The following is a 112939-nucleotide window of genomic DNA, read 5'->3' as shown; positions in this document are numbered from 1 at the left end:
GCGCGCCGGCACGGTGCTCGGCGCCGGTTCGCCGATCGACATGGTCGGTACGGCGGGGTCGGGTATCGGCGCGAGCGCTGAGCCCTCGGTCACGGTCAGGCGCAGCGGGGCGCTGGCCTCGTCGCCGACCTCGATCGGCGGGATCGTCACCTCGCCGGTGCGGGTCGGGAGCAGGCTCAGGGTCAGTCGGTAGCGTTCGCTGCGCTGGCCATCGACGATGGTGACGCTCGTCTGGGTGCGGCGATCGAGGATGCGGAAGTCGGCGTCGAGCCCGGACAGGTCGAGCGGGCTGGAGGCTGAGGCGGTGGCGCCGCTGAGCTCGATGATCAGGTCGACCGGTCGGTCGCTGGGCGTCGTCGCCTGCGTCAGCCAGGCCCGGATCTCCGCCGCCTGGGCGGTGGTCGTCCAGTACATCAAGAGGCCGAGCAGCAGGCCGAGCGGCAGGGGTGAGGTCAGCCGTCGGGGTCGGCGCCCGCTCGCCGGCCGCTTCGGGTCCGAGATTCGCATCGTCCGCGCCATGGCTTCCTCCCGTCGAGGTCCGATGCCTTGATTGTTGGGCGCCCGGCCGGTTTTTGCGAGCGATGGGTGGCCGCGCCGGGCCCCTCAGCCGAACGCCAGATGGAGCGCCTGGAGGACGCCCCAGGCCATCAGGCCGGCGACCAGGTCGTCGAGCATGATGCCGAGGCCGCCGTGCAGGTCGCGATCGAGGACGCGGATGGGCCAGGGCTTGAGGATGTCGAAGAGGCGGAACAGCAGAAAGCCGATGAGGACCCAGACCCAGCCGGGCGGCGCCGCGATCAGGGTCACGAGGAGGCCGACGACCTCGTCCCAGACGACCGGCGAGGGGTCGTCGACGCCGAGCTCGCGGGCCGTCTTGTCGCAGGCCCAGACGCCGATGGCGAAGGAGGCGGCGACGAGCGCCAGGTAGGCGACGAGCGGCAGCGGCGCGACGAGCAGATAGAGCGGGATCGCGGCCAGCGTGCCGGCCGTCCCGGGCGCCCAGGGCGAGAGACCGGAGCCCGCGCCGTAGGCCAGCCAGTGGTGAGGGCGGCGCCAATCGAAGCGCGCCACGACCCGGCCCGCCTTGAGGGGACCGGGCCGGGGCTCAGGGGGCGAAATGGTCATAGCCGCTCCTCGCGAGGGGCCAGAGGTCGCCGTCCGGGCCGCGGCAGCGCAGCCCCGGCGCGGCCGTGATCTGCCCGATCAGGGTCACCGGGCAATCGGGTGTCGAGCGCGCCTCGAGCTCGGTGCGGCGCGCCGCCGGGATCGTGAAGCAGAGCTCGTAGTCGTCGCCGCTCGCGAGCGGCAGCCCCCAGTCGCCGCTCGCGGCGACGACGGCCGCGACCTCGGGCCCAAGCGGCAGGGCCGCGAGCTCCAGGTCGGCGCCGACGCCGCTCGCCGCGAGGATGTGCCCGAGATCGCCGGCGAGCCCGTCGGAGCAGTCGATCATCGCGCTCGCGAGCCCGGCAAGCCGTCGGCCGAGGGCGACGCGCGGCTCGGGGCGCTCCAGCCGTCGGCGCAGCGTCGCGCTCGGTGCCTCGCCGGCGGCGAGCTGGCGGAGCGCGAGGCCCGCATCGCCGACGGTGCCGGAGACGCAGACGAGGTCGCCCGGGCGGGCGCCGGCGCGGGTCACGGCGAGCCCGGGGGCGACCAGGCCGTGGACCTGGATGCTCACCGTCAGCGGGCCGCGCGTCGTGTCGCCGCCGACCAGCTGGACGCCGTGGGCGGTGGCGAGTTCGCCGAGGCCGCGGGCGAAGCCGGCGAGCCAGTCGGGGTCGCTCTCGGGCAGCGTGAGGGCGAGCGTCGCCCAGGCCGGCTCGGCACCCATCGCCGCGAGGTCGCTCAGGCCCACGGCGAGCGACTTGTGGCCGAGGGCCTGCGGGTTGCAGTCGGCGAAGAAGTGGACGCCGGCGACCAGCGTGTCGATGCTGATGGCGAGTTGGCGGTCGGGCGGCACCGCGAGCAGCGCACAGTCGTCGCCGATGCCGCAGAGGACGTCGGCGCGGCGGGCGCCGAGCGCGGCGAAGTAGTCGCGGATCAGGTCCCGCTCGGACACGGGTCAGCGCGGTGGCGTCGTGGCGGTCCGGGGGTTGGCCGGCGGCCGCGCGCGGGCGAGCCGGTCGAGCACGCCGTTGACGTAGCGGTGCCCCTGCTCGGCGCCGAGCAGCTTGGCGAGGTCGATCGCCTCGTTGATGGCGACCTGGTAGGGCACCTCGGGGCAGAACAGGATCTCGAAGGCGCCGAGCCGCAGGATCGCCCGCTCGACCGGGTCGACCTGGGCCAGCGGCCGGTCGATGGCCGCCTGGAGCTGCGCGTCGATCGCGTCGAGTTCGCGCGGTACGCCCTTCAGCAGGCGGTCGAAGAGGCCCAGGTCGAAGCGCCGATCGCGGCGCGCCGCGGCGTCCTCCACCGCCTCATCGGCCTCGCCGCGCAGCCCGGCGGCGACCTCCTCGAGCCACTCCGGGTCGTCGAGGAAGTCGCTCGCGATCTCCTGCGGCGGCTTGCCGGTGAGCTGCCACTGGTAGAGGGCGAGCACGGCGTAGCGCCGCGCCAGGCGACGGGGGCTCGACATCTCAGTCGAGCGCCCGCAGCAGGCTGACCATCTCGATCGCCGACAGGGCCGCCTCGGCGCCCTTGTTGCCGGCCTTGGTGCCGGCGCGCTCGATCGCCTGCTCGATGGTGTCGACGGTCAGCACGCCGAAGGCGACCGGAAGGGCGTACTTGAGGCTGACCTGGGCCATGCCCTTCACGCACTCGCCGGCGACGTACTCGAAGTGCGGTGTGCCGCCGCGGATCACGGCGCCCAGCGCGATGATCGCATCGTAGCCGCCCTTGGCGGCGATGCGTTCGATGACGACCGGCATCTCGAAGGCGCCGGGCACGCGCACGATGGTCAGATCGGACTCCTGGGCGCCGTGGCGCTTGAGCGTATCGACGGCGCCGGCGAGCAGCGACTCGACGATGAAGCTGTTGAAGCGCGAGACGACGAGGCAGAAGCGGGCCTGCTCGACGTGCAGCAGCCCCTCGACGGTGTGGATCATCGGGCGGACCCTCGTGTTCCTGTGGTGATGGGTTGGTCTGGGCCGGTCAGGCGCCGTCGCCGCCGAGGTATTCGACGACCTCCAGGTCGAAGCCGGAGATGCCGTGCATCGAGCGCGGTGCGCTCATCACGCGCATCTTGCCGACCCCGAGATCGGCCAGGATCTGGGCGCCGATCCCGTAGGTGCGCAGCGCGTTGCGGTCCTGGCGGCGCGGCGGCACGCGATCGTCCTCGTCGTGGAGTTGGAAGTCGCGCAGCCGCGCCAGGATGTCGGTGGCATTGTCGCGGTTGCGCAGGACGACGATGACCCCCTCGCCCTCGTCGGCGATCTGGCGCATCGCATCGCGCAGCGGCCAGCCGCAGGCCGAGTGGCGGGTCGCGAACAGGTCGCAGACGGCATTCTGCAGGTGCACGCGCACCAGGGTCGGGCGCTCGGCCGAGATCTGGCCGCGGGTCAGCGCCAGGTGGACCTGGTCATCGATCGTGTCGCGGTAGGCGGCGACGCGGAAGGGGCCGTACTCGGTGTTGAGTTCGCAGTCGCCCTCGCAGCGCACCGTCTTCTCGTTGCGCACACGGTAGTGGATCAGGTCGGCGATGGTGCCGATCTTGAGCCCGTGGGTCGCGGCGAAGGCCTCCAGATCCGGGCGGCGTGCCATGGTGCCGTCTTCGTTGAGGATCTCGACGATGACGGCGGCCGGCGACAGGCCGGCGAGGCGGGCCAGGTCGCAGCCGGCCTCGGTGTGCCCGGCGCGCACCAGCACGCCGCCCGGCTGGGCCATCACCGGGAAGATGTGCCCGGGCTGCACCAGGTCGTGCGGCGAGGCGTCCGGGGCGACCGCGTCGCGGATCGTCTTGGCCCGATCGGCGGCCGAGATGCCGGTACTGATCCCGACGGCGGCATCGATCGAGACCGTGAAGGCCGTGCCGAGCGGCGCGTTGTTGTCGGAGACCATCAGCGGCAGGCGCAGCCGCTCGCAGCGCTCCTTCGTCAGCGTCAGGCAGTGCAGGCCGCGGCCGTAGCGGGCCATGAAATTGATGGCCTCGGGCGTCACGCAGTCGGCGGCCATCAGGAGGTCGCCCTCGTTCTCGCGGTCCTCGTCGTCCATGATGACGACCATCTTGCCGGCACGCAGGTCGTCGATGATTTCTTCGATTGAGTTCAAGGCCATGGCAGCAAAGGGAGATCGCTCGGCTGGACGCGGGGAAGCCCCATAGGTTAGCAGACGGCGCGCGCGGGCGTCATATGGATTCGCGCCCGCGCCGGGCTCACCTCAGGAAGCCGTGGCGGGCGAGGAATTCCTCGGTGATGGCGCCGGCGTTCGGATCGGCGGCGCGCTCGCCGAGGACTAGGCGCTCCAGGTAGCGGGCGATCAGGTCCACCTCGAGGTTGACCCGGGTGCCCGAGCGGTAGCCGGAGATGATGGTCTCCTCCAGCGTGTGGGGGACGATCATCAGCTCGAACTCGGCGCCGGCGACGCGGTTGACCGTGAGGCTCGTGCCGTCGATGCCGATCGAGCCCTTCGGCGCGATGTAGCGGGCCAGCTCGCGCGGGGCCTGGAGCCGCAGCCGCCAGGCGCGCCCGTCCTCGCGGAATTCGAGCACCTCGCCGACGCCATCGACGTGGCCGCTGACCAGGTGGCCGCCGAGCGGTGTCGACAGGGTCAGGGCCTTCTCCAGATTGACCCGACTGCCCGGCCCGAGCGCGCCGAGCGTCGTCAGGGCCAGCGTCTCGCGCGAGACGTCGGCGGCGAACTCGGCGCCGCCGAGCGCTACCGCGGTCAGGCAGGTGCCATTGACGGCGATGCTGTCGCCGATGACGACGCCGTCCATCGCCAGCTTGCCGGTCGCGATGACCAGCCGCACATCCCCGCCGCGGGGCTCGAGCCGGCGCACCTCGCCGACCGCCTGGATGATACCGGTGAACATAGGGTGACTCCGTAAAAGGCCTGCACCGGCCTCGCCGGCCGTTCGATTATGCCGCGAACCGCCGGGCGGCACAGCAAGCGGCGACCGTGGGACAATCGCTGCGGTCCTTCCCTTCGACTGCCGATGCTCAACGACGATGCCTGCCACGATCCTGACCAAGCTCCAATCGATCATCGACGAGATCGACCGCAACGGCAACGCCGACCGCCTGCGCCTCACCGTGCTGAAGAAGTGGTTCGAGTCGCCCGACCGGTTGCGGGCCTTCGCCCTCTGGCTCGCGGGCCGGGCGCTGGCGCGCGGCCGCCCTCGGGCGACCGGGGAGGCCCGCGCGCTGTTCGACGAGGTCGAGGTCCTCCTCTCGGCCCCCGGGGTCGCCGAGAACGGTCCGGGTTGGTCGGCGGCGAGGGGGTTGTACCTTCGCCTGCGGGCATTCCAGAACGACTACACCCGGCTCGCATGGGGGCCAGTCCGGGAGATCGAGGACTGGGACCTGCTGCTGATCGAAGAGGCACTCGCCATCTGGCTCGAGATCCGGCCCTCGCCTGCGTCCGGCTACCAACTCGCGGCCGATTACTGCGTGCACTACGGTTCGGGCTACGGCAGTGGCCTGAACGGGCCATCGCGCGAGCGGGTGCAGGAGATCATCGACTTCGTCCGGGGCTACGAGCGCGGCGCGGACGCCAGGCTCCAGATTCGAGAGGAGGGGCGCCGAGGATAAGTGACGATGCAAGAACAACCGGCGCATCTTCTGAACTACGAAATGCGCGAAACACGCGAAAAAGCAGAATATACGCTGGAGAATCTGCCATGTTTTCGCGACTTTCGCGCATTTCGTAGTGTCTTGTCTTCCGCGTGCTTGTATCGGTTGTTTCCGCGCCGTTCCTAAGCCGCCTCGCCGCCTTCTCCGGGGGGCGACCGCCGTGCGCGTCTTCGTGGCGCCCGCCCGGCCTCGCCGCATCTGCTACTGTAAGCGCATGCACCTGCTGTTGATCGAAGACAATCCGGACCTGGTCGGCAACCTGATCGACTTCTTCGAGTCGCGCGGGCATACGGTCGAGATCGCACAGAACGGTCTGGTCGGGCTGAGTTTCGGGCTCGAAGGCCGCTACGACGTGATCGTGCTCGATCTGATGCTGCCGGGGATGGACGGGCTCGAGGTCTGCGCGCGGCTGCGCGAGGCCGGGGTCGCGACGCCGGTGCTGATGTTGACCGCCCGCGACACCCTCGCCGACAAGCTCGATGGCTTCGGCTACGGGGCCGACGATTATCTGGTCAAGCCGTTCGCGCTGCCGGAGCTGGAGGCCCGTCTGACTGCGCTCGCCCGACGGGCGCGCGGCGAGACGACGCGAGCCCGGCTTGCGGTCGCCGATCTGGCGCTCGACCCCGAGACGCTGCGGGTCGAGCGCGGCGGGCGGCGTATCGAGTTGGCGCCGATCCCGTTGCGCATCCTCGAGGTCCTGATGCGCCGCTCGCCGGCGGTCGTGCGCCGCGCTGAGCTCGAGCGCGCGGTCTGGGGCGACGATCCGCCGGACAGCGATGCGCTGCGTACCCACATCCACATTCTGCGTGGCGCCATCGACCGCGAGGCGGACGAGCCGCTCGTGCAGACGGTGCGCGGCATCGGCTACCGGCTCGTTGCCCCGGATGAACGCTAGGCGCAGCCTGCGCAATCGGGTGGCCATCACGCTGGCCGCGTTCGCCGCCTTGGTCAGCCTGTCGCTTGCGACCCTGATGTACCTTGCCTCGCACGACCTGGAGCGGCGTCTGGTCGACGAGACGCTGACCGCCGAGCTCGACGACTACATCGCCCGGCGCGCGCGCAATCCCCAGTCGTTGCCGGAACGCACCGCGACCATCCGCGCCTTCTTCGTCGCCCCGAGCGGTGGCACGATGCCGGTCCCGCCGGCCGTCGCGGCGCTGCCGCCCGGGCGCCACGAGCTGGTCCTCGACGGCACGCCATACCGCGCCGCGGTGCGCCGCGTCGATGACCAGCGCTTCGTCGTCCTCTTCGATGTCAGCGCCCTCCAACGCCGCGAGCGGCTCTTTCTCGTGCTGCTCAGCGTCAGCGTGGCGCTGATCACGGTCGTCGCGGCGGTCTCGGGGCGCTGGCTCGCCTCGGGCGTGATCGCGCCGGTCACGCGTCTGGTGCGGCGCGTCGCCGGGCTTCAACCGGGCGAGGCGCCGCCGCCACTCGCCGGCGAGTTCCCGTGGCACGAGGTCCAGCAGCTGGCCGCCGACTTCGACGGCTATCTCGCGCGCCTGCACGCCTTCGGCGAGCGCGAGCGGCTCTTCACCGGCGACGTCAGCCACGAACTGCGCACCCCGCTCGCCGTGATTGCCGGCGCGGCCGAGCTGCTCGCGGCCGACCCGACGCTCAGCGAGCGCAGCCAGGCGCGCGTCGCCCGCATCGGGCGCGCCGTCGCCGAGATGGGCGAGATGACCGCAGCCCTGCTGGCGCTGGCGCGCGAGCAGGGTGCGGGGCCACGGGCAGAGGCGCCGCCGTGCGACGTCGCGGCCGTCGCCGAGGAGCTCGTCGAGCGCTACCGGGCCTTGTTCCGCGCCAAGCCGGTGGCGCTCAGGCTCGAGGTCCGCGCGCGTCCGCAGCTGGCGGCCGACCGGGCGGTCCTGTCGATGGTCCTCGGCAATCTGCTGCGCAATGCGTTGGGCTTCACGCAGGAGGGCGAGGTCGCGCTCCGCATCGAGCCCGACGCGCTGGAGGTGCACGACACCGGCCCAGGCATCGCGCGGGCGATCGGTCGGCACGGTGGCGATCTCTTCCGGCCGTACGTGCGCGGTCGCGACAGCGACGGGGCCGGCCTCGGGCTATCGCTGGTTCAGCGCCTCTGCGCCCGTCAGGGCTGGCGGATTTGGCTCGCCGACCGGCCGGGCGGCGGCACCATCGCCCGGCTCCTCTTCGGGGGACCTTGACGCTCCGTTGACTGCCCCTTGGCGTTCGCTTCACCGGGATGGCGGTAGGCTCCAGCCTGGTTCTAGTCGATGGCCGCCTTTGCAGAGGAGCGTTCCATGGCGAACAGACACGATATGGGTTCAGGGGGCGCGTGCGGTCTCCTTTCGGGTCCGGTGGCGAAGGCGGCGGCGACGGCCGCGCTGATGCTCGTCGGGCTCGGTCTCCTGTCCCCGCTTGGCGCCGGCCAGGCGGCGCTCGTCGCCTTCGGCGCGGCCCTGGCGCTGGCCTTGGGCCGCCGTCTCCGTCCGGCTGCCCCGTTCGCCGCCCGACGGGCCGTCAAGGTCGACGGCGGCGCCGTCCCGCCGGTCGTTTTCCTTGCGCGTCGCGCCGCGCCAAGGCGTCCGATGGTCCTCGACGGCGGCAGCCTCGAGCACCGGCTCCTCGCCGCTCGCGCCTGAGGGGCGGCCCCGACCAGCCCCATCGACCCGAGTCTGGGACCTGGGGCCACACGGGCGCGCAGGACAGGGAATATGTGACTCGGCCCCTCGCCGGCGGGTCCATCGCCCCTCCAAGGCGCTGGGATCCCATGCGTGCCTCGCGGTGCGGTCGAGCTGGTCAGGCGCGATCGCCGCCACCGCTCGCAACCTTCCTCACTTGCCGAGCTTCGGCATCCACTTCGCTCGCTTGTGCTTCGGCATCCGAGCCAGCTGCGCCTTGGCGATCGCGAGCCGGCGTTCGTCGTCTTCGTCCTCGACCAGGCCTTCCAGGGTGGCGATCAGCGCCTGCGCACCCTCTTCGTCGCCGCGGGCACGGTTCAACACCGCGAGTGTCCCGTAGAGGAGGAAGTATTCCTGGATGTGCAGCGTCGGACGCTCGGCAAGACCCTTGAGCAATTCATGCGCCTCGTCGATCTGGCCATCCCTGATCAGCATGCCGGCCAGGTTGCAGCGGGCGAACAGATAGTCCGGGTGGCTGGCAACGACCTGGCGCAAGAGCGCTCGCGCCTCGCGCCCACGGCCCTGAGCGGAGTACAGGCCGGCCAGATTTCCGGAGGCCACCGGATGGCCCGGGCGCTCGGCGAGGAGCCGCTGGACCCGTGCCTCCGCGCCGGCGAAGTCGCCGTCATTGAAACAGGCGACCGACTCGCCGAGCAGCTCCGCGAGGTCCTCCGGCAGGTCGCTCGGTAGCGGTTCGCGCACGACCTCGGTGTTGATCAGCTTGACCTGCCGGACCTCGCCGTCGCTCCAGATCTCGACCCGCTGGTCGCGGGGCAGATGACCCTGCTCGACGAGGAAGCGCAGGAGGTCGAAGCGCTCGCCCTTGGTGCCGATCGGGAGCCGGACGAGCGACTCCAGCAGCGCGGCCGCCCCTTGGTCGGTGTGCGCGGCACGGCGTTTCAGGATCAGGAACAACAGATGCGCCAGGGCTGGGTCGCTGGCGAGACACAGGGCCTTCAGGTAGGCGTTGGAGGCCGTCAGCGCGTCGATCTGGGCGTTGATCTGCGCCTCGGCCTCGGGTCCGTCCCGCGTGGCACGCAAGGTGTTCAGCCAGCCCAGCGGGAGGGTCTGCCCGACATCGAACACCGCCGGGTAGCCCTGGCTCAGGGACTCCTGCCGGCCGGGGTCGAGGTTATTCTCCGCCAACCGGAATTGCGGCACGAGCTTCGCTGCCTCGTGCCAGAGCCGTTTGGCCTGCGCGGCCCGGCCCTGCCGGCAGGCCGCGCAGGCCGCGAGATGGCAGAGCATCGCCCGGGTGTTGGCTGGACCGGCGTCGGCGTCCGGCGTGCGCTCGAACCGGGTATAGGCCGGCCAGGCGCCATCGTGCCCGAGCAGCAGCAGGGCCTCGAGCTGTGGTACGGCGTCGTCGATGCGCCGTGCCGTCGCCGCGGCCAGCGGCGTGGCCAGACCCTGGGCGCCGGTTTCGTCACCCAGGTAGAGGCGCAGGCGCGCCGCGAAGGCCAGCGCCAACAGGTTGCCGGCGTCTGCGCGCCAGAAATCCAAGAAGGCCGCCAGGGCCTCCTCGATCTGGCCCAGGTGGAACAGGGATATCGCGCGATTGTTCCGCGCCGGGATCAGGTCCAGGCCCTCGAGCCGCTGGACGGCGTTGGCGAAGTCCTGGTTCTCCAGATAGACCTTGCCGATGTCGAAGCGGGCCATCTGCTCGATCGTCGCCACCGACCCGTCGGGCTGTCGCAGCAGCTCTGGCAGGTCGTCCTCGGGCAGGGGGAAACCGGAGACGCGAGCGCCGAGCGCCTGGAGCCGCGTGGCGGTCTGGTGGGCCAGCATCACATGGCTGCGCTGCAACGCATATTGGAAGAGCGCCTGCTGGGCGTCCAGGCTGTTGGGCCGCGCCTCCGCCCATTCGAGCGCCGCGACGACCGCCGCCTGGGGCCCGGCGCTCTGCGCCAAGGCCTCGACGAGCAGGCGGCGCGGTCCGCTCTGATCGGGCTGCGCCCGGATCAGGAGTCGCAGCCGGGTGATGGCGCTGGCGTAGTCGCGCCGCGCCAGCAGGCGCTCGATGGCCTTGAGCTGGCTCGTCGGCGCGGCCGAGGTTCGGGGCCTTTGCGCCTTTGTGGTCTTCTTCTTCGTCATGCGGGCCTCAGCGGCAATACTCTTACAAGAGGGCATTGACCTCGTCGATGTCGAATGCGCCCGGGTCGAACGCGCCGCCGACCCATTCCAGATAGCCCTCGTGCTCCGGGTGCTGCGGATCGGCGATCGCATCGAGAAAGTCACGATAGCCCCAGATCCCGCCGACGTCCTCCGGCGGGCAGGCGCGTTTGCCGCCGAGACAGAGGGGCAGTTGGGCGTCGGCGCCGACGAGCGCGATCTTCTCCAGCGTGACCTTGTGCCGCCAGTCGTCGCCGAAGTCGTATTCGTAGATCAGCGAATCCTGCTCGTGCCGCAAGAGCTGGCTCAACTTGTAGCGGGACTCGTCGAGGGTCTCGCCGAAGTCGAGGCCATCGTCCGCCATGCCGTATACGATCCCGTCCGCGACGAACTGGTGCAGGTGCGAGTTGGTCCATCCCATCGCGACCTGAATCGCCTCGTGAACGAGCGGCAGCGGCGTCGACCCGGCGATGAGCAGGCGCCGCCAGATCGGCGGCTTGGCGCCGACCAGGCTGATCTTCAGTTGATAGGCCGTGATCCGTTTGTCTGCCATGATGTCTCCGAAGGCATCGCGGGCGAAAGAGCAGCTGGTGGCTTGCAAGCGGTTGTTGGACCGACCTGGGCCGCTCGGGCTGCGCGTGTTGCGGCAATCGGCGGGGGCGGGCCGCTGCCCTGCATCACCTGCCAGTGATCCGACCGATCCCGAGGGCGATCGGGGCGGCCGGGATGTGCATCGTAACGGGCAGCATGGCACTGGGCTACCCGGCTCCGGCCGGTCCTCGATCTGTCGGTCTCTCCTCGCCCCCGCAGAGAGGCCAGGATCGTGCCCGCGAGGTCGGTTTGGCCCTCGCCCTGATCGCAGTCCGTGCGGACCTCGACGCCCGTGAACGGCGAATGACCCATACCGCGCGCGCCCGACTCGGGCGCCGGCGTGCGCGCCGCAGGAGGACGAAGGCCGATGAACCGTCGCGAGCACTGGGAGCGCGTCTACCTGGAGAAGGAGCCAGAGGCGGTGAGCTGGTATACGCCGCGGCTCGCTATCTCGATCGAGCTGATCGACGCCCTCGCGCCCGGTCCGGGGACGCGCGTGATCGACGTCGGCGGCGGCGCGTCGACGCTGCCCGACCACCTGCTCGACCTCGGTGCTGGCGCGATCACGGTGCTCGACCTCTCGGCCGCTGCGCTGGCACGTTCTCGGGCGCGGCTCGGCCGACGCGCCGACCGCGTGACCTGGATCGAGGCAGACATCAGGGCCGCCGACCTCCCGGAGGCCGCCTACGATATCTGGCACGATCGCGCGGCCTTCCACTTCCTCACCGATGCGAACGACCGCGCGCGCTACGCCGCGGTGTTGCACCACGCGCTGGCGCCCGGCGGCCGGGTCGTGCTGGCGACCTTCGCCCTCGACGGCCCCGAGCGCTGCAGCGGGTTGCCGGTCCAGCGCTACGACGCCCCGGCGATGGCGGCGGCGCTCGGCCTCGAAGGGCGGAGCGCGTTCGAGGTGGTCGACGAGCGCCGCGAGGTCCATACCACCCCTTGGGCTTCGACGCAGGCCTTCCAGTTCGCGGTGCTGCGACGCGTCTGATCGGGGGAATCCGGCGGTCGCCGGCGTCGCCGCCCGGTTTGGTCTCGACCTCCCCCTCCGCTCTCCCCGCAGTGCGCCCGATGCCCGCTGCGGCTGCGTCACCGCCTGCCTCGGCGCTCGGAGACCTGCCCCCGAGCCTTCCGTTTGCGACGCCAGATCGCACGACCTCCTGTCGCTGCACTGGCAGCGCGCCGCATCGGAGCGGCCCGCTTGCGGACGGATCTCGGCACGCCCGGTCCCGGGGTGTGCATGGCATGGCAGCCCGAGGCTTAGGGCGTGTCACGGTGAAGCAAGACGGTAAGGGCAGCCCATGGAATCCTGAGCTACAGAGATGTCGGCGTAGCGCAAGGCCGCTTCGCGGTCGGGTGATCCAGGCCGGCTGACGTCCTTGGTCGCAGGCAGTGGTCGGGGCCGACCGGATATCGCTTCAACCGTCTGTCGCTCCAGTGCCGCAAACGGCGGAGCCCACCTGCTCCGCACGGGCACCTCGGATCCTTCGAGGTATCGCCACGTCTTTGAGGGAGGGTGACCCATGGGTAGGCCGACTGACAGGTTTCCCAGCAAGGCCGATGTCATTGCCCGCACGCCGGACCCGGCCGTGCGCGCGATGCTCGTGCATCTGGAGCAGGCGGGGATCGATACGCCCTTCGATCGGTTCGATCGGCAGAAGCCCCATTGCGCCTTCGGCCTCGAAGGGACCTGCTGCAAGAACTGCCACATGGGGCCCTGCCGGGTGACCCCGAAGAAGCCGCGCGGCATTTGCGGCGCCGATGCCAATTTGATCGCGGCCCGCAACATCCTGCGCTGGACCGCGGCCGGCGTCGCGGCGCACGGCGCGCGCGGGCGCGAGGTGATGCTGGCGCTCAAGGGGGCCGCAGACGGCGCGCTCGACCTGCCGATCCTGGGGCCCGAGAAGGTGCTGGCCACGGCCAAGGCCTTCGGTATCGACGGCCCGGACAAGACCGTCGAGCAGCTGGCCGGCGAGATCGCGATGATCCTGCTCGACGACCTGTGCCGGACCTTGCCGGGGCCGCACCGGACGCTGGAGGCGATGGCCCCGCCGGAGCGGCTCGCGGTCTGGCGGCAGCTCGACATCCTGCCGGTCGGCGCCTATCACGAGGTCTTCGAGGCGCTGCACCGCACCGGCACGGGCACTGACGGGGACTGGGAGAATGTCGCGCGCCAGGTCCTACGCTGCGGGCTGGCCTTCGCCTGGAGCAGCGTCGTCGGCTCGGCGATCGCGATGGATTGCCTCTACGGCCTGCCGAGGCGCAGCCGGATCGAGACGAATCTCGGGGCCATCACCGAGGGGACGGTCAACATCGCCGTGCACGGCCACTCGCCGGTCCTGGTCGCCGCGATCGTCAAGGCGGCGCGGCGCGAGGATTTGGTCGCCGAGGCGCGTGCTTCGGGGGCCGAGACGATCCGGCTCTACGGCATCTGCTGCTCGGGTCACAGCGCGCTCGCCAAGTTCGGCGACATCACGCCGCTGGCCAACGCGATGGGCGCGGAGCTGGTCCTCGGCACCGGCGCCCTGGATCTGTGGGTGGCCGATGTGCAGGACATCTTCCCGAGCATCATGGATGTGGCCGCCTGCTTCCACACACGCGTCGTCACGACGAGCGATTCAACCCGCCTCCCAGGGGCCGAGCACATCGCCTTCGATCATCACCACTCGAACCTCGCCGAGGCGGATGCGCTGGCCGAGCGGATCGTCCGTCGCGGGATCGAGGCCTTCGGCGAGCGCCAGGACGGCAAGGTGTTCATCCCGCGGGCGCGCATGGAGGCGGAGGTCGGCTTCTCCGTCGAGAACGTGCTCGCGACCTTCGGCGGGGCGCAGGTGCTGCTCGATCACCTGAGATCCGGGCGCATCCGTGGCATCGTCAACCTGGTTGGCTGCAACAACCCGAAAGTGGTCTACGAAGAATCCGTCGTGCGCGTCGCCGAGGAGTTGATCGCGCACGATGTGCTCGCCCTGACCAACGGCTGCGCGGCCTTCGCACTGCTCAAGATGGGCTTCTGCCTCCCGGACGGACTGGCCGGGGCCGGGTCGGGGCTGGCCGCGGTCCTCGGGCCGTTGGCCCTGCCGCCGGTCTGGCACATGGGCGAATGCCTGGACAACGCGCGGGCCTCGGCCCTCTTTCGTGCCCTGTCGAACGCCGCCGAGGAGCCGCTGCGGCGGCTGCCGCTGGCCTTTTCGAGCCCCGAGTGGTCGAACGAGAAGGGCGTCGGCGCGGCGCTCGGCTTCCGCCTGCTCGGCGTCAACTCCTACCACTGCATCGCCCCGCCGGTCAGCGGTTCCGTGGAGGTCTCGCGCTTCTTCTTCGAAGGAACACAGGAGATCTTGGGCGCCGTCATGGTGATCGATCCGGACCCGATCGCGCTCGCCGGCCGCATCGTTGCCGACATGGACGCCCGCCGGGCAGCACTGGGCTGGGCGGCGGCGGGCGCACCGGCCGCGGCACGCCTGTCGACGCTGCGCCCCTGGCCGGGAGGGGGACACGCGCACCCGGGCCACGACCATGGTGACGGCGAGCACCATCATCACCATCACCACGAGGAGGAGCATGGCCATGAAAAGACGTGAATTTCTCAAGGGTGCAGGCCGCGCCATGGCGGCGGCGCCGCTGCTGTCGGTGATGCCGGGCACGATCGGCAACGTGCTGGCGGGCGGCCGCAAGGTGCGGCTCAAGATCGGCTATCTGCCGATCACGGATCACCTGTTGATGGTCGCCGCCGAGCGCGAGTCGTTCAAAACAGCCGCCATCGAGCCGATCAAGTTCTCGTCCTGGCCGGAGATCGCGGAGGCCCTCAAGGCCGGCGCCATCGACGGCGGCTTCCTGCTCACGCCGATCGGGCTGACGCTGCGGGCCAAGGGGGCACCGGTCCAGGTCGTCATGCTCGGGCATCGCAACGGCAGTGTCATCACCGTCAAGCAGGATGCCGGCATCGACCGCATCGAAGATCTCGAGGGCCGCTCGATCGCGGTGCCGAGCCCCTTTTCGACCCACAACATCCTGCTGCGCAAGGTCCTGACCGAGCATCGGATCGACCCCGCCAGAGACCTGCGGATCCTCGACATGGCCCCGCCCGAGATGGTCAATGCGCTGGCGACGGGACGGATCGACGGCTACATCGTCGCCGAGCCCTTCGGCGCCCAGGCCGAGGCGCTGAAGGTCGGCAAGGTCCTGATGCTGTCGAAGGACATCTGGCCGGACCACATCTGCTGCGTGCTCAACGTCCGCGAGGCGGTGATCGACAAGCACCCGGAGGCGGTCCAGGAGATGGTGTCGGGCATGGTCCGCACCGCGGCCTTCATCGCCGAGCGCCCGGCCGAGGCGGCCAAGGGCTCGGTCAAGCTCATCGGTCAGCGGCCGGCGGTCGTCGAGACGGTGCTGACGACGCCGGCAGGGCGGCTCACCTTTGACGATCTGGTCCCCAGGGAGGCCGACTTCGCCGCGACGCAGGACTACATGATCGCGTTCGGCATCGCCAAGGAGAAGGCGGACCTGGCCGGCTATCTGAACGCGGGCTTCATGGCCAGGGCGGCCTGACATGAGGCGGGGCCTCGTGCACCGTTTGGGCATGGCGACCCTGCCGGTCTGGATCCTGGTGCTGTTCGGCGGCGTCTGGGGCCTGATCGCCCAGTTCTATCCACCGGACCAGTTCCCCGGCCCCGCGGCCATGGCCCGGGCCCTCATCGAGGTGGCCATGGACGGCCGGCTGTGGACCAACACCTGGATCAGCCTGGTGCGCTTCGCTGGCGGCTATCTGCTGGCCGTCGCCGTGGCGGTGCCGCTGGGTCTCCTGCTCGGTCGCTTCGGCGTCCTGGGGCGGCTGTTCGATCCGCTGATCCAGGTCATGCGCCCGATCTCGCCGATCGCCTGGTTTCCGCTCGCGGTGCTCTGGTTCGGCATCGGCAATGCCCCCGCCATCTACATCATCTACCTGGCGGCCTTCTTCCCCGTGCTCCTCACCACCATCGGCGCCGTGCGCGGCATCCCGGAGGTCTACCTCAAGGTCGCGGCCAACTTCGGCGCCGACCCCAGGATGACCTTCCTGCGGGTCATCGTCCCGGCCGCCTTTCCCGGCATCATGGTCGGCCTGCACATCGCCGTCGGCACGGCCTGGATCCACCTGGTCGCCGGGGAGATGCTCGGCGCCCAGTCGGGGCTCGGCTACATGATCGTCGACGCCCGCAACTTCCTGCGCACCGACCTCATCATGGCCGGGATGCTGGTCATCGGTCTGCTCGGGCTCGCCATCTACCGCGGCATGCGGGTGCTGGAGCGCGCCGTCGGACGCTACTGGGGCCTGGGGCAATGACCGAAACGGCGAGCATCAAGATCCTGGCCGAGGGGCTGGAGAAGCGCTATCGCTCGGCCCGCGGCGGCGAACAGGTCGCCCTGACCGGCGTCGATCTCGCCGTCCCCGCCGGCGAGCTCGTCTGCCTGGTCGGGCCGAGCGGCTGCGGCAAGACCACGCTGATCAAGCTCATGGCGGGCTTCGAGACGCCGACCGGGGGCGTGCTCACGATCGACGGGCGACCGGTCGCCGAGCCGGACCCCGATCACATCATGATCTTTCAGGACTACGGCCTCTTTCCGTGGCGGACGGTATTCGGCAACGTCCTGTTCGGCCTCGAGGCGCGCGGTGTCCCGAGCGACGAGGCCAAGGCGCGCGCCCAGGAGGCGCTGCAGCTGGTCGGGCTCTGTGCCGCGGCCTACAAGCACCCCCACGAGATCTCGGGTGGCATGAAGCAGCGGGTCGCGATCGCCCGTGCGCTGGCCGTCGAGCCGAGCCTGCTCTTCATGGACGAGCCCTTCGGCGCGCTCGACGCCTTCACGCGGATGCGCCTCCAGGACGAGCTGCTCAGCCTCTGGCAGGGAAAGGGCTCGACGATCGTCTTCGTCACCCACGACCTCGACGAGGCCATCGCCCTGGGCCAGCGGGTGGTGCTGATGGCCGCCAACCCGGGGCGCATCCAGCGGATCATCGACATCGACATGCCCTACCCGCGGGAGCGCACCGATGGCGACTTCGCTGCCTACCGGCACGAACTCTTCGCCGAGTTCCACCTGCTGCACGAGGGGTGACGCGTCGCGCCCGAGCGCGCCGCGCTGCCCAGCGATTCCCTCGCGCCCTGTTACAGCCCCTCAGTCCGCAACCGCCCTCGCAGATAGGCGACGATCGCCCCCGCCAGGTCGACCCCGGCCTCGCGGATGCCGGCGTTGCCGAACAGCACGTTGAGTTCGAGCAGGAAAGGGTGGCCGTCGACCCAGGCGATGTCGAAGCCGGCGTGGTCGATGCCGAGCGCCGGGGCCAGGGTCGCCACCAGCTCCAGGGCGGCGTCGGGGATCGCCTCGTAATCGAGCACGGCGCCGCGGGCGACGTTGTGGTGAAAGCCGTCGCCGCCGCGGCGCCAGTAGGCGGTGAACACCCGATCGCCGACCCACACGACGCGCAGATCGGCGGACAGCGGCAGGTACTCCTGGGCATAGAGGACCGGGCGCTGGGCGCACCAAGCGCGTAGGGCGCTGCGGGTCTCCACCAGGTGGACGCCGCGGCCCATCGAATTGCGCGGTTCCTTCACGACCAACGGCAGGCCGAGTTCGGCGATGGCCTGCTCGGTGGCCGCCTCGTCCGCGGGCAGGATCAGGGTCCGGGGGCAATGGCCCGGGGCGAGCGATTCGAATACCCGCGTCTGCTCGACCTTGTCATAGCCGATGTCGTAGCTCGGGGGCGAGGGGAACACGCGCCGCTTCCAGGCATAGCAGAGCACGTTGAGCTGCCAGGTCTGCGGAAACAGCACCCAGTCGGCGGCCTCGATCAGGGCCCGCTGGCGGATGAAGCCCTCGGGCTTGAGCACGCTGACGCCGGGGATCCCCAGCGAACGAAAGGCATCGAACGAGACCAGACGCATCACGCACCGTAATACGCAGCAGATCGACCGAATCGGCGGTGGCGCCTTTTACGGCGTGGCGTGACGGACGTCAAGGGGTCCATCTGGGCGGGCGCCGCGCGGACTTCGCCGCTATCGGCCCGTGCGGCACGAGGCATCAGAATGGCGCTAGGGGGCGGGAGCTCCGCGGCGGTCGGTCCATCCGCCATCCGCGCGGACCCGCATGGTGGCCAGCCCGCTCGCCAGCGTCGACTCGGGCGTGTTGCCCCGCTGATGCAGGACTGCGGAATTCCCGAGACCGCGCGGGGCACGTGTGCCGTCTTGAAAGATTGCCCGGATGGCGGTTTTTCAAGGTCCCCATGAAAGGTCGGCCTCGGTATTGCCCAAGCGCGGCACGAGTGTCGCGCCTCCGCGCGCGTCCTTTCGAAAGGACCATGGGGATCGGAGGCCGCCGCGGTGGGTTCCGGCTGACCACGATGCGGTCGGGCTGATGTTGGGGGTCTACCTTCGAGGGCCGCTGGTGGTACTATCGCTCCGCCACTGCAATCGCGGCTTCCAAGAAAAGCCGATGATTTTAATTAGAAAAGCCCCGGCGGTCAGGCTGGTCGCAGCGGGCCCAAGACGGCGATCCGACAAGGAAATATCGGATTCGTCGGCTCGGGCCAGGCTCCAGACGACCGAGTCTGACCGGGGTTACAAGCGGAGGACTTCCCAATGCGTGGCGAGCAAGAAGACGAGGCCGTCGACATGCGCGAGGCTGGGCGAGATGTCGGCCGGCAGGGCCGGACTGAGACCGCAGAGGTGACCGTGTCCATCATGGGCAAGCCTGCCCGTGTCCCGGCCGACGCCACCATCATGCGGGCCATCGAGCACAGCGGCCAGCAGATCATCCGCGGTGCCGGCTGTCGCGAGGGCTTCTGTGGTGCCTGTGGCACCATCTACCGGTTGCCCAACGACTACCGGATCCATACCGGCCTGGCCTGCACGACGCTGGTCCAGGACGGCATGGCCCTGTCCCAGATCCCCTCCGTGCCCGTCGAGAAGGCGATTTACGACCTGGAGACGCTCACGCCCGACGTCGACACGATCAAGAAGGTCTATCCGGTCACCTTCCGCTGCGTGGCCTGCGGCACCTGTACCAAGGCCTGTCCCCAGGGGCTGCAGGTGATGGACTACATCCAGGCGGCCATGCGCGGCGACATCGCCGAGCTCATGGAGCTCTCCTACGATTGCGTCGGTTGCGGTCTCTGTGCGCTGCGTTGCCCGGCCGAGATCATCCAGCACAAGGTCGCCATCCTCGGCAAGCGTCTCTATGGGCGCTACTTGCGCAAGGAGAGCGAGGAGCTCGATGCCCGCCTCCAGCAGGTGCAGGATCGCGCCTACGACGACGAGTATGCCGAGCTGATGTCCCTCGGGCGGGAGGCGCTCAGCGAGCGCTATTACGCGCGGGACATGGAGTAGCACGCCGCCCGGCGTGACTCGCAGAATTATGACAAATCGTATTTCGGGGCGCCCCTGAGGGTCGGTCGCGCATCGACGACGGGCGTGCGCTCGGAGGACACGCATGTATCCGGACTACTTGAAAGGTCTGCTCGAGAAGGTCGAGCAGACGCGACCCATGCGGCTGGAGCTCGCCAAGAGCGGTCAGCCGGTCTATCCGCCGATGAACGCGGCGGAGCGGGAAGACGTGCTCTCGCGGTTCCACCCCGACTCCGCGGCCGCCGCCCGCAGCCGCATTCGGATCGGGCCGAACAAGGGCGAGGAGCTCACCACCGAGGTCAAGTGGATCCTCGAGGCGCACTCGATGATCGACCCGCGTCGGATGCAGGCGAATCTCGCCAAGCCCGACTACGAGACCGATCTGCTGATCATCGGCGGCGGCGGCGCCGGCTGCTGGGCGGCCATCACCGCCATGCAGAACGGGGTCGACTCCATGATCGCCACCAAGCTGCGCCTGGGCGACGCCAACTCGATGATGTCCGAGGGCGGCATGCAGGCGGCCGTCGCGCCACAGGATTCGCCGACCCGCCACTATCTGGATGCGGTCGGCGGCGGTCACTTCGACAATAAGCCCGATCTCGTCCGCGCCCTGACCGAGGACGCCCCGGAGGTGGTCCGGGAGCTCGAGAAGCTGGGCGTCATGTGGGACAAGATGGAGGACGGCTCGCTCCAGGTCCTGCACGGCGGGGGCACCTCGCGCAAGCGCATGCTGTCCTGCCGCGACTACATCGGCGCGATCATCATGCGCACCCTGATGGACGAGGTCGAGAACCACCCCGACAAGATCCGGGTGCGCGAGTTCGAGCCGGCGATCGAGCTGCTGCTCGACGACAAGGGCCAATGCGCGGGCGCCATCCTCTACAACCTCGACACCGAGCAATTCCTCGTGGTCAAGGCCAAGGCGACGGTGATCACCACCGGCGGCTTCGGGCGGCTGCACATCCGCGGCTTCGCGACCACCAACCACTACGGCGCGACCGGCGACGGGCTGGTCATGGCCTACCGGGCCGGCGCCCAGCTCAAATTCATGGATTCGGTCCAGTACCACCCCACCGGGGCCGTCTATCCGGAGCAGATCGCCGGCTTCCTGGTCACCGAGAAGATCCGCGGTGCGGGCGGGCAGCCGTTGAACAAGGACGGCGAGCTGTTCGTGTTCCCGCGCGAGCCGCGGGATGTCGAGAGCGCGGCGATCATCCGCGAGTGCAGCCCCGAGCGCAACATGGGCATCGCCACCGCCGCCGGGCGCGTCGGTGTCTGGCTGGATTCGCCGATCATCGACATGCTCCACGGCGAGGGCTACACGCGACACCAGTTTCCCGGCATCTGCCGGGCCTTCGACCGCTACGGCATCGACATCGTCAAGCAGCCGATGCTGATCTACCCCTCGCTGCACTACCAGAACGGTGGCATCGAGATCAACGAGCGCTGCGAGACCAATATCCCGGGCCTGTTCGTCGCCGGCGAGGCCTCGGGTGGCGTCCATGGCCGCAACCGGCTGATGGGCAATTCGGTGCTCGACTACAACGTCTTCGGCCGCCGCGCCGGCCGGCATGCCAGCGAGTACGCCAAGTCGGTGCAGCTCGGCCGTCTGAGCCTGGACCATGTCACCGCCTACGCGAAGGAGATGGCGGATCAGGGCATCGAGACCGATCTGATCTCGCCCGTGATCCTACCCTCCTACACCCCGGAGAACGTGAAGCTGCAGCAGCTGGCGCGCCTCGGCAATATCCCGGCGCGCCACTCGATGCTCCGCAGCCGAATCGGTCTCGGTGCGGAGCAGTGAGGGGGCCCGCTGTCGGCCCGACGCCAGGTCTCAGCGCAGGTAAGAGCTCATGACGGTGATCGTTTCGAAAGAGAAGGTCCACAGCCGCTTCACGGCCAAGGTCCAGCGGCTCGCGGACCAGAACCTCCTGGCCTGCTACCAGTGCGGCAAGTGCTCGGCCGGTTGCCCGCTGGCCGCCTACATGGACATCCCGCCGGCGCAGATGATTCGTCTGGCGCAACTGGGGATGGAGCAGGAGCTGCTCGATTCAGAGGCGATCTGGCTCTGCGTCTCCTGCATGACCTGCAATACGCGCTGTCCCAAGGGGGTGCGGATCGCCGAGCTGTTCGAGTCGATGCGTCAGGTCAAACTGCGCGCCCGACAGGATCACCTGCGGGTGGCGGATGTCGCAGCCGAGGAGCTGCAAGCGATCCCGCCCATCGCCCTCATCGGCAGCATGCGCAAGCTCACCTCCTGAGGGGACCAGCCATCGCCATGAAGCTTAGCTACTTTCCCGGTTGCACCCTCAAGAACCACGCCCGGAACTTCGAGGATTCCACCCTCTATGCGATGGAGCGCCTCGGGGTCGAGGCGGTCGAGCTCGATCGCTGGAACTGCTGTGGAACCGTCTATTCGCTCTCGGCCGACGACCTGATGCGCCGCGTGGCGCCGATCCGCAACCTGATCCGCGCCAAGGAGGCGGGGAACCGGCAGCTCATGACCGGCTGCTCGATGTGCTACAACACCATCAAGCGGGCCAACATCCACGTCCGCCACAGCGCCCCGGACCTCGCCCTCATGAACGCCTTCATGTACGAGGAGCCGGTCGATTACGCGGGCGATGTCGACGTCGTCCACGTGCTGGAGGTCGTGCGCGATCAGATCGGGTTCCAAGCCCTGCGCGAGAAGGTCGTCAAGCCCCTGGCTGGCCTGAAGGTGGCCTGCTACTACGGTTGCCTGTTGGTGCGGCCCAAGGAGGCCGCCTTCGACGATGCCGAGAACCCGACGGTCCTCGAAGACCTCGTCGAGGCCCTGGGCGGCGAGCCCGTCGCGTTCAGCCACAAGACCGAGTGCTGCGCCGCCTACCAGACGGTGGACAAGCCGCACATCGTCGCCGACAAGACCTACCAGATCATCGGCGCTGCGCAATCCCAAGGCGCAGACACGGTCCTGGTCAGCTGCCCCCTCTGCGCCTTCAATCTGGATCAACGCCAGGCGTTGACCAGGCAGACCTATGGCGACTTCCGAACCCTGCCGGTGGTCTATTTCACGCAGTTGATGGCCATCGCCCTCGGTGGCCCCGAGTCGGTATTGCGGCTGGATCTCCATCACACGCCGGCCGCTCCCCTGCTGAGCGCCAAGGGCCTGCTCTGAGGAGGACAACGATGCCATTCGGTAAGGTCAAGAACATCACGGGCGTCGTCACCATCAACACCGCCTGGTGCAAGGGGTGCGGCTTCTGCGTCGCCTTCTGTCCCACCAAGGCGCTGGAGATGTCAGCCGCGTTCAATGCCAAGGGGTACCACCCCCCTTATGTCAAGTCGCCAGAGGACTGTCGGAACTGCGATTTCTGTCAGTCGATCTGTCCGGAATTCGCCATCTACGTGACCCGCAGGCCAGAACACATGGAGAACGAGCATGCGTAAGACCGCCGCCGATCCGAAAGGGGTCCTTTCGGGCGCCCATTTCCTCGACGGCGATCACGCCATCGCCGAGGGGGCATTGGCGGCTGGTTGCCGCTTCTTCGCCGGATACCCGATCACGCCCTCGACCGAGACCGCCGAGCGCTTCGCCGAGCGCTGTCCCGGCGTGGGCGGCCTCTTCATCCAGATGGAAGACGAGATCGCCTCGATCGCCGCCCTGGTGGGCGCCGCCTGGGGCGGCCAGAAGGTGATGACCGTGACCTCCGGCCCGGGACTCTCCCTGATGATGGAGAACCTGGGCCTGGCCGTGATGACCGAGACCCCGATGGTCATCGCCGACGTCCAGCGTGCCGGCCCTTCGACTGGATTGCCGACGCTGCCCGGTCAGCAGGACATGATGCAGGTGCGCTGGGGCTCCCACGGCGACTATCGCATCATCGCGCTGAGCCCCGACTCGCCGCAGGAGTGCTTCGACCTGACCGTCGAGGCCTTCAACCTCTCCGAGACCTATCGGGTGCCGGTCTTCATCATGACCGACGAGACCGTCGGGCACATGCACGAGAAGGTCGTCATCCCCCCGGCCGAGGAGATCATGGTGGTCGCGCGCAACCTCTACGATGGTCCGAAGGAGGATTACCGCCCCTATCGATTCACCGGTAAGGACGTAGCCCCGATGGTCAGGGCTGGCGACGGTTATCGCTTCCACATCACAGGTCTCACGCATGACGAGCGCGGCTATCCGGCCCTTACCCCGGCGCAGAACGTCAAGGTCGTCACCCACCTGATCGAGAAGATCGACTCCAACGCCGACAAGATCATCCGGCTCGAGGAGGAGGAGGTCGAGGGCGCGGAGGTCCTCGTCGTCTCCTACGGCATCACGTCGCGGATCGTCTCGCGGGCGGTGCAGCTGGCGCGCGAGGCCGGGATCCGGACCGGGACGTTGCGGTTGATCACCGTCTGGCCGTTTGCGGAGCGGAGGATCCGCGAACTGGCCGGCCAGGTGCGCGCCATCGTCGTCCCAGAGATCAACTACGGTCAGATGGTGAGGGAGGTCGAGCGCTGCGCTGCCGGCCAGTGCCGGGTCGTCAGCGTCCCCCATTGCGGCGGTGCTGTCCACGATCCCGACGTCATCCTCGGCGCCATCCAGGAGGCCTGCCAATGAGCACCGCATTCGACGAAGAGACCTTCCGCGCCGAGAGCCCGATGGCGGAGTTCCTGCGCATGGAGCGCATGCCCCACATCTGGTGCCCGGGTTGCGGCATCGGCACCGTGGTCAACTGCTTTGCCGAGGCGGTGAAGAAGAGCGGCATCGACATGGACAAGTTGGCCGTGGTCTCCGGCATCGGCTGCAGCGGCCGCGTCGCCGGCTACGTGAAGCTCGATTCGATCCACAGCACCCACGGTCGGGCTATCCCGGTGGCCACCGGCCTCAAGCTCGCCAACCCGGATCTCAAGGTCGTCGTGGTCAGTGGCGACGGCGACATCGTCGGGATCGGCGGCAACCACTTCATCCATGCCGCCCGCCGCAACATGGACATCATGGTCATCTGCATCAACAACTTCACCTACGGCATGACCGGCGGGCAGGTGACGCCGACGACGCCGCAGACGGCCAACGCCTCGACCACCCCCTACGGCAACTACGAATATCCCTTCAGCCTGCCGTTCCTGGCCGACGCCTGCGGGGCGACCTATGTGGCGCGCTGGACCTCGCTGCATGCCCGCAACATCACCAAGTCGATCCGCGAGGGCCTGAGCCACAAGGGCTTCTCCTTCATCGAGGTCATCGCCCCCTGCACCACCCTCTATCAGCGCCGCAACCGCCTCGGCGACGGCATGGACGCCTTGGCCTATTACCGGGAGGAGGCCGAGGTCGACAAGGAAGTCGATACCCGCAACGTGGGCATCGACTTCCAGGGCGACATCACGATGGGCCGGTTCGTGCGCCGAGAAAAGCCCACCTACCTCGAGGCGGTCAACGAGCGCTACGCCAACGTCCTCGGCGATGAGTACCAGCTCTATGGCATGACCACGCCGGAGCGCGAGGAGAAGGAACGCCGCGAGGCCGAGGCGCGCGCCAAGGCCCAAGCCTTGGTGGAGGACGAGGAGGCGCGGTTGATGGCCGAGGACTTCGGCGTCGACGAGGAGGGCCTGGGATGACGTGGGAGGTCAGGTTCTCCGGGTTCGGCGGCCAGGGCATCGTGCGCTGCGCCTTGATCACCGGCAAGGCGCTGTCGATGTACGACAACAAGTTCGCCACGATGACGCAGAGCTTCGGCCCCGAGGCCCGCGGCGGTGCCTGCGCGTCACAGCTGGTGATCTCCGAGAGTCGGGTCCTCTACCCCTACGTGACCCTGCCGGGTGTCTTGGTCGCGTTGTCCCAGGATTCCTACAACACCTATGAGCCGAAGCTGCGCGACGGCGGCGTCCTCATCTACGAGGAGGACCTGGTCCAGCCCAAGGAGGACACCGGGCGGGTGCAGATGTATGCCGCGCCGGTCACCCGCATGGCCGAAGAGATCGGCAACCGGATTTTCGCCAACTTGGTGACGCTCGGCTGCTTCGCCGCCATTACGAAGATCGTCAGCGCCGAGGCGATGAAGAATGCCTTGCCGGGCCTGGTCCCGGATCGCTTCCTGGCGGTCAACGAGAAGGCCTTCGACCGCGGCTACGAGTACGGCCTCGAGCTGTTGGAGACGCGTCCGCTCAGTATCGAGGAGGCGCCATGAGCAAACGCACCGGTGTCTTCGTCTGCCACTGCGGCAAGAACATCGCCGCTACGGTCGACGTCAAGAAGGTTGCACGAGAGCTGGCCAAGGACGACGGCGTGGTCTTCTGCGAGGACTATGTCTACATGTGCTCGGACCCGGGCCAGGGTGCGGTCATCGACGCCATCAAGGAGAACGACCTCGATGGCATGGTGATCTCCTGCTGCTCGCCGACCCTGCACGAGAAGACCTTCCGGGACGCCTCCGAGCTCGGGGGCCTGAGCGGTTTCCGCTGCGAGATCGCCAACATCCGCGAGCAGTGCTCCTGGGTCCATAAGGACCCGGACGAGGCGACCGACAAGGCCATCAAGATCTCCCGTGCCGCGGTGCGCCGGGTGCAGCGCAACGAGCCGCTCGATCCCATCGGGGTGCCCGTGACGCGCCGGGCGCTGGTCGTCGGCGGCGGCATTGCCGGCATCCAGACGGCCCTCGACCTGGCCGATGCCGGCCTCGACGTCATCCTGGTCGAGAAGCAGTCGACGATCGGCGGCAACATGCTCAAGCTCTCGGAGACCTTCCCGACGCTGGACTGCTCCCAGTGCATCCTGTCGCCGAAGATGGTCGCGGTCTCCAAGAACCCCCGCATTCGGCTGCTGACCGAGAGCGAGGTGGAGAGCGTCAGCGGCTTCGTCGGCAATTTCCGGGTGCGGATCAAGAAAAAGGCGCAGTACGTCGATCCCGAGTTGTGCAAGCTCTGCGACGACTGCAGCCAGGTCTGTCCGGTGGCCGTGCCCAACGAGTACGACGAGGGCCTGACCAACCGCCGCGCGATCTTCATCCCCTTCGCCCAGGCGATCCCCGCCTCCTTCACGCTCGACGAGGCGGCCTGTCTCGGCCTCAAGCCGGTGGTCTGCGGCAAGTGCGAGGAGGTCTGCGAGGCCGGGGCCATCGATTTCGACAAGCGCCCCACCGTCTTCGAGGAGGAGGTGGGGGCGATCGTCGTGGCCACCGGTTACGATCTCTACGGCATGGACAAGCTGGGCGAGTATGGCGCCGGGCGCTATGCGGACGTCCTCGACGGGCTCCAGTTCGAACGCCTCTGCTCCGCCTCCGGGGCCACCGAGGGCCATATCCTGCGGCCCTCCGACCACAAGGTGCCGAAGGAGATCGTCTTCATTCAGTGCTCGGGCTCGCGCGACCCCGAGAACCACTGTGCCTGGTGCTCCAAGATCTGCTGCATGTACACGGCGAAGCATGCCACGCTCTACAAGCACCATGTCCCCGACGGCCAGGCCTACGTCTTCTATATCGACATCCGCTCCGGGGGCAAGGGTTACGAGGAGTTCGTGCAGCGCTCCATGGAGAAGGATGGCGTGATCTACCTGCGCGGCCGGGTCTCCAGGGTCTACGAGCAGGGCGGCAAGCTCAGGGTGCTCGGCGTCGATACGCTGTCCGGACGCAACGTCGAGATCGCCGCGGACATGGTGGTGCTGGCCCAGGCCATGGAGCCATCGAAGGGCACCGCCGAGATCGCGAAGACCCTGAAGATCGGCCTCGGCAAGGATGGCTTCCTGGCCGAGGCCCACCCCAAGCTCAAGCCGGTCGAGAGCGTCACGGCGGGGATCTATCTGGCCGGCGCCGCCCAGGGGCCCAAGGACATCCCCGAGACCGTCGCCCAGGCCAGCGCCGCGGCCAGCAAGGTGATCGCCCTGCTCTCCAAGGAGGAGCTGCATCACAGCCCGACCGTGGCCAAGGTCCGCGACCCCTACTGCACCGGCTGCGCGATGTGCGTCGACGCCTGCCCCTACGAGGCCATCGGCCTGGTCGGTGGCAAGGCGGCGGTCAACGAGGTGCTGTGCCAGGGGTGCGGCTCCTGCGTCGGCGTCTGCGTGCGCGCCGCGATCGACGTCAAGAACGTCAGTCAGCTCCAGATTCACGAGATGATCAGCGCCGTCTTGGCGGCCTGAGAGGAGGGCTATTCCGTTGCCGAATTCGTCGCAATCCCCCGCGCCCGAGGCGCAGGCGCATGAGCCGCGCGTCGTGGCCTTCCTGTGCAAGTGGTGTTCCTCTGCCGGCAGCGACCTGGCAGGCGTGTCGCGGATCCAGTACTCGGCGAACGCCACGCCGATCACCATCCCCTGCACTGGCTCGATGTCGCCCCTGTATGTCCTCTCCGCCTTCAACAAGGGGGCGGATGGCGTGCTGGTCTCCGGCTGCCACCCCGGCGACTGCCACTACATGGAAGGCAACTACCTGGCCCGCCGCAAGCTGTACCTGGTCAAGCAGCTGCTCCAGTTCGTCGGTCTCGAGGCCGAGCGTTTCCGCATGTCCTGGGTCTCGGCCGCGGAGGGCGCCAAATTCGCCGAGGTGATCGACGAATTCGTCGGCGACCTTCGCCCCCTCGGCCCTCAGACCCGACTCAAGGCGAAACACTGATGGTCAATGTCGACGCGCTGCGCGGGTACGCGGCAGATCTCCTGGAGAAGGGGCAGGTCAGGGCCGTGATCGGCTATCGCCGGGGCACCGCCGGGGTCCTGGCCCAGCCCTGCACCATCGACGAGGCCGGCGAGGCCGAGACCCTGGTGTGGGACCCGACCTGTCTCAACAACCTGGCGCGCTACCTGGTCGAGGATCGCCAACAGCAGGCGGCCGCCCAGACTCGGAACAAGACCCCCGACGGGCGTCCGGTCGCGATCGTCGCCAAGGGCTGCGACAGCCGGGCCGTTGCCGTGCTGCTGCAGGAGAATTACCTCAAACGCGAGGACGTCGTGATCATCGGGGTCTCCTGCGAGGGCAGCGGCGTCATCGACCCGCGCAAGCTCGCGGCCAGGCCCGAGGGCCGGTGGGCAAGCCGGGTGGACTTCGCCGGGGCGGACGCCTTCAAGGTCACCGTCGGTGGTGACGAGACCTTGATCCCGGCCCGCGACCTCCTGGCCGACCGCTGTCTGGAGTGCCGCGCGGCCGCACCCGCGCTGAACGACGTGCTGTTCGGCGAGGTCGTCACCGAACGCGGCCTCGATGAGCCCTTCCGTGCCGTCAAGGCCGCGCAGGGGGCTACGGAGGACGCGCGTTGGGCGACCTGGGAGCATCACTTCGATCGCTGCCTGCGCTGCTTCGCGTGCCGTGCGGTCTGTCCGATGTGCTACTGCCCGGAGTGCGTGGTCGACAGCACCACCTTCGTCAATACGCCGGGGACCACGGCCGAGGAGAAGGCCACCCGCATCCGCTGGTGCGAGCGCTCGGCGAGCGTCTCGGAGAGCGCGCTCTACCACTTGACGCGGGCCATCCACCTCGCCGGGCGCTGCATCGATTGCGGCGAGTGCGAACGGGTCTGTCCCGTCAACATCCCGCTGCGTCTGCTCAACACCAAGCTGGAGATGGAGGCCTTCGAGCAGTTCCAGTACGAGGCCGGCCGTGACTTCGGGCAGGCGTCTCTGCTTTCGTCGTTCCGCGACGAAGACCCCAACAGCTTCATCAGGTAGCTCCCATGGAAAAGATCCTATCGAAGGACAGGCTCCGGGAGTGGGTCGATGCCCTCGACGACTGCGAGGTGCTGGCACCGGCATTCGCCGATTCCGTTTGGAATTACGCCCGGGTCGAGGCCGAGACCGTCATCGACCTCTCGCATACCAACACGATCAACCCCCCGAAGCAGTTCGCCTTTCCGCAGCGGGAGGTCTTTTTCCGTTTCGAGCGGGCGGACGGCGTCCCCAGGCTCACCCCGACGCTGCCGGATCCGCGGCCCACCGTGGTCATCGGCGTGCGGCCCTGCGATGGTCGTGGCATGCCTCGCAACGACACGGTGTTCAGCAAGGAGTTCAAGGATCCCTATTATTGGGCGCGGCGGGAGCGGCTGGTGCTGGTCGGGCTGGCCTGCAACCAGCCCCATTCCCCCAACTGCGTCTGCCAGTCCGTGGGCGGTGCGCCCCATGCCGAGGAGGGCCTCGATGTCCTCATGACCGATCTGGGCGATCGATTCCACGTCAAGGGGATCACGGCCAAGGGGGGCGAGCTCATTGCCCGCGGCGGCGACGCCTTCGCCAGCCTGCAGGCAGGGGATCCGGCCGAGGTGGCGCGGGTCCATGCCGCCGCGTCCAGCCATCCGCAGCGCCCGGTTGCGGAGCTCGGCACCGTCGCCGAGGCGATCCGCGCGCGATTCGACTCGCCGCTGTGGGAGGAGATGGCGCGGCATTGCATCGGCTGCGGCATCTGCACCTACCTCTGTCCCACCTGCCACTGCTTCGACATCAACGACGAGGTGACCAACCCCAATCACGGCACCGGTGAGCGGGTGAGGACCTGGGATAATTGCCAGTTTCCGGATTTCACGATGCACACCTCGGGTCACAACCCCCGGGGCGACCTTGGCTCGCGCCTGCGCCAGCGGGTCGCCCACAAGTTCCTCTATTTCGTCGAGAACCACGGGACCCAGCAGTGTACCGGGTGCGGGCGGTGCATCTCCGAATGCCCGGTCGGCATCGACATCGTTGCGGTCGTGGACAGGGTGAGCCGAGCATGACGGACAACAGCTATCTGCCCCAGATCGGGCGCATCGCCGACATCCAGGAAGAGACCCGAGGCGCTCGGGCGATCAAGACCTTCCAGGTCGAGTTCCCCGACAGCGAAGGTTTCGAGCACGACTGCGGCCAGTGCGCGATGTTGTCGATCTTCGGCCGGGGCGAATCGATGATCTCGATTGCCTCCTCGCCGCTCGTGAAGGAGTACAAGCAGTTCAGCATCATGCGGATGGGGCGGGTCACCAGCGCCTTCCACGACGCCCGGGTCGGCGACTTCATCGGTGTGCGCGGACCCTACGGCAACCGGTTTCCGCTGGCCGATTGGAAGGGCCGGGACCTGGTCTTCGTCGGCGGCGGCGTCGGGCTGGCGCCGATGTGGGGTGCGCTCCAGACGGCGGTCGCCCAGGGCGAGGACTACGGCAAGATCAGCCTCTTCTATGGGGCCCGCACCGCCGGCGACATCATGTACAAGGCCGACTTGGAAAGGCTCCAAGGGGCCGTCGAGGTGCAGCTTTCGGTGGATGCCCCGGAAGCCGGGTGGCAGGGTTATACGGGCTTCGTCCCGGCCAACCTGATGGACAAGGCGCCGTCCTCGGCCAACGCGATCGCCATCACCTGCGGTCCGCCGATCATGATCAAGTTCGTGATCCAGAACCTCAAGGCCCTGGGCTTCGCGGACGAGCAGATCTACACCACCATCGAGAACAAGATGAAGTGCGGCATCGGCAAATGCGGCCGCTGCAACGTGGGCAAGGACTACGTCTGCACGACAGGGCCGGTCTACTCCTGGGCCGAGTTGAAAGATCTGCCGCAGGAATACTAGATTCGAGATAGCCCGCGCCGAACTACCGAGGGCTCACGGTGAGCCCCGATGTAGGGTGTGGTGAGGAACGAACCGCACCAACGCCGGTGTTGCGAACGGTGCGGTTCGCAAGCTCACCGCACCCTACGGGTTTCACATGCCACGGCGCGGTAGGGCTTCTCATTTCCCTCGTCCTGGAGACAAAAAACATGGCCTCCATCGATGCGCAGACCGTCGAGATATTGAAGGAATCCATCAAGCTGGAACTCGCCGGCAAGGGGTTCTACGAACGCGCCGCCGAGGTCACCGAAGATGACCTCGGCAAGGCCATGTTCACGCGACTTGCGAAGGAGGAGGATGGCCATCTGGCCGTGATCGAGAAGATCTTCACCTCGATGGCCGATGGCGAAGCCTGGCGGGCGGTCGCCGATGAGGCGATGCGCAAGCAGAGGCCGGCTCCCTTGGTCGATGAGCTGGAGGCGGCCATCGCCAACCGTGGCGGAGACAGCCGGCACGCCAACGGGAGCGCTGCGCTCAAGATCGCGATGGAGATGGAAAGGAAGGCGATCCGGTTCTTCGAGGACCTGGTGAAAAAGGCGAAGACGCCCAGAGCGCGCGAGCTGGCCGACTCCCTCGCCGACGAGGAGCGGTTCCATTACGACATGCTCCAGTACCAATACGACAATGTGCTGAACATGGGGTTTTGGCTCGATTCCGCCGAGTTCCGGATGGACGCCAAGTTCTGACTCGGCGGCTGACCAGCGGGCGTTTTCCAGAGTCGAAACAGCGAGGGGCCGCAGACATGAGCTTCGAATTCAACGCCGATGAAGTCTTCGAGATGGCCGAGCAGATCGAGCGAAACGGGGCCGCCTTCTACCGCGAGGCGGCCGACACAGTGACCGGAGACCCCGAGGGCCGGGGCTTCCTGATCCGGCTCGCCGAAATGGAAGAGGACCACGAGGGCGTCTTTTCGGAGATGAGGGCCTCCCTGACCGACGAACAGCGGGCAGCGACCGTCGTTGATCCCAACGATGACGCCCTCGACTACCTGCGCTCGCTTGCCGACACGCGGGTCTTCTTCCAGAGACAGATCGATACCTCATCCATGTGGGAGATCCTCAAGGCCGCCATCGGCATCGAGAAGGACTCGATCGCGTTCTACCTGGGTATGAAGGACATGGTCTCGGAGCGGCGCGGCAAGGAGAAGATCGAGGCGATCATTCGGGAGGAGATGGAGCATATCCGCCTGCTGAGCCACGAGCTCATGGCCCGCAAGGGCGAGCAGGGCTAGGGTCGAGGCCAAGGCTCGCCCGGCCCCACCGCATCCGCTGAGCCGAGCCGTTCCAGCGGCTCACGCACGTGGTCACGAATCGCTCGGCGCAGGGCCTGCGTCCTGGCAGAGCCGGCGGCAACGGAAAGGTCGCCCCGGTAGCATCCGTGACCGTGGCGCCTGCTGTGGTGCTGCGCGGGTCGCCGGATCGGCGGTCTCCCCGCCGTTGCGAGCAACGCCATCGCGGCCAGGGCCGCCATGACTTGCGGGTCGCCGGTCAGCATCGACCCGATCGACACCCCGGTCGACCGTTGTCGCCTGTTCGCCCCCGGCCTCGGGGATCCCGATCCCTGCTACGATGCCCTCCCGTCCCGGCGCACGAGATCGACCGCGATGTCCGACCCGACCTATTTCGACGGCTGGAGCACCGACCTCTATGGCGAGGACCTCCTCTTCCAGCGCACGATCCATCGCCTCACCGGTGGCATCGTGCGCGGCGCGGTGCTCGACCTGGGTTGCGGCTCGCGGGTCCACTACGACACCTCGCGCGCCGAGCGCTGGCTCGGCCTCGACGTCTCGCAGGCGATGCTCGATGACCTGCGCTTCTTCGGCGGGCCGCCGCCCTGCCGCGTCGAGACGCGGCGGGCGAGCTGCCTCGACATCGAGCTGCCGGCCGCCTCGTTCGACACCGTCTGCGCGATCTTCCTGCTGCACCACCTGGGCCAGGACTCGACCCGACGCAGCCGCGCGCGGGTCGTCGCGCTGCTCGCGAAGGCCCACCGGCTGCTGCGTCCGGGCGGCACGCTGCTGATCGCCGAGAACGCGGCGCGGGCCCTGGAGTGGCCCTATCACCTGGCCTATGCGCCCCTCTACCGGTGGTTTCACCGCCACCGCGCGGTCGAGCTGCCGCACTTCTGGACCCGCCGGCAGCTGCTCGCGATGGCGCGGGAGGCGGGCTTCGGCGAGGCCGTCCTGGCCGAGATCCCGATCCGCGAGCGGATCGCCAACCCGATGACCGGGATCGCGCTGCCGCCGGCCCTGATCGATCGCTTGCAGCGGATGACGCTACTGGTGCTGGAGAGGCCCGCCTAATGTCAGCTTCTGGCTTCAACCTGGAAAGAGGAGTCAGCTGCTAGCCACCAGCCACCAGCCACCAGCTACCAGCCACCAGCCGCCAGCTTCAAATATTTGTTTTAGCGGGCTTTTCTGCGCTCGAGCGCTCGCCAGACGGGTGAGCGCCGGCAAGCGTCACGCGCCCGCCAGCTGACTAATTTCAAGAAGCTGGCCGCTGGCAGCTCTTTTCAGGTTCAGTCGCGGTGCGAGCGGCCGGCGCGCACGGCGACGATGCCCTGGGTCAGCAGGATCGCCCAGTTGATCGAGCGGTGCACCAATTCGCCCCGACCCGCGAGCGCGGCCAGGACTTCGTCGAAGCCGAGTGGCCGCTCGTCGGGGAAGCCCCACAGGCCCGCCGTCTCCAGCAGCGCCCGCAGGCCGCGGTACAGCCAGGTCGGGGTCGGGAAGGTCATCAAGACCAGGCCGCCGGGGCGGCAATAGTCGAGGTGGGTGGCGATGGCGCGCCGGGTACCGGCCGGGTCGAAGTGCTCGATCAGCCCGACGCTGTAGACCAGGTCGTAGCGGCCGCCATGGGCCGGGTTCGGCGCGAGGACGTCGCCCTGTTCCCAGGCCACGCGCCCGTCGTCGCCGAAGCGCGCCCCGAGCAGCGCGAGCCCGCGCGCGTTGGTGTCGATGATCCGGTACGAGCGGATCGGCAGCGCCTCGAGGAAGGTCGCGGCGAACGAGCTGTTGGCCCCGCCCAGCTCGCAGACCGACAGCGCCCCTTGGCCGCCGAGCGTGCCGCGCAGTAGCCCGAGCAGGCGCCGCTCGGTCAGGCGGCGCGTGAAGCGGGCCGTCGCCGCGGGCTTGGCGTAGTAGCGGTCCCAGTCGGTCGCCGGCAACGCCATGCTCAGTCCTCGCGCGGGAAGATGAAGACCCGCTGGAAGGCGAAGTTGGCGAAGAAGAGCAGCAGGTCCGAGAGCGGCTTCGCGAGCGGCAGCGGCTGGCCGAAGACGAGCACGAGGACCGTCGTCAGGCCATAGGTCGCGAGCGCGCTGGTGGCGAGCAGGGCGGCGAAGAGGTGGGCCTGACGGGCGGCGTCGCCGTGGGCGTGGAAGACGTTGCGCCGCGCCAGCGTGAAGTAGAGGCCGCCGATCAGGAGCCGGCCGCAGACTACGGCGAGGAACAGCTTGCCGGTCGAGAAGTAGAGCAGCAGGAAGAGGATGTAGTCGAGGATCGCCGTCGTGAAGGCGAGCGCCGAGTAGCGCAGGAAGACGAAGTAGATCCGTGCCGAGTCGAAGATCGGGTTGAAGTGCGAGGTCGGGTTGCCGCGCTCGTAGACGCTCGCGATCGGGGCCTCGAGGATCGGCGTGCCCCGGCGCGCCTCGCCGTAGAGCAGGGCCAGCTCCAGCTCGTAGCCGGCATAGTGCATCCGCAGCATACGCTTGGCGATGGCGCTCGGTAGACCGCGCAGACCGGTCTGGGTGTCGTTCAGCCGCCTGCGTGCGAGCAGGCCGAAGACGGCGCGGGTGGCGATGTTGCCGAAGCGGCTGCGCAGCGGCACGCCGGCGCCGAATTGGCGGGTGCCGAGCACCAGCGCCTGCGGCGACTCGCGCAGGCACCGGGCGACGGCGACGATGTCCCGCGGCAGGTGCTGACCGTCGGCGTCGGCGGTGACGACCCCGATCAGGTCCGGCGTCTGGGCCAGCAGGTGATTGATGCCGGTCTGCAAGGCCTCGCCCTTGCCGAGGTTGATCGCGTGGGTCAGGACGACGATACCGGGGCGCTCGGCGAGGGCGGCGAAGATCGGCGCGCACGAGGGCATCGAGCCGTCGTTCACGACGATGATCGGCCCGGCGAGCCCAGCCTGCTGCAACAGCGGCTGGAGTTCGTCGATGAGCCGGACCAGGGTCCAGGTCGGCTGATAGGCCGGGATGACGAGGCCGATCTGGGCGTTGTCGCCGGCTGGCGGGGCGGCCGGCAGCGGCGAGGCGCCGACGGCGGCCCTCATGCGGCGGCCCTCAGTTCGTGATCGACCGGCAGCGGCGCGGCCGCGACCGTGATCGAGCTGTTGAGCGATCTGAGCGGCACGAATGGGAAGGGCGCATAGGCGGGCCGGTCGAGGCGGAAATAGAGGCGCGCCAGGCGCAGCACGCGCCGCGCATCGTTGATGTGCTCGATCGCCATCACGTCCTGCACGTCGAGCCGGTAGTCGCGCCGCAGCCGCGGACCCGTGACGAGGCGCCGGCCGAGCTCCCAGCCGACGCCGCCCTCGGTCGGGATCGTGAAGAGGAAGCGGCCGTCGGCGGCCAGCACGCGGTGCACCTCTTCGAGCCCCTCGGCGAGGAAGTAGAGGTGCTCCAGGACGTGGGCGCTGGTGCAGCAGGACAGGCTGCCGGTCGCGAACGGCAGGTTGTTGAAGTCGGCCTGAACGGCCAGTGCCGCCGGTGCGCGGGCCTTCAACCGGGCGAGGAAGGCCGCGTTGAGGTCGACGCCGATCGCGCTGCGCGGCCCGAGCAGCCCGAGCAGGCGGCCGTCGCCGCAGCCCAGGTCGACGACCGGCCCGTCCGGCGGCCCGAGGGCCTCGAGCGCGGCGCGGATCCGGCGGTGACCGCTGAGCGAGAAGAAGCGATAGAGCGGGCGCTCGTAGATGACCCAGCCCTTGGCCACCATGTCGTCCCAGGCGCGCAGCCACCGGGCATAGAAGCGCGAACGATAGAAGGCCGGCAGACCGAGGCCGGGTGTCGACGGCAGGGCGACGAGTACCCCGTTGGCATCGAAACGGTAGCGATGCCCGCAGCGGCGGCAACGCAGGCCGCCTGGCTCCGGCGCCATGGTCTCGTCACCGCAATCGGTGCAGCGCCGAATCATTGCCAAGGCCGCCTCGTCGATCGCCCCCACCCCGCTCCGTATCGAAATTCGCCGTCAGGCTGACAACAGTCCAGTAGCGGCGGAGCATACTCCGGCAGTCGCTCGCCCGGCAATCGAACGGCACCGATCGACGCTGACCTTTAAGGGGTCAGAGCCCTTTTAAGTGTGTAACGGGTCTGACCCCTTTTTCCGTGTAAGGGGTCAGAGCCCTTTTTTGGGAGCGAGGCGCCGCCGGAGGCGGCCTGGGAGGTCGGCGACGTCGTGCTGGATGACGAGCAGCGTCGGGATCAGGATCAGCGTGATGACGGTCGCGAACAGGATGCCGTAGCCGAGCGAGACGGCCGCCGGGATCAGGAACTGGGCCTGGATCGAGGTCTCGTAGAGCAGCGGCGCGAGGCCGGCGAAGGTCGTCAGCGAGGTCAGCAGCACGGCCCGCAGCCGCTCGCGGCAGGCGCGGCCGACCGCCTCGTGCAGGTGGGCGGCGTCGGGCTTGAGGTCGTTGAAGCGCGCGACTAGCAGCAGGCTGTCGTTCACGACGACGCCGCTCAGCGCGATGATGCCGTTGAGCGAGAGGATGCCGAGCGAGAGGCCGTTGACCCAGTGCCCGAGCAGCGCGCCGACGATGCCGAACGGGATGGCCATCATGATGACGATCGGCTGCCAGTAGGACTTCAGCGGCACTGCCAGCAGCAGGTAGATCCCGAGCAGCGCCAGCAGGAACATCTGCAGCATCGAAGACTGGGTCTCGGCCTGCTGTTCGGCCTCGCCGGCGAAGTGGAGGTCGAGGCCCGGGTATTTGGCCTCGAGCAGGGGGGCGACGTCGCGTTGCAGCTGGGCGACCAGCTCGGTCGCCGAGATCAGGTCCTTGTTGACGTCGGAGGAGACGTAGACGGCCCGCTTGTTGTCGATGCGGGTAATGGTGTCGCGCGTGTAGCCGTAGGTTGCGGTGGCGACGCTCGCGAGCGGCACGACGGTGCCGTCGGGCGTGCGCACCCGCGCGTTGAGGACGTCGGCCGCATTCTGGCGGGCCGCCTCCGGGTAGCGGACGCGGACCTCGATCTCGTCGCTGTCGCGCTGGTAGCGCTGCACGACCTGGCCGCTGAACGACTGGAGTAGCTGGCGGGCGAGCATCGCCGTCGTCATGCCGAGCGCGCGGCCCTGCTGGGTCAGCTCCAGGCGCAGCTGCGGCTGGGCGGGCTCGAGGTTGTCCTCGATGCCGCTGACCCCGGGGATCTCCTCCAGCGCCGCCTTCAGCGCTTCGCCGGCGAGGGTCAGGACCTCATCGTCGTTGGCGCGCAGTTCGACGCGCAGCGCCGCGACCATCCGCGGCGAGTGCTGGACCATCAGCGTGCGCGCCCCCTCCGGCAGCCCGGCCAGGCGTCGCCAGTGGTTCGTGAACTCCTTGATGTCGTACGGCGCACCTTGGCGCAACTCGACCGTCACGCGGCCCGACTGGTCGCCCGAGGAGAGGACCTGGAGGTGGGCGATGGCGCTCGCGCCGTCCTCATCCCCGTCGGTCTCATCGCCGGCGGTCGCACGCAGCGCGCGGTCGGTCTCATAGGCCTTGGCCTCCAGGAGCTCGAGCGCCGCGTGGGTCTGGCCGAAGCTCGCGTCGTTGCGCATCGTCAGTTGGGCACGCACCGTGTCGCCGAGGATGTCCGGGAAGAAGCTCATGCGGATCGCGCCGGTGAAGGGCATCGAGATGACCAGGACGAAGAGCGCGATGAAGGCGAGGACCACCGCGTAGCGGTGGATGAGGGCCTGCTCGATCAGCGGTTGGTAGAGGCGCTCGCTGAACCAGGCGAGGCCCGCGTCGGCGCCGCGCTGGGCGCCCTGCCAGAGGCGCAGCAGCCGGTTGCGGCTCGCCCGGCGACGGGTGTGCAGGTGCGCCAGATGCGCCGGCAGGATCAGCTTCGACTCGATCACCGACAGGATCAGACAGAGGGTGACGACCGCGGCAAACTGCGCATAGACCTGGCCGAGGCGGCCGCTGACCTGCGACAGCGCGTAGAAGGCCGCCACCGTCGTGAAGACGCCGAACAGGGTCGGCACCGCGACCTTGAGCGTGCCCGCGACCGTGTTGGCGAGCGTATCGCCCTTCATTGATCGCACCGTGTAGACGCTCTCGCCGACGACGACCGCGTCGTCGACGACGATGCCGAGCGCCATGATGAAGCCGAAGGTCGTAAACAGGTTGAGCGACAGCCCGAGGAACTGGTCGCCCATGAAGAACAGGGCGCCGAAGAAGATGAACGGCAGTCCGGCGGCGACCCAGAAGGCGACGGTCAGGTTCAGGAAGAGCGCAAGCAGCAGAAAGACCATGACGATGCCGGTGAGGGCGTTCTTCACCAGCAGTTGCAGGCGCTCCTCGATGTTGGTGCTGCGGTCGTACCAGGTCTCCAGCGCGACGCCCTGCGGCAGCTTGCCGCCCGCGCGCCAGGCGTCGACCACCCGGTGGGCGCCGGCGACCGTGTCGCCGATGTCGTCGAGGCCGGTCGTGATGACCTGTACGCCGATGCTGTTGCGGCCTTGGAAGCGCGACAGCGACGAGCTGGTGTCGTCGTAGGTGTCGCGGATCTCGGTCACGTCGCCGAGGAGGATCTGGCTACCGTCGGCGGCGTCGATCAGCGGGATCGCGGCGAACTCCTGCTTGCGGTAGGCCTGCTGCGAGGCCTGCAGCTGGAGGTAGAGGTCCGCGTTGCGCATGACCGCGGTCAGGGTGTCGGAGGAGCCGGCGTTGATCGCGTCCTCGACGTCGGCGAGCGACAGCCCGTAGGCCTGGAGCCGACCCTCGTCGATCTCGACGACCATCATCGGGTCGAGCCAGCCGGAGAAGGTGACCCGGTTGACCTCGGGGTCCGCGAGGAGGTCCGACTTGAGGTCATCGGCGAGCCGCTGGAGCGTGTGGCGATCGACATCGCCGTAGAGCTGGAGCCAGATCGCGTGCTCCTCGCGCTCGGCCTTCTCGATGACCGGTTTGTCGGCGTCGGCCGGGAAGTTGGTGATCGCGTCGACCTTGGCCTTCACGTCGCGCAGCAGGGCGTCGAGGTCGTAGTCCGACTGTTTCTCGATCGTCACCGTGGCGCCGCGGCCGGTCGAGGTGCTGGTGACGGTCTTGATGCCGGTCAGCCCCTCGAGCTGGTCCTCGATCTTGATCGCGATGCCTTCCTCGGACTGCTTGGCCGAGCCGCTGTCGTAGGTCACCGAGACCGTGATGCTGTCGGGCTCCAGGCTCGGGAAGGCCTCCTTGCGCAGGTGGTCCACCTGGAGCACGCCGAGGGCGATGATCAGGACCATCAGCAGGTTGGCCGCGACCGGGTTGGCGGCGAACCAGCCGATGATGCCGCCGCGCTCAGTCATCGCTTTTCACCTCGACCGGGCGCACCGCCATCCCCTGCAGATAGCCGTCGAGCGGGTGCACGAGGACCTGCTGGGGCGCCTCGCCGAGCGCCTGGGGCGGGCGCACGTAGATGGCCCCGTCGGCGCTGAAGAGCGGCTCGGCGGCGAAGCTCGCCAGCCTGTCGTCGTCGTGCACGTACCAGATCTCCCCGCGCTGGCTGAGCGCCGCGCTCGGCAGCCGCCAGAGTCCCTCGACGAGGCGCCCGGCGACCTCGAGCTCGAGGAAGGTGCCGGGCAGGAGCGGTGGGTCGCGATCGAGGGGTGTCTCGACGGCGGCGATCAAGGCCCGCTGGCGGGTCGTCTGGTCGAGGTGCTGCGCGACGCGCAGGACCTCGCCCCTCCAGCGGCGCCCGTCTTCGACGCCGGTCAGCTCGACCGGCCACTCGCCACTGGCGAGCGTCGCCGGGTCGGGCAGGTTCGTCCAGTCGCGGGCCGACAGGAAGACCTCGACCTCGACCCGCTCGGTGCCGTAGAGGGTCGCGATCTCGGTGCCAGTCTGCACGAAGCTGCCCGGCGCCACGGCGCGGGCGACGACCAGCGCGTCGAACGGCGCGCGGATCCGGGTGTAGGCCAGGTCCTTGCGGGCACCGGCGAGGGCCGCCTCGGCGCTCGCCAGGGCCGCCCGGGCCGCGGCCAACTGCGGGGCGCGCAGCACGAGTTCGGAGTCCGGCTCGCCCTTCAGGCCCGAGGCGCGCCACTCGGCGCGTGCCTGCACGCCGCGGCGCTCCTCCTCGAGGAGGGCGAGGCGCGCCGCGGCGAGGGCGTCCTCGGCGCTGGCCACGGCGGCGCGGTAATCGGTGTCGTCGAGCCGTGCCAGGACGGTGTCCCGGGCGACCCGCCGCCCGGTGTCGAAGTCGCCGGCGAGCTCCTCGACCTGACCCTGGACCTGCGCCGTCAGGGTCAGCTCGAAGCGCGCGGCGGCCTGGCCGTAGCCGTGCGCCCAGGCCCGATAGGCGCCCGGGGTGACGGTGACGACCGAGACGTCCGGGCGCGGCGCCTGGGCCTGTGATGTCTGCCGCCCAGCTGGGGGGCCGTCGTCCCGCGAGCGCATCGCCTGCCAGCTGTAGAGGACGACCGCGGCGAGCAGGCCCACCGCCGCCACCAGGACCACCCCGCGCCCGAGCCGCCGGCTCATTCGCGCACCCCCAGGCCGAGCGCGAGCCCGAGGGCGACGCGGTTGTCGAGACGCTGACGGCGCAGGTCGTCGAGCTCGGCCTCGAGGTCGTAGGTCGTCCGCTGCACGATGAGGAGTTCGAGGATGTCCACTAATCCGGTCCGGTAGCTGCGCTGATACTGCGCGAGGTTGTTGCGCGCGGCGGCCAGCGCCGTCGCGATGTGGGTCTGCCGCTCGGCGAGCGAGCGCTCCAGGCTCAGGGCGTCACCCACCTGCGTGACGGCGTCGACGAGGGTTTCGCGGTAGGCCTCGTAGGCCTGGGCCGTCTCCAGCTTGGCGATCTCGACGGCCGTCCGCAGCCGCCCGCCCTGGTAGAGGGGCGCGGTGAGCTGGGCCAGGAGCGACCAGACCGGATCGCCGAGCAGCGCCTCGCCGGGCGAGCGGGCCACGTCGGTCAGCGCCGCCTGGAGGTCGATGCTCGGCAGCAGGTCCTTGTAGGCGACCGACGTGCGCAGGTCCGCCGCCTCGATGGCCAGATAGGCGGCCCGCAGGTCGGGGCGGCGCCCTAGCGTCTGGGCCGGCAGCTCGGCGAGTGGGAGCGCGACCTCGGGATACTCGGCCGGCGTTGCGATCGGTACCGCGTCGGTCCGCCCGAGCAGCCCGCGCAGCAGGCGTTCGCGTTGCGCCGCCGACTCCTCGTAGCCCGCCAGGCTGGCGCGTGAGCGGGCCGCCGAGGTGCGGGCGCTGTCGAGATCCTCGAGCGTGCCGAGGCCGCTGCGGTAGCGCTGGATGATGAACCGTTCGTTCTGCGCGAGGGTTGCCAGGCGCCGCCGCTCGATCGCGCTCGCGCGGCGGTCCGCGATCAACCCGAGCCAGGTCTGCATCAGCTCGGCGGCGAGGGTGTCGCGTACCGATTCGGAGAGGGCCTGCTGCTCGGCGACGTCCTTGCCGGCGGCGCGGTACTGGTCGGCGAGCTTCCGCCACAGATCGAGCTCCCAGCCGAGCGTGAGCGTCCCCCGGTAGCTGGCGTCGAGGTCCTCGTCCTTCTCCCCGGTGAGACTGGCCTCCAGCGACGGGCGCCGCGCGGCGCCGGTGCGGCGCTGCTCGGCGCGCAGGATATCCAGCGTCAGCAGGGTCTGCTGGAGATTGGGATTGGCGGCCAGGGCCTCATCGAGCAGGGCATCGAGCGCGGGCGCGCGGATGAGCTCGTCGAGGTACGCACTCGGCGTGCCGACATCGAGCGCCGACCAGGCCGAGACGCCCGCCACGTCCGCCTTGGCGGCGGCCGCGTAGTCGCTCGGCTGGGGGAGGCCGGCGCACCCGGTCAGCCAGAGGGCGGCCGAGAGTGCCGCGAGGTGCAGCGGGGGCAGGGCGTCGGTCGGGATTCGCATCGGCCAATGTTCTTTGTTCCTGCGCGACAAGAGGGCACCTCGAGAGAAGCCAGGTCCCCAAGATACGGCAGGACTGAGGCCCAAATGAGGAAGGCGCCGGGGGCCGGGCGCGACGTCCCGCGCCGGGCATGATACGGTGGCGCCCGAGTCCGTGCGCGGGCCTCGCGAGGTTGCCGCTGCCCTGGTTCCGACCGCCCGGCGCGCGATCGGTTCGTCCCCCGCGCGATGCCGACGATGACGATCCGGTGGCAGCCAGGCGTGGGCTCAGGTGCGACAATGGGCCCATCGCTCGATCCGCCGAGGAGCTCGATCCGCCCAATGCGCCGCTTGACCCGTCTGCTCCGCTGGACCGTCGCCGGGCTGGTCTTGGCCGGCCTGGCCCTGGGAACCACCCTGCTGCTCGCCAGCGCGCCCCTTGTCCCTTACAAGGCCGCTGTCATGGCCGCCGACGGCGTCTGGGCGAGGGATTGGCTGGCAGCGAAGCACTTTCGCGGCACGCGTCCGGGCGATGAGGTGACCCTGCGCCTGTCCGAGCGCGAGGCGAACCTGGTCGCCAACGAGGTCCTGGAGCAGTTCGCCGACGGGCGCGCCTCGATCCGCCTGGAGCAGGGGCGGGCCGTCGTCCTCGCCTCGCTCGGCCTGCCATGGAGCCCGGAGGACCAGTTCCTGAACCTGCGGGCCGTGGTCGTCGAGGACGGGACACGGCCCAAGGTCGAGTCGGCGCGCATCGCGGGCGTCCCGCTGCCCGGTCCCTTGGTCCGGGCCGTCGCCGACCGGGTCATCGCGTACATCGACCGCGCCCAGGCGCTGCGTGACTTCGATCTGCGGCCCGGCGAACTCGCGCTGACCTACGAGTGGCAACCGCGACTGCTCGAGGAGATCACCAGCAGCCTGGTCGCACGCGGCGACCTCCCGTTGGCGCTGCGCTATCAGCGCCATCTCGCGTTCCGCGTCTGGCTCGTGCCCAAGGGCCAGCCGATCGCGCTCGGCGAGCTGATGAGCTATCTCATGGAGAAGGCCGCGGCCGAGCCGGCCCGGACCGATCCCCTCGCCGTCAATCGGGCGCTCATCCTGGTGCTGGCCGCCTACGTCAATGGCCAGACGCTGCGCGATCCCGATGCCCCCGGCACGGAACCGGAACCTGTGCGTCGGCGCGTGCTGCTGCGGGGACGCCAGGACCTCGCCCAGCACTTCCTGTCCTCGGCAGCGGTGGCGCTGCGCGGCAACAGCGGCCTCTCTCGGCTCGTCGGCTGGTACAAGGAGCTCTCTGACGCCGACGGCGGCAGTGGCTTCAGCTTCGCCGACATGGCCGCCAATCGTGCCGGCATCCGTCTCGCCACGCAGGCCACGGCGAATCGGGACGAGGCGAGGCGGGTACAGCAGGCGGCCGCCGACGGGCTCACCGACGACGATCTGATGCCGAGCATCGACGCGCTCCCCGAGGGGCTGGCCAAGGACGATTACGCGCGCCGCTTCGGCGATCGCCTCGACAGCCCCGCCTACCGGGCGATGATTGCCGAGATCGACCGGCGGATCGACGCCCTGCCCCTCTATCGCGAGTCGTCGTGAGCGCGAGCCAGGTGCCTACAGCTCGGTACGACGCCGAGGGTCGCCGACACGGGTGCCGCGAAGTCGAGTCATTTTTCGTTTTGCCGATGGGCCGATCCATGATGTCGCTCTGGTGGGAGCGCCTGTTGCAAATCCCCGGTTAGGCGACTATACAGCGGATATACCGCAAACTTGAGCATCATCCCATGCCGACCATCGCCGTTCAGCCGCAGTCCGATCCCCGGGCCGTGCTCGCCAAGGCCCTGCTCAATGCCGGGCGCGCGCTCGGCCTGTCGCAGGAGCGGATCGGCGAGGTCGTCGGGCGTGACCGCACCTCGATCGCCCGCGGGCTCGACCCGCAGAGCAAGTCGGGCGAACTGGCTCTGCTCCTGATCCGCTGTTATCGCAGCCTCTATGCCCTCCTCGGCGGCCGACCCGAGGACATGCGCCACTGGATGCAGACGCCGAACCGCGACACGGGTGGCATCCCCGCCGAGCAGATCGGCAGCATTCCGGGGCTGATCCGGGTCGTCGAGTATCTGGATGCGATGCGCGGGCATGGCTGACCCGGCCCCGATGGCCCCGCGCTGACCCGTTAACTCTCAAGCGCTCGTCCGCAAGCGATGGACCTCTGGGATGGGTGCCGCGAGCGGCTCGACATCGGCCCGCTCGGCGGCGAGCTGCTGCGGATGGTCGAGAGCCAGCAGCAGGTCGCGACCTCCCAGCTCGTCGACGACCTGACCGAGCAGGCCCTGTTGGAGGACCTGATCGAGCGCTCCAAGCCGCCCAGGCCCGCCGGCACCGAGCGGCTGCATTACCTGCTCGCGACGCCGTTTCGGTACCCGCCGCTGCGCCACGGTTCGCGCTTCGGGGGCCGCTTCGAGCCGAGCCTCTTCTACGGTGCCCGCCGCCTGCCGACGCTGCTCGCCGAGGCGGCCTACTATCGCTTCGTCTTCTGGACCGCGATGGCGGTCCCGCCACCGTCCGGTCGGCTCCTGACGCAGCACACCGCCTTCGCTGCCCGCTGGCAGGCCGCGCGAGGCGTGCGCCTCCAGGGGCCGCCGTGTGCCGACCACGAGTCGGTCCTGCGCGACCCGCAGGACTATCGGGCGACGCAGCGGCTCGGTTCGGCCCTGCGCAAGGCCGGCGTCGACGCCATCGAATACCGCTCGGCCCGCGATACCGAGGGTGGCATCAACGTCGCATTGTTCCACCCCGATGCGCTGGTCAGTCGCACCCCGCTGCGACCCCAGGCCTGGCTCTGCGAGACTGGCGCCGAGCGGGTCCGCTTCACCTGCGCGGACGGACACCAGTTGCACGCGTTTCCGCGCGAGTATTTCCTCGTAGCCGGCGCGCTGCCGCGCCCAGCCGCCTGATGCGTCTTCGTGCCGAGGCCTTTGCCTGACGGGCGCGGCTGCGGAACAATCGGCCCATCTGGCGCCCGAAGGCAGGGCGCCCCGTGTTCAATCGCCCGCCTTCGCAGCGGACCTTGGGGCAGACTGGAGCCAACGATGGCAGAGCGTGCACTGACGCGAAAGAAGGGCCTCGGTGCCTATTACACGGCCCCGGCCGTCGTCGATTTCCTCATCGCTTGGGGCATGGACGCGGCCCCGGGCATCGTGATGGATCCTTCCTGCGGTGACGGCCGTTTTCTCAGCGCCGCGGCCGCCCGGGGCGCGACCGGCCTGATCGGCTGCGACCTCGACCCCGAGGCCCTGGCGGCGGCCACGCGGGCGACGGCGGGGTCGACCATCCCGACGGCCCTGCATCCGGGGGATTTCTTCCGGCTCGACCCGGCGCAGACCGGCCCGGTCGACCTGGTTGCCGGCAATCCGCCCTTCATCCGTTACCAGCAGTTCTCCGGCGAGTCGCGCGCCCGGGCGCTGGCCTCGGCGCTGCGCGTCGGCGCCCGCCTCAGCCGCCTCGCCGCCTCCTGGGCGCCCTTCCTGCTGCATGCGCTCCAGTTCCTGCGCCCGCACGGGGCGATGGCGATGGTCGTCCCCGCCGAGTTGGCGCAGACGACCTACGGGATCGAGACCCTGCGGGCCCTGTGCGGCAACTTCGCCCGGATCCGCCTCGTCGCCTTTCGGCACAACTGGTTCGAAGAGGCCCAGCAGGAGACCTTCCTGCTCCTGGCCGAGGGGCGCGGCGGGCGCTGCACCGCGGCCGAGCTGGTGCCGCTGGAGCGGATCGACGACCTGGCGCGCCTCGTGCTGAACGACGCCGTCGACAGCGTCGCGATGGACGCCGGTGCCCGCCTCGGCCGCGCCTTTCTCACGCCGCGCGCCCGGGCGCTGCTCGATACGCTTATGGCGCACCCGGCGGCGACGGCGCTCGGCGAGCTTGGCGCCATCGCCAACGGCTATGTGACTGGGGCCAACGCCTTCTTCCACTGCACGGCCGCCGACGGGCGCGCGCGCCGGCTGCCGGGCGACTGGCTGCTGCCGGTCGCCCGCAACAGCCGCTCGCTGCGCGGCCTGCGCTACGAGGCCGAGGACGTCGCCGCGGCGGAACAGCGCGGCGTCGCCCATCACCTGATCTGGCCCGGCGACGATGACCTGTTCGCGGTCGCATCCCCGGCGCGCCGTCGGGCGCTGAAGGCGCTGATCACCGCCGGTGAGCGCGCCGGCGTTGCCGGGCGCTACAAGTGCCGGGTGCGCGACCCCTGGTGGCGCGTGCCCGGGCTGATTCGCCCCGATCTGCTGCTGCCCTACATGATCGGCAGCGAGCCGCATGGCGCCGTCAACCGGTGCGGCGCCCTCTATCCGAACAGCCTGCACGGTATTCGGCTGGCCAGCCCGGCGATCGCCGAGCGCCTCGCCCTCGGCCTGCTGACCAGCCTCTCGCTGCTCAGCCTCGAGCTCGAGGGCCGCAGCTACGGCGGCGGGATCCTCAAGCTGGAGCCGAGCGAGCTCGGCCGCGTGCGGGTGGTCCTGCCCACCTGCCCTGAGCCCGAACTGCGCGCGCGCCTCGCGGAGGCCGACCAGTCGATCCGCGACGGCGCGTTCCTCGCCGCCAGCCGCCTCGCCGATCGATGGATCCTCGCCGACCAGCTCGGCCTGTCCGCGGCAGACATCGCCGAGCTCCAGGAGGCGCGGGCGACCCTGCTCGAGCGCCGCACGACTCGCGGACGGGGAGCGCGGCGATGAACAGCTTCGGGGCTGCGCTGGCGGAAGTCATTCGCGGTCGCGACATGCCTGCCGACACAGCGTCTGGCGGCAGCAAGAAAAACTACACGGAAGCGCTCAGCCACCAGATTGCCCGCCTCTTGGCAGAGGACCTTCGCGACCGGGGCCTCGTCCATGTCCAGGCGCCAACGAGCGGCCGCGACAAGTCCTTCATGGGCGGCTACGGTCCGAAAGGGGTGGATGTCTATCTATCGGACGAGAAGCATGGCCTGCTGCTGACATCAGGCGTCAAGGGTCTGATCTTCGACCCGCGCAAGAACCTCAAGAATCGATATCGCGATATGGTCATGGAGGCGCTGGAATTGCACCGGCGCTTCCCTTATGCGATCTGCGGTCACCTGTTTTTCATCGGCCGAACCGAATCCGGGCTCCCATCGAGGAAGTTCGGTACCGTGCTCGGTGAAGCGGCCGTATTGATGGCCGGAATCGCCCAGCGTCGCCTGCCGACCGATGCGCCCGAGCTGTACGAAGAGATCGGGATCTGCCTGTTCGATCCCGGCGATCCGGAATCGATCGATCTCGCCCCGAGCGCGGTACCAAGCGAACTCCACGCGGAGAGCTATCCGCAGCGATTGGTCGACGCCTTCAACAGGCGAAATCCGTTCTATTGAGATCTTCCTGCGGTTCGGCCTTGGTTTTGTCGTCGTCGACCAATCGCCGTCACACCCCGCGCACGATGAAATCAGCGAAGCGCGTGGCGCCGCAGTCGATCGCGGCCGCGGGCGGTGTGATGTCGCCGGCCGTGGCGATGGCCGGGTCGCGGGCGGTGGCGGCGCGCAGCGCTTGCAGTGCGTAGCGGGTGACGCCGGCGTCGGCGAGGCGGTCCATCAGTGGGCGCAGCTCCTCGGCGAAGCGCCAACCCGGCATCAGGGTGGTGCGGACCTCCAGCGCGACACCGGCCGCGAGCAGTTGGTGCAGGCTCGCCCAGGCGCGTTCGCCGGAGCCGGCGACGCCGGTGATCGCTGGGTAGTCCTCGGGCAGGGCCTTGATGTCGAGGCCCACCCAATCGAGCCAGGGCAGCAGGCGCGCGAGCCGCTCGGGTGCTGGACCGCCCGTGTGCAGCCCGACCTTGAAGCCGAGCGCCTTGACCTCGGCCATCGCTGTCGCGAGGTCGCCCTGGACGGTCGGCTCGCCGCCGCTGAAGACGACGCCGTCGAGCAGGCCGCGGCGCTGTTCGAGGAAGGCCCGGATGTCGGCCCAGGCGATCGGCGCGAGGTCCTCGTCGGCGAGCAGGTGCGCGTTGTGGCAGTAGCGGCACTGCCAGGGGCAGCCGTGGCAGAAGACGACGGCGGCCAGCTCGCCCGGGTAGTCGACCGTCGTCAGCGGCGTGAAGCCGGCGATGCGCAGCTCGGCGGGCTGCGCATCGCACGTAGACGGCACGGCTTGCCTCTTACACGTAGCCGCGATCCGCGGCTCAGCCGGCACGGGATGGAGGCTGTCGAGGGGGGGCGAGGGCAGCAAGGCCGTGACTCCTGTGTAGGGTGTGGTGAGGAACGAACCGCACCGATACCGCCTGCAGCCCACGGGGTCCATGCCCCGGCGTGGCACGGGTCGCTGTGGACATCGGCCAGATCAACGGGGCCCCATCGCAGGCCGTGAACGAGTCGATAGCAGGGAACGAGGGGCTCGTGCCTTCGGGAGCGGCTCAACAACAACCGACACAAGCGCGGGGAAGACAACAAACTACGAAATTCGCGAAAATACCGCGAACGCTCCTGGGTCTATTTGGCCCTTTCGCGCCTTTCGCGTGTTTCGTAGTTCCAAGAATTAGGTGCCGGTCATTCTTGAATCGCCACTTGCTCGTTCGCCACGGCCCGGCCGGTGGCCCAGCCGAGGTCTGGTCACGCCGCGGTAGGGCGACGAACTTGACGTATTCTCGCGCGACCGCCCCAGAGATTGGGCGGCATCGCGCGGCCTTTCGGGTGTGTCAGGCGGCGACGCGCTCGCCGGCCTGGGCCGGGCGTGGCTGGCCGGCCTGCTGCGGCTGCTCCGAGAAGTAGCAGCGCTCGCCGTGTTCGGCGCGCTTGCCGGCATTGAAGGCGGAGACCGGGCGGTGGTAGCCCATCACGCGGGTCCAGACCTCGCAACGGGTCCGTTCCTCATCGGACAGCAGGATGGTCTCGGGCTCGTTCATGGTCGTCGCTCCTCCGGGTTGGTGGTCGGTCGGGCGCGCCGCCTGGCGCGCCCTGGTCACATAGTCAGGGTCGAATTGGGGCTCGGCCGCCGCGGCGGCCGGGTGTGTCAGTGGCAGCCGCAGGCCTCTTGGATCTGGGCCTCTGAGCGCTTCTTCGCGATCAGCTCCTGATCGCACTTGGGGCAGAACTCGTGCTCGCCGGCGATGTAGCCGTGCCTCGGGCAGATCGAGAAGATCGGCGTCACCGTGATGTAGGGCAGCCGAAAGTTGGTCAGTGCCCGGCGCACGAGGCGTTTGCAGGCCTCGGTGCTGGAGATCTGCTCGCTCATGTAGAGGTGCAGGACGGTGCCGCCCGTGTACTTGGTCTGGAGCGCGTCCTGCCGCGCCAGGGCCTCGAACGGGTCGTCGGTGAAGCCGACCGGGAGCTGCGAACTGTTGGTGTAGTAGGGGGTCTCGGGGGTGCCGGCCTGGAGGATGTCGGGGTAGCGCTTCTTGTCCTCGCGGGCGAAGCGGTAGGTCGTGCCCTCGGCCGGGGTCGCCTCCAGGTTGTACATGTGCCCGGTCCGTTCCTGGAATTCGACCATCCGCGCGCGCACGTGATCGAGCAGGCGGCAGGCGAACGCATGGCCCCAGGGGGTGGTGATGTCGTCCTGATCGCCGCTGAAGTTGCGGATCAGCTCGTTGATGCCGTTGACGCCGATCGTCGAGAAGTGATTGCGCAGCGTACCCAGGTAGCGCTTGGTGTAGGGGAATAGGCCGGCGTCCATGTGGCGCTGGATCACCTTGCGCTTGATCTCCAGGCTGTTGCGGGCGATCTCCAGCAGCGTGTCGAGGCGCGCCAACAGGGCCTTCTCGTCGCCGCGGTAGAGATAGCCGAGGCGCGCGCAGTTGATCGTGACGACGCCGAGCGAGCCGGTCTGCTCGGCCGAGCCGAACAGGCCGTTGCCGCGCTTCAGGAGCTCGCGCAGGTCGAGCTGCAGGCGGCAGCACATCGAACGCACCATGTTGGGCGTGAGCTCGGAGTTGACGAAGTTCTGGAAGTACGGCAGGCCGTACTTGGCCGTCATCTCGAACAGGAGTTCGGCGTTCTGGCTCTCCCACGGGAAGTCGGGGGTGATGTTGTAGGTCGGGATCGGGAAGGTGAAGATCCGCCCCTTGGCATCGCCCTCGGTCATGACCTCGATATAGGCGCGATTGATCATGTCCATCTCGGCCTGGAGGTCGCCGTAGGTGAACGGCTGCTCGACGCCGCCGATCACCGGCACCTGTTCGCGCAGGTCCTCGGGGCAAACCCAGTCGAAGGTGAGGTTCGTGAAGGGCGTCTGGCAGCCCCAGCGCGACGGCACGTTGAGGTTGTAGATCAGCTCCTGGATCGCCTGCTTGACCTCCGGGTAGTCGAGCCCGTCGATGCGCACGAAGGGCGCCATGTAGGTATCGAAGCTCGAGAAGGCCTGGGCGCCGGCCCACTCGTTCTGCAGCGTGCCGAGGAAGTTGACGATCTGCCCGATCGCCGAGGACATGTGCTTGGGCGCGCTCGCCTCGACCTTGCCCGGTACCCCGTTGAGGCCTTCGTGCAGCAGCGTGCGCAGCGACCAGCCGGCGCAGTAGCCGGCGAGCATGTCCAGGTCGTGGACGTGGATGTCACCCTCGCGGTGGGCGGCGCCGATCTCGGGCGGATAGACGTGCGACAGCCAGTAGTTGGCGATCATCTTGCCCGAGGTGTTGAGGATCAGCCCGCCGAGCGAGTAGCCCTGGTTCGCGTTGGCCGCGACGCGCCAGTCCGAGCGATCGAGGTATTCGTTGATCGAGCCGGCGACGTCGACCAGCGTATGGCGATCGCGGCGCAGCTTGTGGTGCTGCTCGCGGTAGACGATGTAGGAGCGCGCCGTGCCGAAGTGGTTGGCGGCGATCAGGGTCTGCTCGACGACGTCCTGGATGCCTTCGATATCGGGCAGGCGGCCGTTATCGTAGCGATGGGCGAGGACCTTGACGACCTGGGCCGTCAGCAGCGTCGCCTCCAGGGCACCGTACTCGCCGCTGGCCTGTCCGGCGCGCAGGATGGCCGACTCGATCTTGGTCGCGTCGAAGTCGACGATCTGCCCGTCGCGCTTGCGGACGCGCGTCGGTAAGGTGGCGAGATTGGCGGAAGAAGCGCCCATGGAGGCTCCCTGGTCTGTCTTGGGGCTGACACAATATCTTGTGGCTCGTCGTGAGCTGGCGGGCTAAATCTAGTTTCTCGCCCCGCCGGCTGTCAAGGTGGACTGGCATCTTTCGGCGCAATCAAAGGGTTACGCCGAGGCGCCTGAAATCGGGCTCGGGGTGCAGCGGAAAGGGCCATGCGCGACCCGGGTGAAAGGGTCGGCAGGCTGGCGCTTCTGGGGGGCAGAGGGTAGCGACGTCGCTCGGGACGTGCGCAGACACCCCCGTCCGGCCGGGCGCCGGACAAGGTGCTGCGTGACGGGAGCAGTCGGCGGCGCCGTGTCGCCAGGGCGCGCGAGGGGATGGGCTGGGGCCCGGCGGGCGGGCCCCGTGGTGGGGGTTAGCCTTACAGGCCCTTGCAGTTGGCGTAGAAGGTGACGGTGGCCGGCCAGTCGGCGAAGACACCCAGGACGCCGATGTCCTGCGCCAGGACGTCGAGGACCCGCATCAGGTCGCCTTCGTCGGTGACCGCCGAGTCGAAGGTTTGGTAATAGAAGCCATTGTCGCCGTCGGCGAGGATCCCGGAGCGCTCCAGAGTCCAGGTGATGATGTCGAGGCCGACCGCCTTGGCGTCGAGGGCATACTGCGACGGCACGATCTCGTCGCCGTCGGCTGCGAGCAGCGCGAAGGTCGGCGGGGCGACGATGTTGATGCCCTGGGCCTTGTAGCCCATCAGTTCGGAGAGGCTCGGGAGTTCGTCGACGGTGTTGGCGTCATCCAGGAAGACGGCCCGGCGCCCGTACAGCGGGGTCTCGCGGACCCAGTAGAGGACGTCGTCGATGCTGAAAGATTGCGGGTAGACGTCGCGAGGGGGGACGCCGGCCTTCTTGTATTCGTCGATCATCTGGCGGGCGAAGGCCTCCTGCGTATAGTCGCCATCGAACGGCATCGCGACGCTCGGTGTCTTGAGCTCGGGGGTCATCTTGACGCCGAGCGACTTGAACAGCGCGATGCTCTCGGCGTGGGTCATCAGGGTGCCGCTGGTCGGGCCGGCGTAGAGGTCGGTGCGCCAGTCGGCGGTCCCGCCCAGATACTCCTCGGGCGTGCGGGCGTCCGGGTTGGATGCATCCATCTTGCCGCGCAGACGCCGGAACTCCTCCAGCGTGATGTCGCTGGTGCAACAGATCGCGCTCGCGGCCTTGGTACGGTTGCCCGCCTCGTCGAATTCGGCCGGCTCGAAGGGTTGCGTGCACCTCGCGTTGAGGTCGGTGGCGACGATGTCGGTCGTGGTCGCGAGATCGCACTGCGAATGGCGACAGACCAGTTCGCGGTCCTGCGTGAAGGTCACGTCGCACTCTAGGATGCCGGCACCCATCCGGGCGGCGGCCAGGTAGGATTCCCGGGTATGCTCCGGAAACTGCATGGCGGCGCCGCGATGACCAATGGAGAAGGGTGTGCGGACGTAGATCGCGCGAGAGGCGCTACAGGCCTCGAGTTCGTCCTTCAGCGCGCCGTCGGTCATCTTGTCGACGAGGAAGAATGGCCGTGGTCCCAGTTGAACGCGGGAACCGAGCGGCCCGTTGGCCTGGATCCCGGCAGCTGCGCCCGCCGCGTGCGGGTGGACGGCGAGCGGGTCGTCGGTCTCGCTCAGGAGGCCGGCGTCGGCCGTCTGGACGAACGAAGTGGCGAGCACGATTAGGATGCTCGCGGCGAGCGAGCGTTTCGTCCCGAACATGGCGGATCCCCGATGGTTTATTGAGGGTGATGCATTGAGCGTGGCGCAGGGAGCGGTGGTTGCGTGCCGCTCCACGGCCGCGGACCGGGTGAGAGACTATCAGCGCAAGGTGTCCGGCCGATGACCGCCCGGGGACGAACGATCGAGCGATGGCAACGAGGTGGGCGATGGTTGGCAGGACAGATGAGGGCTGTGGCGCGGAGGTCTTCATGGGGCGTGCGCTGGAGCTTGCGGCCTGCGCGGCGGCGGCCGGCGAGGTGCCGGTCGGGGCCGTCCTGGTGCGCGACGGCCTCATCCTCGGCGAGGGCTGGAATCGACCGATCGGCGACCAGGACCCGACAGCCCACGCCGAGATCGTCGCCCTACGCGCGGCCGCGGGCGCGGTCGGCAACTACCGGCTGCCGGGCACGACCCTCTATGTCACGCTCGAGCCTTGCCCGATGTGTGCGGCGGCCATCGTTCACGCTCGGGTCGCCCATGTGGTCTTCGGCGCCACCGACCCCAAGGGCGGCGCCTGCGGCAGCGTCTTCGACCTGCTGCCATCCGACGGTCGCTTCAACCACCGCACCACCTGCACCGGCGGCCTCCTCGGCGAGGCGTGCGGTGCGATCCTGCGCGATTTCTTCCGTGCCCGGCGTTGATCGTGGGCTGTGCAAATGGTGCGCGGGGCGCGTATACTAAGCGGCCGCGCGCCACGGTGCGCGGATCCCGCATCCCCGGAGAGGTGCCGGAGTGGCCGAACGGGCCTGACTCGAAATCAGGTGTACGCGCGAGCGTACCGTGGGTTCGAATCCCACCCTCTCCGCCAAATTTGCCAGTTTTGCTGTCCTTTCCGCATGGTTCTGGTGGCTCGCCCGCCTAGAAACCCGCCGTTCCCAAAGTCATGGGATGCGATGGGGTAAGGCCCTGTGAGACAACGAAGAAAGCCGCCCTCGGGCGGCTTTTTTGCTACGGGGCGTCGATGCTTTCGGGAGAAGGCCATGACGCGCGTGACCTTCTAGGACGGTTCTGCGATCGAGTACCCGGACGGCGAGGTGATCGAGATTGAGAGCCACCCGCCGAGAGACACCCGGGCGGCGGGCTGGGTGCGCACGCGCGAGTATCCGCCGGAGTATCGGCGGGCGACCCCGTGGAGCATCGACGTGCTGACGGTCGGGAAGCGTGGTTGCACCGGCGGCGGCTTCGTCAAGGTCACGAGCATCGAGCGGTTCTGAGGTCGTGGCGAACCTGCCCAACAACACCAACAACGAAACCGGGCGACTGGACCCGCAGCTCACCGGCAACGTGGGGCTCTACTGCTGCTGCTATCGGCTTTCACTTCTCGGGTAGAACGTCATGCCCACGGCGCGGAATGCCAGGGGCGTTGACATTATCGCCTGCAGCCGGTACGCCTCCCGCCTCGTCGGGGTACAGGTCAAGGCCCTGAGCAAGCGCAACCCGGTTCCCCTCGGGGGCTCGCTGGACAAGATCATGGGCGATTTCTGGGTGAGCGCGCACAAGGTCGCCACGCCTACGGCTTCGGCTTTCGTCCTCCTCGCCTCGGAGGTCCGGGAACTTGCCCACCGGAGGGAGAAGGAGGGGCGGGTGTCGGCGGTCTTAGGTACGGCGGGCACTCTCGACGAAGCGCGAGCCGAACCGGATTTCGACGCGGTGGTGAGGCGGTCAGGAACCCGCCCGGTTCAGTGGGCCTGGAGGTCCGCCAGCAGCGGCGGGAGGGCAGCGGCCAGGGCCTCGGCGGCCCGCGCGGTGCCGCGTGCGAGATGGGCGAGGGCGGGGATGGTACCCGGCGCGCGGGCGAGCTGCCGCACGGCCGGCCAGGGCCTGAGTCGGCCGTGGTCGTCGATCAGGCGCTCGATGCCATCGGGCAGGGCCTGGTCGGCCGTGTCGCTGACCGCCCGGAGGCAGAGCCATGGGACCTCGTGCGACTCGCAGACGGCGGCGATCGCGGCCGTCTCCATGTCGACGGCCGCGGCGGCGTGGCGGGCGAACAGCCCGGCCTTCTCGGCCGGGGAGGCGATGACGCGCGCGACGCTGACGAGCCGGCCGCCGTGCCGGTGCGGGATCGGTCGGCGATGGGTGCGGCCGGTGGCGGCATCGAGCACCTCGTCCGGCGGGACGAGGTCGCCGACCTGGAGCGCCGGGTCGAGCGCACCACAGAGGCCGGCGACGATCACCCGGTCGCAGCTGTGGTGCGCGAGCAGCGCCAAGACGGTCTGCCGGGCATTGGTCGGCCCCATCCCGGTCGCGATCAGCCTGAGGGCTCGGCCGTCGTGCCGGCCGATCCAGGTCCGTGAGTCAGTGGCGGTGTCGTTGGCGCGCGCCAGCCCGAAACGGCGGATCAGCGGCCGGGCCTCGCGTGCGACGGCGACGATGATGGCGGTAGCGGCTTCGGACATGGGCGTGGCCAGGTGGAACGACTACACGCATTGTAAGCGGGCGGGTTCGCGGGCGCACCTGAGTCGATGCAGGCGGATATGTGATGACTCAAGAGCAACCGGCACATCTTGAATTGGAACTACGAAACACGCGAAAAACGCAAAAAATCAATACATTTAGGATTGCCCCTGCTTTTCTCGGCTTTCGTGTATTTCGTAGTTTCTCGTCTTCCCCGCGCTTGTGTCGGTGGTTTCTGCATGGTTCCTATGGGTGTCGGGGCGCCGGCCGGGCCAGGGCTAGTGAGATCTCGGTCAGCGGGCCCGTCGGCCTGCAAGGGACGGAAGAGCGATCGTGCGATCGGTATACTCTGTCCCTGCCGAGTTTCCGAAATCCCGATCCGAACTCCGAGGGAGGCCCCGATGCGTCGTTCCCGCTTGTTGATCCTGACCCCGTGCGCGGCCGCGGCCGCGCTGTTGCCCGCGCTGGCCGCCGCCTGGATGCCTTACGATGAAGGCCCGCCCTGGGCGATGGGGCCAGGCGGTGTCCCGGTTCCCCCCGAGTGGGGTGCAGCGTCCGAGTCCGCCCCGATGCCTGCGCAGATGCCGGGCCAGATGCCCCCCGCCCCGCCCATGCCCGATTACGGCTACGGTCCGCCCGTCGGTCAAGTTCCCTTCCAGGGTGATGTCCCGCCGGGCTACGGCGAATTCGCCCCGCCCTGGCAGGGCGGCGACACCGCGCCTTGGGGGCCGCCGGCTGGCGGGCCGGGCTACGAATACGGGCCGCCGATGCCCGGCATGGGTTATGGGCCGGCCTTCGGCGGGGCGGAGCCAGGTGCGTCCAGTGCCCCGGGTAGCGCCGGTCCCGCGAGCGGTCCCGGCAGCGCCCCGTATCCCGGCTATCGGGATCGCCCGGCGCGGCCCCAGGCCGGCGGGCTGCGGGTCTCGCAGACGATGACCGACGACGCCTACGTGCTGGAGATCCCGCTCGATGGGCAGCGTCCGGAGTCGATCCAGGTCGAGCCGCAGGGGCGCGGGTTGCTGATCCGTCGCGACAGCTCGGCCCAGGTGAGCGAGGCGGATACCTTCGACGACGGGCGCGGTTATGCGCAGCGCTACAGCTACGCGACCGGTCGGGCGAGCCGCCGTCTGAGCGTCCCGCCGGACGGGGACCTGGCGGGCCTGAGCCGCGAGGACGGCCCCGACAGCATTCGCATCCGCATCCCGCGCCGCCAGCCCTGAGGGCCGGCCGGGCGCCGGCGCGGCGCCCGGCCTTCGTCCCTGATGCGCGTCCAGTTCCACACGCTCGGCTGTCGCCTCAACGAGGCCGAGGTCGAGCGCTGGGCGGCCCAGTTCCAGCGCCGGGGCGTGGCGCTGGCCGGTGCCGACGAGGGCGCCGACCTGGTGGTCGTCAACACCTGCGCGGTCACGCAGGAGGCGGTGCGCAAGTCGCGCCACCTGCTGCGCCGGGCGCGGCGCGTCAATCCCGCGGCCCGCCTCGTCGTCAGCGGCTGCTACGCGACGCTCGAGCCGGGGGCGCTCGCCGACCTCGCCGAGGTCGACCTGCTGGTGACCAACCGCGACAAGGACCGCCTCGTCGAGCTGGCGCTCGCCCGCCTCGACCTCGCCGGGGCCGCGCCAACCCCGGCCGACGTCGCCGCGCCGCTCTTCGCCCGCGGCCGCCAGCGGGCCTTCGTCAAGGTCCAGGACGGCTGCCGCCACCGCTGCACCTTCTGCATCGTCAACGTCGCCCGCGGCGCCGAGCGCAGCCGCCCGATCGCCGAGGTCTGTGCCGAGGTCGCGGGGCTCGTCGCCGCCGGCGTGCACGAGGTGGTGCTGACCGGCGTGCACCTGGGCGGCTATGCCGATGCGGGGGGCGGCGACCTGGCCGACCTGGTCCGGGCGCTGCTCGCCGAGACCGCGGTCGCGCGGCTGCGCATCGGCGCCCTGGAGCCTTGGGACCTGCCGGACGGGCTCTGGGGGCTGTTCGCCGATCCGCGCCTGATGCCGCACCTGCACCTGCCGCTGCAGAGCGGTTCGGACCGGGTCCTGCGCCGGATGGCGCGGCGCGGCACGACCGGCGACTATGCGCGGCTCGTCGCGGCGGCGCGCGCGGCCGTGCCGGATTTCGTCGTCACGACCGACATCATCGCCGGCTTCCCCGGCGAGGACGCGGCGGACTGGGCGGCGACCATGGACTTCGTCGCCCGCGTCGGCTTCGGCGATCTGCACGTCTTCGCCTATTCGCCGCGCGCCGGTACGCCGGCGGCCGGCTGGCCGGGGCAGGTCGACGCCGCCGTACGCCAGGCGCGGTGCCGCGAGCTCGGCGTCCTCGCTCGGGCGCTGCGGGCGGCGACGCTGTGCCGCTTCGTCGGGCGGCGGGTGGCGGTGCTGGTCGAGGCGCGCGGCCCGGCGGCGATTCCGGGACACTGGTCCGGCTACACGCCGAGCTATCTGCCGGTACGGGTCGCCGCGGGCGGTGCGCCGGTGCCGGTGAACCGCGTTGTCGAGGTGGCCCTGGTCGGCATCACCGACGAGGGTGCGGCGCTCGTCGGCGAGGCGCGGCCCTGAATCGCCTCAGACGTCGAGGCGGATCCACACCGGGCAGTGGTCGGAGGGCCGCTCCATCGCGCGGATGTCGTAGTCGATGCCGGCGTCGAGCAGGCGCTCGGCGAGCGGTCGGCTGACGAGGATCAGATCGATGCGCAGGCCGCGCTTGGGCTCGCGCTCGAAGCCGCGGCTGCGGTAGTCGAACCAGCTGAAGTGGTCGTCGGCGCTCGGGTGGACGACGCGGTAGGCATCGAGCAGCCCCCAGTCGAGCAGGGTCGCGAGCCACTCGCGCTCCTCGGGCAGGAAGCAGCACTTGCCGGTGCGCAGCCAGCGCTGGGCGTTGTCGGCGCCGATGCCGACGTCGATGTCCTGCGGGGCGACGTTCATGTCGCCGAGGACGACGAGCGGCTGTTCGGGCGAGAAGGCTCCGCGCAGGTGGGCGATCAGGTCCTGGTAGAAGCGCCGCTTGCCGGGGAACTTGACCGGATGGGCGCGGCTCTCGCCCTGCGGGAAGTAGCCGTTGATGACGGTGAGCTCGCCGCCGTCGGCGAGCCGGTAGCGGCCGGTGATGGCGCGGCGCTGGGCGTCCGCCTCGTCGAGCGGCAGGCCGCGCACGACCCCGAGCGGCTCCTCCTTGCTGAGCAGCGCGACCCCGTAGTGCGACTTCTGGCCATACCAGTGGGCGCGGTAGCCGAGTTGGGCGATCTCGGCGCTCGGGAAGGCCGCGTCCTCGACCTTCGACTCCTGGATGCCGATGATGTCCGGGTCGTGGCGCGCCTTGAGCGCCGCCAGCTGGTGGGGCCGGGCACGGATGCCGTTGATGTTGAAGGAGACGATCTTGAGCATCTGGGCGTCCTCGGGGCGCCGGTCCTGATACTGGTTCCGAACTACCCGCTGGCGATCGATCGTAGGCTGGGATGAGCTTGCGAATCCCAGCGTCCCCGTGGGCATACCGACCATCCGCTGCTAGAGTTCGTGCCTCACTCCGGTCTACGTCGCGAAGGAACGGTGCAGAAAAAACCGACACAAGCACGCGGAAGACAAGAAACTACGAAATGCGCGAAAGTCGCGAAAAAACGGCGGATTCTCCCGCGCATATTCAGCCTTTTCGCGTGTTTCGAGTGTTTCGTAGTTTAAAGAAGCTGCCCCGTTAGTTTTTGAATCATCGCTAAGCGCCCGGCAGCCGTCCGTGCACGGCCAGGTGGCGATCGCTGACGACGGCGACCTCCAGCCCCGAGAGGCCGGCCTCGGCGAGTTGCTCGACGACCTCGCGCGGCTCGAAGGCGGCGTAGAGGGAGTTGCGAAAGTCGCGGCGCAGGACCTCGGGCGAGCCGCCGGCGTAGGTCTCGACCAGGGCCTCGACCCAGGCGGCGCTGGCCGGGCGCATCAGGTCCATTACCAGGACCTGGGCGCCTGGCTTGCCGACCTCGGCCAGCGTGCGCCAGACGACCTGCGGGTCGTGCAGGTGGTGCAGCAGGCTGTTGGAGAGGATCAGGTCGTAGTGCCCGCGCGGCAGCTGGGGGCTCGGCAGCCGGTCGCAGATCAACTGGCAGCGTTGGGCGACGCCGGGCAGTTTGGCGAGGGCCGCGCGGGCGTGCTCGAGCATCGCCGCCGACCCATCGAGCGCGTCGCAGCGGGCGCGCGGACGGGCGCGCAGGAAGCGGATCACGATGTCGGCCGGTCCGCAGCCGAGGTCGAGCGCCTGGACGTCGTCGATCGGAGTCGTCGCGAACTCGCGCAGCAGCTCGATGAAGCGGGCGTTGGGCTCGGAGAAGTCCTCGAGGGCGTAGGCGCGGGCCTGCTCGGCCTCGTCCATCAGCTCCGGCTCGGGGCGGCGTTTCATGGCAGTCGGTTCTCCCCTGCGTAGAGGTCGGTGAGGGTCTCGCGGCGGCGCACGAGATGGGCCTGATCGCCGTCGACCATGACCTCGGCGGCGCGCGGGCGGCTGTTGTAGTTCGAGCTCATGACGAAGCCGTAGGCGCCGCTGCCGCGCACCGCGAGCAGGTCGCCGGGGGCGAGCGTCAAGGCCCGCTCCTTGCCGAGGAAGTCGCCGGTCTCGCAGACCGGCCCGACCAGGTCGTAGACCGCGGTCTCGCCGTGCGTGGCGCGCTGCACCGGGACGATCGCCTGGCGCGCCTGGTAGAGGGCCGGGCGCAGCAGGTCGTTCATCGCCGCATCGAGGATCGCGAACCGCTTGTGGGCGGTCGGCTTGAGGTATTCGACCCGCGTCAGCAGGATCCCGGCATTGCCGGCGATCGCCCGGCCGGGCTCGAGCAGGACCTCGTAGGGCAGGTCGGCCAGGTGCTCGCTGATGACGGCGGCATAATCCGCGGGCTCCGGCGGGCGCTCGTCGATGTAGCGGATGCCGAGCCCGCCGCCGAGGTCGAGGTGGCCGATCGGGATGCCGAGCGCCGCGAGGCGCCGGGCCAGCGCGAGGACCCGCTGTAGGGCGTCGACGAAGGGGGCGAGCTCGGTCAACTGGGAGCCGATGTGGCAGTCGATGCCGGTCACGTGCAGCCCGGGCAGGGCCGCGGCGCGGCGGTAGACGGCCTCGGCGTCGGCGATCGCGATGCCGAACTTGTTCTCCTTGAGGCCGGTGGCGATGTAGGGGTGGGTGCGGGCGTCGACGTCGGGGTTCACCCGCAGCGACACCGGGGCGATGCGCCCCATCGCCCGCGCGACCTGATCGAGGCGCACGAGTTCGGCCTCGGACTCGACGTTGAAGCCGCGGATGCCGACCTCGAGCGCCCGGCGCATCTCGTCCTCGCGCTTGCCGACGCCGGAGAAGATCACCCGCCCCGGGTCGCCGCCGGCGGCGAGGACCCGCTCCAACTCGCCGATGGAGACGATGTCGAAGCCCGAGCCGAGGCGCGCGAGCACGTCGAGGACGGCCAGGTTGGAGTTGGCCTTGACGGCGAAGCAGATCAGGTGCGGATGATCGCGGAAGGCCTGATCGAAGGCGTGCCAGTGGCGCTCGAGCGTCGCGCGCGAATAGACGTAGCAGGGGGTGCCGAAGCGTTCGGCGATCGCCGTGAGCGGGACGTCCTCGGCCCAGAGGGCGTCGTCGCGATAGTGGAAGTGATCCATCGCGTGTGGCCTATCGGCCGGTCGCGTCGGCGGCGGGCGGCGGTACCGGCGGCAGGTCGGTGGCGGCGCCGAGCCGCTCGGCGCGGTCCTCGGCCGGGTCGGGCAGGTAGAGGTCGCCCTTCTGCCCGCAGGCCGTGACGATACTGCCGACGCCCAGGATCATGACGACGGCGATGAAGAGGTAGCGTGCCCAGCAGTGCATCGGTCTGGCTCGGCCTTCGAGGCGATGGCGAAATGGCGCAGTATAGCGCCCCGGGGCCGGTGCGGTCTCGGTCCGCGCACGCCGCGGCCGAGGCGGCCCCGACTCGCGTCAACCGCCCGGGGCGGTGACGAAGACGCGGGCAATGCCCGGCCCCAGGTCGATGCTATAGGGGGCCGGTACCGGCTCGCGCTGCGCCGGGGGCAGGTCGGGCGAGACCTCGATCAGCGGGGCCTGGACGTGTTGCGAGAGGTCCTCGGCGTGGAAGTGCTGCGGGTGCCACGGGTCCTTGTTGAGGACGATCAGGGCCCGGCTGCCGTCGCGCTCGCTGGCCTTGCGCAGCAGCAGGACGGCCGGGTTGTCGTGGTCGAGGAGCCGTGTCTCGCCCTCCTGGCGGAAGATCGCATGGTCGACCTTGATCTGGTTGACCTGGCGGATGAAGTCGGTGAGGTCGACGGCCGGCTCCTCCCAGTGCTCGGGGCGCGTCTCGACGACGTGCAGGCGACCGCGGAAGCCGTACTCGAAGCCGAGCGGCATCATGACGCCGCTGGAGAACAGGGCCGTGAACAGGTAGCGCTGCTTCATCGCCTGGGGGTTGTGGTCGGATTCGGTGAAGAGCCGCTCGGTGTCGTGGCTCTCGGGGAAGCCGATCGACGGGGCGATGCGACGGGTCGCCTCGTACTGCTCCAGCAGCCAGGGGCTCTGGAAGTCCCACCACTTGGCGCTGTTGAAGATGGCGTCGAAGCCGGCCGCGGCCGTCTCGCGGGTCTGCTCCGGCGAGCAGCCGAGCGTCTCGGCGACGAACAGGCTCTCCGGGTGGCGCCCCTTGATCTCGCCGATCAGGCGGCGCCAGAAGGGCGCCGGGATCTGGTAGGCGGCATCGCAGCGAAAGCCCCGGAAGCCGAGCCCGATCAGGTAGTCGACGATCGCCACGCAGTAGCGCCAGAGGCCCTCGGCATCCGGGCTGTGGTGGTGGTCGAACTGGGCGAGGTCGCCCCAGACGACCTTGCGTCCGTCGGCCTCGACGCAGTAGGGATGGGCCACGCTGTCGCCGTCGCGGACGAACCACTCCGGGTGCTCGCGCACCAGCGGTGCGTCGTGGGCGCAGTGGTTGACGACCAGGTCGACCATCAGGCGCAGGCCGAGCCGTTCGGCCTGCGCGGCCATCGCGCGGACCTGATCCTCCGGCGACTGTGCCGCGTGCGGTGCGAGCAGGGCCGGGTTGATCGCGAAGTAGTCGGCGATCGAGTAGAGGCTGCCCGACTCGCCCGGGGGCTGGATCGGGTTTACGAAGACCCAATCGAAGCCCAACCCCGCGGCGCGCTCCAGGTGCGGGGTCCAGTGCGGCAGGCGCCCGGCGAGCAGCGGGAACAGATTGTAGATTCTCATCGTCGGCGATCGATTCCTGGCGTCGGTTGCGTTCTGGTCATGCGTCGGCCCGGTCGGCGGCGGCCGAGGCGGGGGCGGCTATTTGTCGCGGATGTAGTCGTAGATGTTGAGGTAGTCCTGGCCGGGGCGATTCCACGAGTAGTCGGCGCGCATTGCGTTCTTCATCAGCTCACGGAAGTGCTCGGGGTACTGGTGGTAGCAGGCGAGACCCCGCCCCAGCGCCGATTCCAACCCGGCCTGGTCGTAGTGTTCGAAGACGTAGCCGTTGCGCTCGTGCAGCGGGCGGGAGGAGTGGTCCTTGTCGAAGACGGTGTCGGCCAGACCGCCGACCGCGCGCACGATCGGGATGGTGCCGTAGCGCAGCGCGATGAGCTGGGTCAGACCGCAGGGCTCGAAGCGGCTCGGCACCAGCATCATGTCGGCCCCGGCGTAGATCAGGTGCGAAAGGTCCTCGTCGAAGCCGATCTCCAGGTGGCAGTCGGGGCTGTCGTTGAGCATCCGCTTGAGGCCCCAGAAGTCGGCGTTGATGCCCGGGTCGGGGCTGGAGCCGAGCAGCACGAACTGGCCGCCGCGCTCGAGGGTGTAGAAGATCGCGTGGCGCACCAGATCCAGGCCCTTCTGCGGGTCGAGTCGGCCGATGAAGGCGACCATCGGCTTTTCGTTGTCGGCGAGCATCAGGCGGTGGCGCAGCGCGCGCTTGTTGTCGTACTTGCCGTCGATCGTGTCGAGGCCGTAGCGCACCGGGATGTGTTGGTCGATCTCGGGGTTCCAGACGTCGTAGTCGATCCCGTTGACGACGCCGCCGTACTTGACCTGGTGCATGTGCAGGGTCGGTTCGAGGCCGAAGCCCTGGCCCTGGTCCTTGGTCTCGGCGGCGTAGCGTGGCGAGACGGTCGTGACGAAGTTGGCGTAGACGACGCCGCCCTTGAGCAGGTTCAGCGCGTTGGGGTGGCGGTTGTCGCGCAGGCGGTGGTAGTCGAAGTAGCGTTCCGGTTGATGCAGGCCGGTCGCGCGCAGCAGCTCGCCGCCGGTCAGGCCCTGGTGGGCGAAGTTGTGGATCGTCAGGCAGACCCGCGGGTGGTTCATCCCGAGGCGCTGATAGATCTCGTAGAGGAACACGGGCACCAGCGCCGTCTGCCAGTCGTGGCAGTGGATGATGTCCGGGTGCTTGCCGGCGCGCCACAGGAACTCCATCGCCGCGCGCGAGAAGAAGGCGTAGCGCAGGACGTCGTCGGGGAAGCCGTAGATGCTGCCGCGGCTGAAGAAGTCGTCCCGCGAGTGGGGTTCGATGAAGAAGCACTTGCGGCCATGGACGAACCCGAAATAGACGGTGCAGTGGATCGCCGCCTCGTACCAGGGCACCCACAGGTCGTGGCAGACCTCGTGCAGCTCGAAGATGTGGTCGTAGCGCAGCGTCGCGTACTTCGGCAGGATGACCTCGACGTGATTGCCGCGGATCGCCAGTTCGCGGGTGAGGCCGAAGACGACGTCGGCGAGGCCGCCGACCTTGGCGACCGGCGCCATCTCGGGGGCGATCTGGACGATGAAGAGGCTCTGGCGCGACGGGTAGCTCGGCGCCGGGGGCGGCGTGTCGGGTGCGACGCCGGGCGTGCCGTCGGTCGTCGGGCCGGCCCGGACGGCCGTGGTCGGTTCGCCCGCTTGCGGTGGCCGTTCGGGCGCCGGTGGCGCCGGTGCCGTCGGTTCGGTCTTGGCCGGGGCTGCGGTGGGGGCTGGCCGTGGTGCCGTCGGCATCGGACGGGCCGTGGGGGCTGGCCCGCTCGCCGGTGCCGCCTCGGGCGCCTCGCCGGCGGATGGCCGTGCGAGCGCGCGCGTCGGGGCGGATCGCTCGGTTGCGGCCGGTATGCTGCGTGGGGTGGCGGCGTTGTCTGCCGGCGACCGCTCGGTCGGTTTGGCAGGGGTCTCGGCCACGGCCTCGGCGCTCGCCGCGGCCTGTGGGTCGGGCGCACGCTGCGGCGCGGGCGCCGCTTCGGTGTCCTCGGCCCCGAGCTTCGGCTCCAGGCGCGGCGGGGTGGCAGGCGTGTCGTTCTTGGGGGGCTTGATGGCCATGACCTCTATTCCTGGACCAGCATCGAGGGGTGGGCGGGCGCGCCATGGGGCGCCTCGGCCAGTCGGTGGGGCCGGAGCGGCTCGCGAGCGCCCCGCGGGACCGGCATCGGGGGGCCGACCCCGCGGGCTCGGGACGGATGGTAAAGCAGTTGTGTGAAGGACGGGAGGGCGAAGCGAGCGAAAATCCCTGCCGTTCGGGTGCGCCGGGCGGTGCGGCGGCCCCATCGCCGGCCCGCGCTCGCGCTACCATGGGGCGTCAGACCTGCCCAACGGAGGATCCGCCGATGGCCGATACGCTCGACCTGGCCGCCCGCGACGCGGCCCACGCCTGGCACCCCTACACCGCGACACTCGATCAGGACCCCGTCTATCCGGTGCGCCGCGCCCAGGGTTGCCTGATCGAGCTGGTCGACGGGCGGGTCCTGATCGACGGCATGGCCTCCTGGTGGTGCGTGATCCATGGCTATGGCCACCCGGTCCTGAATCGGGCGATCGAGGGGCAGCTCGGGCAGATGGCCCACGTCATGTTCGGGGGGCTGACCCATGCCCCGGCCGTCGAGCTGATCGAGCGGCTCGTCGCGTTGACGCCGGAGCCGCTCCAGCACGTCTTCCTTTGCGATTCCGGGTCGGTCTCGGTCGAGGTCGCGATCAAGATGGCGATCCAGTACTGGCACGCCCGTGGCCGCCCGCGCAAGCAGCGCCTGGCGACGATCCGCCACGGTTACCACGGCGACACGCTCGGGGCCATGTCGGTCTGCGACCCGGTCACCGGCATGCACACCCTGTTCCGCGGCCTCCTGCCCCAGCAGCTGTTCGCGCCGGCCCCGGCGAGCCGCTTCGGCGAGCCCGGCGAGGCGCCGGACGGCGCTGCGCTGGAGGCCCTGCTCGAGGCCCATCACGAGGAGCTCGCGGCGCTGATCCTGGAGCCGATCGTCCAGGGGGCCGGGGGGATGCGCTTCTATTCGGCCGACTACCTGGTCGAGGCGCGGGCCCTCTGCGACCGCTGGGGCCTGCTCTTGATCGCCGATGAGATCGCGACCGGCTTCGGGCGCACCGGGCGCCTGTTCGCCTGCGAACACGCCGGCATCGCGCCGGACATCATGACCGTCGGCAAGGCCTTGACCGGCGGTTACATGACCCTCGCCGCGACGCTCGCGACCGGCGAGGTCGCGCGCGCCATCTCCTCCGGCGAGCCCGGGGTCTTCATGCACGGGCCGACCTTCATGGGCAACCCGCTCGCCTGCGCCGTCGCCAACGCGAGCATCGATCTGCTCCTCGGTCAGGACTGGTCGGGCGAGATCCGCCGCATCGAGCGGGGCCTGACCGCCGGCCTCGCCCCGTGCCGCGACCTGCCCGGGGTCGCCGACGTGCGCGTGCTCGGCGCGATCGGCGTCGTCGAGCTCGCGCGGCCGGTCGTCATGCGCCGCGTCCAGCGCCGCTTCGTCGAGCGCGGGGTGTGGGTTCGCCCGTTCGGGCGCCTCGTCTACCTGATGCCGCCGTACGTCGTCAGCGACGCCCAGCTCGCGACCCTCTGCGAGGCCCTCGTCGCGGTCGTGCGCGAGGAGACGGCGGCGGCCTGATGCGCCGCCCCGGCCATGCGGCAGGCGCTCAGCGTCGATCGGGTCGGGAAAGCAAAGCGCATCCCGCTATTGAAAAAACAGGTTCCGTCGTCACGAGTCGAGGCCCCCGGCCTCGGCGGTCCGCCAGCCGGTGTCGAAGTAGATGTCGCGGTAGGCCGCGTAGAGCGAGGCCATCAGGATGGGCATCACGACCAGCAACCCGAGCAGCAACGGGAGCGAGCCGATGACGAGGAGGGCGGTCGCGATCAAGCCGTAGAGCAGCAGCGGCAGGATGTTCTTCAGGCAGCCGCGGAAGCTCAGGCGCATCGCGGCGACGGCCTTCATCCCGTCGATCGCGACCAGTGGCGGGGCGAGGAAGAGGGCCATCGCCAGCGGGATCGCGAGCAGCATCGCGACCAACAGCGGCAGCAGCAGTGCCGGGGTGATCATCGGCAGCACCTGCCCCGGGTCCGCGCCGGCGACGGTGCCGGGCGGCAGCGATGCGGCGGTGACGAACAGCGAGCCGCTCATCAGGAGGCCGACGATGAGCGCGATCACGAGACCGCCCACCAGATAGATGACGCCGATCAAGGCCAGCTGCCCGGCCCGCTCGTAGAGGCCCGCGAAGAGGTGCTCCAGGCGCAGGGGCTCGCCGCGCTCCTGATCCTGCGCCCCGATCATCAGGCCGCCGGTGAGCATGGGTCCGAGGAGGGTGCTGGCGATGCCCCCGACCAGCGGCACCAGGCCGACGGCGATCGTGAGGACGTAGAGGAGCAGCACGGCCCCGATCCAGGGCCAGGGGTCCCGTTTGAAGTGCCAGAAGCCGCGCACGATCCAGTCCCAGCCGGCGCGGGGACCGCGCGCGTGGGGGGCGGTCGGGGCCGTGTCGGCCGGCGTCGGCGCGTGGCCCGGGTGAGGCGGATCGTCGCTGTTTGGCAAGGGCGGCGTCGCCTTGGTCAGGATGACGCCGGCACCCTGGCGGGGCGCCAGCGCCCCGGCCGGCGGCGCCTCGTGCGCCCGCGGGTCCTTGGGCACCAGCTCGAGGTCGAGAGGGCGCGGCCCGAGCGCCACCAGACGTACGACCAGCCCGATCTCCTCGAGGGCGCCGCGGAAGGACTCGGCGGTCTCGGCGTCGACATCCCTCTTCAGCACATGCTCCTGGCCGTCGAGAAGCAGGCGCCGCGCCCGGTCCTCGGGGATCCCGAAGCGGGCTGCGAAGCCCGTCACGGCCGCCTGGGCGCGGACCTGCGGTTGCAGCTCACCGCAGTAGACGACGTTGAAGCGCGGATCCATGGTCGGCCCTCCGACGGTTGACTGGGGTTGAGCTGGTCGCGTTCTTCGCCTCTGCCGTGCGTCTGTGGCCCCGTCAGGCCGTGAGTCGCTTGAGCCAGGCGAGAATGCCGGGTTCGGCGGCCCAGACGTCGCGCATCGCCTCGCGATAGAGCCAGGCCTGGACCTCGCCGCTCGGCGCGCTCGGCCAGCGCGGCGGCTGTGGCGGCTTGATGCGCTGGCGCGTCAGGTAGGCCGGGATCGACGGCAGCCGGCCGACGGCCAGGTCCAGGGCCTGGGCGGCCCGCTCCGGCTCGCCGAGCCGGTAGAGGGCGAGTACCTCGCCGTAGATCAGATCGGCGAGCCGGTCGTCGGGGAAGCGTCGGGCGAGCTCCAGGGCCTCGTCGTCGCGGCGCTCGCGCAGGTAGTGGTTCATCAGGTCGGCCCGCACGCCATGGTTGTCGCGCGGGTTCAGGCGCAACAGGTCCTCCAGCACCGCCGTCGCGCGACCCGGCCGGTCGGCCTCGATCAGGTAGAGGTAGTGGCGAAAGAGGAGCCGCAGCGCTGGCTGGTTGCGCGCGGCGCGCCATGGGATGGTGCGCGAAGAGGCCCGCGGTACGGCCTTTTCGACGATCGCGGCGGCGCGCTCCAGCAGCGGTGGCAGCAGGGCCCGCACGACCCAGGGCAGGGCGCTCTCGGGGTGCGAGAAGATCGCGGTCGCGAGGTCGTCGAGGACGTCGAGGCTATCGCCGGCCTCCGGGTGATGGGCGAGGAATTCGAGCCAGTCGCCGCCGATCCAGGCGTGTTCGTCGTCGGCCGGCGCCAGGTCGGTCGAGAAGGGCTTGGCGGCCTTGAAGACCTGGTGCCAGGCGGTCTCCAGGCGGGACAGGCCGGCGCCCGGGCGCAGCTGCGCCTCGGTGCCGGGGAGCTCGTAGGGTCGGCGGCGCGCCGGGACCTCATCGGGGCTGAAGAGCTCGAGCTGGCCGCTCGGCGCCTCGTCCTGGCCGAGGGGCAGAGGCGTCAGCCGGTGGCGCGGCACCGGCCGCGTGGCGATCGTCCGCAGCCAGTCGTGGAGGCGGATCAGCGCCGGGTCGAGGACCGGTCGCTGACTCGTCATCAGGGCCTCCTGGGGATCGGCGGCGGCCTGCCCGAGGAAGGTCAGGATGTCCTCGTCGTCGAGGCCGTTGCGCACCAGGCGATAGCGCCACAGCTCAGCCCGCCGGCGGGCCTCCTCATCGCGGTGCTGGGCCGTGAGCAGTGCGATCTCCAGGAACGCGAGCGCTGGGTCGTCGGGCGTCTGGCGCAGCGCCTGGACGAACGCCTCGTGGGCGGCGGCGAAGTCGCCCTCGTCGAGGCGCCCGGCGCTCAGCCGGCGCCAGGCGGCGCCGCGCAGGGTCCGCTCGTCGCTGCGCGTCATGCGGGTCAGGAAGGCCCGCTTCTTCTTCCAGTGGTCGAGGCGGTCGTAGGCGTCGCAGAGCACCTCGAGGGCTAGCTCGGCGTGCGCGGCGTCGGGCTGGCCGAGCAGCGCCTCGAGCAGGGCGACCGCGCGCAACGGGTGGTCGAGCTCGAGCCAGCGCTCGGCGACCTTGGCCTGGAGGTGGTCCGGGACGACGGCGAGGGCCAGCGCGCGCTGCAGTTCTCGCTCCGAGAGTTCGGCGAGCAGCAGTTCCCAGATGACGTCGCTGGAGAGGTCCGGGAGTTCGTCGGTGCGCCCGCAGCAGGCCTCGAAGGGTTCCTCCGAGCCGCAGGGGCAGGGGGCATCCTCGCGCGCGAGCAGCGGGACGGTCTGGAAGTCGCGATCCGGGCGCGGGGTGGCGCGCCAGATCGCGGCGGCGAGCAGGGTCGCGACGCGGCGGATCTCGGCGGCGCTCAGCGGCGCCTCGCCGAGCCGCAGGACCTCGGGTACCCGGCGCTGCGCCCAGGCGATGAAACGCTCGGCGTCCTGGCCGGTCAGGATCTCCTGCAAGGCCTCGATGATGAGCCCCTCGATGCGTTCGCCGTCGTGCGTCTCCTGGTGGAACATGACTCGGTTCCTCCTCACATGGGCTCACATCGAGGTCGGCCAACGGCGGGCCGACGATCTCGAATTGTAACGCGCCCGGGCCGGGTTCGGCGACCGCCGCGCAGGGTGCCCCGGCCCGTGCTAGAGTGCCGGACAGCTGTCCGGGCGTGCGGCCCCTGGCGCTGGCACCGATCCGGCCGGGTCGCCGAGGGCGCCGGCGATGATCGAAGCCAGGATCGCGGAAACGGCCGTCGATCCCGGTCGCGGCGTGCGGTCTGCGATCGGCTCCTGGCTGAAGGCCCTCCAACTGCCGCTTCCCACAATGACCGAAGCGATGACCGACACACGGGTGCGCATCTTCGTCTCCTCCCCGTCCGACGTCGACCACGAGCGGGCGCTGGTGCGCGACATCATCGAGCAGTTGGCCCAGGAATACCTGCCCTATTTCGCGCTCGAGCCGATCCTCTGGGAGCAGGAGGCCCTGACCGCCGACCGGACCTTCCAGGCCGGCCTGCTGCGCCCGGCCGACTGCGACATCGTCCTCGTCGTCCTCTGGACCCGCCTCGGCACCCCGTTGCCCGAGGACCCCTACCAGGGGATGACGGGGACCGAGTGGGAATTCGTCAGCGCCGTCGAGGCCTCCGACCGGCGCGGGCGCCCCGAGGTGCTGGTCTTCAAGAAGACCAGTCCGCGTCTGGTCGACATCACCAATCCGCAGGCCACCCAGGCGGCGCTGGAGGACCGGCTGCGGTTGGAGGCCTTCTTCGCGCGCCACTTCTTCAACGAGGACCGCACCTTCCGGCGTGCCTTCCGCACCTTCGCCAGCGATGCCGCCTTTCGCGAACTCGTCGAGACCCAGCTGCGCCGGCTCCTGAACCGGCGCATCGGCGTCGAGCGGCGCGGCACCGGCCGCCCCGCCTGGCGGGGCAGCCCGTTTCGTGCCGGGGCGCCGTTCGAGGTCGCCGACGAGCGCATCTTCACCGGGCGCGAGCGCGAGACGCGCGACCTCGTCCACCGCATCGCCGCGGGCGCCGGCGGCGGGCGCCGCCTGCTGGTCGTCACCGGTCCGAGCGGCTGCGGCAAGACCTCGTTGCTGCGCGCCGGTCTGCTCGCGGCCCTGGCGCGGCCGTTCCTGATCGAGGGCGTCGCCGGCTGCCGCTGGTGCCTGCTCGAGCCGGTCGCCGGTCGCTCGCCGCTCACCGCGTTGGCCGCCGGGCTAGCGGCCCAGGATTGCCTCGGCGCGGCCCTGGCCGAGCTTGGGGTCGGGGCGGCGGACCTGGTCCGGCTGCTCGCCGCCGATCCGACGACGGCCGCCCGCCAGGTCGCGGCCGCGCTGGTCCGCCAGGCGCGCCTCAGGGCGCTCGAGAGCGGCGGCAGCGGCGATCGCCTGCTGCTCGCGATCCTCGCCGATCCGCTCGAGGGGCTCATCGAGGCCGGTACCGGCGGGGCGGCGGCGCGCGCCCTGGCGGCGCTCGCCGAGCGCGAGGACGTTTGGGTCCTCGCCGGCCTGCGCAGCGATCGCCTGCCCCGGCTGGCCGAATTCGCGCCATTGGCCGAGCGGCTCGATGCGGCGGCCATCTACCGGCTCGGGCCGCCGCCGGCCGGGCGCATCCGCCAGGTGATCCAGATCCCGGCGCGGGTCGCCGGGCTCGATTACGAGGGCGATGAGCCCGGCGCCGGGCGCGGCGTCGTCGACCTGCTCGAGGCCGAGGCGGGTCGCCTCGAGCACTGGCCGCCGCTGTTGCAGCTCGCCCTCGAGCGGCTCTACGTCGCCCGTGGCGAGGACGGCCGACCCGCCGACGGCCCCTTGAGTCTCGCCGCCTACCGCGCCGCCGGCGGTCTGCTCGGGGTGACGATCGCCCGGGCCGATGCCGTCTGGGCCGGCCTCGACGAGGCGGCCCGCGCGACCCTGCCGCGGCTGTGCCGCGGGCTGATCAGCCTCGAGGGCGCCGCCGAGCAGCGCCCGACCCGCCGCACGGGCGATCTCGCGACCCTCGCCGCGGACCCCGCCTGCGCGCGACTCCTCGCGGCCCTGATCGAGGCGCGGTTGGTCGCCGCCGACGGGCAGGCGGATCCGGGCGACGGTGGGGGCGCCTGTCCGCCCGCCGACTACAGTCTCGGCGCCTACCTCCGTCAGATCCTGCGCGACGGGCGGGTCGGGTGGGGTCGGCGGCCGGCCGCGCGTCCGGTGACCGAGGTCGCCGTCGTCGCCCGTGCGAACGCGGTGGCGGGCGAGGACGAGGCCGATGCGCCCCACTGGGAACGGCTGCGGGCGACCGCGACCTTCACCCACCCTCGGCTCCTCGCCGATTGGGGGCCGGTGCGCGACTGGCTGGCGCAGCCCGCCAACCGTCGCGTCCTGCAGCTGCGCGCCCAGCTCACGCGCCAGGCCCTGTTGTGGCGGCGCACCGACTACAATCGCGAGTACCTCCTCGGCGAGGCCGGCTACGCCCTGGCGCGGCCGCTGTTCGAGGACATGCGCCCGGAGCTCGAGCCGATCGAGGCCGAGCTACTCGACCACTCGGCGCGCCACCTGCGCTTCAAGCGGCGACGCAACTGGGCCTTCCGGGGCCTCGCCGTGACGCTCTTCGCGCTGCTCGTGGTCGCGACCGGGGCGGCGCTACGCGCGTGGGAGGCCAACCGGGTCGCGACCCTCAATCTTCAGCGCAGCCTGCTCAACGAGGCGGATCTCGCGATCGGCCAGGGCAACACTCCCCGCGCCGTGCGCCTGGCCCTCGATGCCGGGCCGTACCTGCCCGACGCCGCGCTCGACACGCTGAGCCGCGCCTTCACGGCCAAACGCCTGATCGCGATGGCCCCGGCCGGGGACGGGCCGCCGGCCTTCAGCGCCGATGGCACGCGCCTCGCGACCCTGCTGCCTCGCGGCCTGCCCTCCGGTGGCGGGGGCGGCGGCGTGCAACTGTGGCGACTCGCCGACGACCGGTTCGTCCCCGCCGAGGTCCTGGCGACGCCGGCGGCGCCCCTGCACCAGGTGCGCCTCGCCGGCCCCGCCAGCGCCCCGGGCGAGGGGGCGGTCCTGGTCGGCCTCGGCGAGGGCGGTCTGTGGCGACTGCCGGCGGCCGCCGATGCCGCCCCCGACTATCCGTGCCCGAGCACGGCCGCGAGCCTGACGGCCGTCGATCCAAGCGGTCGCTTCCTGGCCGTTACCCATGGGGCCGATGGCGGGCAGGTCTGCCTCGTCGATCTCGCGACCCCGGGGCGGGTCGTCTTCGATCGCCCCGTCCACGAGCAGGAGATCCGCAGCCTGGTCTTCGCCCCCGACGGCGACGCGCTCCTCACGGCCTCGCGCGATGGGCGGGCGCGGCTCCTCGCGCGGGCCGATGGCCGCGAACTCCTGGCCCTGCCCGGCGACGGGCCGCTCGGGCGGCCGATCAACCGGGCCGTCTTCGACGCCGCCGGGGAGCGCATCGCGCTGGCCTGCGCCGACGACCGCACGCGGGTCTACCGCCGCGACGGCACCCGGTTGACCGAACTGGCCGAGATCCGCCGCGATGGGCGCACCATCGCGCTGCACAAGAGCGGCGTGCGCGATGTCGCCTTCGCCCCGGACGGGCGCTTTCTGGTCGCCGTCGACGACGACGGTCAGGTCGTGCGCTGGGACCTCGCGCGGACCGCGAGCGCGGATGTGTTGGGGCACCACGGCCTCAGCGCCGACCTGGTGCGCATCGTCGCCCCGCCGGGGCGCGAGCCGCTGGTCCTGACCGCCTCGCTCGACAAGACCGCCCGTCTTTGGGGCCTGGATACCGGTCGCGAGCAGGCCGTCTACAGTCACAATGCGGCCGTCAGCGGGGCGGCCTTCAGCACCGACGGGCGGCGCGTGATGACCTATTCGGCGGCCGGCGGCACGGCGCGGCTGTGGGGCGTCGCGCCGCTCTCGCGCCTCGCGTACCGTCTCGCCCACGAGGACCACGTCTGGTCGGTCGCCGTCGCCGACGCCCCCGCGGCGCTGGCGCCGCACGGCGAGGCCCTGCTGGTCGCGAGCGCGGCCTTCGACGGCACGGTCGGTGTCTGGCGTTATGACCGCCGCGGCGACGGCGCGCCGCCGCAGCGGGTCGTCGCCCTCGCAGGGCACACCGAACGGGTGCGCCGCGCGCAATTCGCGCCCGACGGCCGGCGGCTCGCGACGGCGGCCTTCGACGGCACCGCGCGGGTCTGGGACCTGGTCGATGGGCGGACCTGCGTGCTCGAGGTCGGCGCCGGCGCGGCGAAACCCTGGGTCCATCAGGCGCAGTTCGGCCCGGGGGGCGACTGGCTCGTGACCGCCTCGGGCGACCCCGAGCGCCCGCTGCGGCTGTGGGACCCGGCGGCCTGTCGCGCGCTCGCTCCGGAGGTCTTCGCCGCGGCGCACGGCGCCCCCGTCCAGGCCTTGGCCATCGGCGCCGACGGCCAAGGCGGGGCCCTGGTCGCGGCTGGCGACGATGCCGGGCGCGTCCGCGTCTGGCGCCGTGCGGGCGATGGCACCTGGTCGTCGCTCTGCGGGCTCGCGCCGCACCGCGCGCCGGTCCTCGACCTGGCCTTGGCCCCGGATGGCGGGTTGCTCGCGAGCGCCAGCGAGGGCGGCCGGGCGGCCCTCGTGCGGATCGCCGCGGACGGCTGCGAGCCGCTCGCGTCTCTGGAGGGGCACGAGGGCACCGTCTACAGCGTCGGCTTCGCACCGAATGGCGAGCGCCTGGTCACCGCCTCGCTCGACGGCACCGCGCGTCTGTGGCGCCGCGATGGCACCCGGGTGGCGACCCTCGCCGGCCACCAGGACCGCATCTACCGGGCCGCCTTCAGCCCCGACGGTGCCTGGCTCCTGACCGCCTCGCGCGACGGCCAGGTGCGGCTGTGGCGCAACCCGCCGGGGGGGCGTGAGGCGCCCGAGTCGTCGTTCCTGGTCCTCGGCGCCGCCCTCGGGGGCGTCGCCGACGCCGTCTTCAGCCCGGACGGACGCTACATCGCGGCCGCCTATTGGGAGAACGCCGCCCTGCTCTGGCGCGTCTGGGGCGAGGCGCACGGGGGGGCGCCGGGGTTGGCCGCGACCTGGGGCGAGGAACGGGCGCGGTTGGTGCTGCTGCGCGAGGCGGTGCGTTTCCGCGCCGCCAACCGCTTCGACGAAGAGGTGGCGGCGCTGCCACAATAGGGACGAGGGTCGACGGCCGATAGGGGGGGGCGATGCCCGGATTCGGTAGGTGCAGAGGCGGGGGCGGGCGCTGGCTCGCGGCGGCGTTGGCCGGCCTGGCGCTGCTCGGCTGCGGCGGCGAGGACCGGGCGTCCGGGCCGCCGGTGCTCGCCTGGTACGTCTTCGACGAGCCGTCCGGGGCCTTCGCCGAGGCGGCCCGGCGTTGCGCGGCGGCCTCGCACGGGGCCTACCGCATCGCGCTGCGGCCGCTGCCGGCGGACGCCGACCAGCAGCGCGAACAGCTGGTGCGCCGCCTCGCCGCCGGCGATCGGGCGATCGATCTGATCGGGATGGACGTCATCTGGACCGCCGAGTTCGCCGCGGCCCGCTGGATCCTACCCTGGCCCGAGGAGACGGCGCAGCGCGTGCGCGCCGGGCGGATCGCGGCGACGGTCGCGAGCGCGACCTACGAGGGGCGGCTCTGGGCCATCCCGTTCACGACCAACACCCAGCTCCTCTGGTACCGCACCGACCGGGTCGCCGCGCCGCCGCCGACCTGGGACGCCATGATCCAGACCGCCGAGGCCCTCGGGTCCGACGGGACGATCCAGGCCCAGGGCGAGCGCTACGAGGGGCTGACCGTCTTCTTCGTCTCGCTGCTCGCCTCGGCCGGCGGGGCCGTCCTCTCCGAGGATGGCCGGTCGGTCTCGCTCGCGACCGGGCCGACCCGCGAGGCACTGCGGGTCATGCGCCGCCTCGCCGACTCCCCGGCCTCCGCCCCGGGGCTCGCGAGCGCCCGCGAGGACCAGTGCCGCCTCGCCTTCGAGGCCGGCGGCTCGTCCTTCATGGTCAATTACACCTACGTCTGGCCGAGCGCCCGCGCCAACGCCCCGGCCGTGGCCGAGGCCATGGGCTGGGCGCGCTGGCCGGGCGTCGCGCCGGACCGTCCGAGCCGGGTCGCGATCGGCGGCATCAACCTCGGCGTTGCCGCCTTCTCGCGCCACCCGGACCTGGCCCGGCAGGCCGCCGCCTGCCTCGCGGCCCCACCCGGGCAGCGCCTGGCCGCGGGGCGCGGCGGGCTGCCGCCGACGCTGGCGGCCCTCTACGACGACCCCGCGGTGCGCGCGACCTTCCCGTTCGCCGACCTCTTGCGCGCGACCCTGCGCGACGCGGTCCAGCGCCCGCAGACGCCGCTCTACAACGACGTCTCGCTCGCGATCGGGCGGGTCCTGCATCCGCCCTCGGCGATCGACCCGGCGCGCGACGTCGAGCGGCTACGCGAGGCCCTCGGCCGCGCGCTGCGCTCCGAGGGGCTCCTGTGACCACCCGCCGCGATCCGGCCGAGGAGCGCCTGGGGTGGCTGCTGTGCACGCCGGCGGTGCTGGCGATGCTGCTGGTGACCGCCTACCCAATCGCCTACGCGGTCTGGCTGTCGCTGTTCCGCTACGACCTGCGCTTCCCCGACGAGCGTGTCTTCGTCGGCCTCGCCAACTACGCGAGCGTGCTGACCTCGGAGGTCTGGTGGGGTGCGCTGTTCAACACCCTGACCATCACGCTCGCGTCGGTGGCGTTGGAGCTCGTCCTCGGCCTGGCGCTCGCCCTCGTCATGCACCGGGTGCTGTTCCTGCGCCGCACCCTGCGCGCCTCGGTGCTGGTGCCCTACGCGATCATCACGGTCGTCGCGGCGCTCGCGTGGAAGTTCGCCTTCGACCCGGTGACCGGTTTCGTCAATCCCTGGTTCGGCACCGAGCGCGCCTGGCTGACCGAGCGCTGGTCGGCCTTCCTCGTCATCATCCTGACCGAGGTCTGGAAGACGACGCCCTTCATGGCCCTGCTGCTGCTCGCCGGGCTGACGCTGGTGCCGCGCGAGCTGCTCGAGGCCGCGCGGGTCGACGGGGCGAGCGCCTGGCAGCGTTTTCGGCGCATCCAGCTGCCGCTGCTGCGCCCGACCCTGCTGGTCGCGCTGCTGTTCCGCACGTTGGACGCCTTCCGGATCTTCGATACCGTCTTCGTCCAGACCCGTGGCGCCCAGGGCACCGAGACGGTCTCGCTGATCGGCTACCAGACCCTGGTGACGCGGCTCAATCTCGGTCTCGGCTCGGCGGTCTCGGTGCTGATCTTCCTCGGCGTGTTGGCCATCGCGGCCGTCTTCGTCAAGGGGCTAGGGGCGAGCCTGTCCCGCGAGGGGGAGGCGCGATGAACGAGCGGGGGATCCTCGAACGATTGTTCTGGCGCGTCGGCGCGCTGCTCGTGATCGGCTATGCGCTGTTGCCGGTCGCCTGGATCCTGGCGCTGTCGCTGAAGCCGGCCGCCGCCCTCGGCGACGGCCGCTTCCTGCCGCGCGCGCCGAGCCTGGAGCACTACCGGGCGATCTTCGCCGACGCCCAGTTCCCGGCCGCGCTGCTGAACTCGCTCGGGATCGCGGCGCTCGCGACCCTCGCCTCGGTCCTGCTCGGGATGCTCGCCGCCTACGCGATCGTGCGGCTGCGCTTCCGTGGGCGTTCGCTGGTGCTCGGCGCAGCGCTGGCGATCGCGATGTTCCCGCCGGTCGCCGTCATCGGCCCGCTGTTCGAGCTGTGGCGCGGCATCGGCCTCTACGACACCTGGCCCGGTCTGATCCTGCCCTACATGACCTTCACGCTGCCGCTCGCGATCTGGACGCTGGCGGCCTACTTCCGCGAGATCCCGTGGGACCTCGACCAGGCGGCGCGGGTCGATGGGGCGACGCCGCTGCAGGCCTTCCGCTACGTGATCGCGCCGCTTGCCGCACCCGGGGTCTTCACGGCTGCGATCCTGGTCTTCATCTTCGCCTGGAACGACTTCCTGTTCGCCGCCGCGCTGACCTCGACCAACGCCGCGCGCACCGTGCCGGCGGCGATCGCCTTCTTCACCGGCAGCTCGCGCTTCGAGCTGCCGACCGGGTCGATCGCCGCCGCCTCGGTCGTCGTCACGGTGCCGGTGACGCTGCTCGTCCTCGTCTTTCAGCGGCGCATCGTCGCCGGGCTCACCGCCGGGGCGGTGAAGGGGTAACGCCGATGGCCGAGATCGTCCTCGAGGGGATCGCCAAGCGCTTCGCCGATGGCACGCAGGCGCTGCAACCGACGGACCTGAGGATCCGCGACGGCGAGTTCTTCGTCCTGGTCGGGCCGTCGGGGTGCGGCAAGTCGACGCTGCTGAAGATCATCGTCGGCCTCGAGCGCCCGAGCGCTGGCGAGGTGCGGGTCGCCGGCGAGGTCGTCACCGGGAAGGATCCGAAGGACCGCAACATGGCGATGGTCTTTCAGAGCTATGCCATCTATCCGCACATGACGGTGCGCGAGAACATGGCCTTCCCGCTCAAGCTCGCGCGGCTCCCCGCGACCGAGATCGCGGCGCGGGTCGAGGAGGCGGCGGCGATCCTGGAGCTCACCGAGCTGCTCGGGCGCAGGCCGGCGGCCCTCTCGGGCGGGCAGCGCCAGCGCGTCGCGATGGGTCGGGCGATCGTGCGCCAGCCGGCCGCCTTCCTGCTCGATGAGCCGCTCTCGAACCTGGATGCGAAGCTGCGGGTGCAGATGCGCACCGAGCTCGGCCGGCTCCAGCGGCGCCTCGGCACGACGACCGTCTATGTCACCCACGACCAGACCGAGGCGTTGACGCTCGGCGAGCGGATCGCGGTGCTGCGCCGCGGCGCCATCCAGCAGGTCGGCACGCCGCGCGACCTCTACCAGGACCCGGCGAACCTGTTCGTCGCCGGCTTCATCGGCGCGCCGGCGATGAACCTGTTGCCGGCGACGCTCGCGGGCGACCGCCTGCGGCTGCCGATGTTGGAACTGGCGCTGCCCGGTGGGCCGCGCGGTGGGTCAGGGGCGTGCGAGGTGATCGCCGGCATCCGGCCCGAGCACTTTCGGGTCGCGTCGACCGTCGGGGAGGGGGCGAGGTTCCGCGCCCAGGTCGAACTCGTCGAGTGGCTCGGCGCGGACCTCTTCGTCCATTTCGACGTCGCGGCGCCGCATGGCGCGCGGCTCGGCGCCCTGGCCGAGGAGTTGGGGCTGCCGGGCGAGCACGATCGGCGGCGCCTGGTGGCGCGCCTGGGGAGCGACTGTCGCGTGCGCGAAGGGGAGGCGTTGGCGCTCGGGATCGACGCCGCGGCGGTTCAGCTCTTCGATCCCGACAGCGGTGGGCGGATCGAGCTGGGGTGAAGGGACGTAGCGGTCACGCCGGTCCCGACCTCCGTGCCCGTCGGTCGTTCGCGCACCGGGGTCAGAGGTCTTGCCGCGGGGGTGTCGGGCGGTCTCCGGCGAGGATCCTGCCCGCCCTCGGCGCCGCCGATCTGAGCGGTATCGGGCCGGGCGCCGAGGGTGCCCGGGCGGTCAGGGGTCCCGCCTGGCGGCCGATCCGCCCGCGCGACGGGACGCCCTTGGGGCCTTCTCAGTTGTAGCCGTAGTCGTCCGGCTTCTTCGGCCCGAGGCTGTGGTTGCCATCGATCTGGTCGATGATGTTCTCGACGCCCCAGTTCGGCTTGGTGTAGTCCGCGCCCTTGCCGTTCGGGTACATCTCGGCATCACTGACGGCCGCGGCCTCGGCCGGCGCAGCGGCCTGCTCTTCCGTTGCGGCCTGCTCCTCGGCGAAGGCTGCCGACGCGAACAGGGTCGTGGCGGCGAGCGTAATCATCAGTCGTTTCATATCGTTATCTCCCCTTAATGCGATACGGTGCATTGTGGCGTGAAACAATGAGGCATCACCGATCGCGCCCTCGATGGCCGAGCGCGCGGGTCGCGCCGACCTGCGATCGACGGATGCGCCGCTCAGCATAGTCATTGCGCGGGTCGATCACAAGGCCGTTCGATGTCCTGGCCTGACATGTCATGGTGCGTTCAGGCCGGCGGTCGTACCTCGTAGCGGTAACCGACGCCGTAGACCGAATGGATCAGGTCCTGCTCGGGGAGGATCTCGGCGAGTTTGCGGCGGAGCTTCTTCACATGACTGTCGATGGTCCGGTCGGAGACGACGCGGTGGTCTCGATAGATGCGGTCCATCAGGCGGTCGCGGCTGAAGATGCGTCCCGGGGCGCCATGCAGTGCCGCGAGCAGCGCGAACTCGACCGCGGTCAGCTCGACCTCGCGCCGGCCGGCGCGCACCCGCAGCGTCGTCTCGTCGAGCGCGAGCGGCCCCTCGCCCGGGGAGGCCGCACCGTTGCCCGCGCGGCGCAGCACGGCCTTGACCCGTGCGACGACCTCGCGCGGGCTGTAGGGCTTGCAGATGTAGTCGTCGGCGCCGAGATCCAGACCCAGCAGCCGGTCGATCTCCTCGACGCGCGCCGTGGCCATGATGATGGGCACGGTGCTGAAGGCGCGGACCTCGCGGCAGATGGTCAGGCCGTCGGTGCCCGGCAGCATCAGGTCGAGCAGGATCAGCGCCGGCTCGTCGGTGCGGACCCGTGCGACGACCTCGGCGCCGTCGGCCAGGTGGGCGGTGGCGTAGCCGGCGGCCTCGAGGTAGTCGGCGAGGAGCCGGGCCAGGCGTTGTTCGTCTTCGACGATCAGGATGGTGTCGCTCATGGTCTGTCCGTGCGTTGACAGGGGGCGCGCGGGTCAGCCGCGCAGCGGCAGGCGGATCCGGATCCACAGGCCCCCGCCGCGGGCGGGCCGGGCGCGGATCGTGCCGCCGTGGGCCGCGACGATATTCTGGCAGATCGCAAGTCCCAGGCCGGCCCCGCCGGTGTGGCGGCTGCGCGAGGCGTCGACGCGGTAGAGCCGGTCGAACAGGTGGGCGAGCGCCTCGCCCGGGACGCCGGGGGCCGTGTCTTCGAAGTCGCAGATCAGCGCCTGCGCGTCGCGCTGCAGGGTGACGGTCAGACCACCGCCAGGATCCGTGTACTGGAGGCTGTTCTGCAACAGGTTGCGAACCAGCTGCGACAGACGGTGGGGGTCGGCCAGCATCGTGACCGGTGCGCCCAGGCGGCGCTCGAGGTGCAGTGTCAGGCCGGCCGCTGCGTACCGGGTGGTAAAGGATTCCACATCGGCCTCGATGATCGCGCCCGGCTCGACGGGTTCCTTGCGGTAGCTGAGCGCGCCGAGATCTGTCATCGACAGCTCGTAGAGGTCGTCGACGAGCCGCCCGAGTCGCAGCGTGTCGGTGAGCAGCGAGTCGATCGCGTCGCGGTCGAGCGGGCGCACCCCGTCCTGCAGGGCCTCGAGCTCGGCGCGCAGCAGCGCGAGCGGCGTGCGCAGCTCGTGGGAGATGTCGGCGACCCACTGACGGCGCGCCTGCTCGTTGAGCTCCAGGGCCTCGGCCAGGGCATTGATGTCGGCGCCGAGGCGCCCGAGTTCGTCGTGGCCTGCGGCCGTCACCCGCGCGCCATAGTCGCCGGCCGCGAGCTGCCGGGCGGCCGATTGAAAGGCGAACAGCCGGTGGGTCAGGCGGCGGGCGAGGACCAGCGCGAGCATGGCGGAGAGCGCGATCATCCCGGCGGCGATGACGAGCAGCGCCTCCGTCTGGCGTTTCAGGAAGCGAAACTCCTCGAACTCCGAGATGATGGGGCCAGGCAGCAATGCCAGCCTGCCGACCGTCTCGCCGTCGACCCGGATCGGGTAGCGCCGGGTCTCGGCGAGCAGGGCGGGACGGCCCCAGACGATCCCGTCGTCGGCGTCGATGAGCATCAGCCGCATCCCCAGCGGCGGCGGTGGGGCGCCGGGGGGCAGCGGACGCAGGGCCGCGTCCGGTGGCCAGATGCCGAGGTCGTCTGGGTCGGCCGCCAGGCGGCCTCGGTGTGCGTGTCCATCGAGCGACGGGTGGGCCGGGGGGCGCCGTCGCTCGCCCGGGGGCGCCGGCGGTTCATCGGGCGGCCCGTGGCGCCGACCCTTGAGGATCGCGACCCAGAGCCGCTTGTCGCGGCGCAATGCATCCCAGCCGCCGTCGCGGCGATAGACCTCGGCGAGACGCCGGGCGACCTCTTCGAGATAGTCGCGCTGGCGGGTCTCGGCCAGCTCCGTCAGCCCCTGGCGGAAGGACCAGTGCATGAAGCCGAGCATCGATGTCGCCACCAGGACGCTGGCGACCAAGAAGATCAGAAAGAGCTTGGTGCGGATCGAAAAGGTCATGGGCGCATCTCCTGGCCGCGAGTATCGGGCACATCCATGCAAACAATGCGCAGCGCCCTGGCCGCGGCCAGGCGCGGGTCCCGGTACAATCGCCGCGTCAGCCGCGCCTTGCCTCTGCCATGCCGCCTCAGGAGTCTTCGATGGCCGACCTCCCGCTCGCCCTGGCCCTCGTCAATTTCCTGCCGAGCCTGTTCTCGGCGCTCGCCTTCGTCTCCATCGCCCGCCTGGTGCAGGCGTTCGACGCCGATCGACGCTGGCTAGCGTGGATCGGCGGTGTACTGGTCGTCCTCGGTGGCCTCGCCAAGGCGACCTGGAAGCTCGTCTTCGTCCTGAGCGGCCAGGACCTCGCCTGGCTCGCCAATGCCCTCTTCCCGTTGCTCGGGCCGGGCTTCGTCCTCGTCGCCGGCGGCCTCTGGGCGGCGCGGCGGCGCGAGTGCGGCCGCCTCGGCGGTTACCGGTGGGCCTGGCTCGGGCCGCTCGCCGCGATCGTCCTGGCCTTTGGGCTCGCGGCCCTGCGCAGCGGGTGGCTCGAGATCCCCCGCGGTTGGTTCCTGCCGCTGATGGGTCTGACGACGCTCGGCAACCTGGCGGTCGGCATCCTGCTGATCCGCGCGGCCGCCGCCCGCCGTCAGTGGCTCGCGGCGGGCCTCTTCGCCGGGAACCTGTTGGTCGTGTTCGCGCTGCCGCCGATCGCGATGATCGAGCCGAAGACGGTCGCGGTCCACTGGGTGGAGCAGGGGCTGACCATCGTCGGCACCGGCGGCTTCGCGCTGGCCGCCTATCTGCTGCTCGGGGCCGTGCGCGCGGATCGGCGGCGGGGCTGAGCCCCGCATCGGGTGCGCGGGACGGCGCCGCTCAGCGCCCGGCCCCTTGCAGCGCGGCGATGCGCCGCTCCAGCGGCGGGTGGCTCATGAACAGGGCCTTGAGGCCCTCGCCGATGTTGCCCGAGATGCCGAACGCGGCGAACTCGCCGGCCGGGAGGTCCTGGGGCTGGTACTGGCGCTGCAGCGCCCGCAGGGCGCCGATCATCTTCTCGCGCCCGGCGAGGCGGGCGCCGCCGGCGTCGGCGCGGAATTCCCGATAGCGCGAGAACCCCATGACGATCATGGTCGCGAGGATCGAGAGCAGGATCTGCGCGACGATGGAGACGATGAAATAGGCCGGCCCGTGGCCCTGTTCGGTCTTGAAGACGACGCGGTCGACGACGTGGCCGATGACGGTCGAGAGGAAGACGACGAAGGTGTTGACGACCCCTTGGATCAGGGTCAGCGTGACCATGTCGCCATTGGCCACGTGGCTGATCTCGTGGCCGAGCACGGCCTCGACCTCGTCGCGGGTCATCTGCTGCGTCAGGCCCGTGCTGACGGCGACCAGGGCGGCGTTGCGGTTCCAGCCGGTCGCGAAGGCGTTCGGCTGCGGGGACTCGAAGACCCCGACCTCCGGCATTGCCACGCCGGCCTCCTGGGCGAGGCGCGCGACCGTCTCGACGAGCCAGCGTTCGTAGGGGGTCGCGGGCGACTCGATCAGCTGCACCCCCATCGCACGCTTCGCCATCGTCTTGGAGAGGAACAGCGAGATCAGCGACCCTGAGAAGCCGATCACGGCGGCGTAGACCAGCACGCTGCCGTAGTCGAGATAGACCCCGTTGGCCTGGAGCAGGCCCTCGAGGCCGAGCAGCTTGAAGACGATGCTGATGACCAGCAGGACGGCGAAGTTGGTTGCGACGAACAGCAGGATGCGTTTCATATCGGATGCTCCGTGGGAAGGGGCAGGCGGTCGCGGAGCGACGCGCCCGGAGAGGCGGCGTCGCCGCGTGCCGATCGGCACGGCTTATAGGGTCATTCGCGCCGCGAAAAAAGACTGGACATCGGCGCTCTCGGTGCGTAATATGCGCGTTCTAACTCGACGGGGCCATAGCTCAGCTGGGAGAGCGCAACACTGGCAGTGTTGAGGTCGGCGGTTCGATCCCGCCTGGCTCCACCAATTTCGATAAGTCCGGTCGTCGCGACCGGTTTTTTTTGATGTCGATATTCTGTCCCCATCGTCTAGAGGCCTAGGACACCGCCCTTTCACGGCGGCAACCGGGGTTCGAATCCCCGTGGGGACGCCAAAACTCGATGCAGGGCGTCCGACCCAGAACGAAGGGGTCGTCGGCAGTGCGCCGGCGGCCCCTTCGTCGTTCTGGCCGGTCCATGAGGTCCGTCGCCCGACCATGCCCGTGCCGAGCGTCGCGCGCGCGGCCTCGTTGGAGGGCCGCGTCGGCGTTGCGTTCCCCCGCCCCGGCGAGGTCGACCGTCGGTGCCCCTGCCCGATCCGTTCGAGCGGGTGCGCCGATCGTCCACGATCGTCCGGATGGCGATCCACGAGGCCCCGTGACCGATCCCATCCCTCGGCCGCCAACGGTGCGCTGCCAGGGGACTATCCCGAAAGCGGGCCCAAAAGCGGGATGGTCACGCGTACCATCACGCCTTCTCCTGGGCTGCTCCGCACCTCGAATCGGCCCAGGAGGGACTCGGCGCGCTCGCGCATGCCGAGCATCCCCATCCCCTTCTTGCTCCGGCCGAGGTCGATGCCGCGACCGTCGTCGCGCACGCTGAGCCGCACGCCCTGTGGGGTCCGTTCCAGCTGGATGCCGACCCGGCTCGCCGCGGCGTGTTTCTCGATATTGGTCAGGCACTCCTGCACGATCCGGTAGATCGCGATCGCGATGGCTTCGCCGATCGCGTCGAACGAACCGGTGACCGTGAGGTCGCAGGCGATATCGCGGTGGCGACATCGCCACTGCTCGACGGCATCCCGAATCGCCGTCACGAGGCCCAATTGGTCGAGGATCTGGGGCCGCAACCGTTCAAGGACCTGCTTCAGCGATTCGGCCATCCGTCCCGTGACCTGCTCGATCTTCGTCAGCTGCGCGAGCCGCTCCTCCCAATCCTCCTGCCCGTCGCGAAAGAGGCGGATCTGGAGCATGAGCGCGATCAGATTCTGCCCCATCTCGTCGTGCAGTTCGCGCGCGAGGTGTCGTCGTTCCTCCTCCTGGACCGCGAGGATGCGTCCCGAGAGCAGTCGGTTCTCTTCCAGCAGGCGTTGCATCGCGAGTTCCGCCTGCTTCGTGGCCGTGATGTCGGTTGCCGACAGGAACACGCCCGTTTGTCTTCCCCATTCATCGAAGTCGGGGACGCATTCGGTCCGCACCCAGCGCGTCGCCCCGTCGGGCCAGGGCACCTCCGCCTCGTAGGAGCGGCGCTTGCCGGCCAGTGCGGCCTCGGCATCGTCCTCGACTACCTCCCAGCCCCGCTCGCCCAATACCTCCCGGAGGTGCTTGCCGACGATCTCGCCGGGGGGCAGGCCGCACCAGGCCGCGTAGGTCTTGTTGACGAAGGTGTGTCGACCGGCGTTGTCGACCCGCGTGAAGGCGGCCGGGACGCTGCTCGCCAGGTGCCGAAAGTGTCTCTCGCTCTCTTTGAGCGCCTGGGTGCGCTCCTGTACCGTCCGTTCCAGCAGCCCCTTCTGTTGGCGCAGCGTCTCCTCGCTGGCGATCAGCGCCGCCTCCATCCTCTTCCGCTCGGTGATATCGACGGCCATCGAGACCAGGTGCGGCTGATTGCCCAGGCGGATCAGCACGCCGGAATACAACAGATCCCGAAGCTCCCCCGACCGGGTCCTGATCTGGAATTCGAAGCCGCTGACCTTGTCGTTCGCCGTCAACTCGGCGAGCAGTCGTTGTCTGGTATCCGGGGCGGCGTACAGGTTCAGGGCGTTTGCCGACTTGCCGACGATCTCGGGTCGCGAATAACCCGTCAGTTCCATCATGGCCGGATTGAAATCGACCAACTGATTGTCCGAGAGCCTGGCCAGCGCGGTCGGCACCGGCGACGCGTCGAAGATGGTCGCGAAACGTCGCTCGCTCTCCTCGAGGACCTCGACCGATCGCTCGAGTCTGCCATTCAGGCCTTCCAGCTCCCTTTTCAGGCGATCGATCTGTTCCTTCAGATCGTCATAGGTTGGCTGCTTCGGCATGTCCAAATCATTCCTGGGCCGCGAGGACGAGCGGGGGATGCCATTCGACCGAGGTCGGTCTCGTCTTGCGCTCGGCGTGGCACGCGTCGAGCGACGGCCGCCGGCGGTAGCGGGTCCACGAAGCGGCGGGGGTGCGCGAGGGCCGCGCGCGGCGGGCGGGTGACCCCGGACCGGTTGGCGCGGGACAGGTCCATGGCCTGGATGCGTGCGGCGCTCGGTAACCGGGCGCGTTCCAGGTCGATCGGAACCAGAAGCCGCCAACGATCGGCAGGATCAGGCAGGCCGTCAGTTCCATGACCCTGGAGGCGTCTCGGTCAGGGCTTGGCGCGGTCGCGTCGGGGCCTCGCCAAGGCGGCGATCTGCCGTCGGCCCTGGTCCGTCTGCAGGGTGTCCGGTGCCTTGGCGTGCGGTGCCCCAGTGCGCGATGCGGTGAAGTTCGCTCGCTTGCGGGCGTCCTCGGTGGCCGAGTCTCCCTCGCCCCGCCGGGCGTTCGGCCCGGCCTGTTCGCGGGCGTGGGTCGTCGGAGTCGAGGTCATCATGGTCTCCCGATCCGGGCGGACGTCTCGAGGCATGGCGGCACGTGCGGTCGTCGGCGACAGGGAGTGGCCACGTCGGTTCGGGTCGCCGACGCATCGTCCCCCCGCCAGCCCTCCGCGTTCGACGCTGCCCGCGAAGTATAGTGGCTTCCGCGGAAAACAGGTCGCCGCAGGTGGTCTCTCGGGACTGGCCCGTTCGGCGGTCCTCCCCGAGGTGGCTGAAGGGGACCTTGAAAAATTGCCATCCGGGCAATTTTTCAAGACGCGAAGCGAAAATGCGATTTCCGCTTCGCTTCATTTTCAGTCGTTTAGGCGACTGAAAATGCCGGGGCATCCTTGCCCCGCGCGGGCACCTTGAATTTTTCAAGGTGCCCTGAAGGCCTGACGGTCGATCCTCGTGTGGGTGCGCCGGGCATTCCCGCCTCCGGGGGTGCGGCGTCGCCCGGGCGCGTACCGCCCCCTGCGCCCGTTGGCCGGCGGCTATTCGGTCGTCAGGCCATCGAAATGCTCTTCCGCGTCGTCCGCCTTGGTCGGGTGCACGGTCCCGTCCTTGTGTTCCGGCGGCGAATACACCGAGTAGAGCTTGAGCGGGCGGTCGCCGGAGTTGACCACGTTGTGGCGCGTGCCGGCCGGGATGATGACGGCCCAGTCGTCTTCCAGGCGGTGCGCGACGCCGTCGAGCGTCACGGTGGCCTGACCGGCCTCGACCCGGATGAATTGATCGAGGTGATGGACCTCCTCGCCGATCTCGTCGCCCGGTTCGATGCTCATCAGCACGAGCTGGCTGTGTTTGCCGGTGTAGAGGACCCGGCGGTAGTCGGTGTTGGTCGTCGTGGCCTCTTCGAGCTGTACGACATAGCCTTTCATCTGAAGCTCCCGGATCGAGGATGGTGGAATCGGGCGACGCGCGAGGCCGCGGTGGGGCCGTCGGGGCGCCATGGACCGGCAGTCTTGACACGGTTCGAGTTCGTGTCAAGGCGCATTGGCGGGGAGTCGCCGCCCGTCACGCACGCGGCGGGCGGAACCGGGTCCAGTCGATCCCCAGCCGGCGCATGCGGGCGCGCAGCGTGTGGGGGTTGATGCCGAGCCGGCGGGCGGCGCCGAAGGGGCCCTCGATGCGGCCGAGGCAGTCGGCGAGCGCCGCCTCGATGCGGCGGCGGACGACCTCGTCGAGGGTCTCGTCGTGGTGCTCCTGGGGCCGCTGGGTCGGGATCCGGGCGGGCGCTGCGGCGGGATCGGGTGTCGGTGCGGCCGGGGTCGCGGCATGGCCGCCGAGGGCCGTCGGGATCTCCAGGGCGCGGCCGTTGCCGAGGATCGCGGCGCGCTCGATGACGGCGGCCAGTTCGCGGACGTTGCCCGGCCAGGGGTAGGCGATAAGCCGCTCCGTGTCCTCGGGTGTCGGCAGGCGCGGCGGCAGCCCGAGGCGCGCGGCGGCGCGCAGCGCGAAGCTCGTCGCCATCGCCGGGATGTCCTGGGGGCGCTCGCGCAGGGCCGGCAGGTAGATCGGGAAGACGTTGATGCGATACCAGAGGTCGGCGCGGAACTGCCCGGCCCCGACCATGGCCGCCAGGTCGCGGTGGGTGGCCGCGACGACGCGCACATCGACCCGCAGTTGCCGTTCGCCGCCGACCCGCTGGAAGGTCCCGTCCTGGAGGATGCGCAGCAGCCGCACCTGGATCGCCGGCGACAGCTCGCCGATCTCGTCGAGGAACAGGGTGCCGCCATCGGCGCGCTCGAACCAGCCCTTGCGCTGGGCGGCGGCGCCGGTGAAGCTGCCGCGCTCGTGACCGAAGAGCTCCGAGTCGGCGAGCTCCGGCGCGATGGCGCCGCAGTTCACGCGCAGGAAGGGGCCGCTCGCGCGCGGCGAGCGACCGTGGATGGCGCGGGCCACGACCTCCTTGCCCGAGCCTGTCTCGCCGAGGATCAGCACCGGCGTGTCGGCCCGGGCGACCAGCTCCACTCGGTGCATGACCTCGCGCAGCCCGCCGTCGGCGCCGACGATGGTGTCGGTGATGTCCTGGCGTCCGAGTCGCGCGAGGAGCGTCGCCCGGTCGGCCTCGGCGGCCTCGCGCAGGGCCGTGAGTTCGCGGATCAACCGGTCGTTCTGCACCGCGACGGCGAGCGGGTCGAGTAGCGCCGCGAGCATGGGTTCGTGTTCCGGCGCGAAGCGGCCCGGGCGGTCCGCGGCGAGGATGGCCGCGCCGACCGCCTGGCCGTCGAGGACCAGGCCGCCGGCCAGGACGTCGCCCTGCAGGCCGGGGGGCAGGAGGCCCGGCAGGCGGCGGGCGAGGGCATCGGCCGGGCCGCGGACGATGGCGCGGGCTGCGCACCAGGCGGCCAGCGGCGCGGGGGCGGTGGGCGGCGGCGCGGCCTCGGTGGCGCTCGGCGGCACGTGCTGACCGGTCCAGGCCAGCGTCGTCAGCTGGGTGCGGGCCGGATCGAGCTGGCGGATCAGGAGGTGATCGAGCGGCAGGCGCCGCGCCAGGACGGCGGCGATCGCCTCGGCCGAGGTGTCGATGCGGATGTTGCGACAGGCCTGCTGCCAGACCTCCAGCAGCAACGGCAGGAATCGGTCCATCTGGGCGCCCCGTGATGGGAATGCTCGCGAATGATCGGGATTTTCCGTTATATAGCACGGTTTGGTTGTGCGAGGATGGCCGGCGCGGTTGCCGCGTGACGGTTTTTCCCTTTCGATGTAGGCGGGTGGGCAATGTGGCACGGGGCTTGGTGAGCGGGGGACGACGATCCTGCGATCGTCCCGTCTCACTCTCACCACTGGAGCCCATCATGGTCCGCGAGGCCGTTCTGAACGTTGGAAACCTCTACGCCAGTCACCGTCGCCGCCTGAATCTGTGGCTCGCGATGGTCGCGACGGTCGTGCTGCTGCTCGGCCTGAATGTCGTGTGGCCCGATTGGACGCCGATCCCGGGGCTCCTCGAGGGGCAGCCGGCGCTGACCGTCCTGGCCGTGTTCCTCGGGGCGCTGCTCTGCGAGTACATCGACTCCAGCCTCGGCATGGGTTACGGCACGACCCTGACGCCGCTGCTCCTGATCGCCGGCTTCGAGCCGCTGCAGATCGTGCCGGCGGTCCTCTTCTCCGAGCTCTTGAGCGGGCTCGCCGCCGGCGTGCTCCATCATCGCGACGGCAATGTCGATTGGTTGCGCGATGTCCAGGCGCGGCGCACTGCCGCGTTGCTGATCCTGCTGAGCGCTGCCGGGGCGATCGTCGCCGTGACGGTCGCGGTTTCGATTCCGCGCTTCTGGTTCTCGCTCGCGATCGTGATCATCGTGCTCGCGATGGGCGTCATCACGTTGGCGACGCGGCGTCGGCGCATCCCGTACCGGCCGATCAACGTCGTCATCGTCGGCCTGGTCGCGGCCTTCAACAAGGGGCTCTCGGGCGGCGGCTACGGCCCGCTGGTCACGGCCGGGCAGGTGATCTCGGGGATGCCGGCCAAGCATGCCGTGGCGATCACGTCGGTCGCCGAGGCCTTCACCTGCCTGGTCGGCCTGACGGCCTTCCTGATCCTCGCCGGCGGGCTCGACTGGTCGCTCGCGACGCCGCTCGCGGCGGGGGCGCTGCTGTCGGTGCCGATCGCGACCCTGACCGTCCAGCGCCTGCCGGAGTCGGTGATCCGCGGGGCCGTGGGCGTCCTCACGATCGCGCTCGGCCTGGTGTCTCTGCTCAAGCTCGTCGGCTGAGCGGCCGGGCGCCGGATGCAGGGTCGCCGGCCGTGTCCCCCGAGATCCGGCCGGCGGCCCGCTTGGTCGGCGTTGCCGGACGTCAGCGCACCGAGCGGTAGGTCGAGCGATGGGTGCGCTTCGTCAGCACGATCTGCCAGAGTTGCCCCTGACGGGCGCGGAACATGCCGGCGCAGCTGAGCAGGTAGTACTTCCACATGCGGTAGAACCGCTCGTCGTAACGGGCGCTGCGTAGCTGCGGCCAGGCGGCATCGAAGTTGTGCCACCAGGCCATCAGCGTGCGATCGTAGTCCTGGCCGAAGTTGTGCCAGTCCTCGAGGAGGAAATGGGGTTCGATCGCCCGCGCGATCTGCTGGGCGGCCGGGACCCGCCCGTTCGGGAAGATGTATCTGTCGATCCAGGGGTCCGGGGTCGGCATCGTGCGATAGGCGCCGATCGTGTGCAGCAGGAAGAGGCCCTCGTCGCGCAGCAGCCGGGCGGCGGTCGCGAAGTAGGCCGGGTAGTTCTTCGGGCCGACGTGTTCGAACATGCCGACCGAGACGATGCGGTCGAACCCCGTGCCATCCCGTTGCGGCAGGTCCCGATAATCCATGAGGCGGATCTCGACCGGCAGGCCGGCGCACCGCGCCTCGGCCAGGCGCTGCTGCTCGCGCGAGATCGTGATGCCGACCACCTCGACACCCTGGTGGGCCGCCAGGTACTGGCTCAGGCCGCCCCAGCCGCAGCCGATGTCGAGCACGCGCTGGCCGGGCTCGAGCTCGAGCTTGCGGGCGATCAGCGCGAGCTTGGCCTGCTGGGCCTGCTCGAGGTCCACGGCCTGCTCCCAGTAGCCGCAGCTGTAGCTCATCGTCGAATCGAGCATCGCGCGGTAGACGTCGTTGCCGATATCGTAGTGGTGCTCGCCGACCTGGAAGGCCCGGGCCTTGGATTGGCGGTTGACGAGGACCTCGCGCAGCCAGCCGAGGGCGAAGCGCAGCTTGGCGACGCCGTGGATGCGCGTGTCCAAGTCGTGGCTCAACAGGCGGGTGATGGTCTCGTCGAGGCGCTCGCTGTCCCAGGCGCCGTCCATGTAGGCCTCGCCGAAGCCGAGCGTGCCGTGGCGCAGCGCCCGGGCGTAGACCGAGTCGTCATGGATGCGGATGTCCCAGGGCTGGTCGCCGTTGAAGCGCACGCCGGTCGGGGCGATCAGGTCCGCGAGGATCTGCGGCGGCCGTCGCCCCATGGCGCGCGGCGAGTCGGCGCCTCGGGTTGTCGCGAAGTCGGTCTGTATCTGCGTCGTAGCCATCGGTGCGATACCTCCATGACGGGCAGGAAGGTGGGTCGAAGCTGCGAAGCGTCCCGTGGAGACCCTTTATCGAGGTCGAGATCCTGCTTGTGCGGCCCAGTCGGGGTCGCCGGGCACCGCCGGTCGCCGGCACGAGCGGCGCGGCGCTGGCGCGGTGGTGGCCTCCTCGCACCGGCCTCGACGGGTTGTCGGGCCCGGACCGTTGCGATCCGTTCTGGGGGATGTGTCGGTGGAACAAGGAGATTCCAACCGTCCTCCGGCCCCGGCACGGCCGGTGGCGGCCGGGGCGGGCTGGGTTTCGCGGCGATGCCGCCCAATCTCCGGGTTAGGCCGGACGACTCGGGTGGCCCGCGCGGGCGAGCCCGCTTCAGGGCGCCTCGGGAAATCGCCGTCGTGGCGATCCTTCGAGACGCATCCGGCCCCGCACGGGCGCCTCGAATCCTTCGAGATGCCCTTCAGCATCCAGATCCGGCGAGGTGCCGACCATGCTCACCTGGCGCGATATCATCCACATCCTCGAGCATAGCAATCCGCCCGCGGAGCGCACGGTCGAGAAGGACGATGCCGAGTGGCGCGCCCAACTGACCCCCGAGCAGTATCGGGTGACGCGCCAGCGGGGCACGGAGCGGGCCTTCAGTTCCTCGATGTGCCGCCTCTTCGAGCCGGGCCGCTACGCCTGCGTCTGCTGCGGCGAGCTGCTCTTCGATTCGCGGACCAAGTTCGACTCCGGCACCGGCTGGCCGTCCTTCACGCAGCCGATCAAGGCGAACGCGATCGCCTACCATGGCGACGATTCCTACGGCATGCAGCGGGTCGAGACGACCTGCAACTGCTGCGGGGCGCACCTCGGCCACGTCTTCCCCGACGGACCCGAGCCGAGCGGGCTGCGCTACTGCATGAATGCCGTCGCGCTGACGAAGGTGGCGGAGGCGGAGTAGGGCGGCGGTTCCTGCTCAGGCGCCCTGGGGCGCAAGACGGCTGACCGCGCGCGGCCTCGCGACCAGGCCCCCCTGTCGTAGGGGCTGGCTCGCCGCCCCCGATCGCCCGCAAGCGGGCTCCTACCGGTGGAGACGACGCCGGCGGGGTCCGCTGGTACCTCGCGCCGGCACATGTGCCCGACGATCGGAGCGGATTCGCGCGGCGATCGCATGCGAGCAAAATCTTGACCACTGCGGCGCTTCTCTTGTAACGTCAATCCCTTTTCTGACGTCTTCGTAATGTCCGGCCCTGTCAGGGGATATCCTTGGGGCAGGAGCGGGCGGGAGGTCGCGGCGGTGGAACTCAGCGGTGGCGAGATCGTCGTGCGGGCGTTGCAGGACGAGGGTGTCGAACTCGTCTTCGGCTACCCCGGCGGTGCGGTGCTCCACATCTACGATGCCTTGTTCAATCAGGACAAGGTTCGGCACATCCTGGTCCGGCACGAGCAGGGCGCGGCCCATGCGGCCGACGGCTATGCCCGGGCGACCGGCAAGTGCGGCGTCTGCCTGGTGACGTCCGGTCCCGGTGCGACCAACGCGGTCACCGGCATCGCGACGGCCTACATGGACTCGATCCCGATGGTCATCCTGACCGGCCAGGTGCCGACCCCGGTGATCGGCAGCGATGCCTTCCAGGAGGTCGACACGGTCGGCATCACCCGCCCCTGCGTGAAGCACAACTTCCTCGTCAAGGACGTGCGGGACCTCGCGACCGTCATCCGCAAGGCCTTCTACATCGCGACCTCGGGGCGTCCGGGGCCGGTCGTCGTCGACATCCCGAAGGACGTCACGGACCCCAAGGTCAAGATCCCCTACGAGTACCCGCGCACGCTCCAGATGCGCTCCTACAACCCGGTCGAGAAGGGCCATCCCGGCCAGATCCGCCGTGCCGTCGACGCCCTGCTCGCGGCCAAGCGGCCGATGGTGTACACCGGCGGTGGCGTCGTTCTCGGCGAGGCATCGGCGCCGCTGACCGAGCTGGTGCGCCAGATCGGCTTCCCGATCACGAGCACGCTGATGGGGCTCGGTGCCTATCCGATGTCCGACCGGCAGTTCCTCGGCATGCTGGGCATGCACGGCACCTACGAGGCCAACATGGCCATGCACGAGTGCGACACGCTGATCGCGATCGGCGCGCGCTTCGACGATCGGGTGACCGGCAAGATCGAGCAGTTCTGCCCCCACGCGAAGATCATCCATCTCGATGTGGACCCCTCGTCGATCTCGAAGAACGTGCGCGTCGACATCCCGATCGTCGGGCAGGTCGCCAACGTGCTCGAGGAGATGCGGCGCCTGATCCAGGACGCGGGCCGCACCCCCGATCAGGCGGCCCTCGCCGACTGGTGGCGCCAGATCGAGGCCTGGCGGGGGCGCCGCTGCCTCGACTACGATCGCAACAGCCCGCGGATCAAGCCGCAATTCGCGGTCGAGACCCTCTACAAGGTCACCAACGGCGAGCTGTATCTGGTTTCGGACGTCGGTCAGCACCAGATGTTCGCTGCCCAGTTCTATCCGTTCGACAAGCCGCGGCGCTGGATCAATTCGGGTGGCCTCGGCACCATGGGCTTCGGCCTGCCGGCGGCGATCGGCGTGCAGCTCGCCCATCCGGACGCCACCGTCGCCTGCATCTCGGGCGATGCGAGCATCCTGATGTGCATCCAGGAACTCGCCACCTGCAAGCAGTTCGCGCTGCCGATCAAGGTCGTGCTGCTCAACAACGGCTACATGGGCATGGTGCGGCAGTGGCAGGAGATGTTCTACGAGGGGCGCTACTCGCACTCCTACGTCGACGCCCTGCCGGACTTCGTCAAGCTCGCCGAGAGCTTCGGCCATGTCGGCATGCGGGTCGAGCGTCCCGAGGATCTCGAAGGCGCGATGCGCGAGGCCTTCGCGATGCGCGACCGCCTCGTCTTCCTCGACGTGATCGTCGACCCGACCGAGAATGTTTACCCGATGATCGAAGCCGGCAAGGGGCACCACGAGATGTACCTGTCGGCGGAACGGGAGCTGGCCTGATATGAGACACATAATCGCGGTGCTGTTGGAGAACGAAGCCGGCGCCTTGTCCCGGGTCGCGGGGCTCTTCTCGGCGCGCGGCTACAACATCGAGTCCCTGACCGTCGCGCCGACCGAGGACCCGACCCTGTCGCGGATGACGCTGGTCACGACCGGCAGCGACGAGATCGTCGAGCAGATCAAGAAGCAGCTCAACAAGCTGATCGACGTCGTCAAGCTGTTCGACCTCACCGAGGGCGCGCACATCGAGCGCGAGATGATGATGATCAAGGTCAAGGCGCGCGGGGAGGATCGCGAAGAGCTCAAGCGCCTCGCCGACATCTTCCGCGCCAAGATCATCGACGTCACCGACACGAGCTACGTCGTCGAACTGACCGGCGCCTCGCGCAAGCTCGACGCCTTCGTCGAGGCGGTGCCGGAGGGGCGGATCATCGAGGTCGTGCGCTCCGGCCCCACCGGGATCGCCCGCGGCGAGAAGGGGCTGACCCTCTAGCCGCCGTGAGCGCCTCGTTCCGGGGCCGGCGGGGCTGGGCGGTGATCGCCCGTCGCACCGGCCGCCTCGGTTGCGAGGGCCGCGGATCAGCACCACCCCCCATCGCCCAATTCCCTCTCCTGCCGGCGGTCGCGCGCCCGGCTGGACCCATCACTCTGGAGATCAGGATCGACCCATGACCATGAATGTGTACTACGACAAAGACGCCGATCTGTCCCTGATTCGGGGCAAGAAGGTCGCGATCGTCGGCTACGGCTCCCAGGGCCACGCCCATGCCAACAACCTCAAGGACTCGGGCGTCTCCGTCGTCGTCGGCCTGCGGTCGGGCTCGGCCTCGGCGGCCAAGGCGACCGCCGCCGGGCTGGAGGTGCGGCCGATCGAGGAGGCCGTGGCCGCCGCCGACGTCGTCATGATCCTGGCCCCCGACGAGCACCAGGCCCGGCTCTACCGTGAGCAGGTCGCGCCGAACATCAAGAGTGGCGCCGCGCTCGCCTTCGCCCATGGCTTCAACATCCACTTCGGTCAGATCGAGCCGCGCGAGGACCTCGACGTCATCATGATCGCGCCGAAGGGCCCGGGCCACCTGGTGCGCTCGACCTACACCCAGGGCGGCGGCGTGCCGAGCCTGATCGCCGTCTACCAGGATGCCACCGGCCAGGCCCGCGACATCGCGATGGCCTATGCCTCGGCCAATGGCGGCGGGCGCGCCGGCATCATCGAGACGACCTTCCGCGAGGAGTGCGAGACCGACCTCTTCGGCGAGCAGGTGGTGCTCTGCGGCGGCCTGACGGCCCTGATCCAGAACGGCTTCGAGACCCTCGTCGAGGCCGGCTACGCCCCGGAGATGGCCTACTTCGAGTGCCTGCACGAGGTCAAGCTGATCGTCGACCTGATCTACGAGGGCGGCATCGCCAACATGCGCTACTCGATCTCGAACACGGCCGAGTATGGCGACCTGACCCGCGGGCCGCGGATCGTCAACGAGCAGACCAAGGCCGAGATGAAGCGCATCCTCGGCGAGATCCAGTCCGGTGCCTTCGCCCGCGAGTTCATCCTCGAGAACCAGGCCGGGGCGCCGACGATGAAGGCCCTGCGCCGGCTCGGCTCCGAGCACCAGATCGAGACCGTCGGCGCGCGCCTGCGCGAGATGATGCCCTGGATCAAGGCCTCGCGCCTGGTCGACAAGACCAAGAACTGAGGCGGTTTCTGTCAACAAACCTACCGTCTGGCTTGTCTTTTCGCCCGTCTTCCGTGTCGCGAGCGCACTCACATCGCTGGGCTAGGCTCCTGCGCTCGCTCCTTGAAGACGAACGAAAGTCCGGCGTCATCCGGTAGGTTTGTTTCCGGCAATCGCCTGATCGCCCTGCGCCCGCCGGCGGGCTCCCACACAGCGACTGTGTAGGGGCCCGCTCGGGGGCGATCCCGACCGATTGCCCTTCGCCCGCAATCAGGCCCCTGCGCGCGCCCCCTCCGTTGTTCGTCACCCTGCCGTCGCCGGAGCGGATCGCCGACTAGCCCCGCCAGGATGCCCGGCCCCTCACGGGCGTCGCATCGCTTCATCGTGGCGGATGTCGGGCCGCACGGGCAGCAAGACCCCGGCCGATGAATCGCTAATCAACTGCTAATCTGGAAAAATTTGGCAGCAAGGAACAAACTGCCAATCGAATGCCAATCGAGGCTGAATTAGCAGCAGCGCGATGCAGATCCCCCTGACGCCCCCGAAGCTCGATGACCTGCTCGCCAAGGCGGTGCGCGCGAACGGCTTCGCCCGACTGGTTGGCGGGGAGGTCGTAGGTCGGGTTAGCCCCTCGGGGCGTAACCCGACAGCGGGCAACGCGGTCCTACCGAGGCCGCTGTCGGGTCACGGTGTGCGCGAGCCTGTCCGTTGCAGCGACCGCCGTGCCGGCGCGCCTAACCCGACTACGGGCTTGCCGGGGCAGGCCGGCTCTCGAAGACCATGGCCTTTCAGCGACCGTGGCCCTGCTTTTTGGCAGCTACGGTCGCCTTGACCAGCTTCCCGAATACCCGATCGCGCCGGCGGCGCTCGTGTTCGGCCAGGTTGTGCCGGCCCTCGGCCAACAGCTTCAGGTAATGCGCCCACGCGTCGGTGTCCACCTCGCCGCGGTCGACCGCCGCCCGCACCGCGCAGCCGGGTTCCGATTGGTGGGTGCAGTCGACGAATCGGCAGTCGCGGGCGAGTTCGGCGATGGCGCTGAACTGCCGGTCCACGCCACCCTCCGCCACCAGGCCGACCTCCCGGATGCCCGGCACGTCGATGATGCAGGCGCCGCCGGGCAGCCGGATGAGCGACCGAGCGGTCGTGGTATGCCGCCCCTTGGCATCGCGTCGGGTGGCCCCGGTCTCCTGCAGCGGCTGGCCGGCCAGGTTGTTGGTCACCGTCGACTTGCCCACGCCGGACGACCCGACGACCACCAGCGAAGTGCCGGGTTCGAGCCAGGGCGAGAGGCGCCCTGCCAGGGGGACGCGGAGCGCGTCCACCGCGAGGGCCTCCGCCCCCGCGGGAAGGCGCCTGCGCACCTGCGCGACCGTGCGCGCCGGGTCGTCGACCAGGTCGGCCTTGGTCAACAGCACCAGGGGCAGGACACCGGCCTCGGCGGCCAGCACCAGGTAGCGCTCCACGCGGTGGAGATTGAACTCGCCATCCAGGCCGCTCACGACCAGCATCAGGTCGATGTTCGCGGCCAGGGGCTGGGCGTCGATGCCGCCCGCCTCGCGGCGCTCGATCAGGCTGCGTCGCTCGAGACGCTCGACGATGACCGGCGCATGGGCTGCCAACAGCACCCAGTCCCCTACCGTCACGTAATGCGGGTCGGTATGAATATGGTGGAGTCGGCCGGCCAAGGTCGCCGGGAACGCCTCCAAGCCGGAATCGACGAACCAGCAGCCCCGTTCCACCCGCACGACACGCGCCGGGCGCGCCGACTCGAACTGCTCCAGGGGGATCTGGGCGGTGAAGAAATTGCTCCAGCCGAGCGGCTGCAGCCGTGAAAGGTCGATGGACATGGTGTCATCCTCTCAACGAATCCGATGGGGCGCGGGCGCAGGGAAGCGCCGCTACGCGTGTAACGGAACAGCTGTCGAGAAGGCCGGGCCTGCCCTACTTAACGAGGGCGCAGCCCGGCGGCGATGACAAGGTCCATCGAGCCTCCGGAGGCAATGACATGGGGCGCCCTTCGACGGGCGCGTCGCGATCATACCACGAGGCGCGCTTGTTCAGAGATTGGTCACCGCCACGACGGCACCGCCGCTACCACGAGCCGTTCACGCCCGACTCGTCGCTGCGCGCGGCAGCTACCGCTTACGGGCGCGAGGAGGCGGCTGGCGCGTAGGCACCAGCGAAGACCGTTTCGGCGACAGGCGAGGAGCAGACATCCGAATCTCCAGCAGCTTCCCTGTGGGCGATGCTGTTGGCTCGGCTGTTCGCCTCGCTGGTGAGCAGGACTCACGTAAGCCCCTTTAAGGCTTCAACGATTTCAATCCATGATGGAGCGGTCAACTGCCGTGTTCAGGTACAGAAATCGGACGTTTCGGGAGCTCCCCTGTTGGTGAGCTCGGGGCGTGCCTACGACCTTGTGTGGAAGCCCGTCGACGGCAATCCGGTGAAGGTCGAGCGGGGCAGGCGGTGAGGTGTCCGGGGGAGCAGACTGCCGCGGCATTCTGTGAGCCATGGGGGTTTGCCGTTGTCGCTCGGCGCTGCCGTCGAATGCGGAGGGCGTCGCAAGCCCGGTCGCGCCGGCGCCGGACCGGACGGCCCCGCCGGGTTCTATGGTTCGGGGGCCGTCAGGCACAGCGGGTGCAGCAGGAGCTTGGCGAAGCGGCCGTATCGTTCCCGTGCGCGCTGGCACTCTGCCGGTTGCCGAGGGCAACGGAACCCCGGGGCCACTTCCTGCGTGCGCGCGACGACCTTGGCCTCGATCGTGGGGTCGGCGTAGCTGTTGCAGTTGTTGCGCTCGTCCCAGGCGCCGTCGACGTAATCGGCCAAGTCGAACGATTTGCGAACCCTCCAGGCCCAGATGCGCTTCCCGTACCGCAGGGAGTCGAAGAGCTGAAACTCGCATTGCACGTAGGGCCCCCTGAGGAGGCCGGGAGTCGGGCCTCGCAACGGGTCCTCCTCGGTTTGCAGGATCGCGTTCCAGAAGCGCCAGCCGTTGAAGTTGGCGGTCAGGTCGGCGAAGGAGTAGATCCCGGTCGTCGCGTAACCGAGCTTGCCGGCCTCCTGCCGGCTGCCCCATTGCATCGCCTGCGCCAGGCTCTCGCCTTCGTCGCGGGTGCGGTCGAAATAGGTCCAGCCCTCGGCGAAGAAGTGTCCGATCTTGTCGAGCCCGACCAGGTGGCCGTCGATGTCGACGACGTCGCTGAGCTCTTTGAGCCTGAGCGAGAAGCCCTCGAGGTAATCGATGTCGCGGTAGATCGAGTCCTCGAGCGCCAGCGAATAACTGCGTTCGGCGAGCGCCTCGCGCATCTGGTGGTCCAAGTCGTAACCGCGCAGGCCCCAGCGTGGCAGGAACGAATCGAAGATCGCCCGTCTGAGCTCGGCGTAGAGCCGGTCGGGGTCGCATAACGCATCCGCATCCATGTTCGCGAAGTCGCGCTGTCGGGCGTTGGCCTGGGCAACGCCTTCGCGGAGGCGCTCGCTGAAGATCGCGTTGATGACCCCCAGGCTGTCATCGAGGGCAATCCCCTGGGTAGTGACGCTGTCGATTTCCGCCGCAGGCGCACGCGTCGGCCCGAGCGTACTCGGCAGCACCAGGACCCAGGACAGCAGCAGAATCGGTAACCGGTCGGTCATCTCGTGTTCACCGGGTCAGGACCCCGGTCCTTGCAACGGCTTGATCTCGGTGCGCGGCGGACACATCACCAGCGACGAACGCGACCCGCTCGCTCGCGCCGCCGAATGGTAGGGCGCCCTCGGGGAGGGCAGCGGCCTCGCGCCACTGCCATTGGCGGGCTGGCCAGCGAGTCCCAGCCGATCATCGCGCGCCGTGGCGCCGCGCATCGCGGCTCCTTCGATGCGCTGGCGCGACGGATGGACGAAACTGCTCGGGTGCCCCTGTCAGGCGCCTTCGTGATGACTCAAGAACGACCGGCACGTCTTCTTGGAACTACGAAACACGCGAAACACGCGAAAAAAACCGAATACGCATAGGATTATCCTCTGTTTTTCGCGACTTTCGGTGCGTCTTGTCGTCCCCGCGCTCGTGTCGGTCGTTTTTGCACCCCTCCTCATTCATGGTCACCGCAGAGGATCCCATGCAAGACAGACCCGTCATCACCACCGCCATCCCCAAACGGCGCTACCAGATCGGCGAGTTCGCCGCGACCCTGCTCGGCGAGATCGAGAGCGGCGATGCCCGGCGCTTCCGCCACATCCTGGCCTTCGTGCCGCTCGGTGAGCGCGAGCCGGTCCTCTACGTCTGCGCCGAGGTGGCGGACGGCGGCTGTCGGTTGACGCTGATCAACGAGGTCATGACCGAGCCGCTGGACGCCGACCCACGCTGGGGCGATGCCGAGACCTTCGCCGAGCGGGCGCTGCGGCTCGGCGCCCAGGTCCTCGGGCTCCAGCAGGATCAGATCGTCCGTCTCCTGTGACGGCGCCGACGATGCGCCGTCACTCGAGCGCCAGGATGAAGCGCCACTGCGCCAGCGTGACCGGCATGATCGAGAGCCGGTTGCCGCGGCGCAGCAGCGGCAGGTCGGCGAGCGGGCCGTCGGCATGGGTCTTCAGCTCGGCGAGGGTGATGGTGCGCGCCAGGTGGCGCAGGTAGCGTACGTCGACGAGGTACCAGCGGGGGGCGTCCGGGTCGCTCTTCGGATCGAAGTACTGGGCCTGTGGATCGAAGGCGCTCGGGTCCGGGCGGGCCGGCGTCGCCACCTCCATCAGGCCGACGATGCCGGGCTCGGCGCAGTTCGAATGGTAGAAGAAGGCCTGATCGCCGGGGCGCATCTGGTCGCGCAGCATGTTGCGCGCCTGGTAGTTGCGCACCCCGTCCCAGGGCTCGGTGCGCCCAGGGCGAGTGGCCAGGTCGTCGATGCCGAAGACGGCCGGCTCGGACTTCATCAGCCAGTAGCCCATGACTCCTCCGTGCGGCGGTGATGCGACGGTCGCCGTCGACCGCCCGGCGCACCGGCGCCGGGCGTCGAGGCGCGGTCACTCCGAGTAGCGGCGTCCGCGGTGCAGGCTCTGTTGATCGCGGGCGAAGTAGCCGATCTGCCCCTCGGGCACGACGGTCACGCCGCCGGGGCTCACGTGGAAGCGCGACCGGTCGGCCGCCTCGTCCAGGCCGATGCGCTCGCCCGCCTCGATGTGGTTGTGGCGATCGACGACGACGCGGCGCAGGTGCGCGCCGCGACCGATGCGCACATAGTCCATGATCACGCAGTCCTCCAGGATCGCGCCCTCCTCGATGACGGCCTCGCGGCGCAGGATCGAGTTGGTGATCTTGCAGCCCTCGTGGATCAGGGTGCCGGCGCCGAGCAGGCTGTTGCGGACCTCGCCGCCGAGGACGCGGGCGACCGGCCCCTGGTAGCCGCTGGAGTAGATCGGCCAGAGCGGGTTGAAGACGTCGAACACGGGTTCGGCGCCGAGGACGTCCTTGTGCGCATCGAAGTAGGCGTCGATCGTGCCGACGTCGCGCCAGTAGACCCGGTCCTCGTAGGGCTGGATGTTGGGGATCTCGTTGGTCGCGAAGTCGTAGGCGAACAGCCGGTGGGTACGCAACAGCCGCGGCAGCACGTGGCCGCCGAAGTCGGTCTCGCCGTTCTGCTGCGCCTCGCGCAGGGCGTCGAGCAGCACCTGGGTGTCGAAGAGGTAATTGCCCATCGAGGCGAAGGCGTGGCTCGGCCGATCGGGCATCGGCGTCGGGTGGGCCGGTTTCTCCTCGAAGGCGAGGACGCGCCCCTGCGGGTCGGCGGCGATGACCCCGAAGCTGGTCGCCTCGGCGAGCGGCACCGGCAGCGCCGCGACCGTGACGTCGGCGTGGTTCTGGCGGTGGAAGTCGACCATCTGGCGCACGTCCATCCGGTAGATGTGGTCGGCGCCGAAGACGGCGACCATGTCCGGGCGGTGCTCCTCGATCAGGTTGATGTTCTGGTTGACGGCATCGGCCGTGCCCAGGAACCAGTGGTCGCCGCTGAGCATCTGCGGCGGTACGACCGTGATGAAGTGCTGGAGCATCGGCGAGAGGCTCCAGGCCTTGCGCACGTGTTCGATCAGCGACTGGGACTTGTACTGCACCAGCAGGTAGATGGTCTGGATCTGGGAGTTGACCAGGTTGCTCAAGACGAAGTCGACGATCCGGTAGCGCGAGCCGAACGGGACCGAGGGCTTGGAGCGGGCCGTCGTCAGCGGCTGGAGCCGGGAGCCCTGACCGCCGGCCATGACGAACGCGATGATTCTGTCGGTCTGCATGCTGACTCCTCGATGCGGGTGCGTGGTCTTGGGGCGGACCGGCCCGATCGGCGAGCCCCGGCGATGGCGGCGGGCGTCGAGGATGCCCCGGTGTGGTGCTGCCGGTCGGGCGGCTCGGCCATCGTCGCCCCAATTATGGTCGGTGCCGCGCGCCCTCGGTGGTGACGAAGGACAACGAAAGTGCACGCGTGCGGGGCGCCTCCCGCTCCTGGTGCAGACCATCGGCTCGGCGGCGGCCAGGATACGCGTTCGGGGGTGGCGCGGTACACTAGCGCATTGGCACGCAACGAAGGTGAGTCATGAGCGACCCGATGAAGGTACCGCGCCGCCCTGTCATCCTGATCATCCTGGACGGCGTCGGCACCAATCCCAGCAAGGCCGACAATGCCATGGCGCTCGCGCGCACGCCCCGCCTGGACGAGTACTTCGCGCATTTCCCGCACACGTTGCTCCAGGCCTCGGGGCGCGCCGTCGGGCTGCCCGACGGGCAGATGGGCAACTCGGAGGTCGGGCACGTGACCCTGGGGTCGGGCTGCGTCATCCGCCAGGACCTGGTCCTCATCGACGATGCGATCGCCGACGGCAGCTTCTTCGACAACGCCGCACTCACCGAGGCCGCCCGGCGCGCTGCCGCGCAGGGGCGGCCGATCCACCTGATGGGGCTCGTCTCCGACGGTGGCGTGCACAGCCACCTGCGCCACCTCACGGCCCTGATCGAGCTCTGCCGCCGCCAAGGCGCCAGGCCGGTCCTGCACATGTTCACCGACGGGCGCGACACGCCGCCGCGCTCGGCCGAGGCGTACCTGGGGCCGGTCGAGGCCGCGCTCGCCGAGGCGGGCGGGCAGATCGCGACCGTGAGCGGCCGCTACTACGCGATGGACCGCGACAAGCGCTGGGAGCGCACCGAACTCGCCTGGCGGGCCCTCGTGGCCCGTGATGGCCGCGCGACCGGTTCGGCGCGCGAGGCGATCGCCGCCGCCTACGAGGCGGGCGAGGATGACGAGTTCATCCGCCCGACCGTCATCGCCGGTGGCGAGGCGATCCGCGACGGCGACCAGGTCCTCCATTTCAACTTCCGCAAGGACCGCCCGCGCCAGATGGTCGCGGCCCTCTGCCAGGGCGACTTCGATCCGTTCGAGCGCCCCGGCTTTGCGCGCGCGGCCGTCACCTGCATGATGTCGTACGACGCCTCGCTCGGCCTGCCGTTCGCGTTCGCCAGCGAGACCCCGGCGGTGACCCTCGGCGGGGTCTTGAGCGACGCCGGGCTGGCCCAGTTCCACTGCGCCGAGACCGAGAAGTACGCCCACGTCACCTACTTCTTCAACGGCGGGCGCGGCGACCCCTGGCCCGGCGAGGAGCGGCAGCTGATCCCATCGCCGAAGGTCGCGACCTATGACCACCAGCCCGAGATGAGCGCCCCCGAGGTCGCCGATGCCGTCATCGAGGCGCTGGGCAGCCGCCGCTTCCCGTTCATCGTCGTCAACTTCGCCAACGGCGACATGGTCGGTCACACGGCCGTGCGCGAGGCCGTGATCGCCGCCGTCGAGGCCCTCGATCGGGAGGCCGGCCGGGTCATGGACGCGGCCCGCGACGCGGGCTACTCGATCGTCCTGACGGCCGATCACGGCAATTGCGACGAGTTGGTCGACCCCATCACAGGCGCGCCCCAGACCCAGCACTCGATCTATCCGGTGCCCTGCCTGATCGTCGACGAGGTGCCCTGGCGCCTGGCGATCGGCGCCGGCATCGAGCGCATCGCCCCGACCGTGCTGGAGCTGATGGGCCTGCCGATCCCCGGGGCCATGCACGGTCGCTCGCTGCTGCTCGGCCCGGTTGCGACCTGAATGCATCCGCAGCGCACGGCGAGGCCATGCACCAATACCTGAACCTGCTGCGCGACGTCGTCGCGCACGGCACCGACAAGGCCGATCGCACCGGCGTGGGCACCCGCTCGGTCTTCGGCCGCCAGGTGCGCTTCGATCTGGCCGCCGGCTTCCCGCTGGTGACGACCAAGCGGGTCCACGTCAAGAGCGTCATCCACGAGCTCCTGTGGTTCCTCTCGGGCTCGACCGACAACCACTGGCTGCGCGCGCGGGGCGTCACCATCTGGGACGAATGGGCCGCCGAGGACGGCGACCTCGGGCCCATCTACGGCCGCCAGTGGCGCAGTTGGGCCTGCCCGGACGGGCGGGTCATCGACCAGCTCGCGGAGTTGATCGCGACGATCCGCGCCCGTCCCGATTCGCGCCGCCTCGTCGTCTCGGCCTGGAACCCGGCCGACCTGCCCGACGAGGGGCGCTCGCCGCAGGACAACGTCCGCGCCGGGCGGATGGCGTTGGCCCCCTGTCACTGTCTGTTCCAGTTCTACGTCGCCGACGGGCGCCTGTCCTGTCAGCTCTACCAGCGCAGCGCCGACCTCTTCCTCGGTGTGCCCTTCAACATCGCGAGCTACGCGCTGCTCACGCACCTGATCGCCGACCAGTGCGATCTCGCCATCGGCGAGTTCGTCCACACCTTCGGCGACCTGCACCTCTACCGCAACCACCTGACCGAGGACATCGTCTACGCCCAGCTCGCCCGCGTGCCGCGCCCGCTGCCGCGCCTGGTGATCGGGCGCCGCCCGGCGAGCCTCTTCGACTACGCATTCGATGACCTGCGCATCGAGGGCTACGACCCCCACCCGGCGATCCGGGCGCCGATCGCCGTCTGAGCGGCGCGCCCCGCGGTCTGGCCCGGCCAACTCTGTAAGGCCCCGCGGCCGATCGGGTATGATGGCCCCCGCGTCGGCGCGCGAGGCCGGCCCCTTTTCGTCGAGCGAGAGGACCTCCGCACGTGTTGGATCTGCTGCAAGCCGGCGGCTGGCTGATGGTGCCCATCATCGCCTGCTCCGTGATCGCCATGGCGATCGTGCTGGAACGGACATGGGCGCTGCGGCGTCGGCGCATCATGCCGGACGGGCTGGTGACGCAGATCTGGCAACTGCACTGCCGCAACCAGCTCAGCCGCGAGCGCATCGAGGAGATCCGCGCCGGCTCGCCGCTCGGGCGCATGCTGAGCGCCGGGCTGATCAATCGCCACCACTCCCACGAGGTGATGAAGGAGGCGATCAGCGACACCGGCCGGCAGGTCGTCGCCGATCTGGAGCGCTATCTCGACAGCCTGGGCACGATCGCCGCGGTGACGCCGCTGCTCGGCCTGCTCGGCACCGTGATCGGGATGATCGATGTCTTCGGTGTCATCATGGATGCCGGGGTCGGGCGGCCCGAGGTCCTGGCCGGCGGCATCTCGAAGGCCCTGATCACGACCGCGGCCGGCCTGTCGGTCGCGATCCCGAGCCTGATGTTCCATCGCTTCTTCGACAACCGCGTCGACGGTCTCGCGATCGCGATGGAGGAGCAGGCGCTGCGCCTGGTCGAGGTGATGAAGGGCGAACGCGAGCAAGAGGTCGACGAGGTGGGTCGATGAACCTGCGTCCCCGCCGGTCCGACACGCCCGAGATCAACATGGCGCCGTTGATCGATGTCGTCTTCCTGTTGCTGATCTTCTTCATGGCGACGACGACCTTCAAGGACGATACCCGTCTCGCGATCGAGCTGCCCCAGGCCCAGGGCGAGCCGGCCCCGGCCGAGGAGGTCCGGCGGCTCGAGATCCGGATCGACCGTGACGGGCAGTTCTCGGTCGACGGCCAGGCCGTCGTCGATCGCCGGCCAGCGACGCTGCGCCAGGCGCTCGTTGGCGCCCTCGGCGAGCGGCGCGACCTGCCGGTGCTGATCGAGGCCGACGCCCGCACCCCCCACCAGGCCGTGATGACGGCGATGGACGTCGCCAGCCGGCTCGGCCTGGTCCACATCCAGTTCGCCGCGACCTCCCCCGAGGCCCCCGAGTCCGCCCCACGCCCATGAAAGATGCCGTTGTGTCCCAGCCGGCGCGCGAGATCTACCGCCGGCTGCTCGGATATGCCAAGCCCTATTGGAAGGTCTTCTCGATCTCGATCGTCGGGATGCTGATCTTCGCCGCGACCGAGCCCCTCTTCGCGGCCATGATGAAGCCACTGCTCGATGGGAGCTTCGTCGAGCGCGACATCGAGGTCGTGCGTCTGATGCCGTTCCTGTTGCTCGGCTTGTTCCTGATCCGCGGCCTGGCCGGTTTCATCGACAGCTACTGCCTCAAGTGGGTCGGGCGGCGGGTCGTCGCCGACCTGCGCCAGGAGATGTTCGAGCAGCTGCTGCGCTCGCCGACCCGCTATTACGACACCCATGGCTCCGGCCAGATCCTGGCCAAGCTCACCTACAACGTCGAGGGCGTCGCCAACGCGACGACGAACGCGCTGACGATCCTGGTGCGCGACGGCTTCACGGCGCTCGCCCTGCTGGCCTACATGCTCTACCTGGACTTGGCCTTGGCGATGATCTTCCTGCTGATCGGGCCGGCGATGGTCTTCTCGATCAAGTACGCGACGCGCCGTTTCCGTCGCTACAGCCGCCGCATCCAGGAGCGTGTCGGCGAACTGACCCACACGGCCCAGCAGGTGATCGAGGGCCATCGGGTCGTCAAGGCCTTCGGCAGCGAGGCGCAGGAGGCGCGCCGCTTCGCGCGGGTCAACGAAAAGACGCGCTCGTTGCAGATGAAGATGGTCGCCACCGAATCGATCAGCGTGCCGCTGGTGCAGCTGATCTCGGCCTTGGCCATCGCGCTGATCGTCTACCTCTCGACCCTGCAAGGCCTGCGGGAGGACATGACGGTCGGCACCTTCATGTCGTTCGTCGTCGCGATGGGGCTGCTGCTCTCGCCGATCAAGCGCCTGACCGCGATCAACGCGCCGATCCAGCGCGGCATCGTCGCCGCCGCCAGCCTCTTCGAGCTGCTCGACGGGGAGCGCGAGCGCGACACGGGCACCCGGACGCTGGAGCGCGCGGTGGGGCGCATCGAGTACCGTGGCGTCGGTCACACCTACGATCCGAGCAAGGGGCCGGTCCTGCACGGCATCGATCTGACGATCGGGGCGGGGGAGACGGTGGCCCTGGTGGGGCGCTCGGGCAGCGGCAAGACGACCATCGCGAGCCTGCTGCCGCGCTTCTACGATGCGAGCGTCGGGGAGATCCTGATCGATGGGATCGAGGTGCGCGAGCTGACCCTGAAGAGTCTGCGGGCGCAGCTCTCGCTCGTCAGTCAGGACGTGGTCCTCTTCAACGACACGGTCGCCAACAACATCGCCTATGGGCGGGAGGCCGGGGCCTCGCTCGCGGAGCTGGAGCGGGTCGCCGAGGCGGCCCATGCGTTGGAATTCATCCGGGCCCTGCCGCAGGGTTTGGAGACCCGCATCGGCGACCGCGGTGTCCTCCTCTCCGGCGGGCAGCGCCAGCGCCTGGCGATCGCCCGGGCGATGCTCAAGGATGCGCCGATCCTGGTCCTCGACGAGGCCACGTCGGCGCTCGACACCGAGGCCGAGCGCCACATCCAGGCCGCCCTCGACTCGCTGATGCGCCACCGCACGACGCTCATCATCGCCCATCGCCTGTCGACGATCGAGAAGGCCGATCGGATCGTCGCGCTCCAGGACGGACGCATCGTCGAGCAGGGCAGCCACCGCGAGCTGCTCGCGCGCGACGGCTACTACGCGCGCCTGTACCGGATGCAGTTCGTCGATGGCCCGCTCGATGACCCAGCGGCGGCCTGAAGGCACGCCCGATCGGTGGCGCGCTCGTGCCGGGGGCGGGCGATGACGCCCGAGGCGATCTGGTACGGGCGCCACCCCGTCGGCGTCCTGCTCTCGCCCCTCGCCTGGCTCTTCGGTGCGGTCGTCGGCGTCCGGCGCGCCGCCTACCGCCGTGGCCTGCTCGCGAGTCGCCGGGTCGGCGTCCCGGTTCTCGTCGTCGGCAATCTCACCGTCGGCGGCACCGGCAAGACGCCGCTCGTCCTCTGGCTCGTCGACTGGCTCGCCCGGCGGGGCCATCGCCCGGGGATCCTGGTGCGCGGCTATCGCGGCCGGGCCGAACGCTGGCCGCAGTGGGTGCGCCCCGACAGCGACCCGGCCCAGGTCGGCGACGAGGCCGTCCTGCTCGCGCGGCGTGGCGGCTGTCCGGTCGCGGCCGGGCCGGACCGGGTCGCCGCCGCGGCCATGCTCGTCGCCGACGGTGGTTGCGATATCATTGTCAGCGACGACGGCCTGCAGCACTATCGCCTGGCGCGCGACCTGGAGATCCTGGTGATCGACGGCGCGCGCCGCCTCGGCAATGGCCGCTGCCTGCCGGCGGGGCCGCTGCGCGAGCCGCCGGGGCGGCTCGCCTCGGTGGACTTGGTGGTCTGTCATGGCGCAGACTGGCCCGACGGATATCGCATGGACCTGGTCGGGGAGCGGCTCGTCGCCGTCGCCGACCCATCCCGCACGCTGGACCTGGCCGCGCTGCGCGGGCGCGCCGTCACCGCGGTGGCCGGGGTCGGGAATCCCGAACGGTTCTTCGCGCGGTTGCGGGCCGCGGGCCTCGCGCCCCTGGAGCGACCCTATCCGGACCATCACCCCTTCAGCGCCGTCGACGCGGGCCGCTGGCCGGCGGGGCCGGTGCTGATGACGGAGAAGGACGCGGTCAAGTGCGCGGCCTTCGCCGGCGCGGACCATTGGTATCTGCCGGTCGTGGCGCGACTCGACGCCGCCTTCGCGACCGCGCTCACGCAACGCATCGAGACTTTGACCCATGGATAAGAGACTGCTGGACATCCTGGTGTGCCCCATCTGCAAGGGGCCGCTGCACTACGACAAGGCGGCCGACGAGCTGATCTGCCGCGGCGATCGCCTGGCCTTCCCGATCCGCGACGGCATCCCCGTCATGCTCGAGGAGGAGGCGCGGGCCTTGGCGCCCGAGGAAGAGGTGTCGCGCGCCTGACGGGGTGTCGCTGGCGTTCGTCGTCTCGGAGGGGAAGGGGATGGATTTCAAGGTCGTCATTCCGGCCCGCCACGGCTCCACTCGCCTGCCTGGCAAGCCGTTGCTCGAGATCGCCGGCAAGCCGCTGATCCGGCACGTCTGCGAGCGGGCCCGCGAGAGTCGGGCCGGGGAGATCGTCGTGGCGACCGACGACGGGGCGATCGCCGCCGTCTGCGGCGAGTTCGGCGTCGACGTCCAGCTCACGAGCGCCGCGCACCTGAGCGGGTCGGATCGCATCGCCGAGGTCGTCGAGGCGCGCGGCTGGCCCGGCGAGACGCTGATCGTCAACCTCCAGGGCGACGAACCCTGCATGCCCGGCAGCCTCATCGATCAGGTCGCCGAGAACCTGGCCCATCGGGTCGATGTCGGGATGGCGACACTCGCCCACCCGATCGCCGATCGGCAGACCCTCCTCGACCCCCACATCGTCAAGGTCGTCACCGATGTCCGCGGGATGGCCCTGTATTTCTCGCGTGCCCCCGTACCCTGGCATCGCGACGAATTCCTGCGCAGCGCGACGACGTTGCCGAGCGGGGTCCCCTTCCTGCGCCACATCGGTCTCTACGCCTTTCGCGCCGACTTCCTGCGCCGCTATGTCGCCTGGGCGCCGGCCCCGCTGGAGCTGGCGGAATCGTTGGAGCAACTGCGGGTGTTGTGGCACGGCGAGGGCATCCATGTCGGCATTGCGACAAACGCACCTGGCCCCGGCGTCGACACCGCAGGCGATCTGGAGCGTGCCGGTGTCTGGCTCGCGGCCAGGGCAGGCGTCTGAGGCAGAAAGAAAAACCCCCGCTGGAAGGGCGGGGGAAAGATCACCACTGAGGAAGTCAGAGAACGCAAACAGCCGGAGCGACGGTCTGTCGAAGATGTTTGAGCATAATGTATGCCAAGCTTGTCGTCCGGCCCTGTCGGGTGTCGCGAACTCGTTGTTTCGTAGGGTGGATCCCGGCCGACGCAGGCTCCGCTCGATGGCCGGCCAGGGGGTGCTATCGGTCGGCGCGGGCCTCGCGATGGTGCGCCGAGCGGTCCTGCTCGGGCTCCTGGCCCTCGGTTCGGGCACTCCGACCGCGTTGGCCGGTGATCGGGCGGCCGAGGGGGGACTGACGGCGTCGCCCGCCGCCGGCTGGCTGGAATTGCAGCGCGATCAACGCGTCTATCGCGAGCGGGTCGGCCCCTTGTCGCCGCGCGAGGAGGCCGATCTGCGCCTCCTGGAACGCCGCCAAGGGCTCGACCAGCAGGCCCTCGAGCAACGCCAGCGGCAACAGCGCCAGCGCCCGCCGTATGGGTCGGGCGCCGCGGCGGGGGCGGCTGGCGGCCTTGGGCTGCGCCAGCAGCAGCGGCGCGAGGCCGACGAGCAGCGTCTGGATTGGCGCATCGAGCGCGAGGTGCTGGGGCGGTAGAATCGCGGCAGCACCGGCATCGGTCGATGCGCTGCGCGCCATCCGAGCCCGAGGACCGACAGCCGTCATGCGCCTCTTCGATATCATCGCCATCCTCATCGGCCTGTCGGCCGTCTTCAGTTGGCTCAACCACCGGTTCCTGAGGTTGCCGACGGCGATCGGGTTGATGCTGATCGCGCTGGCGATGTCGCTCGCGATGCTGCTGCCGCTGCCGTTCCTCGACGGCTTCGAGCGGGACGTCCAGCAGATGCTGGCCCGCATCGATTTCGGCGACACCCTGCTGCACGGCATGCTGAGCTTCCTGCTCTTCGCCGGTGCCCTGCACGTCAATCTCCACGACCTGGCCAAGCAGAAGTGGGTGATCGGGATCCTGGCGACGGCCAGTGTCGTCGGCGCGACCTTGCTGATCGGCGGCGGGGCCTATCTGCTCTTCGGTCTGCTCGGGTTCCAGGTCCCGTTCCTCTACTGCCTGTTGTTCGGGGCGCTGATCTCCCCGACCGATCCCATCGCCGTGCTCGGGATCCTGAAGAGCGCCGGCGCCCCGAAGAGCCTGGAGACCAAGATCGCCGGCGAGTCGCTATTCAACGACGGCGTGGCCGTCGTCGCCTTTCTCGTCCTCTTGCGGATCGCCGACGGCGGGGCCGAGCCGACCCTGGCCGGCGTGCTCGCGCTGTTCGCCGGCGAGGCCGTCGGCGGGCTGATCGTCGGCCTGGCCATCGGCAGCCTCGCCTACCTGATGCTCCAGCGCGTGGACAACTACTCCGTCGAGGTGCTGATCACGCTGGCGCTTGCGACCGGCGGTTATGCCCTTGCCGAGCACGCCCATGTTTCGGCGCCGATCGCGGTCGTCATCGCCGGCCTCCTGATCGGTAACCACGGGCGCGCGAACGCGATGTCGGAGCGCACCATCGAGCACCTGGACACCTTCTGGGAGCTGATCGACGAGGTCCTCAACGCGGTGCTGTTCGTCCTGATCGGTTTGGAGGTGCTGGTCCTGACGCTGACCGGGGAGTTGCTGTTCGCCGGCCTCCTGGCGATCCCGCTGGTCCTCGCGGCGCGGCTCGTCAGCGTCGGCCTGCCGATCGGCATCATGCGCCGCTTCCGGTCGTTCTCGCCCGGTGTCGTCGCCATCCTCACCTGGGGTGGGCTGCGCGGCGGCGTCTCGGTGGCGCTGGCCTTGTCGCTGCCCGATGGAGCGTACCGCGACGCCCTCGTGGTCGTGACCTATGTCGTCGTGGTCTTCTCGATCCTGGTCCAGGGCCTGACCCTCGGGCCCCTGGTGCGGCGCCTGGCCGGCGAGGCCCGCCGGGAGGCGGCAGGCCTGGAGGCGGCCGCTCCGGGCGGCGCCGAGCGATAACCTGGGTGCTGCGGCCCTTGCCGAGACGGCCGCAGGCCTGCGAGTATCATGCCCAGTTATCCTAAAGGCGGCCGCTGGACGGTGCCCGAGGTGCGACGTGCATCGGGCACCGTAGCGGCCTTCGCCGAGCGGGTGAGCAGGACTCACATGCAGCCTCTGCACGGTTTCAACGGCTTGAGGCGATTTCTGTCAACAAACCTACCGTCTGGCTTGTCTTTTCGCCCGTCTTCCGTGTCGCGAGCGCACTCACATCGCTGGGCTAGGCTCCTGCGCTCGCTCCTTGAAGACAAACGAAAGTCCGGCGTCATCCGGTAGGTTTGTTTCCGGCACTCGCCTGAATCCATGATGAAGCGGCCAACTGCCGTCTTTAGGATTATCCGAAGGGAGGCCCGGGTGACTCTGGCGGGGAGGCGTTTCCGCGCCATATGGACATCCCGAGCCTTCGGGGTAACGCAATTCGAACGAAGGGGTCGCAGAACCATGTCAGCTGAGAATGCCGCAGAGGGACGGTCCGAGGTGGCCGTCTTGTTCGTTTGCATGGGCAATATCTGCCGCTCGCCAACGGCCGAGGGGGTCTTCGCGAAGGTGGTGCGCGAGGCCGGGCTCGCCGAGCGGATCCGCATCGACTCGGCCGGGACGCATGCCTATCACCTGGGTGAGCCACCGGATCGGCGGGCCCAGAAGACGGCTCGGGCGCGGGGGATCGACCTCGGGCATCTGCGCGCCCGCCGGGTCGGGGCCGAGGATTTCCTCGCGTTCGACTATGTATTGGCGATGGACCGGGACAACCATGCGCACCTGGCCGCCCTCTGTCCGCAAGGGATGGAGGGGCGGTTGCGGTTGTTCATGGAATTCGCGCCGGAGTTGCGCATCCCCGAGGTGCCGGATCCTTACTATGGCGGCGGCGAAGGTTTCGAGCGCGTCTTCGACCTGGTGGAGGCCGCCGCCGAGGGGCTGCTCGCCGATATCCGCCGGCGCTACCTCGACGTCCGCGGGGGCTGAGCGTCGGCGCAACCGATCGCCGTCTCGGTGATCGGTCACCGCGGTGCATCCCTGCCCCGTGCAGGCATCCGGAGTCTCCGGGTGCGTCGCCGTCCTTGGCGCGCGCCGCGGCGGGACCCCGCTCAGGGGGTCGTGGGTCCCGCCTCGCCGGGGCCGGGGCGCGTCTCGGTCCCATCGGCGCCCTTCTCGGCCTTCTCCCTCTCCTGTGGTCTGTCCGCGGTCGTGGCGGTCGCCTGCGTGCGCGGGGGCTCGGTCGCGGGCTCGACCTTGGGCTCGGCCTTGACCGGTGACGCGGCCGGGGGCGCGCTCGGCGCCTGATCCGCGTCCTTGCGCTCGGGGGGGGGCGCCGGCGGTTCGGTTGCGGGC

The 112939-nt window shown here is 69.8% G+C and carries 101 protein-coding genes and 3 tRNA genes (1 of these 104 cut by a window edge); 61 read left to right on the top strand and 43 right to left on the bottom strand.

Translation table 11 applies throughout. The annotated features are described in order from the left end of the window. The 7 genes from CKO41_RS02645 to CKO41_RS02615 form a co-directional block, all read right to left on the bottom strand. Window positions 1–507, bottom strand: the 5' end (the start) of a protein-coding gene (locus tag CKO41_RS02645; RefSeq protein WP_200381171.1) for a BatD family protein. It extends 1185 nt beyond the left edge of the window; only the first 507 of its 1692 coding nucleotides appear in the window; its start codon is at window positions 505–507; its stop codon lies off the left edge, out of view. A gap of 96 nt (window positions 508–603) precedes the next feature. Further along, window positions 604–1125: a phosphatidylglycerophosphatase A family protein gene (locus CKO41_RS02640; RefSeq protein WP_200381170.1), complete on the bottom strand. Its 522-nt coding sequence runs from the start codon at window positions 1123–1125 to the stop codon at window positions 604–606. Beyond that, complete coding sequence (thiL, locus tag CKO41_RS02635; RefSeq protein ID WP_200381169.1) at window positions 1106–2056, bottom strand: thiamine-phosphate kinase; 951 nt, start codon at window positions 2054–2056, stop codon at window positions 1106–1108. Before thiL ends, CKO41_RS02640 begins: the two co-directional genes overlap by 20 nt. Before the next feature lie 3 nt (window positions 2057–2059). Next, window positions 2060–2572, bottom strand: a complete 513-nt coding sequence (nusB, locus tag CKO41_RS02630; RefSeq protein WP_200248991.1) for a transcription antitermination factor NusB — start codon at window positions 2570–2572, stop codon at window positions 2060–2062. Between the two features lies 1 nt (window position 2573). After that, window positions 2574–3041 (bottom strand): 6,7-dimethyl-8-ribityllumazine synthase, encoded by a 468-nt coding sequence (gene ribH, locus CKO41_RS02625; protein WP_200381168.1) that lies wholly within the window; start codon window positions 3039–3041, stop codon window positions 2574–2576. 46 nt (window positions 3042–3087) lie between these two features. After that, a complete protein-coding gene (gene ribBA, locus CKO41_RS02620; RefSeq protein WP_200249002.1) occupies window positions 3088–4209 on the bottom strand; it encodes a bifunctional 3,4-dihydroxy-2-butanone-4-phosphate synthase/GTP cyclohydrolase II in 1122 nt (373 codons plus the stop codon). Between the two features lie 97 nt (window positions 4210–4306). Beyond that, a complete protein-coding gene (locus tag CKO41_RS02615; protein ID WP_200381167.1) occupies window positions 4307–4966 on the bottom strand; it encodes a riboflavin synthase in 660 nt (219 codons plus the stop codon). Between the two features lie 136 nt (window positions 4967–5102). On the opposite strand from CKO41_RS02615, the gene CKO41_RS02610 reads away from it, so the two are divergent. The 4 genes from CKO41_RS02610 (at window position 5103) to CKO41_RS02595 (ending at window position 8332) form a co-directional block, all read left to right on the top strand. Further along, a complete protein-coding gene (locus CKO41_RS02610) occupies window positions 5103–5684 on the top strand; it encodes a hypothetical protein (RefSeq protein WP_200381166.1) in 582 nt (193 codons plus the stop codon). A gap of 256 nt (window positions 5685–5940) precedes the next feature. Beyond that, window positions 5941–6621, top strand: a complete 681-nt coding sequence (locus tag CKO41_RS02605; protein ID WP_200381165.1) for a response regulator transcription factor — start codon at window positions 5941–5943, stop codon at window positions 6619–6621. Then, window positions 6611–7894, top strand: coding sequence for a sensor histidine kinase (locus CKO41_RS02600; RefSeq protein WP_200381164.1), 1284 nt, complete (start codon window positions 6611–6613; stop codon window positions 7892–7894). Before CKO41_RS02605 ends, CKO41_RS02600 begins: the two co-directional genes overlap by 11 nt. A 96-nt stretch (window positions 7895–7990) precedes the next feature. After that, on the top strand, window positions 7991–8332 hold the full coding sequence (locus tag CKO41_RS02595; RefSeq protein WP_200381163.1) for a hypothetical protein: 342 nt from the start codon (window positions 7991–7993) through the stop codon (window positions 8330–8332). A gap of 192 nt (window positions 8333–8524) precedes the next feature. On the opposite strand, the gene CKO41_RS02590 is transcribed toward CKO41_RS02595, so the two are convergent. Together CKO41_RS02590 and CKO41_RS02585 are read right to left on the bottom strand one after the other, a co-directional pair. Then, a complete protein-coding gene (locus CKO41_RS02590) occupies window positions 8525–10465 on the bottom strand; it encodes a tetratricopeptide repeat protein (RefSeq protein WP_200381162.1) in 1941 nt (646 codons plus the stop codon). Between the two features lie 22 nt (window positions 10466–10487). Beyond that, the gene (locus CKO41_RS02585) at window positions 10488–11036 is read right to left on the bottom strand and encodes a plasmid pRiA4b ORF-3 family protein (protein WP_200381161.1); all 549 of its coding nucleotides are present in this window, start codon (window positions 11034–11036) and stop codon (window positions 10488–10490) included. Window positions 11037–11441: 405 nt separating this feature from the next. Between CKO41_RS02585 and CKO41_RS02580 the strand changes: the two genes are divergently transcribed. The 5 genes from CKO41_RS02580 to CKO41_RS02560 all read left to right on the top strand — a co-directional run bounded on the left by CKO41_RS02580 (window position 11442) and on the right by CKO41_RS02560 (window position 17164). Beyond that, window positions 11442–12068, top strand: a complete 627-nt coding sequence (locus CKO41_RS02580) for a class I SAM-dependent methyltransferase (protein WP_200381160.1) — start codon at window positions 11442–11444, stop codon at window positions 12066–12068. 532 nt (window positions 12069–12600) lie between these two features. Then, a complete protein-coding gene (gene cooS / locus CKO41_RS02575; protein WP_200381159.1) occupies window positions 12601–14655 on the top strand; it encodes an anaerobic carbon-monoxide dehydrogenase catalytic subunit in 2055 nt (684 codons plus the stop codon). Further along, a complete protein-coding gene (locus CKO41_RS02570) occupies window positions 14642–15622 on the top strand; it encodes an ABC transporter substrate-binding protein (protein ID WP_200381158.1) in 981 nt (326 codons plus the stop codon). Before cooS ends, CKO41_RS02570 begins: the two co-directional genes overlap by 14 nt. 1 nt (window position 15623) lies before the next feature. Further along, window positions 15624–16394 (top strand): ABC transporter permease, encoded by a 771-nt coding sequence (locus CKO41_RS02565; RefSeq protein ID WP_200381157.1) that lies wholly within the window; start codon window positions 15624–15626, stop codon window positions 16392–16394. Then, complete coding sequence (locus tag CKO41_RS02560; RefSeq protein ID WP_200249035.1) at window positions 16391–17164, top strand: ABC transporter ATP-binding protein; 774 nt, start codon at window positions 16391–16393, stop codon at window positions 17162–17164. Before CKO41_RS02565 ends, CKO41_RS02560 begins: the two co-directional genes overlap by 4 nt. 50 nt (window positions 17165–17214) lie before the next feature. Here the strand turns inward: CKO41_RS02560 and CKO41_RS02555 are convergent, their stop codons facing one another. Further along, window positions 17215–17991: an ATP-grasp domain-containing protein gene (locus tag CKO41_RS02555; RefSeq protein ID WP_200381156.1), complete on the bottom strand. Its 777-nt coding sequence runs from the start codon at window positions 17989–17991 to the stop codon at window positions 17215–17217. A 693-nt stretch (window positions 17992–18684) separates the two neighbouring features. Between CKO41_RS02555 and CKO41_RS02550 the strand changes: the two genes are divergently transcribed. The 16 genes from CKO41_RS02550 to CKO41_RS02475 all read left to right on the top strand — a co-directional run bounded on the left by CKO41_RS02550 (window position 18685) and on the right by CKO41_RS02475 (window position 33264). Further along, the gene (locus CKO41_RS02550) at window positions 18685–19431 is read left to right on the top strand and encodes a 2Fe-2S iron-sulfur cluster binding domain-containing protein (RefSeq protein ID WP_200381155.1); all 747 of its coding nucleotides are present in this window, start codon (window positions 18685–18687) and stop codon (window positions 19429–19431) included. A gap of 103 nt (window positions 19432–19534) precedes the next feature. Next, a complete protein-coding gene (locus tag CKO41_RS02545) occupies window positions 19535–21253 on the top strand; it encodes an FAD-binding protein (RefSeq protein ID WP_200381154.1) in 1719 nt (572 codons plus the stop codon). A 49-nt stretch (window positions 21254–21302) separates the two neighbouring features. After that, entirely contained in the window at window positions 21303–21710 is a 408-nt protein-coding gene (locus tag CKO41_RS02540) for a 4Fe-4S dicluster domain-containing protein (protein WP_200249042.1), read from the top strand. Window positions 21711–21727: 17 nt separating this feature from the next. Continuing rightward, the gene (locus CKO41_RS02535) at window positions 21728–22606 is read left to right on the top strand and encodes a CoB--CoM heterodisulfide reductase iron-sulfur subunit B family protein (RefSeq protein ID WP_200381153.1); all 879 of its coding nucleotides are present in this window, start codon (window positions 21728–21730) and stop codon (window positions 22604–22606) included. A gap of 11 nt (window positions 22607–22617) precedes the next feature. Beyond that, window positions 22618–22878: a 4Fe-4S dicluster domain-containing protein gene (locus CKO41_RS02530; protein ID WP_200249046.1), complete on the top strand. Its 261-nt coding sequence runs from the start codon at window positions 22618–22620 to the stop codon at window positions 22876–22878. Next, a complete protein-coding gene (locus CKO41_RS02525; protein WP_200381152.1) occupies window positions 22871–24037 on the top strand; it encodes a 2-oxoacid:acceptor oxidoreductase subunit alpha in 1167 nt (388 codons plus the stop codon). Before CKO41_RS02530 ends, CKO41_RS02525 begins: the two co-directional genes overlap by 8 nt. After that, entirely contained in the window at window positions 24034–25035 is a 1002-nt protein-coding gene (locus tag CKO41_RS02520; RefSeq protein WP_200381151.1) for a thiamine pyrophosphate-dependent enzyme, read from the top strand. Before CKO41_RS02525 ends, CKO41_RS02520 begins: the two co-directional genes overlap by 4 nt. Then, window positions 25032–25604, top strand: a complete 573-nt coding sequence (locus CKO41_RS02515; RefSeq protein WP_200381150.1) for a 2-oxoacid:acceptor oxidoreductase family protein — start codon at window positions 25032–25034, stop codon at window positions 25602–25604. Before CKO41_RS02520 ends, CKO41_RS02515 begins: the two co-directional genes overlap by 4 nt. Further along, the gene (locus tag CKO41_RS02510; RefSeq protein WP_200381149.1) at window positions 25601–27550 is read left to right on the top strand and encodes a CoB--CoM heterodisulfide reductase iron-sulfur subunit A family protein; all 1950 of its coding nucleotides are present in this window, start codon (window positions 25601–25603) and stop codon (window positions 27548–27550) included. Before CKO41_RS02515 ends, CKO41_RS02510 begins: the two co-directional genes overlap by 4 nt. A 16-nt stretch (window positions 27551–27566) precedes the next feature. Beyond that, window positions 27567–28019 (top strand): hydrogenase iron-sulfur subunit, encoded by a 453-nt coding sequence (locus CKO41_RS02505; protein ID WP_200381148.1) that lies wholly within the window; start codon window positions 27567–27569, stop codon window positions 28017–28019. After that, complete coding sequence (locus CKO41_RS02500) at window positions 28019–29065, top strand: 4Fe-4S dicluster domain-containing protein (protein WP_200381147.1); 1047 nt, start codon at window positions 28019–28021, stop codon at window positions 29063–29065. Before CKO41_RS02505 ends, CKO41_RS02500 begins: the two co-directional genes overlap by 1 nt. 5 nt (window positions 29066–29070) lie before the next feature. Continuing rightward, window positions 29071–30102, top strand: coding sequence for a 4Fe-4S dicluster domain-containing protein (locus CKO41_RS02495; RefSeq protein ID WP_200381146.1), 1032 nt, complete (start codon window positions 29071–29073; stop codon window positions 30100–30102). Then, window positions 30099–30923, top strand: a complete 825-nt coding sequence (locus CKO41_RS02490; RefSeq protein ID WP_200381145.1) for an FAD/NAD(P)-binding protein — start codon at window positions 30099–30101, stop codon at window positions 30921–30923. The genes CKO41_RS02495 and CKO41_RS02490 overlap by 4 nt, the downstream gene beginning before the upstream one ends. A gap of 38 nt (window positions 30924–30961) precedes the next feature. Next, complete coding sequence (locus CKO41_RS02485) at window positions 30962–31648, top strand: ferritin family protein (protein WP_200381144.1); 687 nt, start codon at window positions 30962–30964, stop codon at window positions 31646–31648. Window positions 31649–31704: 56 nt separating this feature from the next. Then, on the top strand, window positions 31705–32193 hold the full coding sequence (locus CKO41_RS02480; RefSeq protein WP_200381143.1) for a ferritin-like domain-containing protein: 489 nt from the start codon (window positions 31705–31707) through the stop codon (window positions 32191–32193). Window positions 32194–32565: 372 nt separating this feature from the next. Beyond that, window positions 32566–33264 (top strand): class I SAM-dependent methyltransferase, encoded by a 699-nt coding sequence (locus tag CKO41_RS02475; protein ID WP_200381142.1) that lies wholly within the window; start codon window positions 32566–32568, stop codon window positions 33262–33264. A gap of 215 nt (window positions 33265–33479) precedes the next feature. On the opposite strand, the gene CKO41_RS02470 is transcribed toward CKO41_RS02475, so the two are convergent. The 6 genes from CKO41_RS02470 to CKO41_RS02445 form a co-directional block, all read right to left on the bottom strand. After that, on the bottom strand, window positions 33480–34133 hold the full coding sequence (locus CKO41_RS02470) for a methyltransferase domain-containing protein (protein ID WP_200381141.1): 654 nt from the start codon (window positions 34131–34133) through the stop codon (window positions 33480–33482). A 2-nt stretch (window positions 34134–34135) separates the two neighbouring features. After that, the gene (locus CKO41_RS02465; protein WP_200381140.1) at window positions 34136–35236 is read right to left on the bottom strand and encodes a glycosyltransferase; all 1101 of its coding nucleotides are present in this window, start codon (window positions 35234–35236) and stop codon (window positions 34136–34138) included. Then, window positions 35233–36096: a methyltransferase domain-containing protein gene (locus CKO41_RS02460; protein WP_242463898.1), complete on the bottom strand. Its 864-nt coding sequence runs from the start codon at window positions 36094–36096 to the stop codon at window positions 35233–35235. The genes CKO41_RS02465 and CKO41_RS02460 overlap by 4 nt, the downstream gene beginning before the upstream one ends. Window positions 36097–36297: 201 nt before the next feature. After that, a complete protein-coding gene (locus CKO41_RS02455; RefSeq protein ID WP_200249106.1) occupies window positions 36298–39456 on the bottom strand; it encodes an efflux RND transporter permease subunit in 3159 nt (1052 codons plus the stop codon). Further along, a complete protein-coding gene (locus CKO41_RS02450; protein ID WP_200381139.1) occupies window positions 39449–40630 on the bottom strand; it encodes an efflux RND transporter periplasmic adaptor subunit in 1182 nt (393 codons plus the stop codon). The genes CKO41_RS02455 and CKO41_RS02450 overlap by 8 nt, the downstream gene beginning before the upstream one ends. Further along, the gene (locus CKO41_RS02445; RefSeq protein WP_200381138.1) at window positions 40627–42000 is read right to left on the bottom strand and encodes a TolC family protein; all 1374 of its coding nucleotides are present in this window, start codon (window positions 41998–42000) and stop codon (window positions 40627–40629) included. The genes CKO41_RS02450 and CKO41_RS02445 overlap by 4 nt, the downstream gene beginning before the upstream one ends. 318 nt (window positions 42001–42318) lie before the next feature. Here CKO41_RS02445 and CKO41_RS02440 point away from each other — a divergent pair, with 318 nt between their 5' ends. The 5 genes from CKO41_RS02440 to CKO41_RS02420 all read left to right on the top strand — a co-directional run bounded on the left by CKO41_RS02440 (window position 42319) and on the right by CKO41_RS02420 (window position 47347). After that, complete coding sequence (locus CKO41_RS02440) at window positions 42319–43569, top strand: YfiM family lipoprotein (RefSeq protein ID WP_200381137.1); 1251 nt, start codon at window positions 42319–42321, stop codon at window positions 43567–43569. Between the two features lie 185 nt (window positions 43570–43754). Beyond that, window positions 43755–44114: an MbcA/ParS/Xre antitoxin family protein gene (locus CKO41_RS02435; protein WP_200381136.1), complete on the top strand. Its 360-nt coding sequence runs from the start codon at window positions 43755–43757 to the stop codon at window positions 44112–44114. A gap of 57 nt (window positions 44115–44171) precedes the next feature. After that, window positions 44172–44924, top strand: coding sequence for an RES family NAD+ phosphorylase (locus tag CKO41_RS02430; RefSeq protein WP_200381135.1), 753 nt, complete (start codon window positions 44172–44174; stop codon window positions 44922–44924). Between the two features lie 135 nt (window positions 44925–45059). Beyond that, window positions 45060–46697, top strand: coding sequence for an N-6 DNA methylase (locus tag CKO41_RS02425; protein ID WP_200381134.1), 1638 nt, complete (start codon window positions 45060–45062; stop codon window positions 46695–46697). Beyond that, window positions 46694–47347 carry a hypothetical protein gene (locus tag CKO41_RS02420; RefSeq protein ID WP_200249132.1) on the top strand — a complete coding sequence of 218 codons (654 nt, stop codon included), beginning with the start codon at window positions 46694–46696 and terminating at the stop codon, window positions 47345–47347. Before CKO41_RS02425 ends, CKO41_RS02420 begins: the two co-directional genes overlap by 4 nt. Window positions 47348–47396: 49 nt before the next feature. Here CKO41_RS02420 and CKO41_RS02415 read toward each other — a convergent pair whose 3' ends face one another. The 4 genes from CKO41_RS02415 to CKO41_RS02400 all read right to left on the bottom strand — a co-directional run bounded on the left by CKO41_RS02415 (window position 47397) and on the right by CKO41_RS02400 (window position 52744). Next, entirely contained in the window at window positions 47397–48116 is a 720-nt protein-coding gene (locus CKO41_RS02415) for an anaerobic ribonucleoside-triphosphate reductase activating protein (RefSeq protein WP_338113695.1), read from the bottom strand. A gap of 547 nt (window positions 48117–48663) precedes the next feature. Beyond that, the gene (nrdD, locus tag CKO41_RS02410; protein ID WP_200249146.1) at window positions 48664–48870 is read right to left on the bottom strand and encodes an anaerobic ribonucleoside-triphosphate reductase; all 207 of its coding nucleotides are present in this window, start codon (window positions 48868–48870) and stop codon (window positions 48664–48666) included. Window positions 48871–48977: 107 nt separating this feature from the next. Beyond that, window positions 48978–51029, bottom strand: coding sequence for a ribonucleoside triphosphate reductase (locus CKO41_RS02405; RefSeq protein ID WP_200381133.1), 2052 nt, complete (start codon window positions 51027–51029; stop codon window positions 48978–48980). 386 nt (window positions 51030–51415) lie between these two features. After that, on the bottom strand, window positions 51416–52744 hold the full coding sequence (locus tag CKO41_RS02400; RefSeq protein WP_200381132.1) for a glycerophosphodiester phosphodiesterase family protein: 1329 nt from the start codon (window positions 52742–52744) through the stop codon (window positions 51416–51418). A gap of 167 nt (window positions 52745–52911) precedes the next feature. On the opposite strand from CKO41_RS02400, the gene tadA reads away from it, so the two are divergent. The 3 genes from tadA to CKO41_RS02385 all read left to right on the top strand — a co-directional run bounded on the left by tadA (window position 52912) and on the right by CKO41_RS02385 (window position 53958). Beyond that, window positions 52912–53385, top strand: coding sequence for a tRNA adenosine(34) deaminase TadA (gene tadA / locus CKO41_RS02395; RefSeq protein WP_200255131.1), 474 nt, complete (start codon window positions 52912–52914; stop codon window positions 53383–53385). 77 nt (window positions 53386–53462) lie between these two features. After that, a tRNA-Ser gene (locus tag CKO41_RS02390) sits at window positions 53463–53552 on the top strand. Between the two features lie 226 nt (window positions 53553–53778). Further along, window positions 53779–53958 carry a hypothetical protein gene (locus CKO41_RS02385; protein WP_200255129.1) on the top strand — a complete coding sequence of 60 codons (180 nt, stop codon included), beginning with the start codon at window positions 53779–53781 and terminating at the stop codon, window positions 53956–53958. A 465-nt stretch (window positions 53959–54423) separates the two neighbouring features. On the opposite strand, the gene CKO41_RS02380 is transcribed toward CKO41_RS02385, so the two are convergent. Beyond that, entirely contained in the window at window positions 54424–55140 is a 717-nt protein-coding gene (locus CKO41_RS02380; protein ID WP_200255127.1) for a phosphorylase family protein, read from the bottom strand. 399 nt (window positions 55141–55539) lie between these two features. On the opposite strand from CKO41_RS02380, the gene CKO41_RS02375 reads away from it, so the two are divergent. Further along, complete coding sequence (locus tag CKO41_RS02375) at window positions 55540–56358, top strand: hypothetical protein (protein WP_200381131.1); 819 nt, start codon at window positions 55540–55542, stop codon at window positions 56356–56358. Window positions 56359–56400: 42 nt separating this feature from the next. Then, window positions 56401–57687: a tRNA (N(6)-L-threonylcarbamoyladenosine(37)-C(2))-methylthiotransferase MtaB gene (gene mtaB, locus CKO41_RS02370; protein WP_200381130.1), complete on the top strand. Its 1287-nt coding sequence runs from the start codon at window positions 56401–56403 to the stop codon at window positions 57685–57687. 6 nt (window positions 57688–57693) lie between these two features. On the opposite strand, the gene xthA is transcribed toward mtaB, so the two are convergent. From xthA to CKO41_RS02340, 6 genes are all read right to left on the bottom strand, one after another. After that, complete coding sequence (xthA, locus tag CKO41_RS02365; RefSeq protein WP_200381129.1) at window positions 57694–58512, bottom strand: exodeoxyribonuclease III; 819 nt, start codon at window positions 58510–58512, stop codon at window positions 57694–57696. Window positions 58513–58834: 322 nt separating this feature from the next. Next, window positions 58835–59509, bottom strand: a complete 675-nt coding sequence (locus CKO41_RS02360) for a class I SAM-dependent methyltransferase (RefSeq protein ID WP_200381128.1) — start codon at window positions 59507–59509, stop codon at window positions 58835–58837. After that, complete coding sequence (gene lysA, locus CKO41_RS02355) at window positions 59506–60753, bottom strand: diaminopimelate decarboxylase (RefSeq protein WP_200381127.1); 1248 nt, start codon at window positions 60751–60753, stop codon at window positions 59506–59508. Before lysA ends, CKO41_RS02360 begins: the two co-directional genes overlap by 4 nt. A 10-nt stretch (window positions 60754–60763) precedes the next feature. Further along, window positions 60764–60955, bottom strand: a complete 192-nt coding sequence (gene lptM / locus CKO41_RS02350; protein ID WP_200254487.1) for an LPS translocon maturation chaperone LptM — start codon at window positions 60953–60955, stop codon at window positions 60764–60766. 108 nt (window positions 60956–61063) lie between these two features. Next, window positions 61064–62341 (bottom strand): alpha-amylase family glycosyl hydrolase, encoded by a 1278-nt coding sequence (locus CKO41_RS02345; protein ID WP_200381126.1) that lies wholly within the window; start codon window positions 62339–62341, stop codon window positions 61064–61066. Window positions 62342–62419: 78 nt separating this feature from the next. Further along, on the bottom strand, window positions 62420–64408 hold the full coding sequence (locus tag CKO41_RS02340) for a glycogen synthase (RefSeq protein WP_200381125.1): 1989 nt from the start codon (window positions 64406–64408) through the stop codon (window positions 62420–62422). A gap of 284 nt (window positions 64409–64692) precedes the next feature. Here CKO41_RS02340 and bioA point away from each other — a divergent pair, with 284 nt between their 5' ends. Next, window positions 64693–65988 carry an adenosylmethionine--8-amino-7-oxononanoate transaminase gene (gene bioA, locus CKO41_RS02335; RefSeq protein ID WP_200381124.1) on the top strand — a complete coding sequence of 432 codons (1296 nt, stop codon included), beginning with the start codon at window positions 64693–64695 and terminating at the stop codon, window positions 65986–65988. A 90-nt stretch (window positions 65989–66078) separates the two neighbouring features. Here bioA and CKO41_RS02330 read toward each other — a convergent pair whose 3' ends face one another. Beyond that, window positions 66079–67260 carry a BPSS1780 family membrane protein gene (locus CKO41_RS02330; protein WP_200381123.1) on the bottom strand — a complete coding sequence of 394 codons (1182 nt, stop codon included), beginning with the start codon at window positions 67258–67260 and terminating at the stop codon, window positions 66079–66081. Window positions 67261–67333: 73 nt separating this feature from the next. Continuing rightward, entirely contained in the window at window positions 67334–69259 is a 1926-nt protein-coding gene (locus CKO41_RS02325) for an SEC-C domain-containing protein (protein WP_200254475.1), read from the bottom strand. Between the two features lie 313 nt (window positions 69260–69572). Here CKO41_RS02325 and CKO41_RS02320 point away from each other — a divergent pair, with 313 nt between their 5' ends. The 5 genes from CKO41_RS02320 to CKO41_RS02300 are packed head-to-tail and all read left to right on the top strand — an operon-like array spanning window position 69573 to window position 78538. Continuing rightward, entirely contained in the window at window positions 69573–74381 is a 4809-nt protein-coding gene (locus CKO41_RS02320; protein ID WP_200381122.1) for a WD40 repeat domain-containing protein, read from the top strand. A gap of 32 nt (window positions 74382–74413) precedes the next feature. Beyond that, a complete protein-coding gene (locus CKO41_RS02315; RefSeq protein WP_200381121.1) occupies window positions 74414–75682 on the top strand; it encodes an ABC transporter substrate-binding protein in 1269 nt (422 codons plus the stop codon). Further along, window positions 75679–76560, top strand: coding sequence for an ABC transporter permease subunit (locus CKO41_RS02310; protein WP_200253115.1), 882 nt, complete (start codon window positions 75679–75681; stop codon window positions 76558–76560). The genes CKO41_RS02315 and CKO41_RS02310 overlap by 4 nt, the downstream gene beginning before the upstream one ends. Further along, window positions 76557–77390, top strand: a complete 834-nt coding sequence (locus CKO41_RS02305) for a carbohydrate ABC transporter permease (RefSeq protein WP_200253113.1) — start codon at window positions 76557–76559, stop codon at window positions 77388–77390. The genes CKO41_RS02310 and CKO41_RS02305 overlap by 4 nt, the downstream gene beginning before the upstream one ends. Window positions 77391–77395: 5 nt before the next feature. Further along, a complete protein-coding gene (locus CKO41_RS02300) occupies window positions 77396–78538 on the top strand; it encodes an ABC transporter ATP-binding protein (RefSeq protein WP_200381120.1) in 1143 nt (380 codons plus the stop codon). A gap of 229 nt (window positions 78539–78767) precedes the next feature. On the opposite strand, the gene CKO41_RS02295 is transcribed toward CKO41_RS02300, so the two are convergent. The 3 genes from CKO41_RS02295 to CKO41_RS02285 are packed head-to-tail and all read right to left on the bottom strand — an operon-like array spanning window position 78768 to window position 81439. Continuing rightward, window positions 78768–79157, bottom strand: coding sequence for a hypothetical protein (locus tag CKO41_RS02295; RefSeq protein WP_200253109.1), 390 nt, complete (start codon window positions 79155–79157; stop codon window positions 78768–78770). 56 nt (window positions 79158–79213) lie between these two features. After that, a complete protein-coding gene (locus tag CKO41_RS02290; protein WP_200381119.1) occupies window positions 79214–79897 on the bottom strand; it encodes a response regulator in 684 nt (227 codons plus the stop codon). A 33-nt stretch (window positions 79898–79930) separates the two neighbouring features. Further along, window positions 79931–81439, bottom strand: a complete 1509-nt coding sequence (locus CKO41_RS02285; protein WP_200381118.1) for an ATP-binding protein — start codon at window positions 81437–81439, stop codon at window positions 79931–79933. A 140-nt stretch (window positions 81440–81579) separates the two neighbouring features. Here CKO41_RS02285 and CKO41_RS02280 point away from each other — a divergent pair, with 140 nt between their 5' ends. After that, entirely contained in the window at window positions 81580–82263 is a 684-nt protein-coding gene (locus tag CKO41_RS02280) for a hypothetical protein (RefSeq protein WP_200381117.1), read from the top strand. A gap of 31 nt (window positions 82264–82294) precedes the next feature. On the opposite strand, the gene htpX is transcribed toward CKO41_RS02280, so the two are convergent. Next, a complete protein-coding gene (gene htpX / locus CKO41_RS02275) occupies window positions 82295–83185 on the bottom strand; it encodes a protease HtpX (RefSeq protein WP_200381116.1) in 891 nt (296 codons plus the stop codon). 161 nt (window positions 83186–83346) lie between these two features. Here htpX and CKO41_RS02270 point away from each other — a divergent pair. Then, a tRNA-Ala gene (locus CKO41_RS02270) sits at window positions 83347–83422 on the top strand. Between the two features lie 51 nt (window positions 83423–83473). Beyond that, a tRNA-Glu gene (locus tag CKO41_RS02265) sits at window positions 83474–83549 on the top strand. 308 nt (window positions 83550–83857) lie between these two features. On the opposite strand, the gene CKO41_RS02260 is transcribed toward CKO41_RS02265, so the two are convergent. From CKO41_RS02260 to CKO41_RS02245, 4 genes are all read right to left on the bottom strand, one after another. Further along, complete coding sequence (locus CKO41_RS02260; RefSeq protein WP_200254906.1) at window positions 83858–85456, bottom strand: PAS domain S-box protein; 1599 nt, start codon at window positions 85454–85456, stop codon at window positions 83858–83860. Between the two features lie 314 nt (window positions 85457–85770). Then, window positions 85771–85995: a hypothetical protein gene (locus CKO41_RS02255; protein WP_200254908.1), complete on the bottom strand. Its 225-nt coding sequence runs from the start codon at window positions 85993–85995 to the stop codon at window positions 85771–85773. Between the two features lie 477 nt (window positions 85996–86472). Further along, on the bottom strand, window positions 86473–86859 hold the full coding sequence (locus tag CKO41_RS02250) for a cupin domain-containing protein (protein ID WP_200254910.1): 387 nt from the start codon (window positions 86857–86859) through the stop codon (window positions 86473–86475). Window positions 86860–86995: 136 nt separating this feature from the next. Then, on the bottom strand, window positions 86996–88570 hold the full coding sequence (locus tag CKO41_RS02245; protein ID WP_200381115.1) for a sigma-54 interaction domain-containing protein: 1575 nt from the start codon (window positions 88568–88570) through the stop codon (window positions 86996–86998). 209 nt (window positions 88571–88779) lie between these two features. Between CKO41_RS02245 and CKO41_RS02240 the strand changes: the two genes are divergently transcribed. Further along, a complete protein-coding gene (locus CKO41_RS02240; RefSeq protein ID WP_200251374.1) occupies window positions 88780–89694 on the top strand; it encodes a sulfite exporter TauE/SafE family protein in 915 nt (304 codons plus the stop codon). 82 nt (window positions 89695–89776) lie between these two features. On the opposite strand, the gene cfa is transcribed toward CKO41_RS02240, so the two are convergent. Further along, window positions 89777–90880 (bottom strand): cyclopropane fatty acyl phospholipid synthase, encoded by a 1104-nt coding sequence (gene cfa, locus CKO41_RS02235; RefSeq protein WP_420826452.1) that lies wholly within the window; start codon window positions 90878–90880, stop codon window positions 89777–89779. A gap of 584 nt (window positions 90881–91464) precedes the next feature. Between cfa and msrB the strand changes: the two genes are divergently transcribed. From msrB to ilvC, 4 genes are all read left to right on the top strand, one after another. After that, complete coding sequence (gene msrB, locus CKO41_RS02230) at window positions 91465–91917, top strand: peptide-methionine (R)-S-oxide reductase MsrB (RefSeq protein WP_200251372.1); 453 nt, start codon at window positions 91465–91467, stop codon at window positions 91915–91917. A 336-nt stretch (window positions 91918–92253) separates the two neighbouring features. Beyond that, on the top strand, window positions 92254–93972 hold the full coding sequence (locus tag CKO41_RS02225; RefSeq protein WP_200381113.1) for an acetolactate synthase 3 large subunit: 1719 nt from the start codon (window positions 92254–92256) through the stop codon (window positions 93970–93972). 1 nt (window position 93973) lies between these two features. Beyond that, a complete protein-coding gene (gene ilvN / locus CKO41_RS02220) occupies window positions 93974–94465 on the top strand; it encodes an acetolactate synthase small subunit (RefSeq protein WP_200251368.1) in 492 nt (163 codons plus the stop codon). 181 nt (window positions 94466–94646) lie between these two features. Continuing rightward, window positions 94647–95663: a ketol-acid reductoisomerase gene (gene ilvC / locus CKO41_RS02215; protein ID WP_200381182.1), complete on the top strand. Its 1017-nt coding sequence runs from the start codon at window positions 94647–94649 to the stop codon at window positions 95661–95663. A gap of 767 nt (window positions 95664–96430) precedes the next feature. Here ilvC and rsgA read toward each other — a convergent pair. Together rsgA and CKO41_RS02205 are read right to left on the bottom strand one after the other, a co-directional pair. Then, a complete protein-coding gene (rsgA, locus tag CKO41_RS02210; RefSeq protein ID WP_200381112.1) occupies window positions 96431–97489 on the bottom strand; it encodes a ribosome small subunit-dependent GTPase A in 1059 nt (352 codons plus the stop codon). A 760-nt stretch (window positions 97490–98249) separates the two neighbouring features. Then, window positions 98250–99275, bottom strand: a complete 1026-nt coding sequence (locus tag CKO41_RS02205) for a hypothetical protein (RefSeq protein WP_200381111.1) — start codon at window positions 99273–99275, stop codon at window positions 98250–98252. Between the two features lie 461 nt (window positions 99276–99736). Here CKO41_RS02205 and CKO41_RS02200 point away from each other — a divergent pair, with 461 nt between their 5' ends. After that, on the top strand, window positions 99737–100075 hold the full coding sequence (locus CKO41_RS02200; RefSeq protein ID WP_200251360.1) for a hypothetical protein: 339 nt from the start codon (window positions 99737–99739) through the stop codon (window positions 100073–100075). Window positions 100076–100094: 19 nt separating this feature from the next. Here CKO41_RS02200 and CKO41_RS02195 read toward each other — a convergent pair whose 3' ends face one another. Next, entirely contained in the window at window positions 100095–100559 is a 465-nt protein-coding gene (locus CKO41_RS02195; protein ID WP_200251359.1) for an EVE domain-containing protein, read from the bottom strand. A 75-nt stretch (window positions 100560–100634) separates the two neighbouring features. Beyond that, on the bottom strand, window positions 100635–101894 hold the full coding sequence (locus CKO41_RS02190; RefSeq protein WP_200251357.1) for a glucose-1-phosphate adenylyltransferase: 1260 nt from the start codon (window positions 101892–101894) through the stop codon (window positions 100635–100637). Between the two features lie 299 nt (window positions 101895–102193). Here CKO41_RS02190 and gpmI point away from each other — a divergent pair, with 299 nt between their 5' ends. From gpmI to CKO41_RS02135, 11 genes are all read left to right on the top strand, one after another. After that, on the top strand, window positions 102194–103738 hold the full coding sequence (gene gpmI, locus CKO41_RS02185) for a 2,3-bisphosphoglycerate-independent phosphoglycerate mutase (protein ID WP_200381110.1): 1545 nt from the start codon (window positions 102194–102196) through the stop codon (window positions 103736–103738). Window positions 103739–103764: 26 nt separating this feature from the next. Continuing rightward, a complete protein-coding gene (locus CKO41_RS02180) occupies window positions 103765–104604 on the top strand; it encodes a thymidylate synthase (RefSeq protein ID WP_200381109.1) in 840 nt (279 codons plus the stop codon). Between the two features lie 122 nt (window positions 104605–104726). Beyond that, window positions 104727–105359, top strand: a complete 633-nt coding sequence (locus CKO41_RS02175) for a MotA/TolQ/ExbB proton channel family protein (RefSeq protein ID WP_200251352.1) — start codon at window positions 104727–104729, stop codon at window positions 105357–105359. Continuing rightward, window positions 105356–105796: an ExbD/TolR family protein gene (locus CKO41_RS02170; RefSeq protein ID WP_200381108.1), complete on the top strand. Its 441-nt coding sequence runs from the start codon at window positions 105356–105358 to the stop codon at window positions 105794–105796. The genes CKO41_RS02175 and CKO41_RS02170 overlap by 4 nt, the downstream gene beginning before the upstream one ends. Then, entirely contained in the window at window positions 105793–107571 is a 1779-nt protein-coding gene (gene msbA, locus CKO41_RS02165; protein WP_200381107.1) for a lipid A export permease/ATP-binding protein MsbA, read from the top strand. Before CKO41_RS02170 ends, msbA begins: the two co-directional genes overlap by 4 nt. Before the next feature lie 42 nt (window positions 107572–107613). Then, the gene (lpxK, locus tag CKO41_RS02160; RefSeq protein ID WP_200254754.1) at window positions 107614–108594 is read left to right on the top strand and encodes a tetraacyldisaccharide 4'-kinase; all 981 of its coding nucleotides are present in this window, start codon (window positions 107614–107616) and stop codon (window positions 108592–108594) included. Then, entirely contained in the window at window positions 108587–108775 is a 189-nt protein-coding gene (locus CKO41_RS02155; RefSeq protein WP_200254752.1) for a Trm112 family protein, read from the top strand. The genes lpxK and CKO41_RS02155 overlap by 8 nt, the downstream gene beginning before the upstream one ends. Window positions 108776–108815: 40 nt before the next feature. Next, complete coding sequence (kdsB, locus tag CKO41_RS02150; protein ID WP_200254750.1) at window positions 108816–109586, top strand: 3-deoxy-manno-octulosonate cytidylyltransferase; 771 nt, start codon at window positions 108816–108818, stop codon at window positions 109584–109586. Between the two features lie 196 nt (window positions 109587–109782). Beyond that, window positions 109783–110214 (top strand): hypothetical protein, encoded by a 432-nt coding sequence (locus CKO41_RS02145; RefSeq protein ID WP_200254748.1) that lies wholly within the window; start codon window positions 109783–109785, stop codon window positions 110212–110214. 67 nt (window positions 110215–110281) lie between these two features. Then, window positions 110282–111571, top strand: coding sequence for a cation:proton antiporter (locus CKO41_RS02140; RefSeq protein WP_200381106.1), 1290 nt, complete (start codon window positions 110282–110284; stop codon window positions 111569–111571). A gap of 480 nt (window positions 111572–112051) precedes the next feature. Continuing rightward, window positions 112052–112573 carry a low molecular weight protein-tyrosine-phosphatase gene (locus CKO41_RS02135; protein ID WP_200254744.1) on the top strand — a complete coding sequence of 174 codons (522 nt, stop codon included), beginning with the start codon at window positions 112052–112054 and terminating at the stop codon, window positions 112571–112573. A 122-nt stretch (window positions 112574–112695) separates the two neighbouring features. Here CKO41_RS02135 and CKO41_RS18460 read toward each other — a convergent pair. Continuing rightward, the coding region (locus CKO41_RS18460; RefSeq protein ID WP_276568904.1) for a hypothetical protein at window positions 112696–112939 on the bottom strand (244 nt) is incomplete at its 5' end.

Origin of the sequence: Thiococcus pfennigii (assembly GCF_016583835.1) — a bacterium.
Classification (GTDB): domain Bacteria; phylum Pseudomonadota; class Gammaproteobacteria; order Chromatiales; family Chromatiaceae; genus Thiococcus; species Thiococcus pfennigii.
This window is presented reverse-complemented; position numbering and strand designations above follow the sequence as displayed.

Bases quoted from the DNA above. Each gene is read 5' to 3' on its own strand.
- msbA (WP_200381107.1), top strand. From the start codon at position 105,793: ATGAAAGATGCCGTTGTGTCCCAGCCGGCGCGCGAGATCTACCGCCGG.
- nusB (WP_200248991.1), bottom strand. From the start codon at position 2,572: ATGTCGAGCCCCCGTCGCCTGGCGCGGCGCTACGCCGTGCTCGCCCTC.
- CKO41_RS02170 (WP_200381108.1), top strand. From the start codon at position 105,356: ATGAACCTGCGTCCCCGCCGGTCCGACACGCCCGAGATCAACATGGCG.
- ilvC (WP_200381182.1), top strand. From the start codon at position 94,647: ATGAATGTGTACTACGACAAAGACGCCGATCTGTCCCTGATTCGGGGC.
- msrB (WP_200251372.1), top strand. From the start codon at position 91,465: ATGCTCACCTGGCGCGATATCATCCACATCCTCGAGCATAGCAATCCG.
- CKO41_RS02565 (WP_200381157.1), top strand. From the start codon at position 15,624: ATGAGGCGGGGCCTCGTGCACCGTTTGGGCATGGCGACCCTGCCGGTC.
- CKO41_RS02325 (WP_200254475.1), bottom strand. From the start codon at position 69,259: ATGTTCCACCAGGAGACGCACGACGGCGAACGCATCGAGGGGCTCATC.
- CKO41_RS02340 (WP_200381125.1), bottom strand. From the start codon at position 64,408: ATGGCCATCAAGCCCCCCAAGAACGACACGCCTGCCACCCCGCCGCGC.
- CKO41_RS02180 (WP_200381109.1), top strand. From the start codon at position 103,765: ATGCACCAATACCTGAACCTGCTGCGCGACGTCGTCGCGCACGGCACC.
- CKO41_RS02290 (WP_200381119.1), bottom strand. From the start codon at position 79,897: ATGAGCGACACCATCCTGATCGTCGAAGACGAACAACGCCTGGCCCGG.
- rsgA (WP_200381112.1), bottom strand. From the start codon at position 97,489: ATGTCCATCGACCTTTCACGGCTGCAGCCGCTCGGCTGGAGCAATTTC.
- CKO41_RS02245 (WP_200381115.1), bottom strand. From the start codon at position 88,570: ATGGACCGATTCCTGCCGTTGCTGCTGGAGGTCTGGCAGCAGGCCTGT.
- CKO41_RS02300 (WP_200381120.1), top strand. From the start codon at position 77,396: ATGGCCGAGATCGTCCTCGAGGGGATCGCCAAGCGCTTCGCCGATGGC.
- CKO41_RS02425 (WP_200381134.1), top strand. From the start codon at position 45,060: ATGGCAGAGCGTGCACTGACGCGAAAGAAGGGCCTCGGTGCCTATTAC.
- CKO41_RS02135 (WP_200254744.1), top strand. From the start codon at position 112,052: ATGTCAGCTGAGAATGCCGCAGAGGGACGGTCCGAGGTGGCCGTCTTG.
- CKO41_RS02255 (WP_200254908.1), bottom strand. From the start codon at position 85,995: ATGATGACCTCGACTCCGACGACCCACGCCCGCGAACAGGCCGGGCCG.
- tadA (WP_200255131.1), top strand. From the start codon at position 52,912: ATGGTTGGCAGGACAGATGAGGGCTGTGGCGCGGAGGTCTTCATGGGG.
- CKO41_RS02360 (WP_200381128.1), bottom strand. From the start codon at position 59,509: ATGAAACGCCGCCCCGAGCCGGAGCTGATGGACGAGGCCGAGCAGGCC.
- CKO41_RS02480 (WP_200381143.1), top strand. From the start codon at position 31,705: ATGAGCTTCGAATTCAACGCCGATGAAGTCTTCGAGATGGCCGAGCAG.
- CKO41_RS02285 (WP_200381118.1), bottom strand. From the start codon at position 81,439: ATGACCTTTTCGATCCGCACCAAGCTCTTTCTGATCTTCTTGGTCGCC.
- CKO41_RS02250 (WP_200254910.1), bottom strand. From the start codon at position 86,859: ATGAAAGGCTATGTCGTACAGCTCGAAGAGGCCACGACGACCAACACC.
- CKO41_RS02600 (WP_200381164.1), top strand. From the start codon at position 6,611: ATGAACGCTAGGCGCAGCCTGCGCAATCGGGTGGCCATCACGCTGGCC.
- lpxK (WP_200254754.1), top strand. From the start codon at position 107,614: ATGACGCCCGAGGCGATCTGGTACGGGCGCCACCCCGTCGGCGTCCTG.
- CKO41_RS02460 (WP_242463898.1), bottom strand. From the start codon at position 36,096: ATGATTCGGCGCTGCACCGATTGCGGTGACGAGACCATGGCGCCGGAG.
- ilvN (WP_200251368.1), top strand. From the start codon at position 93,974: ATGAGACACATAATCGCGGTGCTGTTGGAGAACGAAGCCGGCGCCTTG.
- CKO41_RS02595 (WP_200381163.1), top strand. From the start codon at position 7,991: ATGGCGAACAGACACGATATGGGTTCAGGGGGCGCGTGCGGTCTCCTT.
- nrdD (WP_200249146.1), bottom strand. From the start codon at position 48,870: ATGAACGAGCCCGAGACCATCCTGCTGTCCGATGAGGAACGGACCCGT.
- CKO41_RS02155 (WP_200254752.1), top strand. From the start codon at position 108,587: ATGGATAAGAGACTGCTGGACATCCTGGTGTGCCCCATCTGCAAGGGG.
- CKO41_RS02550 (WP_200381155.1), top strand. From the start codon at position 18,685: ATGCGTGGCGAGCAAGAAGACGAGGCCGTCGACATGCGCGAGGCTGGG.
- CKO41_RS02540 (WP_200249042.1), top strand. From the start codon at position 21,303: ATGACGGTGATCGTTTCGAAAGAGAAGGTCCACAGCCGCTTCACGGCC.
- gpmI (WP_200381110.1), top strand. From the start codon at position 102,194: ATGAGCGACCCGATGAAGGTACCGCGCCGCCCTGTCATCCTGATCATC.
- CKO41_RS02640 (WP_200381170.1), bottom strand. From the start codon at position 1,125: ATGACCATTTCGCCCCCTGAGCCCCGGCCCGGTCCCCTCAAGGCGGGC.
- ribBA (WP_200249002.1), bottom strand. From the start codon at position 4,209: ATGGCCTTGAACTCAATCGAAGAAATCATCGACGACCTGCGTGCCGGC.
- ribH (WP_200381168.1), bottom strand. From the start codon at position 3,041: ATGATCCACACCGTCGAGGGGCTGCTGCACGTCGAGCAGGCCCGCTTC.
- CKO41_RS02515 (WP_200381150.1), top strand. From the start codon at position 25,032: ATGACGTGGGAGGTCAGGTTCTCCGGGTTCGGCGGCCAGGGCATCGTG.
- CKO41_RS02435 (WP_200381136.1), top strand. From the start codon at position 43,755: ATGCCGACCATCGCCGTTCAGCCGCAGTCCGATCCCCGGGCCGTGCTC.
- CKO41_RS02570 (WP_200381158.1), top strand. From the start codon at position 14,642: ATGAAAAGACGTGAATTTCTCAAGGGTGCAGGCCGCGCCATGGCGGCG.
- CKO41_RS02375 (WP_200381131.1), top strand. From the start codon at position 55,540: ATGCGTCGTTCCCGCTTGTTGATCCTGACCCCGTGCGCGGCCGCGGCC.
- kdsB (WP_200254750.1), top strand. From the start codon at position 108,816: ATGGATTTCAAGGTCGTCATTCCGGCCCGCCACGGCTCCACTCGCCTG.
- htpX (WP_200381116.1), bottom strand. From the start codon at position 83,185: ATGAAACGCATCCTGCTGTTCGTCGCAACCAACTTCGCCGTCCTGCTG.
- CKO41_RS02615 (WP_200381167.1), bottom strand. From the start codon at position 4,966: ATGTTCACCGGTATCATCCAGGCGGTCGGCGAGGTGCGCCGGCTCGAG.
- mtaB (WP_200381130.1), top strand. From the start codon at position 56,401: ATGCGCGTCCAGTTCCACACGCTCGGCTGTCGCCTCAACGAGGCCGAG.
- CKO41_RS02305 (WP_200253113.1), top strand. From the start codon at position 76,557: ATGAACGAGCGGGGGATCCTCGAACGATTGTTCTGGCGCGTCGGCGCG.
- CKO41_RS02470 (WP_200381141.1), bottom strand. From the start codon at position 34,133: ATGGCGTTGCCGGCGACCGACTGGGACCGCTACTACGCCAAGCCCGCG.
- CKO41_RS02345 (WP_200381126.1), bottom strand. From the start codon at position 62,341: ATGAGAATCTACAATCTGTTCCCGCTGCTCGCCGGGCGCCTGCCGCAC.
- CKO41_RS02320 (WP_200381122.1), top strand. From the start codon at position 69,573: ATGACCGACACACGGGTGCGCATCTTCGTCTCCTCCCCGTCCGACGTC.
- CKO41_RS02280 (WP_200381117.1), top strand. From the start codon at position 81,580: ATGGCCGACCTCCCGCTCGCCCTGGCCCTCGTCAATTTCCTGCCGAGC.
- CKO41_RS02195 (WP_200251359.1), bottom strand. From the start codon at position 100,559: ATGGGCTACTGGCTGATGAAGTCCGAGCCGGCCGTCTTCGGCATCGAC.
- lysA (WP_200381127.1), bottom strand. From the start codon at position 60,753: ATGGATCACTTCCACTATCGCGACGACGCCCTCTGGGCCGAGGACGTC.
- CKO41_RS02530 (WP_200249046.1), top strand. From the start codon at position 22,618: ATGCCATTCGGTAAGGTCAAGAACATCACGGGCGTCGTCACCATCAAC.
- CKO41_RS02490 (WP_200381145.1), top strand. From the start codon at position 30,099: ATGACGGACAACAGCTATCTGCCCCAGATCGGGCGCATCGCCGACATC.
- CKO41_RS02240 (WP_200251374.1), top strand. From the start codon at position 88,780: ATGGTCCGCGAGGCCGTTCTGAACGTTGGAAACCTCTACGCCAGTCAC.
- CKO41_RS02315 (WP_200381121.1), top strand. From the start codon at position 74,414: ATGCCCGGATTCGGTAGGTGCAGAGGCGGGGGCGGGCGCTGGCTCGCG.
- CKO41_RS02420 (WP_200249132.1), top strand. From the start codon at position 46,694: ATGAACAGCTTCGGGGCTGCGCTGGCGGAAGTCATTCGCGGTCGCGAC.
- CKO41_RS02145 (WP_200254748.1), top strand. From the start codon at position 109,783: ATGGCCGGCCAGGGGGTGCTATCGGTCGGCGCGGGCCTCGCGATGGTG.
- CKO41_RS02510 (WP_200381149.1), top strand. From the start codon at position 25,601: ATGAGCAAACGCACCGGTGTCTTCGTCTGCCACTGCGGCAAGAACATC.
- CKO41_RS02465 (WP_200381140.1), bottom strand. From the start codon at position 35,236: ATGAGGGCCGCCGTCGGCGCCTCGCCGCTGCCGGCCGCCCCGCCAGCC.
- bioA (WP_200381124.1), top strand. From the start codon at position 64,693: ATGGCCGATACGCTCGACCTGGCCGCCCGCGACGCGGCCCACGCCTGG.
- CKO41_RS02140 (WP_200381106.1), top strand. From the start codon at position 110,282: ATGCGCCTCTTCGATATCATCGCCATCCTCATCGGCCTGTCGGCCGTC.
- CKO41_RS02440 (WP_200381137.1), top strand. From the start codon at position 42,319: ATGCGCCGCTTGACCCGTCTGCTCCGCTGGACCGTCGCCGGGCTGGTC.
- CKO41_RS02405 (WP_200381133.1), bottom strand. From the start codon at position 51,029: ATGGGCGCTTCTTCCGCCAATCTCGCCACCTTACCGACGCGCGTCCGC.
- xthA (WP_200381129.1), bottom strand. From the start codon at position 58,512: ATGCTCAAGATCGTCTCCTTCAACATCAACGGCATCCGTGCCCGGCCC.
- CKO41_RS02555 (WP_200381156.1), bottom strand. From the start codon at position 17,991: ATGCGTCTGGTCTCGTTCGATGCCTTTCGTTCGCTGGGGATCCCCGGC.
- CKO41_RS02205 (WP_200381111.1), bottom strand. From the start codon at position 99,275: ATGACCGACCGGTTACCGATTCTGCTGCTGTCCTGGGTCCTGGTGCTG.
- CKO41_RS02545 (WP_200381154.1), top strand. From the start codon at position 19,535: ATGTATCCGGACTACTTGAAAGGTCTGCTCGAGAAGGTCGAGCAGACG.
- CKO41_RS02260 (WP_200254906.1), bottom strand. From the start codon at position 85,456: ATGCCGAAGCAGCCAACCTATGACGATCTGAAGGAACAGATCGATCGC.
- CKO41_RS02200 (WP_200251360.1), top strand. From the start codon at position 99,737: ATGCAAGACAGACCCGTCATCACCACCGCCATCCCCAAACGGCGCTAC.
- CKO41_RS02495 (WP_200381146.1), top strand. From the start codon at position 29,071: ATGGAAAAGATCCTATCGAAGGACAGGCTCCGGGAGTGGGTCGATGCC.
- CKO41_RS02605 (WP_200381165.1), top strand. From the start codon at position 5,941: ATGCACCTGCTGTTGATCGAAGACAATCCGGACCTGGTCGGCAACCTG.
- CKO41_RS02430 (WP_200381135.1), top strand. From the start codon at position 44,172: ATGGACCTCTGGGATGGGTGCCGCGAGCGGCTCGACATCGGCCCGCTC.
- CKO41_RS02475 (WP_200381142.1), top strand. From the start codon at position 32,566: ATGTCCGACCCGACCTATTTCGACGGCTGGAGCACCGACCTCTATGGC.
- CKO41_RS02535 (WP_200381153.1), top strand. From the start codon at position 21,728: ATGAAGCTTAGCTACTTTCCCGGTTGCACCCTCAAGAACCACGCCCGG.
- CKO41_RS02585 (WP_200381161.1), bottom strand. From the start codon at position 11,036: ATGGCAGACAAACGGATCACGGCCTATCAACTGAAGATCAGCCTGGTC.
- CKO41_RS02590 (WP_200381162.1), bottom strand. From the start codon at position 10,465: ATGACGAAGAAGAAGACCACAAAGGCGCAAAGGCCCCGAACCTCGGCC.
- CKO41_RS02500 (WP_200381147.1), top strand. From the start codon at position 28,019: ATGGTCAATGTCGACGCGCTGCGCGGGTACGCGGCAGATCTCCTGGAG.
- CKO41_RS02400 (WP_200381132.1), bottom strand. From the start codon at position 52,744: ATGTTCGGGACGAAACGCTCGCTCGCCGCGAGCATCCTAATCGTGCTC.
- CKO41_RS02190 (WP_200251357.1), bottom strand. From the start codon at position 101,894: ATGCAGACCGACAGAATCATCGCGTTCGTCATGGCCGGCGGTCAGGGC.
- CKO41_RS02610 (WP_200381166.1), top strand. From the start codon at position 5,103: ATGCCTGCCACGATCCTGACCAAGCTCCAATCGATCATCGACGAGATC.
- CKO41_RS02445 (WP_200381138.1), bottom strand. From the start codon at position 42,000: ATGCGAATCCCGACCGACGCCCTGCCCCCGCTGCACCTCGCGGCACTC.
- CKO41_RS02450 (WP_200381139.1), bottom strand. From the start codon at position 40,630: ATGAGCCGGCGGCTCGGGCGCGGGGTGGTCCTGGTGGCGGCGGTGGGC.
- CKO41_RS02455 (WP_200249106.1), bottom strand. From the start codon at position 39,456: ATGACTGAGCGCGGCGGCATCATCGGCTGGTTCGCCGCCAACCCGGTC.
- CKO41_RS02330 (WP_200381123.1), bottom strand. From the start codon at position 67,260: ATGGATCCGCGCTTCAACGTCGTCTACTGCGGTGAGCTGCAACCGCAG.
- CKO41_RS02560 (WP_200249035.1), top strand. From the start codon at position 16,391: ATGACCGAAACGGCGAGCATCAAGATCCTGGCCGAGGGGCTGGAGAAG.
- CKO41_RS02525 (WP_200381152.1), top strand. From the start codon at position 22,871: ATGCGTAAGACCGCCGCCGATCCGAAAGGGGTCCTTTCGGGCGCCCAT.
- CKO41_RS02520 (WP_200381151.1), top strand. From the start codon at position 24,034: ATGAGCACCGCATTCGACGAAGAGACCTTCCGCGCCGAGAGCCCGATG.
- lptM (WP_200254487.1), bottom strand. From the start codon at position 60,955: ATGCACTGCTGGGCACGCTACCTCTTCATCGCCGTCGTCATGATCCTG.
- CKO41_RS02380 (WP_200255127.1), bottom strand. From the start codon at position 55,140: ATGTCCGAAGCCGCTACCGCCATCATCGTCGCCGTCGCACGCGAGGCC.
- cooS (WP_200381159.1), top strand. From the start codon at position 12,601: ATGGGTAGGCCGACTGACAGGTTTCCCAGCAAGGCCGATGTCATTGCC.
- CKO41_RS02295 (WP_200253109.1), bottom strand. From the start codon at position 79,157: ATGACTATGCTGAGCGGCGCATCCGTCGATCGCAGGTCGGCGCGACCC.
- CKO41_RS02580 (WP_200381160.1), top strand. From the start codon at position 11,442: ATGAACCGTCGCGAGCACTGGGAGCGCGTCTACCTGGAGAAGGAGCCA.